Origin of the sequence: Faecalibacterium sp. Marseille-Q4896 (genome assembly GCF_017377615.1) — a bacterium.
Taxonomy (GTDB): domain Bacteria; phylum Bacillota; class Clostridia; order Oscillospirales; family Ruminococcaceae; genus Faecalibacterium; species Faecalibacterium taiwanense.
Genome location: NZ_JAFREG010000001.1, coordinates 622,903 through 733,288 on the forward strand (window position 1 = coordinate 622,903; position 110,386 = coordinate 733,288).

Here is a 110,386-nt window from a genome sequence, read left to right on the forward strand (position 1 = left end):
GGCCGGGAGGCCACCGTGCTGACCACCGTCACCGCCGACCTACCGGGCCGTGTGCGACTGGACGGCGTGGACTGGAATGCCCGCTGCGCCACTCCCGGCGACATTCTCACCCCCGGGCAGCGCTGCCGTGTGACCGAACTGCACAGCACCCTGCTCATCGTGGAGCCCGTATTGACCGAAAGCCGCAGAGCGTGATCTGCGTTCTGCGCTGAAACGTTGCACCCATCTGAAAAAGGAGAACCACTATGGTCATGTTTTTTCTGATCCTCGCGCTGGTCTTTGTCGTCCTGCTGGTGATCATCACCAATATCGTCATCGTGCCCCAGTCCAAGGTGTATGTCGTTGAGCGGCTGGGCAGCTACTCCGACACATGGTCGGCAGGCCTGCACATTAAGATTCCCTTCATCGAGCGCATCGCCAAAAAGGTGAGCCTGAAGGAGCAGGTGGCAGACTTTCCCCCTCAGCCAGTCATCACCCGCGATAACGTTACCATGCAGATCGATACCGTGGTGTTCTTTCAAGTGATGGATGCCAAGCTCTACACCTACGGTGTCAACCAGCCCATTGCGGCAATCGAAAGCCTGTCCGCCACCACCCTGCGCAACATCATCGGCGAAATGGAGCTGGACCACACCCTGACCAGCCGCGATGTCATCAACGGCAAGATCACCGCCATCCTGGACGAAGCCACCGACAAGTGGGGCATCAAGGTGAACCGCGTGGAGGTGAAGAACATCATCCCGCCGCGTGAAATTCAGGAAGCCATGGAGAAACAGATGAAGGCTGAGCGCGAGAAGCGCGCCGTCATCCTGAAAGCCGACGGTGAAAAGCAGGCCGCCATTACCGCCGCTGAGGGCGAAAAGGAAGCCGCCATCCTGCGCGCGGATGCTGTGAAGCAGCAGCGCATTCTGGAAGCCGAGGGCGAAGCACAGGCCATTCTGGCCGTGCAGAAGGCCAACGCCGACGCCATCCGCCTGTTGAACGAGGCCATGCCCAGCGATAAGGTTCTGGCCATCCGCAGTCTGGAAGCTCTGGCCAAGGTGGCCAACGGCAAGGCAACCAAGATCATCATTCCTTCGGAGCTTCAGAATCTGGGCGGCGTGGTGCCCAGCATCAAAGAGCTGATGACCGACCCGAAGGACGCAGAATAAAATTTAAAATTCCGGTTCACCGTCTGTGCTATATGCAGGCGGTGAACCTTGTTTTGCACGATAAAGGAGTTCTTCTATGATCTACGATACCCTGAACAACCTGCCCAACTATCTGGGCGTGAGCGACAACCTCGACACCGTCATTGAGTATATCATGGCGCGGGACATCACCACCCTGCCCGCCGGACGCACCCGCATCGACGGCGAAAAGGCTGTGGTCACTGTGAGCACCGTCACACCGCTGACTTCCGATAAAGCGCTGTTCCAGCGCCACGACAGCCACATCACGCTGGAGACCGATCTGGACGGCAGCGAGCTGTTTGAGGTGAGCCTTGCAGAGCTGACCCCGACAAAGCCCACCGACGAAGCCACCGACACCACCGTGGGTACCGCAGGCACCAGCATTGCCGGAATGCTGTGCGAGGGGCGGTTTGCCCTGTATCTGGCCGGAGAGCCCTATAAATCCGGCCTGAAGGCGCAGGGCTGCGGCAAACTGAAGAAAGCCGTGTTCAGCATCGAGCTGGACCCGGACGAAGAGGACGAGACCGAGGAATAAGCCGAGAGAGGGCATTTATATGGGATTTTTTGCTGTACTGGCTGCAAGCCTGTTTGCCGTGTTCCTCTTTACCGTGTTCGGCGGCTATTCGCTGCTGCTCTGGTGCCAGCAGTCCCTGTGGATGGTGGTTCCGCCTGCGGTGGTGCTGGCTGTTCTGGTGTGGACGTTCCTGAAAATGGACGACAAAATCACCGCCCTGCAAAAGCAGGTGGAGGAACTGGAAGCCGCACAGAAAAACGCCGAAGAGTCCGAGAAATAAATACAGCGACGCCCCTGCAGGAAAAGCTTTTTCTGCAGGGGCGTCGCTCTTTTTACACCTTACTTTTTATCCTGTGGGTCATCCAATCCTTTGAACATCACCATGCCCAGAATTGCAAAGCTGGCGCCCAGCACAAAACCCACTGTCCCCATCGACACGCTGAACAAAACGCCCATAGCAACACCGAACAGGATACCCGCGATCTGACTTTTCTTCATTTTACTGCTCTGCCTTTCCGTACCATGCAACAGACAGCCGCCACGAGAGAGCATACAGCGCCAGAGCCGCCACCGCAATACCCAGCAGCCCCAGCGACGAGATGCTCTGCGGAAGAAGGTTTCTCACAAGACCGTCCTCGTTTGCGGCCACGGAAAAGCCCATTAGGGCCGCGAGCGCACCAACTATGAAATAGAGCACAACCTTTGCCTTTTCGTAGCCGAAACGGTAGCTCAGCGGCAGCAGGATGGTGCTGCTGAGCAGGGTGGTCACGCCCACCTGCACCAGCGTGGAAACCACAAGCGCCTGGTCCACAGCTGTCCAGTGCAGGCTTGCCACGCCAAGGGCTGCGGCGGCAAAAGCCTCTGCCAGCACCAGCCCGCACAGACCAACAATGTATTTACACCCCACCAGCTGCTCTTTTGTGGCCGGAAGCGCGGCACTGTATTCGCTGAATTTGCTGGTCTGGTCGTATGCCAGCAGTGTCATGGGCATCATACCCAGCAAAAAGCCCGCATAGACAATGAAGAAATTGGCCCCGTTCATCATCGAGATCACACCCACACCCATCATGACTACAGTCACCACAATGACCGTTTTTGCGTAATACCATGCCTGATATGCATCCTTTAATAGCAAGCCTTTCATGCAGCGCACTCCCCTTTCACCATCAGTACAAACAATTCCTCAATGCTTACCGGGGCAAGCTCTGCTCCGGCGGGCATTGCGTCCCGGCGCACAAGCGCCTCGACTCCGTAGGGGGTGACCCGCTTGCCGTACACCTGTGCATCCAACGCCGCCAGCTGCGCCGCCGTGCCATGCCACAAGGCGTATTCCTCCCGCAAGGCATCCTTTTCCTCACAGAGCAGCAGCCTGCCCTTGTGCAGGAAGGCGATGGTATCGCACAGCTTTTCCAAGTCGCTGACGATGTGGGAGGAGATAAGGATGGAGTGGTTTTCGTCCCGGGCAAAGTCCAGCAGCAGGTCGATCACCTCGTCCCGCACCACCGGGTCCAGCCCGTTGGTGGCTTCGTCCAACAGCAGCAGCTTCGGGTGGTGCGCCAGCGCCACGGCGATGCACAGCTTCATCTTCATGCCGGTAGAGTAGTCGTTATACTTTTTCTTTTCCGGCAGCTCAAATTTTTGGCAAAATTCTGTGTAGGCAGCGGCATCCCAATTGTGGTAGATGCCCGCCATCACCTTGCCTGCCTGCTCTGCGTTCAGGCACAGGGGGATGCCCTCGCTGCCCAGCACCACACCGATTTCTTCCTTGGTGTGTACAAGATCGGTGCGGTTGTCCCTGCCCAAAATGGTCACGGTACCGCCGTCCTTCTGCAGTATGTCCAGAATCAATTTGATGGTGGTGCTTTTGCCTGCGCCGTTTTCACCGATCAGGCCGCAGATGGTGCCGCCGGGCAGTGTCAGATCCAGCGGTCCGAGGGTAAAGTCCTTATAGTGCTTTGTAAGTCCCCGCAGTTCCAGTGCGTTCATGTTCAGCCCTCCCACAGCAGTTCCAGCATCTCCCGCAGCTCTTCCCTGCTCAGCCCGCAGGATGCGGACAGCTTCACAGCTTCGGTAAGGTGCGCTTCAATTTTTTTCAGGTTCTCTTCCCGCAGCAGCTCGGTGTTTTTAGGGGCTACAAAAAAGCCCTTTGCCGGTACTGCGTAAAGGAAGCCCTCTTTTTCCAGTTCATCGTAGGCACGCTTTGTGGTAATGACGCTGATGCGCAGATCCCGTGCCAGCCCCCGGATGGAGGGCATGGCCTCGTCCGGCTGCAAAGCCCCGCTGATGATCTGCTGCTTGATCTGGTTGTAGATCTGGTCATAGATAGGCGCGCCGCTTTTGTTGTTGATAAACAGTTCCATCGGCTGCTCCTTTGGCTCTTGTGTTTTATCTGTATATGCACAGTATATACAGTAAATACGGATTTGTCAAGAGAATGCGCAAAAAAATACACCCGCCGTCCAAAACGGACAGCAGGTGCATTTTTTAGGTTTTACAGTGCCTTGATGGCGGTCTTGATGCGCTCGGCGGCCATCTTGGTCTTTTCGGCATCACCGAAAGCGGTCAGGCGGAAGTAGCCCTCGCCGCACTCGCCGAAGCCCACGCCCGGGGTACCGACCACGCCGCAGTTTTCCAGCAGCCAGTCGAAGAACTCCCAGCTCTTCATGTTACCGGGGCAGCGCAGCCAGATGTAGGGGCTGTTCTTGCCGCCGCAGTACCACACGCCGCACTCGTCCAGAGCGTCCGCGATGACCTTGGCATTCTTGCGGTAGTAGTCCAAATTCTGCTGGATCTCGGCCATGCCGCTCTCGGTGAACACCGCAGCGGCGGCGCGCTGCACCACATAGGGCACACCGTTGAACTTGGTGGTCTGGCGGCGCAGCCACAGCTTATTGATGTTCATTCCCTCGCGCTCCAGCTCCTTGGGCACCACAGTGTAGCCGCAGCGGGTGCCGGTGAAGCCTGCGATCTTGGAGAAGGAGCAAATTTCAATGGCACACTCCCGTGCACCCTCGATCTCGAAGATGCTGCGGGCGAGGTTCTCGTCCGAGATGAAGCACTCGTATGCAGCATCGTACAGGATGATGGCATCGTTCTTCTTGGCGTAGTCCACCCATGCCTTGAGCTGGTCGCGGGTGTAGGCGGCACCGGTGGGGTTATTGGGGCTGCAGATATAGATGATGTCAGCCTTCACATTCTCATCCGGCATTCCCAGGAAGCCGTTCTCCTGACTGGTGCGGCTGTAGATGATCTTGCGGCCATCGGTCACGTTATCGTCCACGTAGGTGGGATAAACGGGGTCCGGCACCAGCACGGTGTTGTCCACATCGAACAGGCCCAGTACGTTGGCCAGATCGCTCTTTGCACCATCAGAGATGAAAATTTCATCCTCTGCCAGCTGGGTGCCGCGGCCTGCATAGTAGCCCTGAATGGCCTGCTTGAGGAAGGGGTAGCCCTGCTCCGGGCCATAGCCGTGGAAGCCTTCCTTGGTGCCCATCTCATCGGCTGCATCGTGCATGGCCTTGACCACACACTTTGCCAGCGGCTGGGTCACATCGCCAATGCCCAGACGGATGATCTCCTTCTCCGGGTGTGCCTCCTGATAAGCGGCCACCTTGTGGGCAATGTCCACAAACAGGTAGCTTGCCTTCAGCTCGTTGTAATGCTTGTTCATCTTCATGGTTACTTTCCCTCGATTCTGTTTTGGTATGACCCTCTCAGTCATCTCGCGTCCGCTCGATGCCAGCTCCCCCGAGTGGGGGAGCTTTTTTGTTGTGAAGAAAAACTTTTCCTCTTGATGTGGAAAAGCTCGCCCTTCGGGAGAGCTGTCGCCGTCAGGCGACTGAGAGGGTTTTCGTTTTCCTTACACTTCTGTCGTGCCCTCGCACACGGTCTCGGCGGCGCCGGTCATCAGCAGCTGTCTGCCGGGCAATACCCGGATGGTCAGCACACCGCCGCGCAGCTGCACATGGATGTCCTCGCCTGCCGGGCAGATGCCAAGCTCGGTCAGGGCCGCCACGGTGGCGCAGGTGCCGGTGCCGCAGGCCCATGTCTCGCCGCTGCCGCGCTCCCACACCCGCATCTTCAGGTGGGTGGCATCCACCACCTGCACGAACTCGGTGTTGATGCGCTCCGGGAAGTTTGCGTGGTGCTCAAAGGCCGGGCCGATCTCTTCCAGCTTCAGGCTGTCCACATCCTCCACCACAGTCACACAGTGGGGGTTGCCCACACTGATGCAGGTCACATGCCACGTTTTGCCGTCCACGGTCAGTTCTTTGTCCACAAGCGGCTCTTCGCCCATGTTCACAGCAGGCAGGCTGGCAGGCATGGCACTGTAAGCGCCCATCTCCACCTGCCACAGGCCCGCACCCTTGTGGGTGACGGTCTTCAGGCCGCTGAGGGTATCAATGGCAAGGGTCTCTTTGGCAATGCCGTGGGTGTACAGCCATTCAGCCACGCAGCGGATGCCGTTGCCGCACATCCTGCCCTCACTGCCATCGGCGTTGAAAATGCGCATCATGCCGTCCGCACCCGCCGTCTGCGCAGCACAGATGCAGATGATGCCGTCCGCACCAATGGAAAAATGCCGCCGGGACAATTTTTCGGAAAGGGCTGCAATGTTCTCCGGCACACCGCTTTTGCGGCAGTCCAGATAGATATAATCGTTGGCGCAGCCCTGCATTTTGGTAAATGAAAGCTTCATGCTCAAAACTCCTTCATGGGACTTGTGGTCAGTCCCTATAAACTCGCTACTCTATAATGATAAGAAACCGGGGCGCTCCTGTCAAGCGAAAATGCACCTTTCCGGCAATTTTTCGCAAAGGAATCTGTCAGAATGGAAAACAGGGCTTGACAATACGCATGGCATGGGATATAAAAAAAGAGAGAGTTTTGTACAGTCCGGGGCCGCGCAGCATCTGCGGGTGCATCCGTCACGGCAGCCGCACGCACGGCACCGGTGTACAGGACAGGCAAAACAACTGCAAAAAGGAGACCACAGGAATGGATACTTTTGAAAAAATCCGTGCATTGCTGGCGGAGCAGCTGGATGTTGACCCGGCAAAGATCACGATGGACAGTGACATCATGAGCGATTTTGAGGCCGACAGTCTGGATATCGTGGATATGGTGATGACGCTGGAGGATGAGTTTGGCATTGAGGTGCCGGACGATGCCATCGAGTCCCTGCGCACCGTGGGCGATGTGGTAAACTTTGTGGACAGCCACGCGCAGAACTGATTCAGTCAAAAAGCCCTGCCTTCTGGTGCGGCACCCGGCCGCACTGCATGGACGGGGCTTTTAATATGGTTCGTGCGGAACGCAAGCCGTTTGGCGCACGGCCTTAGGAGGAAAAAGCAAAAATGGCAAAAGATTCAAAGAAGCTCGTACAGGCGATCACCAGCCAGGAAGAGAACTTCGCACAGTGGTACACCGATATCTGCGTGAAGGCAGAGTTGGTGGAGTACTCCAGCGTGAAGGGTTTCATCATCCTGCGCCCCTACGGTCAGGCCATCTGGGAGCTGATCCAGAAGGACATGGATGCCCGCTTCAAGGCCACCGGCCATGAGAACGTGGCAATGCCCGTGCTGATCCCGGAAAGCCTGCTGCAGAAGGAAGGCGAACTGGTCAATGGCTTCGCGCCGGAGGTGGCGTGGGTCACGATGGGCGGTTCCGACAAGCTGGAAGAGCGTCTGGCCGTGCGTCCCACCAGTGAGACCATGTTCTGCGACCACTGGTCCCGCGTGCTGCACAGCTACCGTGAGCTTCCCATGAAGTACAACCAGTGGTGCAGCGTTGTCCGCTGGGAAAAGACCACCCGCCCCTTCCTGCGCAGCCGCGAGTTCTGGTGGCAGGAAGGCCACACCATCCACGAGACTGCCGCCGAGGCTGAGGCTGAGACCCAGCAGCAGCTGAACTGCTACGCAGATGTCTGCGAGCAGGATCTGGCCATCCCCGTGGTGAAGGGCCGCAAGACCGACAAGGAAAAGTTTGCCGGTGCCGAGGCCACCTATACCATCGAGGCCATGATGAAGGACGGCAAGGCCCTGCAGAGCGGCACCAGCCACTACTTTGGCGATAAGTTCAGCAAGGCTTATGACGTGACCTTTACCGGCCGCGACAACCAGCTGCATCATCCGTTCCAGACCAGCTGGGGCGTTTCCACCCGTCTGGTGGGCGCTATCATCATGACCCACGGCGACGACGACGGCCTGATCCTGCCCCCGGCAGTGGCCCCCATTCAGGTGGTCGTAGTGCCCATCGCAGCCCACAAGCCCGGCGTTTCCGAGAAGGCTGCCGAGCTGGCCGAGAAGATCAGCAAGTATGCCCGCGTGAAGCTGGACGACAGCGACAACGCACCGGGCTGGAAGTTCTCCCAGTGGGAGATGAAGGGCGTGCCTCTGCGTCTGGAGATCGGCCCCAAGGATCTGGAAAAGAACCAGTGCGTGCTGGTGCGCCGCGATACCCGCGAAAAAGTCTTCGTCTCTCTGGACGAGCTGGAGACTGCGATCCCCGCACAGCTGGAGGCCCTGCGCAAGGACCTGTACGAGCGTGCTCTTGCCAACCGCGAGAAGCGCACCTGGGCTGCCACCACCATGGACGAGGTGAAGGAGCTGGCCAAGGCAAACACCGGCTACATCAAGACCATGTGGTGCGGCGACCTTGCCTGCGAGATGAAGATGAAGGAAGAAGTCGGCCTGTCCAGCCGCTGCATGCCGTTTGAGCAGGAACACCTGAGCGATGTATGCCCCTGCTGCGGCAAGCCCGCCAAGACCATGGTCTACTGGGGCGTGGCGTACTAAGCTTTTCTTTTGATAACAGCATAAAAGCTCCCGGAGCATTTCGATGTTCCGGGAGCCTTTTCTTGTTTGCAGAACTCCTTCCGTCATCGCCAGCGCGATGCCACCGCCCTCAACGAGGGAGGCTTGACCGCGCAGACAGGCTTCCTCTCTGAGGGAGCTGGCGAGCGAAACGAGACTGAGGGAGTTTTACCGCTCAAATGTGGTGCTCAACGTGGTCTCCCAGCTTTCACCCGGGGCAAGGCAGGCGGCAGCGGCACGCTGGCTCCACTGCTGCGGGTCAGTCTCGGCGGCGGGCAGACTGTGCCACGGCTCAATGCACACAAACCGCACCGGCTTTGCAGGGGCCGACCAGATGAGCGCGTAGGGGTAGCCTTCCACATTGCAGGTGATCTTGCGGCCGGTGCCCTTCTCATAGATGCCAATGGTCTTGGTGCGCAGGCCCGCCATGCAGAAGCTGTCGTTTGCGAACAGATCATCCGTCAGCTGGATGGCCTGCTGGTTCTTCCACTGATAATAGCACTTGCCAGACAGCAGGCCGTTCGGACGGGCATCCAGAATGACCGGGCTTTCCGGCTGGTCGAACCGGAACTCGTAATCCGTGGTGGTGTGCTGTGCATCAAAGGGGATGTTGAACGCCGGGTGATAGCCGATGCCAAAGCGCAGCTCTTCGGTGCCGGGGTTGCGCACCGTCAGCGTATGGTGCACGGTCTTGCCGTCCAGACGGAAGGTGCTGGTGAGCACAAAGTCGAAGGGGAAGCGTTCGGCTTTGATGGCATCATCCGAGCGCAGCTCCAACTGGATGGTATCGCCCTCGGCCTTGAGCAGGGTGTGCTCCATGTCGCGGGCAAAACCGTGCTGACCGCCCTTGTACGTTTTGCCGTCCACCTCAAAGGTACCGCCGGGCAGCTTGCCCGTCCACGGGAACAGAATGGGGGCGTGGCGCTTCCACACAGCCGGGTCGGCCTGCCAGAGCAGCTCTTCCCCCGCCGCATTTTTCAGGCTGACTGCTTCGGCACCGTGGGTATCCACAGTCAAGGTCAGAAATTCGTTGTGAATGGTTGCCTGCATTTTCAGTATCTCCTTTGTCCTTCTTATTTTCCGGGGTCTTCTGCTTCCAGTATACTCCCCCGTGTGCCAAAAATAAAGTCCCGCCCAGTTTCAGCAGGGCTGTGCCAGCGGCAGGGTGACTGCAAAGGTAGTGCCGTTTTCGCTGCTGCGTTCCACGGTCACACTGCCGCCATGCAGCACGGCGATCTCCCGCACAAGGGCAAGGCCAAGCCCAACGCCGCCCATCTCCCGGCTGCGGGACTTATCCACCCGGAAAAAGGGCTGGAAGATGCTCTCCCGGCAGTCTGCGGGAATACCCGGGCCGGTATCTGCAACGCGCAGTACAGCGGTCTGCTTTTCCTGTTGCAGGGTGACGCGCACCGCACCGCCGGGGCGGTTATACTTGATGCCGTTTTCCACCAGATTGAACACCAGCCGGTAGATCAGCGCATCGCTGCCCACCATGCCAAGTTCCTCGCAGTCCTGCTGCAAAGAGATATTGTTTTTCTGGGCAAGGGGGGTCAGGTCGGTCAGGATCTCCTCCACCAGCGGCGCAAGGGCGATCTGGTCGGTGCGGGAGACTGATTGCAGATTGCTCATCTCTAATAAAGTGCGCACAAGAGCGGTCAGGCGGTCCAGCTGCTCCCGCAGAGAGCGGATCAGCCCGGCAGTTTCGGCGTCCATGGCCGGGTGCTCCTCTGCAAACAGTTCCAGCTTCGTCTGCAAAATAGCCAGCGGGGTGCGCAGCTCGTGGGCGGCATTGCCCGCAAACTGCCGCTGCAACTCAAAGGACTGCGCCAGACCATCCAGCATCCGGTTCACCGACCGGCTCAACTGCCCGAATTCCTGCACAGTGTTTTCGTCCAGACGGGTGGTGGCGATGCTGTCCTGATCGACCTGCTGCGCCTGCTGCGCAAGCTGCTGTAACGGTTTCAGCGCTCTGCCGCTGACAAAATAAGCAATGGCAGCGCTGACGATGGTGACCACGACGGTGATGCACCAGCCCTTGCGGCCAAAGACCACCTTTGCATCGTAGACTTCCTGCGAAAAATGCGCCAGCAGACTGGACATTTCCTCCTGCGGGATCTCGATGGTCAACGGATCCGCACTGCCGGGCTGGTACTGCATCATAAAGCCGTTGAGGGCATCCATGCCGGTAACGCCGGTGCGGTATAAAAGCAGGTTCATGCACACGCAGGCGCAGGCGATGAGCAGCGCGGTCAGCAGGGTGATGCGCCATTGCAGGGACAAATGTTTCATTGTACCTCGCCTCCGATCTCGTAGCCTTCCCCGATGCGGTTGCGGATGGGGTCGTAGCCCAGCGCCGCCCGCAGCTTTTTGCGCAGGGCAGAGATATGCACCCGGATGGAGTTGCTGAAGCTGTCTACACTGCCATCCCAGACGTGCTCGATGAGTTCTTCCTGACTGACCGGGCGTCCCTGATGCAGCAGCAGATATTCCAGTACGCCGCTCTCCTTCCGCGTCAAAGCAAGGGTCTGACCGTCCACAGCAGCAACGCGGCTACGGGTGTTGAAGCTCAGCCGTCCGCAGCACAGACAGACGTCTTGCTGAATAAATTTGCGCCGGGTCAGGCTGCGCACCCGGGCTTCCAGCTCTGCAAGGTGAAAGGGCTTGGAAAGGTAATCGTTCGCCCCGGCATCCAGCCCCTCCACTTTATCTGCGATTTCACTGCGTGCCGACAAGATCAGCACACAGGTCTCAAGGTCGTGCCGGCGCAGGGTGCGCAGCACCTGCATTCCGTCCACCTTGGGCAGGTTGAGGTCCAGCAGTACAAGGTCGTACCGCTCTGCTGCCAGTGCCTCCAGCGCGGCCTCGCCGTCTGCACAGGCATCCACCTCGTACCCGGACAGCCGCAGCTTTCGGGCAATATCCTCCCGCAGGGAGTGCTCGTCCTCTACCACCAAAAGGCGCATCTTTGTTTTCCACCTTTCCCATAAAAATTGCGTTTTTTCTTCATTATAACAGATTATAGCAGACGGTGTTAAGATTCGTGTTAAGATTTTCTTAGCAGAGATTTTATCACGCATGGTGTATACTGATGCCATCAAACAACAGGAGGCTATGATGTTCATGACAAAAAAACAGGCGCAGCTGCTTTTGCTTGCCGCCGGGGTTCTGATGCTGCTGTTCGGCTTATGGCGGGGCGAGGCAGACACCGTATTTTCAAAAGCCATCCGGCTGTGTATGGAGTGTGTGGGCATTGGATAAGAAAAAGAAAAAGCTTTCTCCCCTTGCCCGCTTCCGGGGCTTTATACAAGCCGGGGCTACCCTGCTGACCAATCTCCACCTACCCAATTTTGCAAAAGGAGCGCTGTATCAGGGCGGCGGAAAATACGTCTGCGTGCCGGGGCTGAACTGCTATTCCTGCCCGGGCGCGGCCGGTGCCTGTCCGGTGGGAGCATTCCAGGCGGTGGTGGGCTCTTCCAAGTTCCGCTTTTCCTACTACATTACCGGCATCCTCATCCTCTTTGGGGTGCTGCTGGGGCGGTTCATCTGCGGTTTCCTCTGCCCATTCGGGTGGTTTCAGGAGCTTTTGCACAAGATCCCATCCCCCAAGCTTTCCACCAAAAAGCTGAAGCCGCTGCGCTATTTAAAGTATGCGGTGCTGCTGGTCATGGTGGTGTTGCTGCCTTTGCTGGCGGTCAATGAGCTGGGCATGGGCGACCCCTTCTTCTGCAAGTATCTCTGCCCGCAGGGCGTGCTGGAGGGTGCCATTCCCCTCTCCCTGACCAATGCGGGCATCCGCGCTGCGCTGGGCAAGCTGTTCACATGGAAGGCCTGCATCCTGCTGGCGGTCATCGTGGGCAGCGTGGTATTCTACCGCCCCTTCTGCAAGTGGCTGTGCCCGCTGGGCGCGTTCTATGCGCTGCTGAACAAAGTCTCGCTGTTCCAGATGCGCGTAGACACCCACAAATGCGTCTCCTGCGGAGCCTGTGCAAAGGCTTGCAAGATGGACGTAGACATTACCAAGACCCCCAACCACGCCGAATGCATCCGCTGCGGGATGTGCATGAAAGCCTGCCCCACGGACGCCATTCAGTACAAGTTCGGGCTGGGGGACCAATCAAATACCGAAACAACAAAGGAGTAAAACCATGAAGATCCATCGTATCGCCGCACTTTTTCTCAGCCTTGTGCTGGCTTTCAGCCTTGCCGCCTGCGGGCAGGGCGCATCTTCTGCATCTTCTGCATCCTCTTCTGCCGCTTCCTCTGCGGCAGCAGAAAGCAAAACCGAGGAGCAGCTGCTGGCCGAGGAAAACGAGATCCTTTCTGCAAACGATGCTCTGTGGGAGAAAGTGTTCTCATCCATGGACAAAAACGTGACCGAAACCACGATCAGCGCCAACTACGGCGATTTTCTGCTCAGCGCTGTGGAAAAGGCCAAAGATCAGTTCTCGGACGAGGAGTACAAGACCCTGACCGCAGATGCCGAAAAGATTCGTGCCATCGAGGAGCAGATCGCCGCTCTTGCCCCCGCAGAGGATGCCGCTTCCAGTGCCGCCGCACAGGGCACCGCCTTCCCCAAGTTTGAGGGCAGCGATTTAGAGGGCAACCCGGTGGACAACAGCCTGTTTGCGGGCAACGCCTTTACGGTGGTGAATTTCTGGTTCAACGGCTGCAAGCCCTGCGTGGAGGAGTTGGACGACCTGAACGCCCTGAACGAGAAGGTCAAGGCACAGGGCGGTGAGGTCATCGGCATCAACACCGAGACGCTGGACGGCAACCAGCAGGGCATTGATGCCGCCAAAAAACTGCTGGAGACAACGGGCGCAAGCTACCGCAACATCTACTTTGCCTCCGGCAGTGAGGCCGGCAAGTTTGCACTGAACATCATGGCCTTTCCCACCACTTACGTTTTTGACCGGGACGGCAACGTCGTGGGGCAGCCCCTGCTTGGCGGCATCGACAAGGAAGAAAACCTTGCCGCTCTGCAAAAAAATATCGACGCCGCCCTTGCCAAGGACAGCGCCAAATAAACCTTTCTCCCCTGCCGCCTTCGGGCGGCTTTTTTATTTGCGGTGTGCATTGCCATGCACGCCCGGGTGCCGGACGGAATACGCTGTGAGAGAAGCGATACCACTTTTACAGCAAAGGAGCATCCGCCTATGAAAAACACCGGCATTCTACGCATTCAGGCTTTCGGTGCCCGTCAGTCCTCGCCCATCGAGGGTGTTCTCGTCACCGTGTCCGGCAACGGCTTTACCGCTCAGCGTATCACCGACGAGACCGGCACCGCTGCCGACCTCTCCATTGAAGCCCCCTCCTGTGCGCTGTCCCTGCAGGAGGACAACACCATCCGACCCTATGCCGTTGTGGACCTGACTGCCGCAAAGGCAGGCTTCCGCACCGTGCGCATTCAGGGTGTGCAGATCTTTGCCGGGCAGGTCACACTGGCCCAGCCGGAGATGATCCCTGAGACCGAAGGGGATCGCGACGTGGTAAACCCGCCCATAGTCATCCCGGAACATTCACTGTTCACCGGCGATGGCGGCAGCGGCCCGGACCCCATGGAGAACTGCGTGCCCCGGGTGCTGGACAGAGTCATCATTCCCAAAAACATCACGGTGCATCTGGGCAAGCCTGCGGCATCCGCCCGCAATGTGACTGTCTCCTTCCGGGATTATATCGCCAATGTTGCATCCAGCGAAGTCTACCCTACCTGGGCTGACGAAAATAACCCAACGGGGCCATTAAACTGCTCTACCCCTTAGAAATTCCATTCAATCGTGATTTTTTGCTCTCCGGTGAGTGGGTCTTTCGTTCCGACAACGACACGATGAACCAGCAGTACAGCAAGTTCACGGGTCAGATGGGAAACCCGTGCCAGTTCCCGCACACGCTGCATCTGCGTCTGAACCACGCTGGTTTCTTCCTGCTGTTGTTCCAATTCCGCTTCCAAAACATTGATTCGCGTTTCTGCGTTTTTTACATCTTCCAGAAAAGTCTGGTTCATTTCAGAAAACTGGACGGTATCAATCAGACCAGACACCTTATCCAGATACAGTTCCTGCATAGCCTTGCGCCGCCGGTCCACTTCGCTTTTCAACCGTTTCAGCTCGTCACGCTTTGCATGCTCTCGCTGCTGGATTGGGTCATCCTGTTCTGGAAGGGTAACTTTTTCAGGGTCAAAATAATCTGCCACATACGCCCGGATACGTTCCAGCACAGCATTCTCCAATGCGTTCATATCTGTACAGGTCTTGTTGCCACACACTTCCGGTGCGCGCTGGTGCATCCGGCAGCGAACATAGCGTCTTTGAGTCCCATCCGCCTTTGGCTGACGGCCAGTTTGTTCCATGTAGCTGCCACAGCATCCGCAAACCACTTTTTTCGCCAGCGGATGAATCGTTCCTTTTCCACCACTCCGGGTACGTTCTTTCAGCATCATCTGAACTGTTTCAAACGTCCCCCGGTCAATGATGGCTTCATGGGTGTTTTCTACAACGATCCACTGCGACTGGGGAAGCCAAATCGTCTTTTCGGACTTATAACTCACCTTTTTATGCCGCCCCTGCACCATATCTCCGACATAAAGCTGATTGTGCAGCATTTGGTATACCGTGGGGCTACTCCAAAGGTCTGCATTGGGATTTTTCGCTGCAATATGGTAATGGATGCCATGCTGCTGTTTATAAGCAGTTGGGCTTGGAACTTTCTCATCATTCAGAATCCGCGCAATCTTATGCGCACCGATTCCACTAAGAGCCATAGAGAAAATCCGCCTTACCACTTCGGCAGCTTCCGGATCGATGATAAGTTTTCCTTTTGCATTCGGATCTTTGCAATACCCATACCGCGCAAAAGAGCCGATGAACAAACCCTCTTTCCTCTTGTGGTCAAGCACCGAGCGGACATTGGTAGACAAGTCTTCCAGATACCACTCGTTGATCAGGCCATTGATCTGACGAGATTTTTTATTCGCAGTATCGTTTGTATCCACATGGTCAACGACAGCAATGAACCGAATGCCCCACTCAATAAACTTTCCGTGCAGGTATTTTTCCACGAGTTCCATATCGCGGGTAAAACGGGATTGCGTCTTGGCCAGCACCACATCGAATTTATGTTCGCTTGCGGCTTGTATCATCGAATTGAAAGCCGGACGGTTCCGGTCGATGCCGGAATAATCCTCATCCGAATAAATCCGGTAAATATCAAATCCTTTTTCAATGGCGTACTGGATCAGCATCGATTTCTGGTTCTGAATACTTTCCGATTCGCCAATTTTATATTCATCTTCTTTGCTCAGGCGGCAATAAATTGCTGCTTTCATGATTTGCACCTTTCTTTTTGTGCACAATCGTCCATGCGCAACATACCGCATCTCTCCTTCAAATTCAAGGATGCCAAATCAGGCGCAGGATTTTGAAGAAACGGTATTGGACAGTTCATCGACGATATATCGTTCAAATTCCTTTTGAAAATGTTCTTTGCGCTGTTCGTTGTTGTCCGAACAAAATTTTTCGTTCAGAATAAAAGGAGTTTTTTCCATCGAATCCCCCTTTTCGGTTCACTTGATTGTGATATGTGTCACTTCAGTCTATTTCCAGTCGGCGAAATTCAGAACTTTTCAACCAGTCAATATGTATCAAGAGGCACCCACAGCTTGCAGGTGCCCCTTGGCATAGTAAATATGTTTTAGAACTTCATCGGCAAGGCGTCCTTGCGGCCTTTGCCGTTGTAAGCCACGTAGATGGCTTATAAACTAAAAAAGCCTCCGAGGACAACTCCCAAATGGGAAGAGTCCTCGGAGGTATTCGTTTAGCGGGTGTTCTGCTGTCTGCGAGCGTCCTTCCGCACAGCTTTCTGTCCGCATCAAAGATATTTTCGGATGGTCGGAACAAGGATATTCCGATTGATTAACTTTGCGATACTGTTCATGTTGTAGTTGGTTCATTGCAGTTTCAGCTTACAACAAAAAATGAGATAGGCACCCCTTTGGGGGAAGTCTATCTCATTTTTTTGTTGGGGCTTTTTTGCAACAGCCCCCCTTTATAACAACCCTGCCTTACAGTTTGGGAGAAACGCTTAGTGCTTCAGTTCCAGCAGCGCATCGCCCTGCTTTACGGTGCCACTGGCTTTAGCCGCGACAGCGGCATAGTCATCAGTATTGCAGACAATGAGCGGTGTGGTGACGGGATAGCCCTCGGCCTTGATGGCCTCGATGTCAAAGCGGATCAACGGCTGACCTTTCTTCACCTTGTCACCCTCGTTGACGAGGTAGGTAAAGTGCTTGCCACCCAGCTTGACCGTATCGATGCCGATGTGCATCAGCAGTTCGGCACCGTCAGCCGTGGTCATGCCCACGGCATGGTGGGTCTCAAAGGTGGAGGAGATCTCACCGTCAGCAGGTGCCACCAGTTCACCATCGGTGGGCTCAATGGCAATGCCGTCCCCCAGTGCACCGCTGGCAAAGGCTTCATCCTTCACATCGGCCAGCGGCACTACAGTGCCGTTCAGGCAGGCAGACAGCACGGTATCCTTTGCTGCGGGGGCCGCCGGGGCGGGTGTTGCGGTCGCCGCCGGGGTCTTAGGTGCATTTTCCAGATAATCTTCCAGCTTTGCCTTGATGACGGCCACCTTGGGGCCGTATACCACCTGCACACCGTTGCCCTTGCAGATCACGCCGGAGGCACCGGAGGCTTTGAGCACATCCTGCCGGACCAGCGCAGCGTCCTTGACGGTGCAGCGCAGGCGGGTGGCGCAGCAGTCCACGTCGGACAGATTAGCGGCGCCGCCCAGACCTTCTACGATCAGGGCGCTGACCGGGTCATCCCCTGCGGGGGCGGTGCTGCCGGAAGCGGCGCTGCGGGCGTTCACGTCCGCACGGGTGTACAGCTTGACCTCCTCCGCATCGTCGCGGCCCGGGGTCTTGTAGTTGAACTTGGAGATCATGAAGCGGAAGATCAGGTAGTACAGCACAAAATACACCGCACCCACAACGACCACCCAGATCCAGTGGGTCTTGGCGTTGCCCTGCATCACGCCGAACAGCACCAGATCGATCAGACCGCCGGAGAAGGTCATGCCCACGCCCACATTCAGAATGTGCATCAGCATGAAGGACAGACCGGCCAGCACGCAGTGCACGGCGTACATGGGCAGAGCCACAAAGATAAAGGTAAATTCCAGCGGCTCGGTGATGCCGGTGAGGAAAGCCGTCAACGCAGCAGACAGCAGCAGGCCGCCTGCCGCCTTTTTCTTTTCCGGCTTGGCGCACTGGTACATCGCCAGCGCCGCGCCGGGCAGACCGAACATCATAAAGGGGAACTTACCGGCCATGAAACGGGTAGCGCTGACCGAGAACACAGTGGTGGACTTGGAAGCCAGCTCGGCAAAGAAGATGTTCTGTGCGCCGGTCACGGTGACACCATCGATGATGGCGGTGCCGCCCACAGCGGTCTGCCAGAACGGCATGTAAAACACATGGTGCAGGCCGAAGGGGATCAGTGCACGCTCCAGCAGGCCGTAGATAAAGGTGCCTGCATAGCCGGAAGCCAGCACCAGTGCGCCCAGCGCAGCAATGCCGCTTTGCACCACCGGCCAGATGTAGAACATGGCGATGCCGACCACCAGATACACGATGGAGCTGATGATGGGCACAAAGCGTGTACCGCCAAAGAAGGCCAGCACCTGCGGCAGCTCGATCTTATAGAACTTGTTGTGCAGCGCCGCCACGCCCAGACCGACCACGATGCCGCCGAACACACCCATCTGCAGGGTGGTGATGCCCAGCATGGTGGTGGTGGAGTTGGCAGGCATCGCTTCTACGCCGCCTGCCGCATTGATCATTGCCTGAATGGCTGTATTCATAATGATATAGGCCACTGCACCGGACAGGGCGGCCACCTCTTTTTCCTTGCGGGCCATGCCGATGGCCACGCCCATGGCGAACAGCAGCGCCAGATTGTTGAACACGGCGCTGCCGGTCTGGCTCATCACGTCCAGAATGGTGTAGATCAGGGTACCGGGGTGGATGACGCTGTTCAGGCCATAGGCCGCCAGCATGGTTTCGTTGGTGAACGAGCTGCCGATACCCAGCAGCAGGCCCGCTACAGGCAGCAGTGCAATGGGCAGCATAAAGCTACGTCCCACGCGCTGCAGCACGCCAAAGATCTTGTCTTTCATCTTCAGTTCTCCTTTTCTCAAGTTCGTATCCAGCATATATATCCACACAGGAAAGACCTGTGGAGAATCAAAGGTGAAGCAAGAAAGCTTACTTCCCCATCCGAATCCGTTTCAGATGGATCGTAAGGAACACCAGTTCCTCGTCCGAAAGCTCCTTGTGCCAAGTGTTGCGGACATACTCCGCAATGCAGCAGGCGCATTTGTAGTGTTCGCTGCAATTGCGGGCGATCAGGGCGCGGAACACTTCGTCGTGGGTATCGTTTTCCTGCTCCTGTTTTCCCTGAAATACGCGTTGCGCAAAAAAGCGCAAATGCACTGTAAAGCGGCTGAAATCCAGCGCATCCCGGTCAAAATGGCAGTTGTAAAAGTATTCCACCACCTGCACGCAGCCATCCACAAAGCGAGTGACATCGTTCACCACGCTCATGGTGGTGTTGAGCTCTGCGTTGACGATGTGCAGCGCAATGAAGCCACCCTCGTCGTCCGAAAGGTCTGCATGGCAGCGCTGGCGGATGGTGGCAAGGCACTCCATACCAAGGCGATACTCTTCCGGGTAGAATTCCCGAATGGGAGCCATCAGCGGGTTGGAAAAGCGAATCCCCTGCTCGCTGCGCTGGATGGCAAAACTGATGTGGTCGGCCAGCGTGATGAGCAGGCTTTCGTTCAGCGGGTAGTTCACCCGGCTGCGGATCATTGCCACCAGCTCATCGGTGAGCAGCAGATGCTCATACGGGATCTGTTCCAGAAGTTCCACCAACTTCTGCTGCACGGCAGGGCTGGTCATGCGGTAGCTGCGCTCCACGGTTTCAGCCTCGATTTTATAGCCCGGCTTAACGCCAAAGCCCAGACCGCGTCCGGTGACAATCAGCTCACAGCCCGTGGAATCCACCACGCGCAGAATGTTGTTGTTGATCGGTTTTTTGACGGTATATTGCATTGTTTCTCCTCCTCAAGTTGAAAAAGGCAATAAAAAAAGACCATCCTCGACACAGCAAACATACCGAAGGCTGAAACACGCTTTCGGCTTGTGCTATGCAGAGTTGGTCTAGCCCGCCAAACGGTAACAATCCAACGACGCTGCTCACGTACAATTTTCTTTTTTGTAAGGCACGAACAAATTAAGCACTTGAATGGAAATTTATTCTATGCTTGATTACAATACCATATTCTTTGCGGAGTGTCAAGATGGGAACGGGTTTCTTTTTCACTTTATCAATTTTGCCCAAACTCAGGTGATTTTCTACAGCAAATCGACAAGTAAGAATATTCCTTTTTTGCTTTATATGTGCAGTTGTTTTCAATCGAGATCATTGCGGAGAAAGCTGTGCTCCATCTCGTAACTCATCACCTTCACAAAAAAACGGTCAAGAATTGCTGCCCTATATACAAAAAAGCCGCCGAGGACATCTTCCCAAAATGGGAAGAGTCCTCGACGGTATTCGCTTATCGGGTATGCTGCGGTCTGAGAACGTCCTTCTGTACAGCTTTCTATCCGCATCAACGATATTTTCGGAGGGGCGGTACAAAAACATTCAGATTGATCAGCTTTGCGATAAAGGGATGCTATTTTGCAATAGCCCCAAAATCAGCTTTTTCTTAATTACAGCTGGCCCATAGCATGCTTTGCGGCCAGCATGCCGAAGGTGTAGCAGCGGCCCAGGGACAGGCCGGTCTGGTGGAACGGATAGTCCGCGCCGCCGTAGAACACGCCGCCCACGTTGCCCACGCAGTACAGGCCCTCGATGACGTTACCGTCAGCGTCCAGAGCCTGGCCGTTGGCGTTGGTGTTCACGCCGCTGTCGATGGAGGACACGCGGATGTGCTTGCGCACGCCCCAGAAGGGAGCCTTCTCGATCTTGTGCATGTAGGCGCTCTTCTTGCCGAAGTCCGCATCGGTCCCCTGATCACACAGCTCGTTGTAGCGGTCAATGGTCTTTTGCAGCTCATCGGCGGGCACGTCCAGCAGAGCAGCCAGCTCCTCGATGGTGTCGGCCTTATAGGTGTCGATCAGGTTGGTGAACACACCCTGCGGGTTCTCCACGGCACCGGGGATGTACTTGGTCATCACCTGCTCCGGCACGGGGCTGTTGGCGTAGCTCATGTAGTCGCTGTCGTAGATCTGGCAGTACCAGCCCAGAGAGCCGTCCGGGTGGTTGGCATCCACGTTGGCACCGTTGTAGCGGGGCAGATACTTGGTGATGTTGCCCATGTAGACAAAGCCGGTGTCCTCGTTGCAGAAGCGTTTGCCCTCCATGTTGACGTACAGAAACGGCTCCTCGTACATCAGGCCGGAGTCGAAGTCGTGCATCATCTTGGTGTGGCCTAGGTTCTCCATCTTGGCGCCTGCGTCGATGGCCATGATGTGACCGTCGCCGGTCTTCTGGTACTGCTTCTTGTCGTAGCCGTCCACGTCCGGGCACCAGCGCTTGACCATGGCCTCGTTGTTCATGTAGTCGCCGGTGGCCAGGATGACGCCCTTGGAGGCGTTGAACTGGATGTACTTGCCGCTCTCATCCTTGGCGATGACGCCGGTCACCTTGCCGTCGGCGTGCACCAGCTTGACGGCGGGGGTGTTGAAGAAGGTCTCCAGATTGGAGTTCTTGGCCTGCACATTCTCCAGCACGGTGGCCAGCACGTCGCCCACGTTCTTGGGCTTGGGGCCGATCCACGGTGCAAAGAAGTAGCAGTGCTCATCGCCGAAGTCGTAGGTGTCCATGCGGTCCTTCCACACACCGGTCAGGTCCTGGCTGGTGCACATGTAGGCAAAGATCTCCTTCTCGTCGTTGTGCAGCAGGCTGGAGGGATCCTTCACGCTGTCCACAAGGCTGCCGTCGCCGTACTCGGTCTGGTCGGTCAGACCGGCGCGGTTCAGATACCACATCAGGGCCTCTTCGGAGTTCTCGACGTAGGCGTTCAGCAGGCTGGTGTCGGCGCGCCAGTCGCACAGGCCGTTGGTCATGTGCACCCACATCTTCTTGCCGGCCTCGGTGGACTTGGACTTGATGATGGCGGAGCCGCAGTTGCCCTGGCTCACCACGATGCTCTGCTTCTGCAGCAGGGCCACATGGCCGCCCAGCTCGGCTGCCCAGCCTGCTGCGGGCACACCGGCTGCACCGGCACCCACAACGACCACGTCAAAGTCCTTGGTCTCGTCCGGGGTGATGTCGCCCAGCTCCACCACAGAGGACTCCACTTCCTCGGTGGTCAGTCCTTCGGGCACAACGGTCTCAGCTTTGTTGGCCTCGGTGGGGGCAACGGCCACGCCCTTGGCCTGATTGATGCAGCTCTCGGCAGCCTTTTTGATGGCACCGGAGGTGATGGTGGCACCGGAATGGCCGTCCACCTCGCTGGACTGTGCGTCCAGGATCTTCTTCACCATCTCGTCGGCGATGTCGGCACCGTAGCCCTTGGTCTCGTTTGCCACGTCGATCTGCACGTCGGTGATGGCATCGGCGCTGAAGGTCATGGTCACGGTGACCGGGGTGGTGGTGTTGATGCCGGTGGCGGTGGCGCTGTAGGTACCTGCGGTATAGGTACCGGCAGCAGTGCTGGCAGCGGTGCTGCCAGAAGCTGCGCTGTTGCCGCAGCCGGCCAGCAGGCCTGCGGCAGCTGCACCCAAGGTAGCAGTGCGCAGGAAGTTGCGACGGGAAATCTTTTCGCTCATAATCGTTCTCCTTGCCTTTTCTTTTTTCTTCTTTCTTCGTGTGATCCGTGTTTGGCAGCAAAGTCCGCAGACTTTGTTACTGGATAAACAAAGCTTACACGTTAGAGCAGCGCGAAGGTCAAGGGCTGTTTTGACAAAAATATCACAAGAATTTGTCTGATCTAACAAATTCTTGTGATATTGCAATTTTATGTATATATTTTTGTCCGCGTCAGATGGTAATTCACGATGCTCCCATCGGGCTGCTCCCGGCTAGCAGCGATGCTGCTGAAGGTCTCACCCACCGCACGGAACCCGCGCTGCACGATCTCCGCATGCAGGTCGTCCAGTGAGTCCCACCCAAAGGACCCGCGATAATCCTTTTTCCAAATGGTAGTCAGATAGTCTCCGCCGCACACCACCTCCACATGCTTTGTGCGCTTCAGCCCCAGCCTGCGGGCGGCATCGGCCTCAATCATAAGGCCGTAGTCGTACTCGTTGCGTCCCACCCGAAACTGCTCCATCACCCGCCGGGGCAGGCGGCTCACCCAGCGGGTCGCAGGCATACATTCCAGCCATTCAGCCTTTTCCTGCTGCAATTCTTTATCCCGGTCTGCTGCTTCTTCCTGTGAGAAGGTCAGTCGCCACATTTCCGGGAAATTCTGTACCCAGATGCGCCCGGCATTCTGTTCCAGTGTACGGTACTGCTCCCGCTTGTGTTCCAAAAAACGGATGGCCAGTTCGTCCAGCACCTGCCTGCGCCGCAGCTGGGCGATCTGATGGTTGAACATGGCGTCGCTCTGCTCCACCGTGGGTGCGCCGATCAGCTCCCGGCATTCTTCCAGCGAGAGCTCTGCCGCCCGCAGTTCCCTGCACAGGTTGAACCGCCGGGTATCAGTGACTGTATAATAACGGTAGCCGGTATCCTCGTTGACCTCGGGGTGGATCAGGCCCATTTTTTCATAGTAGCGCAAAGTATGGGTTGTGACACCAAGCAGAGATGCCATCTCACTGATGGTATAGCGCATAACAGTAAGCTCCTTTCCGGGCAGCAGAACCTTAGAGCTGCTCGAATGTTATTTTTCTATCCATCCTTATTATATCGTATCCGCGCACCGTTTCAAGTAAAAAAACTTTGCCGTTCTCTGCCGGAAAATACCGGGCAGCAAAAGCAGGGCGTTGACTTGGATGCCGTGACCGGCAGAGAGTAGGACTGAGTTTTAACAGAATAAATCCAACATCTTAAACCTGCTGCATAAACAAAAATCCGCCTATTATAAGTATGACTTATTCAGCGCAAAAATCAGTTCTTGAACGTTCCAAATTGGCATATTTTGGACGATTTTACGGTTATTTTTTCGGTTTGGTTATTTTATTCCCCGTGGCCGGAGCAGGCCCTGCGGGCCAACATCCACTGCCAGATCTCGCTGGCACTCAACCGCATCTACACCGAGTGGTACCCCAGCAAGGGCTACACCTTCAACATCACCAACTCCACCAGCTACGACCAGTACTATGTGCATGGCCGCACCGTGTTCGATGTGATGGTGCGCATCACCGACGACATCTTCAACACCTATATCCGCAAGACCGGCACCGTAAACCCCTACTACTCTGAATACTGCGACGGTAAATCGGTCACCTGCCCGGGTCTCAAGCAGTGGGGCACCGTGACGCTGGCCAATCAGGGCCGTAACGCCTTGCAGATCCTGAAGTATTACTACGGCAACGACATCGAGATCATCCGCACCTCGAACATCCAGTCCATCCCCCAGAGCTACCCCGGTTCGCCCATCCGGCAGGGCGACAGCGGCACAGCGGTGTTCACCCTGCAACGCCAGCTGAACCGCATCACCAAGGACTATCCCTTCCTCGGCCTGCTGACTGTGGACGGCGTGTTCGGGGCCAAGATGGCCGCCACGGTCAGGGCGTTCCAGAAGCAGTTCAACCTGACCGCCGACGGCGTAGTCGGACGACAGGCATGGTACAAGATCAGCTATATCTATGTGTCTGTCAAGGATCTTGCGGAGCTGACCAGCGAGGGCGAGGTGTCCAGCGGCACTCTCTCGGACGGCACATGGGGCGGCACCGTACTGCGCACCGGCTCCACCGGCAGCGCCGTGGAACAGCTGCAGTTCTGGCTGAATACGCTGGCACAGTATGAGTCTTCCATCCCATCGTTAACAGTGGACGGCGTTTACGGCACTGGAACGGCCAACACGGTGCGGGCCTTCCAGCGCAAATACGGCCTGACCGTGGACGGCGTGGTGGGCCGTGACACATGGACCGAGCTGTACGACCAGTTCCGCAGCATCCAGTCCGACAACGGCACTCCCAATGCCTACCCCGGCACCGCCCTGCGGGAGGGTGCAAGCGGACAGAATGTGCGGCTGGTGCAGTTCTGGCTCAAGATCGCGCGCACGGTGTACTCGAACCTGAACAACATCACGGTGGACGGCAAGTTCGGCAGTGCCACCACAGCGGCAGTCAAGCGGTTCCAGACCTACTTTGGCCTGACCAGCGACGGTGTGGTGGGCCGCACGACATGGAACAAGCTATACGAGGTGTACAACGACATCGCCAACAAACTGCTGTCGTCCAGCCTGCGCCCCGGCGAGTACCCGGGCGTGCTGCGCAAAGGCTCTTCCGGCACAGCGGTGCGGGAGCTGCAGTTCTACCTCTACCTCATGAGCGCCTACGAGAGCAGCATCCCGGCCATTGGCATCGACGGACAGTTCGGTGCTTCCACCGAAGCTGCCGTGCGGGCCTACCAGCGCTTTGCGAGGCTGACTGTAGATGGCATCGTGGGACGTACCACATGGAACAGCCTGTACGACAAGGCGTCCACTCTGCGGACATCCGGGCCGGTGGTCACCCTGAAACGCCTGCCCTACCCCGGTACCCCGCTCACAGTGGGGTCTTCCGGCAGTGCGGTGCTGTACTACAGCCTGCTTCTGCAGCGCATTGCCTACTACTTTACCAGTGTGGAGAACCCGCCCCTCTCCGACCAGTACACCGACGAGACTGCCGTCGCCACCCGCAGCGCACAGGAGCTGCTGGGCCTGCCCGAGACCGGCATTGCGGATGCCGACACATGGACAGCTGTGGAAGCGCTGAGCCTGCAGCTCGCCGCCGAAATGCCCAACCCCGACCGCAGCATCGGGCATGGCCCGGTCTACCCGGGCCGGGCCATCGGCGCGGGCAGCGTGGGGCCGGACGTGGCGCAGGTGGAGACATGGCTGAACGGGCGTTCCTGCCTGTACTGCACCGAGGGCTATGTGACCGAGAACCGCTGCTTCGGCCCGGAAGAGACTGCCGCCGTCCGGCTGGCACAACAGCGGGCCGGGCTGCTGGTGACCGGCACCGTGGACCGCGGAACATGGGCCGCGCTGCAGGCCCAGAGCTGCCCACACTGCAGCAAGGAGGAATGAGCGATGGCACGACTTCTGATCTACGATGCCTACGAGAACAAGGTATACACCTATGCAAACCTGAACGAGAACGACCCCATGCCCTACAGCACCGGCACCACCCTGCGGGTGCGGGAGTTCCGGGGAAAATCTGCCAGCCCCACCCTGTGGACCACCATTGCGGCCATGGAAGCGTGGAACCTGACCCGCCGCAAGTACGGCAAGGGCATCCCGGTGGGATATGCCTTCCGCCGCATCTGGGAGGGCGGCCACGGCACCCGCAGCCAGCACTACGCGGGCGTATCCTTTGACGTGGGCCAAAGCCTGACCCAGACCGCCCGCACGGCCATCTACAACGCAGCCCGGGGCACCGGGGCATGGGGCTATGTGGAGCCGCTGAGCCAGACCCCCACATGGGTGCACATGGACCGCCGCTACGGCACGCCCGCCTGCAGCGGCACCACAGCAGGCTACCCCACCCTGAGGCGGGGAAGCCGCGGCTGCTATGTGATGATTCTGCAGGACGCGCTTTCCACGCTGGGCTACCAGACCGGAAGCCGCATCGACGGCATCTTTGGTGCCCGGACGGAGGAAGCGCTGAAAGGCTTCCAGCGGCGCACGAGCCTGCGTGTGGACGGTGTGTGCGGCTGCAGCAGCTGGAAAAAGATCAGCACCGCCGTCATCGGCGTGGGACGGACAAAAACGACGATTGATTAGCAGAAACTCCCCCAGTCACCTTCGGTGCCAGCCCCCTCGGAGATGGGGCCTTTGGCAAAACCGCAAGCTTTTCTTCTTCGCCAGAGGCTCCCTCATTGAGGGAGCTGGCAAACCCAAAGGGTTTGACTGAAGGAGTTCCCCCGTGAAACATCCTTCGCTTCCCATCACCGAAAGTTGAAACTTTCTCCCGCATCTGCCCTTTTCGTTGCGCGGTTTGGAAAAACGTGCTAAAATAGCTCTATTATTAAAATGGTTCATGTTGAAAACAAGAGGATTTGAGGGGTATTGTATCATGGAATTTTCCAAACGACTGGACTTGTTCGGCGACGAGATCTTCGCCGCACTGAACGAACGCAAGGTAGCTCTGGAAGCACAGGGCCGCACCATTTATAATCTGAGCGTCGGCACGCCGGACTTCGCGCCTGCCGAGCACATCCGCAAGGCCATGATGGATGCCGCTGCCGACCCGCAGAACTGGAAGTACAGCCTGCGCGACCTGCCTGAGCTGCTGGATGCTGTGTGCGGCTACTACAAGCGCCGCTTCGGCATAGAGATCACGCCGGATCAGGTAGCCAGCTGCGCCGGCAGTCAGGAGGGCGTGGGCCACATTGGTATGGTGCTGTGCGACGAGGGCGACACCGTGCTGCTGCCCACTCCCTGCTACCCGGTGTTCATCGCGGGCAGTCTGCTGGGCGGCGCAAAGCCGTGGTATTACCCGCTGACCAAGGAGCACGGCTTCCTGCCTTATGTGAAGGACATCCCGGAGGATGTGGCCCGCAAGGCAAAGTATATGATCGTCTCCCTGCCCGCAAACCCGGTGGGCAGCGTCGGCTCCCCGGAGCTGTACGCCGAACTGGTAGCCTTTGCCAAAAAGTATGACATTCTCATCATCCACGACAACGCCTACAGCGACATTATCTTTGACGGGGCCGTGGGCAACAGCTTCTTCAATACGCCGGGTGCCATGGATGTGGGCGTGGAGTTCTTCAGCCTGTCCAAAAGCTTCAACGTCACCGGTGCCCGCATCAGCTTTCTTGTGGGCCGGAGGGACGTGGTAGCCGCCTTTAAAAAGCTGCGCGGCCAGATCGATTTCGGCATGTTCCTGCCGGTGCAGAAAGCGGCCATCGCCGCCCTGACCGGCCCGCTGGACATGGTAAAAACGCAGTGCGGCCTGTACCAGCAGCGCCGCGACGCTCTGTGCGGCGGCCTGCGTTCCATTGGCTGGAATGTGCCGGACAGTCACGGCAGCATGTTCGTGTGGGCACCCATCCCGGCAAAGTACGCAAAGAGCATGGACTTCTGTCTTGACCTTGTGGAAAAGAGCGGTGTGCTGTGCACGCCGGGTTCCAGCTTTGGCCCGCTGGGCGAAGGCTACGTGCGCTTTGCCCTCACCCTGCCGCCGGAGCGCATTGCCGAGGCGGTGAATTCCATCAAAGAGAGCGGTATCCTGAACTAAAAAATAACGGGAACGTCCATGCGGCGTTCCCGTTTTTTTTATGCGTTCACAATATTCTCTCCCGCGCCATCCAGCCATGTGCGCAGGTTGTTGGCAGTAATATCCATCAGCCGCTGCAGGGCTTCGTTGGTGGCCCACGCGATGTGCGGTGTCAGCAGGGCATTCGGCAGGCCGCGCAAAGGGCTTGCCTGCGGCAGCGGTTCAGTGCCAAAGGCATCGGCACCGTAAAAGCCAAGCTTCCCGTTTTTCAGCGCATCGGCCACGGCCTGCTCGTCCACCAGCGCACCGCGGGCGGTGTTCAGCAAGATCATGCCGGGCTTTGCCTTGGCAAGGGTGGCCGCGTTGATCAGCCCCCGTGTTGCAGGTGTTGCCGGACAGTGCAGGCTGAGCACATCGCTGCGGGCAAGCAGGGTGTCAAGATTCACGAACTCCACACCGTCGGCTTCGTACTCCGGCCGAACGGTGCGGGTGCACACCAACACCTTCATGCCAAAGGCCTTGGCAATGCGGGCGGTCTGCCGGCCAATGCTGCCGTAGCCATAGATGCCAAAGGTCTTGCCCAGCAGTTCCACCTGCGGCAGCAGACCGTAGGCCGCAGGCTCCTCGGTGCGCCAATGGCCGTCCTGCACAAGGCGATGGTAACGGTCGGCGCACTGGCAGATGGCCAGCAGCAGGCTGAAGGTCATCTGTGCCACACTGTAAGTAGAATAGCCCGGCACGTTGGCTACCGGCACGCCATGGCGGCGGCAGGCCTTCAGATCAAGGTTATCCGTGCCGGTGGCAATGATGCCCACCCACCTGAGCTTCGGGCACTGGGCCAGAACGGCTTCGTCGATGCGGCACTTATTCAGGAACACGATCTCCGCATCCCCGATGCGCGGCACCACCTCTTCCTGCGCGGTGCGCCCATAGCGGGTGATGTCCGGCACAAGCGCCTTCACACCCGACCAGTCCAGATCTCCCTGCTGTATGGCATAATCTTCCAGAACAACTGCTTTCATTTCAACTTCCTCACTTTCACATCATACGGGATACAGTGCCAGCACGGTGCCCTGCGGGCTTTCGCGGCTTTCCAGCGCGGCATAGCCCCGAGCCAGCAGGATGGCAATGTGCACCCGGTCGGCCAGCGGGAGCCATACCGGCGGCACATTCTGCGCAAGGCACCCGGCCTGCAGCAGGAAACACGGTGCCAGACTGTCCAGCGGACGGATAGCCCGCAAAGCAAACCCCTGACGCAGATACAGCGGGATCAGCTCTTCTGCCGCACATTCCACCACGGCCCACCGTGCCCGCTGCCGGGCAAGAAACTCCTGCCGGGCAGCAGCCGCAGCCAGCAGCGGCGCAAGGGTCTCGGCGGCATGGCCGTCCGGCCCGGCTGCCGGGGTCAAAAAATATCCGCCTGACGTGCGGTTCCAGCCCAGAAAGCGGCGCAGCGCAGCCGCCGCTGCCACATCGGCATCCATGGGCAGCAGGATGCACCCGGCTCCCGGCACACCGCGTGTACTGTACACGCCCCACACCTCGCCTACTGTCAGCATCCGCAGCACCTCGCTGCGTGGACGGTACACACTGCTCACTTCGCTCTGCGCCAGCTGGCAGAATTCCTCCGCCGAAAGCCGCCTTACCTGCCGCGTGCGCGGCGGGTCACAAACCTGGATCATTTGGTTTCCCCCATTCTTTTTCAGTATGCATCCAGCATACCGGACCGGGGGCGAGAATCGGCGCGAAACAGGGCCGCTCTTTTTGTTTTACAGATCCAGCGTTACATCCTCGCTCAGCACCTGACCAATGGGCTTTGCAATGCACAGGTCGGCTTCCGCATCTGCCCCGGTGGGCTGCATGTTGATGACCACCAGATGGTCGCCCTGGAAGTACCGGATCAGTCCTGCCGCCGGGTACACCACAAGGCTTGTGCCGCCGATGATCAGGGTATCCGCATGGCGGATGGCGTTCACCGCGCCGGACAGCACCTCCTCGTCCAGCCCTTCTTCATACAGCACCACATCCGGCTTGACGATGCCGCCGCACTCGGTGCAGCGGGGCACACCGGTGCTGTTGGCAATGAAATCCACGTCGTAGAACTTACCGCAGCGGGTGCAGTAGTTGCGCAGGGTGCTGCCGTGCAGCTCGTACACCGTGCGGCTGCCCGCCGCCTGATGCAGGCCGTCGATGTTCTGGGTGACGACCGCTTTCAGCCTGCCCTCCCGTTCCAGCTTTGCCAGCCGCAGGTGGGCCGCGTTGGGCTTTGCCCCCTTCACGATGAGCTTATCGCGGTAAAAGCGGTAAAACTCCTCCGGATTCTCCTCCCAGAAGGTATGGCTCAGGATCGTTTCCGGCGGGTAGGCGTACTTCTGATGATAAAGTCCGTCCACACTGCGGAAGTCCGGGATGCCGCTCTCGGTGGAAACGCCCGCCCCGCCAAAGAACACGATGCTGCTGCTTTTGGCAATGATCTCTTCCAATGCCTGTACCATAACAAAAAACGCCCCTTTCGCCGGATGTACATTTGTGTTAAGATAGCTTCAGTATAACACAAACTCACAGGAAAGGAAGCGCAACTTTTGAACGTCTGGTATGTGAACAGCATTCTGGGAATCTTCCGGCTGGAAGAGGAAAACGATGCCATCTGCGGGCTGACCCTCTGCCCGGACGGCGTACCGGAACTGGAACCGCTGCCCCGCAAGGTGTGCGAGACACCGCTTTTACAGGAAGCCGAGGAGCAGCTGAACGAATATTTTGCCGGGGCGCGCAGGGAATTCGATCTGCCGCTGGCCCCCAAGGGCACCCCCTTCCAGAAAGCCGTCTGGGCCGAGATGAACAAGATCCCCTACGGTGAGACCCGCACCTACGGCCAGCTGGCCGCCGCTGTTGGCAAACCCAAGGCCAGCCGTGCCGTGGGCGGTGCCTGCCACTGCAACCCCATCGCCATCCTTCAGCCCTGCCACCGGGTGGTGGGCAGCACCGGCAGGCTCACCGGCTACGCCTATGGCGTGGAGATGAAGCAATATTTGCTGGAGTTGGAACGGCAGGAGTAATTTTATGATCGGAATGCCCTCCGCGTTCGCTCTGGGCATTTTCAGCGGAAAATTTATTTTATATTTGTGTTTCAGAAAAGCCTGCGGGCTTTTCTGAAACACTTTTTCACCGTAGGGTCGCTGTGGGAAACTGCATCATACACAAAAGAGCCATTGCACATCCATTTTGTGCAACGGCTCTTTATTTTTCACTCCGTTTTACTGTGCACTGTAAATGCTGCCCATCGTCCAGGAATTATCCGCGCTGTACTTGGCGTGGTTGCGCAGGTAGGTGACCCATGCGCCGTAGCCGTTGCCTGCAGAGAGATGCACGCCATCCGGCGCTGCAAGCATCTCCTTTAGGTTGCCCTCGCCGTCGGCAAGGGTCTCCCACAGGTCAAGGTAAACGCATCCCTTGCTGGCGGCCAGCTGAGCCAGCTGCTCGTTCACACCGCGCAGCACATCCGATGCAAGGCCGGGCTTTTCAGCAGCTGCCGAGGGTCGCACCGGCGGGATAGACTGCACGTAGATCACGCAGTCCTCGCCCAAAGCCTCGCGCAGCATATCCAGCATCTGGCCATAGTAGGCAAGGAAGCGGTCCGAAGCGCCCAGCGTGGTGAGGGTGTTAGTGCCCAGCAGGATATACAGCTTCTTGGGCCGGGCAGCGGCCAGCACATCCAGCGCTACCTCCTGCCCGCGGGTGGGGCTTTTGACTGCGCTGCGGTTCACAATGGCATCCGGGCCAACGCCGGTATAGCCGCAGATGAGTGCCCCGTCCAGATTGATCTGGTAATCCGAGAAGCCCACCGTCAGACTGTCGCCCAGAAAGGCTGCGTCCGCAAAGTAGCTCAGGTCCACCTGCCCGCAGCTGGGCTGGCGGATGACGCTGGCATCATAGGCTTTGACGGTGTAGGCCCCAGCGCTCTGCTTTGCAGGGCCAAAGTTCTCCAGTGTGACGGCCTGCTCACCGGTGCTGCCATCCTGTGCAGTACTGCTGCTATCCGCTTCGCCCTGCATGGGCAGCGGTGCCAGAATGTTCTCGGCAATGCCGCTGGCGTTGGTGGACGGGGTATCGTCCGCGCCCTCTGCGCCCTTTTCCAGAATGGCCGTGATGGCGTAGGATACCAGCAAAATGGCGACCACTGCGCCCAGAAAGCGCAGCTTGCCGCTGACTGTACCGCGCCGTGCCCGGCGCGGCGCAGAATGATACTCGTGTGAAATGCCCATGGTTTTTCCAGCTTTCTCCATTTTTCCCGCACAGAAGGGGGTTTTATCCGCCCGGGGCTGTGCGTTTTTTATTTTATCATAATTTTTTTGCCTGTGCAACCAATTAGGTCTTGCATACAACAGGCAAAACAGGTACAATAAGGATGTGGTAATTTTGCACATTTTACAAAAAGGGTGTGCACATGCCGCAAACTTTTTTGTATCACTTGCAGCATCCGGTTTGTTTGCCGCACGGTCTGCGGGCAGTGCAGGGCCTTTAGACCAAACCCCACTCTGGCGGCGCGGAAGCCGGAACCTGCAGCGATGTACAAATGATAAGAATGAAATTTGCAAAAGGAGGTACTCATGGCCAAGAATGTGATCATTGGTCAGAGCGGCGGTCCTACCGCCGTGATCAACTCCAGTCTGGCAGGCGTGTACAAAGCCGCCTGCAGCCTGGGTGCAGACAAGGTGTACGGTATGAAATACGGCATCGAAGGTCTGCTCAAGGAAGAAATGCTGGAGCTGAACGTCCTGCTGGACGACCGCATGAGCATTGAACTGCTCAAGCGCACGCCTTCCAGCTACCTTGGCAGCTGCCGTTACAAGCTGCCGGACCCGGATGTGGACTCCACACCCTTCATCAAGCTGTTCACCCTGTTTGACAAGTACGACATCTGCGCGGTGTTCTACATTGGCGGTAACGACTCCATGGACACCATCGCAAAGCTTTCCCGCTACGGTGAGCGCGTGGGCAGCAGCGTGCGGTTCATCGGTGTGCCCAAAACCATCGACAACGACCTGTGCCTGACCGACCACACCCCCGGCTACGGCTCTGCTGCCAAGTACATTGCCACTATTTTAAAGGAAGTCATCCGGGATTCCTCCGTGTATGACATCCGCAGCGTGACCGTGGCCGAGATCATGGGCCGACATGCGGGCTGGCTTGCCGGTGCGGCTTGCCTTGCGGGCGGCGACGATTGCGAAGGCCCGGATCTGATTCTGCTGCCGGAGGTGCCCTTCGATCAGGACAAGTTCCTTGCCAAGGTGGACGAGCTGCAGCGCCGCAAGTCCAATGTGATCATTGCGGCCAGCGAGGGCGTAAAGACCGCCGACGGCACCTATCTGTGCGATCTGGTGTCCACCGCAGGCCAGCTGGATGCCTTTGGCCACAAGGCCGTGCTCAGCGGCACCAGCCGTTATCTCTCCGACCTCATCCACGACAAGCTGAACTGCAAGAGCCGTGCCATCGAGTTTTCCACCCTGCAGCGCTGCGCCAGCCATCTGGCCAGCCGCACGGATGTGAACGAAGCCTACGCTGTGGGCGGTGCCGCAGCCGCCGCAGCCTTTGCGGGCGAGACCGGCCGCATGATCGCGCTCAAGCGCATTTCCGCTTATCCCTACCAGTGCATCACCGAGTCGGTGGATGTGCAGCAGGTGGCAAACCTTGAAAAGAAGGTGCCGCTGGACTGGATCAGCCCCGACGGGATGCAGGTGACTGCTGCCTTTGAGGAGTACGCCCGCCCGCTGATCCTGGACGAGGTAACGCCCGTCTATGTCAACGGCACCCCGCGCCACATCCGTCTGTAATCCCTTTTCCCGCGTCTGTTTTCGTGCATCCTGCACGTAATATTATATTGCCGAAACAGAAAAACAAAAAAGGAGAAATCATCATGGGTAAAAATGCAATCGTTGGTCAGTCTGGCGGTCCTACTTCCGTCATCAATGCAAGCCTTGCAGGCGTATTTGAAAGCTGCAAGAACCGCGGCGCAGAGATCGTTTACGGTATGTGCAATGGCGTTGCCGGTTTGCTGGAGGAGCGGGTGGTGGATCTTTCCACCGTGCTGACGGACGATCTGGACATCGAGCTGCTCAAGCGCACCCCGTCCAGCTTCCTCGGCAGCTGCCGCTACAAGCTGCCGGACTGGCATGAGGACGAGACCGTCTACAAAAAGCTGTTCGCCATTCTGGAAAAGCTGAACATCGGCTACTTCTTCTACATCGGCGGCAACGATTCCATGGACACCATCGGCAAGCTGGCCGAGTACGGCGAGCGCATCCAGAGCGACATCCGCTTTATGGGCGTGCCCAAGACCATCGACAACGACCTGATGGTCACCGACCACACCCCCGGCTACGGCTCTGCTGCCAAGTACATTGGCGTGGTGATGAAGGAGATCATCCGCGATGCCACCGTGTACGGCACCAAGTACGTCACCGTGGTGGAGATCATGGGCCGCAACGCCGGCTGGCTGACCGCTGCCGCCGCTCTGGCAAAGAGTGACGACTGCGAGGGTGTGGACATGATCTGCCTGCCCGAAGTGCCCTTCAATGTGGAACACTTCATTGAGAAGGTGCGCGTGATGCAGGAGAAGAAGCCCAGCATCGTGATCGCCGTTTCCGAAGGCGTGAAGCTGGAAGATGGCCGCTACGTCTGTGAGCTGGCCGACGATGTGCACGCAGTGGACGCTTTCGGCCATAAGGCCCTGACCGGCACCGCACGGTATCTGGCAAATGTGGTGGCCCGCAATCTGGACACAAAGACCCGCTGCATCGAGCTTTCCACCCTGCAGCGCTGCGCAGGCCATCTGACCAGCCGCACCGACATCACCGAAGCCTATCAGGTGGGCGGTGCTGCCGCCAAGGCGGCCTTTGAGGGCGTTACCGGCCAGATGGTGGCCCTGAAGCGCATCTCCAACAGCCCGTACCAGTGCACCACCGAGCTGCACCCCATCAGCGAAGTGGCAAACCTCGAAAAGAAGGTGCCGCTGAGCTGGATGAACGCCAACCACACCCAGATGACCGATGAGTTCTTGGCTTATGCCCGCCCGCTGATCCAGGCCGAGCTGACCCCGCTGTACATTGCCGGTCTGCCCCACCACATCTACATGAAGAATCAGAAGTGATCTCTCCTGCATCGATTTTTCTCAAGGCATGATGAAAGCCCGTCCGAGTTTTACGCCCGGACGGGCTTTTTGCATTTCGGTATTTTCCGCTTTAGAACATCAGACCGCTGCTCCGACTTTGGGTGCGCCGCCTGCGATCTCCTCTGCCGTCAGAGGCTTTGTCTCCACCGGGGCATTCAGGCGCTCTTTGGCCACTGCCAGCATCAGCTTGATGCGGTTCTCCTGATTGACCTTGGTGGCGCTGGGGTCGTAATCGATGGGGGTGATGTTGGCACTGGGGTACAGGGCGCGAATCTTGTTCACCATGCCCTTGCCCACGATGTGGTTGGGCAGGCAGCCGAAGGGCTGGGCACACACGATGTTGCCGTAGCCGCCCTGCACCAGCTCGATCATCTCGGCAGTCAGCAGCCAGCCCTCGCCCATCTTGGCACCCAGCGAAATGATGCCCTTGGGCTTTTCCACCAGCTCCTTGAAGGGGCCGGGGGCGTAGAAGCCTGCGTCGGCCTCAGCCTTGAGCATGGCGCGCTCGATGCTGTCCAGCCAGTTCAGGAACTGGTCAATGCCGATCTTCACCGCCAGCTTGCCGCCGTACAGGACGTGATCCTCGCCCATGTTGAAGGCGCAGTACTGCACAAAGCCCATCAGGCCCGGGAAGTTCACCTCGCAGTCCTGACTTTCGAGGAACTTCTGTAGGTCGTTGTTGCCCAGCGGGCTGTACTTGACGTAAATTTCGCCAACCACGCCCACCTTGACCTTGGGCACCCGGGTAACGGGGATGGCAGCAAAGTCCTTTGCGATGAGGGGGAAGGTGTGCTTCATCTCCTTGGAGGTGTAGCCCTTGCCTGCCAGCAGCACGCGGCCCAAGCGTTCCACCCACAGGTCTACCATCTTATCGGCAGCCCCCTTCTCGTTCTCGTAAGGTGCCACCTGATTGCGCAGAGCGCACAGCATGTCGCCGTAGAAGATGCAGGCCAGCGCACGGCGGGCCAGCGGCAGGGTCATCTGGAAGCCGCTGTCCTTTTCCAGACCCGAGAAGTTCAGGCTGGCCACCGGGATCTGCGGATAGCCCGCCTTCACCAGTGCCTTGCGCAGCAGATGAATGTAGTTGGAGGCACGGCAGCCACCGCCGGTCTGGGTGATGAGCAGCGCAGTATGCTCCAGATCATACTTACCGCTGTTCAGCGCGTCCAGAAACTGACCGATGACCAGCAGAGCCGGGTAGCAGGTGTCGTTGTGGACGTATTTCAGGCCCAGCTGTGCCACAGCACTGCCGCAGTTGCCCAGAATTTCGCACTTGTAGCCGTCGTAACGCAGAGCGTACTCCAGCAGGCGGAACTGGGTAATGGCCATGTTGGGGATGAGGATGGTATGGGTCTTCTTCATCTCCGGAGTAAATTTGGGATAATTGTATTCCATAGGTTCCTCCTATGTTGCTTTCTTAAAAAGCTTTTTGCTCTATCTCTATTTTATTCTGCCTTTTCTGCGGCCACCTCGTCGCGCTCATCCAGAGCGGCGAACAGACTGCGCAGGCGGATATTCACGGCACCCAGATTGGTGATCTCGTCGATCTTGAGCTGGGTGTAGAGCTTGCCGCCCTCCTGCAGAATTTCGCGGGTCTCGTCGGTGGTGATGGCATCCACGCCGCAGCCGAAGGACACCAGCTGCACCAGATCCATATCCTTCTGGGTGGTGCAGTACTTGGCGGCGGCATACAGGCGGCTGTGGTAGGTCCACTGGTTCAGCACACTGGTGGGGAACTTCTGCACCCGGTTGGAAATGCTGTCCTCGGTAACAACGGCAGCACCGTGGCGGGTGATGAGGCGGTCGATGCCGTGGTTCACCTCGGGGTCCACATGGTAGGGGCGGCCTGCCAGCACGATGATGCGCTTGCCCTGACGGCGGGCTTCATCGATGATCTCGCTGCCCTTCACGCGGATCTTTGCCATGTGGGACTCGTATTCCGCATAGGCGGCATCTGCTGCGGCCTGCACCTCTTTTTCAGAGATGCCGCCGAAGTACTTGGGCAGGATGTTCTTTGCCATCTTGTGCACAAAGTCCTTAGGGCGGTGGATGCCCACATAGTCATAGATGAACTTGGTGCCCTCCAGTTCCGGGCAGTTGCCTGCCAGAACCTCGGGGTAGTAGGCCACCACCGGGCAGTTATAGTGGTTGTCGCCCAGTCCCTCGTCCACATTGTAGGTCAGGCAGGGGTAGAAAATAGCATCCAGCTGCATCTGACTCAGGGCCTTGATGTGGCCGTGGCTCAGCTTTGCCGGGAAGCAGGCGGTATCGCTGGGGATAGTAGCCTGACCGGCGAGGTACAGGCCGCGGCTGGACACCGGGCTGGTGTGCACGGCAAAGCCAAGCTTTGTCCAGAAGGCCCACCAGAAGGGCAGCAGCTCGTAGAAGCCCAGACACAGCGGGATGCCGATGGAGCCGCGCTTGCCGGCCACCGGCTTGTACTCGGCCAGAAGCTGCTGCTTGTAGGCGTAGAGGTTCAGACTGTCGTCGGCACTCTTGCCGGTCACAGGCTTGTCGCAGCGGTTGCCGGAGATGTACTTGCGGCCATCCGCAAAGGTGTTGACGGTGAGCTGGCAGTGGTTTCCGCAGCCGCCGCACTTGACGCTGACCACCTTCTGTGCAAAGGCTTCCAGCTCCTGCTCGTTCATCATGGCAGAAGCAGTCTTGTGGGCCTTCTGGCTCTGGCGCAGGCCGAACAGAGCCGCACCGTAAGCGCCCATCAAGCCGGCAATGTCCGGGCGGATGACCTCCACGCCCATCTCCTTTTCAAAGGCGCGCAGCACGGCTTCATTATAGAAGGTACCGCCCTGCACCACGATCTTGCGGCCCAGCTCTTCCGGGCTGGAAGCGCGGATGACCTTGTACAGTGCGTTCTTGACCACGCTGATGGACAGACCAGCCGAGATGTTCTCGATGCTGGCGCCGTCCTTCTGGGCCTGCTTGACCGAGCTGTTCATGAACACGGTGCAGCGGCTGCCCAGATCCACCGGACGGTCTGCGAACAGGCCCAAGCTGGCAAATTTCTTCACATCGTAGCCCAGTGCCTGTGCAAAGGTCTGCAAAAAGCTGCCACAGCCGGAGGAACATGCTTCGTTCAGGAAGATGTTGCTGATGGCACCATCTTCGATCTTGAAGCACTTCATATCCTGACCGCCGATGTCGATGATGAAATCCACATCCGGCATAAAGTATTTTGCAGCGGTAAAGTGCGCCACCGTTTCCACCAGACCGTAATCGCAGCGGAATGCGTTCTTCACCAGCTCTTCGCCGTAGCCGGTGGTGGTCACGCTGGCCACCTGCAGGCCCGGGTGCTCCTTGTAAATTTTGAGCAGCTGCTCCCGGATGAGGGGCAGCGGGTTGCCGAGGTTCGGTTGATAGTTGGTGTAAAGGATCTGGCTCTTCTCGTCCACCACCACCAGCTTGACGGTGGTGGAGCCGGAGTCGATGCCGATATGCACCGGGCCGCACTGCGCGCTGAACGGCACACGCGGCACACTGTGGGACATGTGGCGGGCGTGGAACGCCTCATACTCCTCCTTGCTGGCGAACAGCGGCGGCTCACTGGCGTAGGTGGCGGTGGCAGCATACTGATCCAGCGCATCGGCCACCTCAGACAGAACGAAAGCCTTGTCGGCATAGAGGGCAGCGCCCAGTGCCACATACAGCAGGCTGTTCTCCGGGCAGATGCCGGTCACGTTCAGCGCTTCGTCAAAGCTCTTGCGCAGCACGCTGCTGAAGGTGAGCGGGCCGCCCAGATACAGGATATTGCCCTTGATGGGACGGCCCTGTGCAAGGCCTGCAATGGTCTGGTTGACCACAGCCTTATAAATGCTGGCAGCAATGTCCTCGGTGCGGGCACCCTGATTGATCAGGGGCTGCACGTCGCTCTTGGCAAACACGCCGCAGCGGGACGCAATGGTGTAGGTGCGCTGTGCGTTCTCTGCTGCCTTGTTCATCTCGTCGGCACCCATTTTCAGCAGGGTGGCCATCTGGTCGATAAAGGCACCGGTGCCGCCGGCACAGCTGCCGTTCATGCGCACCTCGGTACCGTTGGTCAAAAACAGGATCTTGGCATCCTCACCGCCCAGTTCGATCACGCAGTCGGTGGCAGGCACAAAGCGCTTGACCGCCACGCGGGTGGAGAACACCTCCTGCACAAAGGGCACGCCGCAGCTGTCGGCCAGACCCATGCCCGCCGAACCGGAAATGCTCAGCAGCGCCTTCTGACCGTGCAGCTGCTCGGCATCGATGCGGCGCAGCAGCTCCTGCGCCTTTTCCAGAATATGGCTGTAATGCCGTTCGTATGTAGAATACAGCAGCGCATCATGTTCATCCAGCACCACACACTTGATGGTGGTACTGCCGATGTCAAGACCTACTCTCACGTTGTTTTTCCTCCTAAGGACAAATGCCGGAGGCAAAGCCCCCGGTGGACGGCAAAATCAATTTCTTTGCCAAAAATTAGTTTGTTAACGAATCATTTTGTCAATTCGCATACAAATGTATTATAATCCAATTTTGCGGCACAATCAATCAGCGTCCTTTATTTTACACAGAAAAAATAGTATTTTCCGCTCAAAAAGTTAAACATTTTGTGAACTTGTCGCTTTTTATGCGGCTGCGCCGGTGTCTCGGCAAAGTTTTTTAACCTTTGCCAACAAAAAAGGACTGCCGCACAGGAGCATCTCCCCCGCAGCAGTCCTTATTCATTATTATAATGCAATCATGCAGCATGCATCACAGCTCGTCCGGGTCGCCGCGCTCCGGCATGGTACGCAGCTCCCGCACCAGCATATTGCGCAGCTGGTACTGATGCTGCTGTGCCTGTGCCGTATCGCCGCCCGTATGCAGCTCTACCGTCGGCTCCGTTATGCGGTCGGTGCACAGCGGAATGGTCACCACTGCCTGTGTGCCCTTTTCCGGTGCGCGCTCCACCCGTAGGCCCCAGCCCATACGGCGGCAGCACTCGCGGCAGAGCAGCAGGCCCAGCTTTGCGCCGCCCAGAAAGCAGCGCCGGTTCTCCAGCCATGTATCCTCGCCTGCTTCCGGCAGGCCGCAGCCATTATCCATCACCGTCAACTGCCAGAAGCTTTCGCTGCGGCGCAGCATCAGCCGCACTTTGCCGCCTGCACTGCAGGCCCGCAAGGCATTCGAAAGCAGATGCAGGCACAGCAGTTCTGCATCATTGCGGTCCGCCATGATCCGGCAGGCTGTCCAGCCGCCATAGTCCAGCGTCAGTTCCACCCCAAGCTGCGCCTGCACCATATCGGCCTGTGCGGCGACCTGCTGCAGCAGCTGGCACAGGTCCAGCGGATAGAGCCGCGGGTCTTCCTCGGTGCGCAGAAAATCCAGCAGCGACATCACTTCGTTCACAGTGCGGTCCAGCCTTGCCGACGCAGCGCTGATATCGTTCACCGCCTGCCGGGTCTGCTGGTCGGCACCCACATGCGCAAGGTGCTGGTCCAGATATTCGCAATTGCGTCCGATCAGGCCCAGTGCATGGAAGCATGCCTGTTCCACATCCTTCTGCGGGATCGCCTGCGCGGTCAGTGCACCCGCCTCGTTCTGCCGCATCTGCTCCATACCCTTGCGCCTCCTGTGTTTTATGCTCAGTCGTCCTTCTGACGCTGAAGATAATTCTTGACAGTGTAGATCAGTTTACCAGTGGTAGGTTTCTCGTCCGCAAATCCGCTTTCGTCCTTGAAGCGCAGCCACTTGGCCGAGGGCTTTGCTTCCAGCTGGTCGATCATACGCCGGATGCCGCTGTCCACAGCAGAGACCGACACATCGTACTGCTCGCTCACCGCCTGCAGGATTTCCTTGCGGATGGCCAGCTTCTGGCTGGTGCCGTACACCACGCCCACCGCACAGGAAAGATAGTTGCAGTTCACGTCCGGCAGCTGGATGCCCCAGCCCTCGTACAGTTCCTGACACTTGCGTTCCATGCGCTGGCTCTGCCGTCCCGGCAGGCGGTACAGCTCCCACAGCAGGTTCTTCAGTTCGGCATGGCCCACATAGCAGAATCCATCGCCCGATTCCAGACAAATGGCACTCGTATTCTGCCGCCTGCCCTCATCAAACAGAACAACATTCGGTTTGGGATCCATGCTGCGGATATTCATTAAAAACTCCAGCCCGCTCATATCTTCCAGCTGGCTGCAGAGGATCACAACATCAAACTGACGGCCCTGACGCAGCTGTTCCAGCAGACGGCCGCCGTTCTGGAAGCAGGTGCACTCCAACGCAGGGCTTTGCTCCTGCAGGTAGTTCTTTTCCACCCGCAGCTCCTTGCGGTCGTAGCTTCCAAGGGCGATCTGCAGCGTTTTTGCTGTGTGCTCACTCTCCACGCAACGCGCCGCCTTTCTGCCTGAGCTGTTCTGTATCGGTCAGTTCTTCTACCACATCCTGCCAGATCTCCGGCTGGACGCCATTCTCACACAGATAGCGCAGGATCCGGTAGCAGAACTCTGGTGCAGCTGCAATGTAGCAGCTTTGCATGTACTGCCGGTTCCCGGTACGGCAAAGCGTCAGGCAGCAGCCGTTTTCGTTGCCTGTATCCATTGAGTATACCAGCGTATATGCTTTCTGCAACCCGTCGATTGCCGAAAACTGACGGATCATAGGTGAAAATGTACGTTCCATAATTTTTCCTCCCTTGCTACAAGGTCCTGCGACGTTTTCAAGGCATTCCTTGTTTTTCTTATCTTATTTTAAAGAGCAGAGAGGGCTGGTTCAATCCTGAAAAAGCGTCTAAAAACATCAAAATCACATTCGTTGCATTTTTTTGTCGTGTTTTTCTGCGCTGTGACACATTTTATTTTGTGCTTGCGGTTCATCGCAGATTTTTTGCGTCGTATTGGCAGTGTAATTCTGCTTTCGCGATGCTTTTCTGTTTTATCAGGATCTTCCGCTATTAAAATAGCACGACGGCGACGCAAATTCAACCTCCACGTCAATTTTTCCTTTATTTTCCTGTTTTTCTGCCTCAAAAGCCAAAAATACCGGTCCGGTCAAAATTTACGTTGAAATATACACAGTTTTTTCATATTATTTCGGTAAAATAGAAGTGTATAACGCCTTGCTGCGGGTCCTGTATCCGGGCAGTTTATTATAATGTACAGCGGCAGCGTTCCTGCGAGGATGCGCCGGAAAGGCTCACACATGCTCCAACTCAACCACATCAAGAAAGAATACAAAACCGGCGATCTGGTGCAGAAAGCACTGGATGATGTCAGCCTGAACCTGCGGGACAACGAATTCGTCGCCATTCTCGGCCCCAGCGGTTCCGGTAAGACCACCCTGCTGAACGTCATTGGCGGTCTGGACCGCTACGACAGCGGTGATCTGATCATCAACGGCATCTCTACCAAGAAATATACCGACCGCGACTGGGACTCTTACCGCAACCACACCATTGGCTTTGTGTTCCAGAGCTATAACCTCATCCCGCACCAGACAGTGCTTTCCAATGTGGAGCTGGCGCTGACCATCTCCGGCATTTCCGGTGCCGAGCGCCGCAACCGGGCCACCAAGGCGCTGGAGCAGGTAGGTCTGGGCGACCAGCTGCACAAGCACCCCAGCGAAATGTCCGGCGGCCAGATGCAGCGTGTGGCCATTGCCCGCGCACTGGTCAACAACCCCGACATCCTGCTGGCCGACGAGCCGACCGGCGCACTGGACAGCGACACCAGCATTCAGGTGATGGAGCTGCTGAAGGAGGTGGCCAAAGACCGCCTTGTGGTCATGGTCACCCATAACCCGGAGCTTGCAGAGCAGTATGCTACCCGCATCGTCCGCCTGCGGGACGGCGTGATCCAATCGGACACCGCACCGTTTGCGCCGGATGATTCCGCTCAAGTGCCGCCGGTGCACAAAAATCTGGGCCGTTCTTCCATGTCGCCGCTCACCGCTCTCGCGCTGAGCTTCAACAATCTGCTCACCAAAAAGACCCGCACCCTGCTCACCGCATTTGCGGGTTCCATCGGCATCATCGGCATTGCGCTCATCCTTTCGCTCTCGGCCGGTGTGAGCAATTATATCCAGGAGATGGAACGCTCCACCCTTTCGGAATATCCGCTGCAGATCTCGACCACCGGCGTAGACCTTGCCGCCCTGCTGGACCCGGGAAGCTACACCAGCGCCGTTGCCAACAACACCAATGTGGGCGCCACCAGCGCTTCTTCCACCCCGGAGGGCATGGTCACAGTGCGCGAACTGCTGAGCCAGCTGACCGAGGATAATTCCTCCGTCAATGACCTTGCCTCCCTGAAAAAATATCTGGACAGCGACGAATGCACCATCTCGGAGGATGCTGCTTCCATCGAGTATTCCTACGGCATCGCACCGCTGATCTACCGCCAGAACAAGGACGGCACCGTGCGCCAGATCTTCCCGGACAGCAGCCTTTCTGCGCTGAACAACACCACCTCTGCCGCCGGCATCGTCTCTTCCATGACCAATCAGAGCGTGTTTACCGAGATGGCCGAAGAGCCTTCGCTGTACGAAGATCAGTACGATGTCAAGGCAGGCCGCTGGCCGGAAAGCTACAACGAGGCCGTTCTTGTGCTGAATTCGGATGGCAGCATCAGCGATTACGCTCTTTATATTCTGGGCATTGAGGACGACAGCGTGATGATGCGTTTTCTGCAGGAGTACGCAAAAAACAAGAACACACAGGCTCCCACCGGCTACGGCACCTACCCCTACGATACCTTTGTGGGCCTGAAATATAAGATCGTTACCAGCTCGGACTATTACGTTTATGACGAAGAACGCCAAATCTGGCGCAACCGCTCCGACGATGAAGCGTATGTGGAGCAGCTTGTGGAAAACAGTCCGGATCTGACCATCGTGGGCGTAGTGCAGCCCCGCGCAGATGCCAGCTCCACCATTCTGCCCATAGGCGTTGCCTATACCCATGCACTCACCTACTACGCCATCGACCATGCAGCCGAAAGTGAAGTGGTAAAGCAGCAGCTTGCCGACCCGGAAGTGAACGTGCTGACCGGCGAGCGCTTTGATGCCGACCAGCGCGAAACCGATCTTGACATTTCTTCCCTGTTCTCGGTGGATACCGATATGCTGAAGGATGCCTTCCAGTTCGATGCAAGCAAGCTGCAGTTCGACCTGAGCGGTGCATTTGATCTGCAGGATGGCAGCTTTGACTTTTCCTCCATCCTTGATCCGTCCGCATTCCAGCTGGATCTGAGCGATCTGGACCTGAGCGACATCGACATGAGTGATGTGGAGCTGCCGGACATGGACGCGCTGGATCTGAGCCAGTTGTTTGCCGATATGGACCTGTCCGTCTCGGAGGATGCGCTGCAGAGCCTGATGAAGAAGATCATGAATGGCTATAAGCGCTATATCATCGGCAACGGCATCTTGAATCTGGATAAGATCGGTTTCTCTTCCTATATGGAGAGCGACCAGTTCAAGCAGCTTCTGTCCGAATCCATGGGCGACCTGCTGGACACCACCGGCCTGCAGGAGCAGTTCACCGCTTCGCTGCAGCAGAACCTGCAGGGCATCATGACGAGCTATCTGCAAAGCTACTCGGAACAGCTGAGCCAGAAGCTGGGCGAAGCTCTGCAGACCAAACTCACCGCTGCCATTCAGACCCAGATGAGCACCGTGATGCAGCAGCTGATGACCCAGCTGACCACTCAGTTCAGCCAGCAGATCCAGTCCGCCATCCAGAACAACATCGCTCAGCTCAGCAGTCAGGTGGAAGATGCCCTGAAGATCGACCCCACCGTGTTCCAGAGTGCCGTGCAGGTGAACATGAGCACCGACGACCTTGTGGATCTGGTCAAGATGAACCTGCAGTCCAGCACCACCTCCTACAGCAGTGTTCTTGGTGCACTGGGCTATTCGGATTATGCAAAGCCCGGCAGCATCTGGATCTACCCCAAGAGCTTTGAGGCCAAGAACCGCATCGTGGACAGCCTGAACGCCTACAACGCCGCCATGCGTGCGCAGGGCGAAGAGGACAAGGTGATCGTATTCTCGGATACGGTCGGCACCCTGATGAGCGCCGTGACCAAGATCGTGGATATGGTCAGCAATGTGCTGGTGGCCTTTGTTGCCATCTCGCTGGCGGTTTCTTCCATCATGATCGGTGTCATCACCTATATCAGCGTGCTGGAACGCCGCAAGGAGATCGGTATTCTGCGTGCCATCGGTGCATCCAAGCACAATGTCTCCGAGGTGTTCAATGCCGAGACCTTCATTATCGGAATGTGCTCCGGCGTGATCGGCGTGGGCCTGTGCCTGCTGCTGCTGATCCCTGGCAACATGCTCATCCACTCCATTGCAGGAACCACCAGCGTCACCGCTGTGCTGCCGCCCAAGGCTGCACTGGTCCTGATCGTTCTGGCTACCCTGCTCACGATCCTTGGCGGTCTGATTCCCGCCCGCAGCGCAGCCAAGTGCAACCCCGTCACCGCCCTGCGTTCTGAGTAATTTTCTTTCTCGACAAGCAAAAGGAGTCGCTGCATCACGCAGCGGCTCCTTTTTTGATGTCCGGTGCTTTATCTCAATTTCTCGTGTAATTCCTCATGCAGTTCCTCGCGCTCTTCCTTCAGTTCCTGCTTGAGAGTCCGGTCGATCTCCCGTGTCTCCTGCCGGATCTCAGCCAGATCCTTTTCGATCGCAGGGTTTTCTTCGATTTCTTCCCGGATGAACATGAGCGCAAAGCTTACCAGCAGCAGCCCGCAGGAGATCCAGATGGTCTTTCCTGCCAGCCGCGCTGCGCCCATGCTTCCAATACCGGCACCCACCGCGAACAACAGAATGATGCCAAAATAACGCATCATCCGGTCCTTAACTTTCGGTTCATGGGTCTTGCTCCAGATGCAGAATGCTTCCACACCGCTGCGCAGGTCACCAATGCACATGGTGCTGGCAAATGCATAGCCGTTCACCTTGCGGAACGCCTGCACCTGCATTGCGCAGGAGAAGGAAACGATGGCGTTTGCCAGCAGGTTTTGCTCCTGTGGCAGAAAGCCAACAATGAACAGCAGAAGCACTTCGCCCAGCACCACCAGTTGCCGCCAGTGAAGCCGCTGCATGTTGCAAAAGCTCTCCCGCATCTTTTCTGCCACCAGTACGCCCAGCGCAAAAGCACACAGAGGAACCAGATAGTGCAGCACCCGATCCCACTGACCATCCATGATGTTGGAACTCAGCAGCACGATGTTGCCGGTCTGTGCATTTGCAAACACCTTACCGCGGAACAGATACGTATAGGCATCCTGCAGCCCGCCCGAAAGCGAAAGGAACACCGCCGTCAGGAAGGACTCTGACATCTGCCCATGATGTTTTGTTTTCATATTACCTTTTCCCCTCTTTTCGTACCCTATTATAATATATTTTTACAGCTTGGTCCATATCAGTTTTACATATCCGGCATGTGTATCCTTGCGCTCTGCCAGCGCCAAAAATACAGCCCGCACTTTGCATTCCCTCACAGGTTGTGTTAGAATAAGAAAAAAGCTTTTCCAAAGGAGAACTTCCTTATGCCGAATATTGTCGAGATCACAGACCTTTCCGCACCGGAGCTGGATGTCTATGCCCGCCTGACGCAGGCGCAGCTGCGCAATCGTCTGGAACCGGAAAAAGGCATCTTTATTGCCGAAAGTCCCAAGGTGATCGCCCGCGCGCTGGATGCCGGATACACACCGCTCTCCCTGCTCATGGAGCGTAAACAGATCACCGGCCCGGCTGCCGATATCCTGACCCGTTGCGGGGATGCCCCGGTGTACACAGCCGACCGCGAGACCCTTGCCAGCCTGACCGGCTTCGAGCTGACCCGCGGCGTGCTGTGCGCCTTCCGCCGCCCGCTGCCGCGCAGCGTGGAAGAGGTCTGCCGCAATGCCCGCCGGGTGGCCGTTCTGGAGGGCATTGTGGACTCCACCAATGTGGGAGCGATCTTCCGCAGCGCCGCTGCACTGAACATGGATGCCGTGCTCGTTACTCCTTCCTGCTGCGACCCGCTGTGCCGCCGTGCCGTGCGTGTGAGCATGGGCACCGTGTTTCAGGTGCCCTGGGCGCAGATCGGCACCTGCCCTGCCGACTGGCCGGAAAACGGCATTGCTCAGCTGCACAGTCTTGGCTTCAAGACTGCTGCCATGGCTCTGAGCGACCGTTCCGTAAGCATTGACGACAGCGCTCTTTCCGCCGAGCCGAAGCTCGCCATCGTGCTGGGCACAGAGGGTGACGGCCTTGCCCACAGCACCATTGCCGCCTGTGACTACACCGTAAAAATCCCTATGTCCCACGGCGTGGATTCCCTGAACGTTGCCGCTGCCAGCGCTGTTGCTTTCTGGCAGCTAGGCAACCGCTGAGCGATGCTTTTTGGCCCTGCCCAAAATACTTGACAAATTTCCCGAACAGAGTTACACTTACAGGGTCATCACATGGGCCTATAGCTCAGTTGGGAGAGCGTTCGGTTCGCATCCGAGAGGTCAAGGGTTCGAATCCCTCTAGGTCCATAAAAAACAAAACGTCCTGCCGTATCTCGGCAGGGCGTTTTTCGCTAGTTTTTCGTTTCAACGCACTGTCTTAGAACATCGCAGAACGCCATATCATCATCTACGGCGGCGATTGCGGCGTTGATCAAAGTTTCCCGGTCAGTGTTGCCCCAGTTAATATGCAGACCATATTCCAACGCCATGCAGCGAATCAATTCACGGGTGCTACGGCCATTTCCCTCACGGAATGGATGGATGATGTTCAGTTCGGCCATCGTCTGCGACAGATTTTGAATCTGCTTTTCTTTATCCTGTTCGGCAAGCAGCTTCTTGGAGTGAATGGTTTTGAACACCCGCTTCTAATTCTCGGTCAATCAGGTCTGGCGGGTAGAACATCGTGTCGCCCTTGCTGATTTGCTCCTTGCGGATGTGCCCTGCAAACGGGTACACATCTTCAAAAAGGAAGCGGTGAATCCGAAATAGGTGAGTTTTGGTAAAACGTCCCTTGATTGGCTCCTGTAACAGAGCCATCTGTTTTACAGCCGTAAATTCTTCTTCGGCCTGTTTGAGTTCGGCTTTATCATGAATGTTCAACTTGTTGATCAGAACATCCGTATCCGGGTAGCAGTACATGGACTGCACGGTGGTGTAGATATCATACTTTGAGAACATAATCAGCCCTTCTTCGCGTACTTTGCGCGCAGTTCATTCACGACCTGCTGATAGCTGGCCTGACCGCTGCCAATACGGTCAAGGTTGCTGCGTGTATCTTTGCTGATGGTCATGCCCTCGATGGCAAAGGTTCCATACACATTGCGGAGGTTGCGCTTGTGCTGGGCAGGGGTAGTATACTTGACACTCATGGTTGAGTCTCCTTTTAATCCACATGATACTATATAAAGTTTATCGTGTATGCGTACTCTTGTCAATCTATAAACTTGATGCCAAATATAAAAAGTGCATGCATTCTCCTTGAGGTCGAGTTCACTCTTTGCACGTGATACTTCTTTCTGCGCTACTTCCATGTCCTTGCGAAGCATATCCTGAAGCAGCTTGCTTTTGGAACACTCTAAAATCTCCGAAAACTTGGTGCATACGATACTCTCTACGATTGCGTCCAGTTTTGTTACACCATAGCCGGACTGTCCATCGCATTGACTCGGATGCCGTACATTATAATGGCAGCTATAACGGAACCGCTTTTCCTTCACCTTGGAGCCATCCGCACCAGCCCGGTTCCCAGAACCATAAGCAGGAAAAGCGAAGCCGTCCTTATTTTTTTTCATTGCAGGGTCTCCTATTCTTTATCTTCCAAAATAAAAAACGCAGCGCACCCCAATTCTATGGGCTGCACTGCGTCTGAGCGTCTGGCGTTTTGCTTGATTGAATTATTCTGCCGCCAATTTCAAAAATTTCTTGTCCGACTGGATGCTCTGGGTCACAAACTTCCCATCCCGGAACAACGCGTATGTTGTGACGGGTGCGGGCACATTCTGTGCCGTCTCTTTCTCGGTGATGTGGATGGCATTGAACGGAATCCCGTGTTCCCTTGCAGCCTCCTGCACCTTTGGCACCCAATAATAGGTGTAGGGGCACTGGTCGGTATAGTAGAGGACAAAGCCTTTTTCCTCCACCTTGGGATGCTTGGCGCAGGCCTTGAATTTTGGCGGCTGGGCATTCTCTGCAAGGGGCAGGCACATGAGGTTGATCCCGCAATCGGAGATGTCCGAAACCTTAAAGCCCTTATGGTTCAAAAACTTTGGGTCAGCAAGGAATTCTCGTTTGCGCCCCTCTGCACACAGAATACAAACGCCGTTTTTGCCCTGCGCCTTGGCATCCCGAAGGCATTCTTCCAGCAGCTCGCTGGAATAGCCGTGCCCTTTCAAGGAGCCGGAGACCCACAGACAGTTGATATAAAGCCATCCTGCCGCTTCAATGGGCACCCATGCGTTTTCTGCCGGGATGTACTCGATAAAGCATTTGCCGCGCTCCGCACTGCGGTAAAAGACAAGCCCCTCCTCAAATCGCTGCTTAAGCCATTCCTTCTTGGCAAGGCTCTGTTTGCCGGACATGGCACAACAGATGTGTTCCTTGTCGATGTTTTCTTTTGTGATTCGGATATACTCCATCGAAGCGTCCCCCTATATCCTTATGCCTTTTCCGGCACAGTTTCTTCCATTTTCCCGTCTGCCGTGCCGTTGACGGTGATCTGCCCGGCAGCAATGCTTTAGGCTCTTTAAAGAATATAGCACAGAACGCCCGATTGTTCCATGATGAGTGCAGTAAGTTGTAAAAAGCCGCTGTGTCGCAGAGCGCTTCTCCGACACAGCGACTTTTTTGTTTTTGGCTGCGGCTTACCGCATCCGTCCATCGCCGCCCATCAAGGCGGTCATTTCCTCAAGATAGTCCAGCGGAAACGGCGGAGAGCACAGGGGCTTCATGGCAATGCTCATGAGCTTCATGGGATTGTCGTCTGCCGCCACCCGGTTGGAGCTGAGCTTTCCGCAGCGTTTGCAGCGGTGGATGATGGCCCACTCGCCGCCCTTGCGTACCCAGACGGCCACCGGCTCCATGATGCCGCCGCAGGCATACATTCCAAAGCAGATCTTGTTTTCTTTACAAGCAATCTGTCGTCATAGACTCCGCCGACGATTTTACCGCGATAATAAAGGATATATTCTCCCATCATAGACCGATACGAGATATCATCCAAATCTGATAGCTGTTCCAAAATAAAATGAAGATATTCTTTGCTGGAAGCCATTATTTCACACCACCCTTCGTATTGATTCATCGGATGATTTCATTTTTCACCTCGTTCAATGTTAAAGGTACGGAAGAACAGCTTCACATGAGCGTCCAACTTTTCAAGGCTTTCGGCTTCTCGTTCCGGCTGGCGGTCACAGACACTGAGCAGGGTGATGACCGGGGAAACGTACATCCATGCCAATGTATCCGGGTCCTCATCCCGAATTTCGCCGCCTGCAATCAGGGAACGGAAAATTCCTGCATGGTAAGAGATCATACGGTCCACATAGCGTTCCGAGAACAATGCAGGCCGCACCTCCCTGCAGGATGCTTTTGAGGGTGTCAATCAGTACATCCTAAAACAAAAGCCGCCCGAAGGCGGCAAGATGCATCACGGAAGCAAATATGAACGCGGCTCAGGGCCATCAGAACAGATCCAGCATGTTGTCCAGATAAATTTCTTCCCGGACGCGCAGCTGATACTCAGGCTTTGTCATGTAGTAAAGCAGAAATTCCAGTATCAACGCGCTGCCCAGTCCCCGCCCCTCGATTTTGAAGTTGGAAAAGCCGCCGGGCAGATAAATTTTGCGGATATCCCCGGCCCCGATGAAGCCGGGGTTTTCCATTGCCTTTGAAAAACGATAGCCCTGCTGTGCGCCCGGCGCTGTGCAGCGGTGGTCCGGGCAGTCCTCGCCCAGATTTTTGCGGCTGACATTCTCGTAGCAGTGCTTTCTGTCCCGGCAGCCGTACCAGCAGCATTCGTTGCACAGAAATTCCACCTTGTCCTTCTGATCCTGCGGCAGGGTATCCAGCTCTGCAAACGACTTGTTCAGGCGGAAATCCGGCACAACATAGCGGAACTCTTCCCGTTCCGTCTCTCTGCGGAGCTGCTGAAAATCTGTAAGGACTTTTGTTGTGGAGGACACGAAATAAAGGCCCGGATACTGCCTTTTCAGGTAGTCCAGCAGCAGGTCCGAATGGACGATGACACCATTCTGCACACGGTTTTCTTTTTCAAACAGCGCACAGAGGGCATTGCATTTCCGGTCTGCAAGGTGCTCTTTCCGGAGCAGCGAATTGCTGAAGGTGAGCCGGGCCGATATGCCATATTCCTGCATCAGTGCAAGCACCCGGTGCGGCTGTGCATCGCCAAAGCCAGTGCGGCCCCCGCCCCAGATGCAGTCGGCCGGTGCACCGTAGACCGAACCGATCTCGCACCAGTCGTAAAAATATTCCCTGTGTTCACGGAACAGCGGCAGAAACACACGGTACAGTTCATAAAATTCAAACAGTCCCGGAAGATGATAATATGCCGTGCTGCGTTCGTGCTGTGCCATTGCCGTGTGTGTTCCTCATTTCTGTAAGTTTCAGCTTCCCTGCAGCAGCTTTTGCGCTGCACCCGGAGATCTTTTTGTCAGTATAGCACAGTCCTGCCGGGAAAGAAATCATCTTCCTCTTGACCTTGAGCGCACTCCAAGTTTTATCATGTGCATGCTGGTGATCTTATCTTTCTCATTATATTCCTTTCTCTGCGAAAGAACAAGAAGTATCTTTATGTCTGACATGAAAAAACAGATTTTTGATCTTCCTTACCATTCCTGAAAGAACGAGACGAGCTTTGCCCGGCTTTCGCGCCTTGCTTTACAGCACAGCGCCTGTTCTGTCAAGAGATGAAACGTTTTTCGTGCATTGCGAAAAATGTTTCGGTTCACATGCTCTGCGGCTCGATCTTCACCGTTCTGCCGCCCAGGTTTTCGTAAATGCGGTGGGAGACTGAGAGCACCGTGCGGCCTGCAGAGGCGCGGCGCAGTGCTTCCAGCACACGGGCTTCCGTTTCAGCGTCCAGATTTGCCGTGACCTCGTCCAGCAAAAGCACAGCCGGGTCCGCCGCCGCAGCGCGGGCAATGGACAGCAGCTGCCACTCGCCCTGCGAGAACATGCCATCGCTGCAAACGGTGTCGCAGCCTTCCGGCAGGGCCTGAATGGCTTCGTCAATACCTGCAAGCTTTGCCGCATTCCGTGCCATCTCTGCAGTGATCTGCGGATCGCCCAGCGTGATCTGCTCCAGCACGGTGCCCGGCACACGGGAGAAATGCTGCTCCACGCAGCCGATGCAGGTGCGGCGCTCGCGGTCGGTGATGCGTGCCACATCCACGCCGCCAATGGTAACAGTGCCCGCCTGCGGCTGGTACAGGCCCAGCAGAAGCTTGAACACCGTGCTCTTGCCCGCACCGGTGCGGCCCACCAGCGTGACCTGCCCGCCCTGCTTTACCGTCATGGAGAAATCACTCAGGACGGGCTTTTCGCCATAGCCGAAGGTCACATGCGCAAGCTCCACATCCCCGCGCGCAGCGGTCCGGCGCTCGGCAGGGATCGTGCGCTCCGGCTGAGCGAGAAAGGCATCGATGCGCTTGACACCTGCCATGGCCGACTGGATGGTCTGGATCTCCATGCCAAGGCTTTCAATGGGAGCAAAAATGCGGGAAATGTAGTTGATGATCGCCACCGAGGTACCCACCGACATCCCAAAGAATGTAAGCACCATGGCATTGCCGGAAGCGGAAAGCAGCATCACGATGCCTGCCACCACCGCGTTCAGCGCCAGCACCACCGGCGAATAGATGGCATCGTAAAAATTGGTGCGCTCCATAGCGGCGTAGCTCTCGCCGATGCAGCGGTCATAGCGGCGTTCCCTATAGCTTTCCAGCCCCAGCGCCCGGATGGTGCGGATGTTGTGCAGCGTCTCCGGCACCTGACCGGAGACAGCTGCAACGGCACGGCGGTTATCCAGTTGTGCGGCCAACATCCGCTTTTGCACATGGCGGGTGAACACCGCAAACAGCGGCAGCACCAGCAGCAGCACCAGCGCAATGCCGGTGTTTTTTACCGCGATGACCGCCATGATGGAAATGATGCGGCAGGCATCTGCCGCCATGCTGATGATGCCGGAGGTGAACAGCGCTTCCACCGTGTCCACATCGCCGGAAAAGCGTGCCGCCACCTCGCCGGGGTTCTGGCCTGCCAGCGTGCTTGCGGGCAGCCGAGTAAGCTTCCGGGACATTTCCGACCGCAGCGCGTGGGTCATTTTCTGGCCAAAGAGCACCAGCAGGCTTTCCTGCGCGGAGGAAAGCCCCCCTTCCAGCGCCAGACTGCCAAAGTAAAGCAGCACTGTTGCAATGGTGAGCGGGATGCCTGCGGTGAGCCGGTCAATGATACCGGCCAGCAGCAGCGGCGGCAGCAGTGATGCCACCACCGATGCCGCCACGCACAGGATGGTGCCCGCCGTGAGCAGATGATGCGACATGGCGGCCATGCGGATGTTTTCAAATACGCCGTTATCCTTTTTACTCTTCATCCAGATTGCCTTCTTTCTGCACCGTCTGGCTCTCGTACAGCTGGCGGTACAGCGGAACCGTTTCCATCAGCTGGGCATGGGTACCAACGGTGGTTTTACCGCCGTCCATAAAGATCACCTTCTGCATCTGCGGGAAGTGGTACAGCCGGTGCGAGATGAGGAAGACCACCTTATCCTTTGCATCACTCTGCAAATCGGCAAACACGGTATCCTCGGTATGGCGGTCCAGCGCAGAGAACGGGTCGTCCAGGATCAGCACCGGGCGCGGGTGGGCCAGCGTTCTTGCCAGTGCCAAGCGCTGGGCCTGACCGCCGGAAAGGCGGGTGCCGCTGGGGCCGATGACGGTATCCACACCGTTTTCCATGGCCAGCACTTCGCCGTCCAACGCGGCGGCAGCAAGCCACGGCATGGCATCCTGTTCACTGCCGCAGAGAACATTGTTCTGCACCGTATCGGCGCTCAGCTCCGGATCATGGCCCAAGTAACCAACGGTGGCAGAGATCTGCCGCGGGGTCAGGGCAGCAAATTCCGTTTTGCCAAATTTTGCCGAGCCGCCGTAGGGTGCTTCGCACAGGAACACCCTGCCGAAGGTGGATTTGCCGCAGGCCACCGGGCCGGTGATGCCAACGATATCACCGGGGTGCGCCGTCAGGCTCAGGCCGGAAAAGATGGGTCCTTCGCCATAGGAAAAGGAGAGGTTTTCCAGCGTCACGTCCTGCGCCGCCGGAATATTCAATGCTTCCAGCTGTTCCGGCTGCTTCATCAGCGGCTTGATGCGCTTCCACGAGACCTCGGCTTTCTGCACCGAGTTGAACAGCTTTGCCACCTTGGAGGATTTGACCACCAGTTTCGTGAAGCAGGAAAGAAAGGTGGTGAACGCCGCAATGTCCCATGTGCTCCAGCCGGAGCCGAGCACATTTTTAGCGCCGAACCACAAAATGAACAGCACGCCTGCCTCAGACGCTGCCAGATACAGCGGCGGCAGAGCGGACTGCCACACATTGTTGCGCACGGCTGTTTTTTCGTAGGTGTTCAGGGCTTCCTCGTACTTTTCTACGCGGGCATCCTCACAGCCGTAAATGCGGTAGGTCACAGCATTCCGGGCGCGGTCAAGGGTGGCAGCGCTCAGCGCACTTGCCGCCTTTTTGTACGCCGCGCCGGCGCGCTGCACCGGCTTTTTCATCCATGCCGCGCACATGTAGGAAAACGGCGTGAACAGCAGGCTGAGCAGCGCCAGCCGCCAGTCGTACACCAGCAGCATCACAGCATAGCCCACCAGCGCCACTCCGGTATCAAAGATCTCGGTGGTGAACTTGCGCATCCCCTCTACGCAGTCGTCCACATCCGAGATGGTCTTGGTCATCAGTTCACCGGCGCCTTCTTTTTCCAGCGCCGCCCGGCTCTGCCGCACCAGATTGGCATACAGGATGCCCTTCATCCGGCGGTTGATGTTGTTGGCAAAGCGGCGGACATAAAAGCGCTTGATAAAGCGCGCCGCCTGCACCGCCAGCGTGACCACGATATAGGCCAGCACCAGCATGGCCATTTTTGCCGCCGTCTCGCTGCCGCCCAGAATGTCGGCAAGGCACTGGGCCAGCCGGCCCTCGAACCAAGGCGTTGCCAGCAGGCCGATGTTATACACAAGGCCCGACAGCGTGACAAAGGCCAGCGGGAGCCACTCTGCTTTGAAATAGGAGAGCACCCTGTCCGGGCGGAACGTTTTATCCTTTTTCATGAGCAGCCTCACCTCCTGCAGCTTTCCGGAAATGCGGGAAGCCCGCGCGGCTCTCGGTCTTGGATGCTGTGTACAGCTTGTTCAGCGCAGCGGCAAAGGCAGCGGCTTCCTCGGCGGTGAGCACATTGGTCAGGTATTCGTAAAAGGCCGCTTCGATCTCTGCCTTGGAGGATCTCAGGCTTTCCGCCTTTTTGGTGGGGTACAGCAGCTGGCTGCGCCGGTCGCTGGGGGCATCTCTGCGGATCAGAAGACCCTTTGCTTCCAGATTTTTTGTCCGCCGCGCAATGGCAGCCTTATCTGCGTGCAGCAGTTCCGCCAGCTGCGCCTGCGTGCAGCCGGGGTGATGCCGCACTGCATGGATCAGGTCGATCTCTGCTGTGCCGACCCCTTCCTCCCGCATCGTGAGCAGGACCAGTTTTTCCGCTTCGCGCGCGATCTTTGTGATTTTTCGTTCCGTAATATCCATAGGCTCCTCCGGGCTTCATTGCAGGAAGTTGTATCTACATCGTTGTATGTACAATCAACAGTATAGCATCTCGTTTCCAAAATGCAAACAGTTCTTTTTGTGCCCGTATTTTTGCAATGCTGGCAGGCTCCACACCCAGTGCATGGGCCGCGCCTGTACAGACCAGCCATATGCTGCGGCATTGCCCGCTTTTGGCGTTTGCCGCAGTCCTTTCCCACGTCGGGGCCGTCACAAGCCCATTTCCACATCATGTCAACAGGTTTATAGCATCAAAACAGCCCTGACCGTGTCCGCTGTAAAAGCAGGCAGACGATCAGGACTGTTTTTTCGTATTTCTTTATTTCAGCCGGTCAGCAGGCATCCACATTCTTGGTGACTATCACGTCACTGTCCAGCCCGCAGACGTTGTGCAGCACGATGGTGCCTGCCTTGACGGGGGCGGTCAGCACCACCTTGCGGATCTCGTCCATCACCGGGAAGATCATATCCTTGGGGACGGCCTTGGTCAGGCGGACGCTGGTAACAGGCAGCTCGCCGCCCTTGACCAGCACTGAGCTGGCGATGGTGCGGCGGGGCGCAGTCAGCTCCTGACGGACATACTGTTCGCCGCGGGGGCAGGTGTGACCGGTGACCGAGATCACCTGACCATTTTCAACTTCGGCTTCGATCTCGCAGCCGTTGGGGCAGACGATACAGGTAAATTGCTTTTTCATTCCACCGACACCTCCAGTGCGCCCGTTTCCTGCAGCTTGGCAGCAGAGACCTTGAACTGGATCATCTCCGCAGGAATGGCTTTCTTCATCTTCTTGGCAGCAACCTCCACACCGTTCTGGCGCACCACGATGCGGCAGTCACGGTAGTGGTTCCGCACGCGCAGCGACAGGCTGAAGTCGTTCTTGCCGCTGACCTTCTGCGGGATGGTGTGGCCCACGCCCTCGCCGCACTTCACGTCCAGCGTGCAGGAGTCGATGCCCTTGCCCTCAACGTAGGCGGTAGCGTGGCGTGCCAGTGCCTCGGACTCCATGGAAACAAAGTCCACCAGATCATGCACATGCAGCACATTGCCGGCAGAGAACACGCCGGGCACGTTGGTCTGCAGGTTCTCGTCCACCACAGCGCCGTTGGTGTGGGGGTCAATGGCGATGCCGGCATCCTCCAGCAGCTTGTTCTCCGGGATCAGGCCCACGGAGAGGATCAGCGTATCACACTTGTACTCCTTCTCGGTGCCGGGGATGGGCCGACGGTTCGCGTCCACCTCGGAGATGGTCACGCCGGTCAGACGGTCACGGCCATGGATCTCGGTGACGGTGTGGCTGAGATAGAGCGGGATATTGTAGTCATCCAGACACTGCACGATGTTGCGCGGCAGGCCGGAGGGGTAGGGCATCAGCTCGAACACTGCCTGCACATGAGCGCCTTCCAGCGTCATGCGGCGTGCCATGATCATGCCGATATCGCCGGAGCCGAGGATGACGACCTCCTTGCCGGGCATCCGGTTGTAGAGGTTCATGTAAGCCTGCGCGGTGCCTGCAGTGAACACGCCCGCCGGACGCTCGCCGGGAATGCCCAGTGCGCCGCGGCTGCGCTCCTTGCAGCCCATGGCGAGCACCACAGCCTTTGCCTGATACTGGCGCAGGCCGCTGCGGGTGGAGGCGGTGACGACACGATCTGCCGTCAGGCTCAGCACAGTGGCGCTGGTCTCGTAGGGGATCTCACGCTTGTTCACCTCATCAATGAACGCCTGTGCATATTCCGGGCCGGACAGGCTCTCGCCGAAGCGGCCCAGACCGAAACCGTCATGGATGCACTGGCGCAGGATGCCGCCCAGCATCGCCTCGCGCTCCAGAATGATCATGTTGCGGATGCCCTGCTTGTGCAGCTCCACCGCTGCGGCAAGACCTGCAGGGCCGCCGCCGATAATCACAACGTCTTTCTGTTCCATCGCTCAGTTCTCCTCCTTCCGCATATTGCCGGTGAGTACCCATGACCCCTGACGGCTGTAACGCACATTCTCCGGCTCGGTGCCCAGCTCCTGCTCAATGAAGTGTTCGATCTTCATCTGGCAGAAGCCGCCCTGACAGCCGCCCATCATGGCGCGGGTGCGGTACTTGATGCCGGTCATGGTGGAAACGCCCAGCGGGTTGTGGATGGCCTGCAGGATCTCGGCCTTGGTCACTTCCTCACAGCTGCAGATCATCTCGCCGTAATCGGGGTCCTGCGCGATAAGCTCTGCCTGCTGTTCCGGCGTGCACCCGGCAAACTTGACGATGCCCTTGTGGTGCGGGTCAAAGTCTGGGTTTTCCTCAAACTTTTCGCGCTCCTGCATCAGGCCGATGACGTAGCGGGCCAGCGGCACGCTGCCGGTCAGGCCCGGGGATTCAATGCCCACGAGGTTGACGGCATTGGGTGCCACGTCGTCCCGGATCTCCACCTTCCAGTCCTGAATGGCACCGTTTTCATCCACCCACTTGGGCTGGATGCCGGCGAAGGTGCGGATCTGATCCTTTTTAAAGATGTGGGGCCACAGCTTTGCGCCCTCCACGGCCAGACTGTCCATGTTGGCCTGCGGCACGCTGTAGTCGTCCAGCACATCGGTGTTCTCCGCGTCCGGGCCAACAGTCACGTTGCCGTCCACGGTGGGGGTGATGTGGATGCCCATATAGGTGTTGCTGGGCACCGGGTACACCGGCATGGGCAGCAGCTTGCCCATGCGCTTGTGCAGGATGATGTAGTTGCTGCGGGAGCCGATGACACGGTAGCCGGTCAGGCCCAGCAGGTCGGAGATCTGCTTTGCGCCCAGACCAGCGGCGTTGACCACCCAGCGGGTGCAGAAATCGCCATGGGCAGTATGCAGGTAGTACAGCTCATTTTCCCGGGTGATAGCCTCTACCTTGTGGTCAAAGAAGAAGTCCACGCTGTTGGCGTGTGCGTTCTCGGCCAGAGCCACCGTGTACAGAAACGGGTCCATGATGCCGCTGTTTTTGGACCACATGGCAAACTTGCCCACCACGGCTGGCACCAGCTCGTGCAGCTTTGCTTCATCGATCATCTCAAGGCCGGTGCAGCCGTTGACAGTGCCCTGCTTCATGGTGCGCTCCAGCTGCTCCATGTCCTCGGGGGTGTTGCCCACCAGCACCTTGCCGCAACGCTTGAACGGGAAGTTCAGCTCTTCGGCCAGCTGATCCATGATGCGGTTGCCTTCCACGCAGCATTTTGCTTTCAGGCTGCCAATGGGGTTGGCAAAGCCGCCGTGCACCACCGCAGAGTTGCGGCCGCTGGTCTCGTTGCAGACATCCAGATTTTTTTCCAGCACTGCAATGCTCAATTTGTAGCGCGAAAGTTCGCGTGCAATGGCGCTGCCCACAACACCCGCACCGATGATGACCACATCGTATTGTTTTTTCATGGTATCCACCTTTCTTCCTGATTTGGAGATCCGGCTTTTATGTTATATATTTCATTGACTAAAATATATAACATTTCATAATCTCTGTCAAGCCGTTTCCGGCAAAAAACTGCACAAAAAAATGCCGCATCTTTTGGCATAGATACGGCATTTCTGAACGTGATACGGTTGTTTCAAGCTTTGAAATAGTGTGGGAATGCTTCCCGGATCGCAGAAAGGTTCTCCGTGTAGCGCTGCATATGCTGCCCGGCAATGCGGTGTGCTGCCGCCGCATCCTTCTGTTCAATGGCTTTCAGCAGGCTGACGTGATCTTCGTAGATCGTTTTTGCGGGCCTGCAGCGGAAGCTGAGGATGGTGGTGCGGTCAAAATGCGGAGCCAGATTTTCCACCAGATCGTACCAGTACGGGCAGCCGCACTGCACATAAAGCAGCCGGTGGAACCCCTTGTCCAGCTCAAAGATCTTTTCTTCCTGTGCACGCTCAATGTACATGCGCCAGAGCGCCACGTTCTCCCACAGCTGGTCGATATCCGCCGAGGTCAGCTTTTCGCACGCCATGCGGGCGATCTCTGCTTCCAGCACAGCGCGCAGATGGCGCACTTCTTCCACCAGCTCCGCATCGATGAGAGAAACATAGGTGCCGATCTTGGGCCGGATCTCAATGAGCCGCCGCTGCGCCAGCTCCAGCTCTGCTTCCCGGAAGGGGGTGCGGCTCACCCCCAGCTGTTCGCACAATTCCGGCTCGTTCAGTTTTTCACCCGGCTCTAGACGGGTATTGATAATATTATCGATCAATACCCGCAGAACAAAACTTTTTGCAGATTCATGCTCTCTGCGCTCTGAAATCGTAATCATCGGAAGGCTCCTTTCCCTCACAGGGAAACACTGTTCTCAGACTGCTGGGTCAAGTATACCACACTGCACACCGGCGTAAAAGAGGACAATATATAAAAGGAAGAAAACTGTGTCAGAATTGTAAAAGATAAAATATTTTAACTATTATTCTTGACTTATCCAACGATTCGGCTATAATGGTCGTGTTCGCAAGAAACTTCAAAAAATTTAGATATTCAAAACAAATCAAAGGAGACTACTACCATGACGTTTGAAGAAATGAAGAAGATCGTTGTCGATACCCTGAACTGCGACGAGGACAAGGTGACCATGGAGGCCAGCCTGACCGAGGATCTGGAGGCCGACAGTCTGGATGCCGTGGAGCTGAACATGGCTCTGGAAGATGCCTGCGGCGTGTCCATCCCGGACGAAGAGCTGGCAAAGCTCAAGACCGTGGGCGATATCTACAACTACATCACTGCACATATCTGAGGCAAAAAGCAATGAACGATATCCGAGATCTTTTCCCCGGCCGAATGCGGGAGCGCACCTTCCAGCTGAAGGCCAAGCGGGATGCCGGTGCCGTCTGGCACGAGCAGCAGTTTGTGGAGTGCAAGCAGTGCGGCCGCCGCGCCGCACGCACCCTGTGGGCAAGAAGCCTTTACGTCTGCCCCAACTGCGGCTACCACATGCCCATTGGCGGGTACTACCGGCTCAGTCTGGTGCTGGACCACGGCAGCTTCCGGGAACTGGATGCCGACCTTGCTCCGCAGGATGTGCTGCATTTTCCGGGCTACCGTGAAAAGCTTGCCGCCGCCCAGAACAAGACCGGCCTGCGCGAAGCCGCTGTAACGGCCACCGGCCGCATCGGCGGGGTGGCCTGCGTGGCTGCCGTGCTGGACAGCCGCTTTTTCATGGGCAGCATGAGCACTGCCGTGGGCGACAAGATCACCCGCGCCATCGAGTACGCCGCCGCAAAGCACCTGCCGCTGGTTATTTTTTCGGCCAGCGGCGGCGCGCGGATGCAGGAGGGCATTTTCAGCCTGATGCAGATGGCAAAGACCAGTGCCGCCATCCAGCGCTTTTCGGCAAAGGGCGGGTTGTACATCAGTGTGCTCACCCACCCCACCACCGGCGGTGTGACGGCCAGCTTTGCAAGCCTTGGCGACATCATGCTGGCAGAGCCTGGCGCGCTGATCGGCTTTGCAGGTCCGCGGGTCATTGAGCAGACCATTGGCGAAAAGCTGCCTGCCGGATTCCAGCGCAGCGAGTTCCAGATGGAGCACGGCTTTGTGGATCAGGTGGTGCCCCGCAGCCAGCTGCGGGATACCCTGATCCAGGTCTTGCAGCTCCATGCAGGAGGAAAACACGAATGATCAAGGAAATTTTAGAGCAGCTGGCTCCGCTGGATGCCCAGATCGCCGCGCTGAAAGGCAGCGGCAACGAGATGGATGCCATCACGGCCCATGCCTCCGAGCTGGCAGAGCTGGCTGTGGAAGAGGACGAGATCCTGCGCACCTGCGGCCCGCTGACCGCCGAGGATCGGGTGTTCCTGGCCCGGCACCCGGAGCGCCCCCACATTGATGAGACTGTTTCTGCCCTGTTCACCGACTTCTTTGAGCAGCGCGGCGACCGTCAGTGCAAGGAAGACCCTGCCATTCTAGGCGGCATCGCCCGTTTTCACGGATTGCCGGTGACGGTCATCGGCCACCGCAAGGGCAGCACACTGGAAGAAAATCTGGCCTGTAACTTTGGTATGCCGGGGCCGGAGGGCTACCGCAAGGCCCTGCGCCTGATGAAGCAGGCCGAAAAGTTTGGCCGGCCCATCATCACCTTCATTGACACACCGGGCGCTTACCCCGGCAAGGATGCCGAGGAGCGCGGTCAGGGCGAAGCCATTGCACGCAACCTGATGGAAATGAGCGGCCTGACCGTGCCGGTCATTGCCGTTGTCACCGGCGAAGGCTCTTCCGGCGGTGCGCTGGCACTGGGTGTGGCAAACCACATCCTCATGCTGGAAAATGCCGTTTACTCGGTGCTCAGCCCCGAGGGCTTTGCCAGCATTCTGTGGAAGGATGCTTCCCGCAGCGGCGAAGCCTGCGAGATGATGAAGCTGACCGCGCAGGATCTGTACAGCGATGGCATCGTGGAGCAGGTGATCCCGGAACCGTTGGGCGGCGCACAGCGCAGCCACGCAGCCTTGTTTGAACAGTTGGATGTTGCTTTGCGGGTGCACCTGAAAGAGCTGTGCCGCATGAGCGGCCGCCAGCTGGCCGACCAGCGCTATAAAAAATACCGCCAGATCGGAGAAACGAGGAACGCATGAGTGGTTTACAGCTGATCGCCACCGGCGGGGCCATCCCCGGCCGAACGGTCACCAACGAAGATCTGAGCCGCATGGTGGATACCAGCGACGAGTGGATCACCAGCCGCACCGGCATCCGCACCCGGCACTGGTGCACGGAGGATGAATCTGCCGCCACGCTGGCCATTTCCGCCGCAAAGCAGGCTTTGGCCCGCAGCGGCCTTGCCCCTGCGCAGATCGGGTGCTGCATCTGTGCCACCCTGTCCGCCCCAGACGCGACCCCCAGTGTAGCCTGTCAGGTGCAGGCGGCGCTGGGCCTTCCCGAGGACCGGCCTGCGCTGGATGTCAACGCGGCCTGTTCCGGCTTCCTCTACGGCATAGCCGTGGCGCGGGGACTGCTGACAACTTTGGGTGGACAGTATGCCCTCGTCATTGGGTGCGAAGCCCTTTCCCGCCTGATGGACCCCGCCGACCGCTCCACCTGTGTACTGTTTGGGGATGGAGCCGGTGCTGCCATTTTTCAGCTGTCGGACACTCCCTTTGCTCTGACGCTGGGCGCGCGCGGCAGCGATGTTCTCCATGCGGGCGGGCCGAACCGCACAGGTTCTGCGCCCATCACCATGGACGGCAAGGCCGTATTCCGCTTTGCAGTGGATGCCCTGCCCAAGTGCCTGCACACTGTGCTGGATGAAACACAGCTGACCCTCGATGATCTTGAGTGGGTGGTCTGCCATCAGGCCAACAGCCGCATCATCGACCACTGCGTGCGGGCGCTGAAGGCCGACCCGGCAAAGTTCTACAAGAACATGGACCGCCACGGCAACACCAGTGCCGCCAGCATCCCGGTAGCCCTGAACGAGCTTGCCGAGAACGGGCAGCTGCAGCCGGGCCAGCTTCTGGCCTGCATCGGCTTTGGCGGCGGCCTGACATGGGGCGGCGCAATTTTTCAATACAAAGAGTAAAAATCATGTTCGGCAAACGGGCTCGCCCTCTCAGTCACCTTCGGTGACAGCTCCCCCAAAGTGGGAGCCTTTGGCAAAACCGAAAAGTTTACCGTACTGCCAAGGGCTCTTCCTTTGAGGAAAGACTTCCCCCGCGCCGGGGGAAGATGTCGCGAAGCGACAAAAGGGGGAATCTGTCGAGCAGAGCGAGACTGAGAGGGCGAGGACGCTTACCGATAGGATAAAACTATGAAACTTTTAAACGAAATTTTAGGCACAAAATACCCCATCATTCAGGGCGGCATGGCCAACATTGCCACCGGCGAGTTTGCCGCTGCCTGCTCCAATGCGGGAGCACTGGGCATCATCGGTGCGGGCGGCATGGATGCCGACACCCTGCGCCAGAACATCCGCCGCTGCAAGCAGTTGACCGACAAGCCTTTCGGCGTGAACATCATGCTCATGCATCCGCAGGCAGATGTTTTTGCGCAGATCGTGGTAGACGAGGGCGTGTCCGTTGTGACCACCGGTGCAGGCAACCCGGGCAAATACGTGCCCATGTGGAAAGCTGCCGGCATCAAGGTGATCCCGGTTGTCGCCGCCGCCGTGCTGGCAAAGCATCTGGAGCCGCTGGGCATCGATGCTGTCATTGCTGAGGGCACCGAGAGCGGCGGCCATGTGGGCGAAATGGCTACCATGGCGCTGGTGCCGCAGGTGGTGGATGCCGTAAATGTACCTGTCATTGCGGCTGGCGGCATCGCCGATGGCCGCCAGCTGGCAGCCGCTCTGGCTCTGGGCGCCTGCGGCGTGCAGGTAGGCACCTGCCTGCTGGTGAGCGAGGAGTGCCCCATCCATGAAAACTACAAAGCCGCCCTGCTCAAGGCCAAGGACAGCGATACCATCGTGACCGGCCGAAGCGTGGGTGCGCCGGTGCGAGTGCTGAAAAACCGAATGAGCCGCGAATATGTCCGGCAGGAAAACGCCGGTGCCGACAAGATGGAGCTGGAAAAGTACACCCTTGGCAGCCTGCGCCGCGCCGTGTTTGAGGGCGACACCACCACCGGAAGCCTGATGGCCGGTCAGGTGGCAGGCATGCTGCACGAGGTGCGCCCGGTGGCGGATATTCTTGCAGACCTGTGGAACAGCGGGAGGCAGCGCATTGCCGCGCTGAGCACCGAATGCTGACCCTCGGCAGAAAGACCCTGTCTGTGCCCATCCTACAGGGCGGCATGGGTGTGGGCGTTTCCCTCGGCGGGCTGGCCGGTGCTGTTGCAGCCTGCGGCGGCATGGGGTGCATCTCCACCGCCGATGCAGGCTACCGGGAGCCGGACTTTGCCCGTGACCCGGCAAGCGCCAACCACCGTGCACTGACAGCGGAAATTAAAAAAGCAAAGCAGATCGCAAAGGGCGCGGGCATGGTAGCCATCAACGCCATGGTGGCAACGCAGGATTATGCGGCCGCGATCCGCACCGCTGTGGAAGCGGGCGTGGACGCGGTGGTGTCCGGCGCGGGCCTGCCGTTGGAGCTGCCCGGCATCGTGGGCGCAACGGATGTTGCCATCGCGCCCATCGTTTCCAGCGGAAGAGCCGCAAAGCTCATCCTGCGCCGCTGGGCCAAAGAGTTTGGCCGCACCGCTGATTTTGTGGTGATCGAAGGCTGCAAGGCAGGCGGACACCTCGGCTTTGCCGAAGATGACCTGCTGGCAGGCAAATGCCAGACCCTCGATGACATCCTGCCCGAGGTGCTGGCCGAGGTAAAGCCCTTTGAAGCACAGTTTGGCCACAGCATCCCCGTGTTTGTGGCAGGCGGAGTGTATACCGGTGCCGATATGGCCCACTTTACCGCAATGGGCGCTGCGGGTGTACAGCTTGCTACCCGCTTTATCACCACCTACGAGTGCGACGCATCCCAGGGCTACAAGGACGTTCTGCTGAACGCCCGGCCCGAGGATGTACGGATCATCCACAGCCCGGTGGGAATGCCGGGCCGTGCACTGAACACCCCGCTGGTGCAGGCGCTGGCAGAGGGGACCCGCTTCCCTCCCCGGCACTGTGCCCGCTGCCTGAAGACCTGCGACCCCGCCAAGGTGCCCTACTGCATCACCCACGCGCTCATCGAAGCCGTAAAGGGCAATGTGGAGGAGGGCCTGTTCTTCTGCGGAGCCAACGTGGGCAGGCTGGACCGGATGCGCACGGTACAGGAGCTGATGGATGAACTTGTGACCGAATGGAGGCAAAATCAATGAAGCTTGCCGTTTTATATGCCGGTCAGGGGGCACAGCACCCCGGCATGGGCAAAGAATTTTACGAAGGCTCTCCCGCGTTCCGGGCGGCATTTGACAGTGCAGAGCTGGACTTCGACCTGCACCGCGTCTGCTTTGAGGACCCGGACGGCCTTTTGAATCAGACCGAATACACCCAGCCCTGCATGGTGGCCTTTGCCTGCGGCGTGACCGCAGTGCTGGCCCAGCAGGGCGTGAAACCCGCTTATGTGGCCGGGCTTTCGCTGGGCGAATACTCCGCGCTGGAAGCTGCCGGGGTGTTCACCGCAAAGCAGGCCATCGAGCTGGCCGCTTACCGCGGCAAAGCCATGGCCGAAGCTGCAAAGGGCATCGACTGCGGCATGACCGCCGTGCTGAACCTTGACCGGCAGGCACTTGCAGCCTGCTGTGAGCAGGCTGCACAGCTCGGCTGTGTGCAGATCTGCAACTACAACTGCCCGGGTCAGCTGGTCATCGGCGGCGAGAAAGCCGCTGTGGACAAAGCCGCCGCACTGGCCAAAGAAGCCGGCGCCCGCCGCTGCATCCCGCTCAAGGTGAGCGGCCCGTTCCACACCCGCCTCATGGCCCCCGCCGGGGATGCACTGGCAAAGCGTTTTGCGTCTGAGCCCTTTGGCGAGATGCAGGTGCCGGTGCTGTTCAACTGCCTTGGCCGTGAAAAAGCTGAGCAGGACAGCATCCCCGCCCTGCTGGTGAAGCAGGTGCAGAGCAGCGTTTACATGGAAGATACGCTCCACCGCCTCGGTGAGCTGGGCGTAGACCATATTCTGGAAGTTGGCCCGGGCAGTGCTCTGGCTGGCTTTGTGAAAAAGACCCTGCCCGGCGTGGTCTGCGCTTCGGTGGAGACCCCGGAGCAGCTGAACGCCGCACTGACAGCATGGAAGGAAGAGCTATGAGCGAAGAAACGATCATCCGCACCGCCGTTGTTACTGGCGGAAGCCGGGGCATTGGCCGGGCTGTGTGCATCCAGCTGGCAAAGCAGGGCTGCAATGTCGTGGTGAATTACTGCCACGGCGAAGCTGCAGCTGCCGAGACGGTGGCTCTGTGCAAGGCCGAAAACGCAGATGCCGTGGCTGTGCAGGCCGATGTTTCCACTGCCGAGGGCTGCAAAGCGCTCTTTGAACAGGCGGTGAACGCCTTTGGCCGGGTGGATATCCTTGTGAACAACGCGGGCATTACCCGCGATAATCTGATCCTGCGCATGAGCGAAGAGGACTTCGATGCAGTGCTGAACGCAAACCTCAAGGGTGCGTTCCTCTGCTGCAAGGAGGCCGCCCGCCGCATGGTGCGCCAGCGCTGGGGCCGCATCGTGAACCTTTCCAGTGTGGTGGCCCTGCGGGGCAACGCCGGCCAGACCAATTACGCCGCCAGCAAGGCGGGCCTGATTGGACTGACCAAAAGCCTTGCCCGCGAGCTGGCAAGCCGCAATGTGACCGTGAATGCGGTCGCGCCGGGCTTTATCGAGACCGACATGACCGCCGCCCTGCCGGAAGCCGTCCGTGCCGAAATGGCAAAGGGCATCCCCGCAGGCCGCGCAGGAAAGCCGGAGGATGTGGCAAATGCAGTGGCATTTTTTGCCGCAGAACAAAGCAGCTATCTCACCGGGCAGGTGCTCTGTGCAGACGGCGGCATGGCAATGTAAAAGGAGAAAACTCTCATGGAAAAACGCAGAGTCGTGATCACCGGCCTTGGCACCGTGAACCCGCTGGGCAACAACACCGCCGACAGCTGGGCCGCTGCCAAAGCGGGCAAATGCGGCATCGGCCCCATTACCCAGTTCGATACCACCGATTTTAAATGCAAGCTGGCAGGCGAGGTGAAGGGCTTTGACCCGGAAACCATCGTGGACAAAAAGGAAGCCCGCAAGATGGCCCGCTTTACCGTTCTGGCCCTTGCTGCCGCCGCTGAAGCGGTTGCAGACAGCGGTCTGGACACCGAAGCAGAAGCCAAACAGATCGGTGTCATCCTTTCCAGCGGCATCGGCGGTCTGCCCACCATTGAGGAGCAGCACACCCGCGGTGAAGAAAAGGGCATGGAAAAGGTAAGCCCCTATTTCGTGCCCATGTCCATTGCCAACATGGCGGCGGCACAGGTGGCCATCCGCTTTGGCCTGAAGGGCATGTGCACCTGCCCGGTGACGGCCTGCGCCGGCGGCACCAATGCCGTAGGCGATGCCTTCCACCGCATCCGTGACGGCTACGAGACTGCCATGGTCTGCGGCGGTGCAGAGAGCTGCATCAGCCCTCTGGGCATCGGCGGCTTTACCAGCATGAAAGCGCTTTCCACCGCGACCGATCCGGATGCAGCCAGCCTGCCCTTTGACGCGCGGCGCGGCGGCTTCGTGATGGGCGAAGGCAGCGGCGTGCTGGTGCTGGAAGAGCTGGAGCATGCCCGTGCCCGCGGTGCGCACATCTACGCCGAGGTGGTGGGCTACGGTGCCAACTGCGACGCCTACCACTTCACCGCCCCCGCCCCCGGCGGCGCAGGTGCCATCGACTGCATGGCGCTGACGCTGGCGGATGCAGGCATCGCACCGGAGCAGGTGGATCACATCAACGCCCACGGCACCGGCACCCACATGAACGATGCCTGCGAGACCGCCGCCATCCATGCGGTGTTCGGCGAACACGCAAAGCAGCTGACTGTGGTGAGCACCAAGAGCATGACCGGCCATCTGCTGGGCGGTGCGGGCGGCATTGAAGCCGTATTTACAGCGCTGGCCCTGCATGACCAGTTTGCGCCGCCCACCATCCACTATGAGCAGCCCGATCCCGAATGTGATCTGGACTATGTGCCGAACACTGGCCGTGCGCAGGCCATGACCTACGCACTGAGCAACAGTCTGGGCTTTGGCGGGCACAACGCCTGCATCGCCCTGCGCAGATGGGAGGGCTGACCCATGGCAGAACCCCGCACCGTGCGTGCAGACGCAAACGCCCTGAACAGCGAGGAGATAGCGGCGCTTCTGCCGCACCGCTATCCCTTTGCCCTTGTGGACCGCATTTTGGACTACGAGCCGGGCCAGTGGGCCATCGGCCGCAAGTGCGTGAGCCGCAATGAGGAATTTTTCTGCGGACATTTTCCCGGCCAGCCGGTGATGCCGGGAGTGCTCATTCTGGAAGCACTGGCCCAGACCGGCGCGGTGGCGGCGCTCAGCCTGCCGGAGAACAAGGGCAAACTGGCCCTCTTCGGCGGCATCAAGAATGCCCGCTTCCGCAAGCAGGTCACCCCCGGCGATGTGCTCACCCTGCACTGTGAACTGGTAGAGCAGCACGGCCCGGTGGGCGTGGGCAAAGCCTCGGCGTGGGTGGACGGCAAGTGCGCCGCCACCGCCGAGCTGACCTTTGTGCTGACCGACCCCAACGCCTAAAAACACCCCTGTGAGTTTAAAAAAGCTCACAGGGGTGTTTTCCGTTATTTTACCATTGAGAAGCCGCTTCGCTCTCTCAGCCAAGCGCCACATCCAGAACCATCAGTGGTGCCCCACCAGATAGGCCACCCGTTCGATCCGCGCCGCTGTCATGCCGGTATCCGCCAGAAATTCCCGCACCAGCGGAGCACTCTCCTGCTCCTGATACTTTCCATTGGTGTTACTGCAATGGTAGGATCGCATATTTACTGATTTCTGTATCTGTTCAGGACAGCATCCGGGATATGGCAGTAACTGCAGTCTTCAGGGTGCCGTTCCAGATGGTGCTGATGCTCCTCAGCGCTCCGGACATAATTTGTCAACGGCAGCACTTCCAGCATGATCTTGTCCCGGTCCTCCCGGCCGTTTATAAAAGCTCTTGCTTCTTCCAGATGTCTGGGATCTGTACTGTACAGCCCTGTCCGGTACTTTTTTCCAACGTCCACGCCCTGTTTATTCAGGCTGTAGGGGTCGATGATCTCAAACAGGTGTGCCATCAGTTCTGAAATGCTTGTGTTTTTCTCATCATAGACCACTTTTACGCATTCTGCATATCCATCGTATGGGCCATCCAGAGAACTCGTTGTTCCGTTGGCTCTGCCGGCTTCAGTCATCTGTACACCAGGCACTGTGTCAAAAAAATGCTGTACGCCCCAAAGGCATCCGCCTGCGATATAGACCGTTTCCATCTTGATTTTCCTCCTCCTGTTGATCATATATCAGCTTTGCTCCTATTCTACCACGCTTTCCCACTGTCGGAAAGATATCAGAAAACAAAAATGGCCCCGGAGGGCTTATCGCAGCTCTCCGGGGCCGCCTTGTGCAGAGTGATTTTCTCTCGATGGGCTTTCAGAAATGCTTTGCTGTAATCAGCTTGCGTGAACCACAGCGGAAGGACCCTCATAAGATACAGAAAAGATTTCTGTATTTTTCTTGACAGTTTTCCCATATTCTGTTTTAATACATCTGATAAAAGGGAGTAAAGGGCAGTGTTCCGGCTTATTCTTCGGGAGACTGCTGCATGGCAGCGTCATCACGGCAGAAATGCCCGATGTCATGTGTTCGCTTGAGACTTTTGTCACAGACAAGGTGCTGTGGCAGGAGTCTCTTTTTCTTGTCACCGTACCGGAGCACAATAGGAGGCAAGAAAACTATGAACTTTCTGAACACATTCGCAAGTCTGTTTTCCAATTTTGGAAACCTGACTTGGCAGATGGTGGTGATGTGGGGCATTGGTGCATTGCTCATCTACCTTGCCATCGCCAAAAAAATGGAGCCGAGCCTGCTTTTACCCATGGGCTTTGGTGCCATTCTGGTCAATCTGCCGCTGTCCGGTGCCATCACGCAGGGCGATACCGTAGGCCCCATTTCTGCCCTGTTTGAAGCAGGCATGTCCAACGAGCTGTTTCCCCTGCTGCTTTTCATCGGCATTGGTGCTATGATCGACTTTGGCCCCCTGCTGGAAAAACCGTGGCTCATGCTCTTTGGTGCCGCAGCGCAGTTTGGTATTTTCTTCACCCTGTTTCTGGCAGGCTTCTTCTTTGATTTGAAGGATGCTGCTTCCATCGCTGTCATTGGTGCAGCGGACGGTCCCACCGCCATTTTTGTAGCTAACGCCCTCAACTCCCAGTACCTTGGTGCCATCATGGTGGCAGCGTACAGTTACATGGCTCTGGTGCCCATCGTGCAGCCGCCGGTCATTAAACTGCTGACCACCCAGAAGGACCGCCGCATCCGGATGCCCTATGAAAAGGGCAATGTCAGCCAGCTGACGAAGATTCTGTTCCCCATTGTGGTAACCATCATTGCCGGTATGGTAGCTCCTGCCAGCGTAGCTCTAGTTGGTTTTCTGATGTTCGGCAACCTGCTGCGGGAGTGCGGCGTACTGAACGCCCTCAGCGAAACCGCGCAGAATGTGCTGGCAAACCTCATCACCATCGTGCTGGGCCTGACCGTGGCCGGACAGATGACCGCTGACAAGTTTGTCCGGCCCGATACCCTGCTCATCCTTGCACTGGGTCTGGTAGCCTTCGTTTTTGATACCGCAGGCGGCGTGCTGTTTGCAAAGCTGCTGAACCTGTTCCTGCCCGAAGGCAAAAAACTGAACCCGATGATCGGTGCAGCCGGCATCTCCGCCTTCCCCATGAGCGGCCGTGTGGTCAACAAGATGGGATTGGAAGAAGATAACCAGAATTTCCTGCTGATGTACTCCATCAGCGTCAACGTTTCGGGGCAGATCGCATCCGTCATTGCAGGCGGCCTGATTCTGACCCTGATGGCTTAACGGAGGTACACTTATGCTTCATCTTTCTTCGTGGATGACCACCCTGCCCATGATGCTCATCGGCATGGTCGGCATTCTTCTCGTCATTGGTGTCATTGTCCTGGCTGTGATGCTGCTCAACCGGCTGACAAGTCGGAAATAATTCATCCCATCAAGCAAAAGCGAATTTACGGCGAAATATCGCTATAAATATGATGCACAGGCCTTCTAAAACTGTGATTTTGTGACAATTTGGTGTCACTTCAATAAAGAACCCGCTTTCACTTCAATTTGATGTTGAAAGCGGGTTCTTTTCGCTTTTATGCGTGTTTGACGGCGGTTTCAAAAAGATTGACTGCTGCGTCCTCTTGCGTGTCGGTGTTGTGGGTACCACGCTTTTTCACTTCCGAAAAGATGTCAGAATACAAAAACCCCCGAAGAGCTTTTTACGGTTCTCCGGGGGTTGGTTCTATGCGCCGGTGTTCCTCACACCGATGCACAAACATTATTCGATTTCAATGAGATTGGGATTCGCAGGCAGAGCCTTCTGCTGCTGCGGTGCGGGCAGCACGATGTGCAGGATGCCATCCTCGAACTTTGCGTGGATGTCCTCCTTCTTCACGGCATCACCCACATAGAAGCTGCGGGCACAGGTACCGGAGAAGGTCTCACGGCGCAGATAACGGCCATCGTTGTCCTTCTCGTCATTGGAGTGGTTGCGGACGGCCTGAATAGTCAGGTAGCCGTCACTCAGCTCCATCTGAACGTCTTCCTTCTTGCAGCCGGGCAGGTCAACAGCCACATCATAGTTGCCATCGGCGGTCTGCTTCACATCGGTTTTCATCATGTTTGCGCCGCGCTTGCCGAAGGTTTCACGCTCTTCACGATTCATTGCACGCTCCAGCGCACCGTCGTTCCAGAACGGATCAAAGAAATCATCGAACAGATTTTCATGGAAAACAGCAGGCATAAACATAAAACAACCCTCCAATCCCGGCGTTCGGGTCGGGCATAAAATCAAGATCGTGCATCAGGAGCGGAGTCTTCCCGGGAGCCTTGCGGTTCCCTCATGCCCCTTTCTCCTGAGCACGCCACTGTTATAGCACCGTTTATTAGCAGTGTCAATAGTAGAGTGCTAAAATTCATAAAAGAATAATACTTTTATAATATTTCATGCAATTCTCGGCAAAATCGTTTGCACTGGATTCAATTTTTTCTTCTCCAATCGTAGTCTTTCGCTGTGACAGAACGGATGCAAGCCGTTTCTTCAGAACCAGGCGATCCATTGCCCGCGTAAACAATGCGGTTATCAAAAAGTCTCTCTGTCCTTGCAGCGTCTTGCGTTCTGCCGGTCCACCCGCTATAATAATGTAGAAACCGAGATGAAAAGAGCGTGATATTGTGGAAGAGACCGAGGTCAGTCATTTTCTCCACATTCTGGTCCGAATGGGCGAAGCTTTACAAAACAGCGGCGCAGAAGTATTCCGCGTTGAGGACACTTTGAACCGGATCGCAATCGCCTATGGGGCAGAAGATGTGAATGTATTCGTGATCACATCCAGCATCGTGGTCACGCTTACCATGCCCTCGCTGCCGCCGCAGACCGAGACCCGCCGCCTGCGTCACGCTGCCAGCAATGACCTGCTGACATTGGAAAAGCTCAATGCGCTCAGCCGCCGTATCTGCACAGCGCCTCCTTCCATAGAAGAGTTTCAGCGCCAGCTGAATGCCATTCTGGCACAGCATCCGGACCCAAGACTGCATCTTGCCGGCAGTGTGTTGGCTGCTTCCAGTTTTGCCATCTTCTTTGGTGGAAATCTCTGGGACGGCCTGCTGGCCGGCGGCATTGCCGTTCTGATTTGCTGGATGGAGCGCTATCTCTCGCCTTTTTGTATGAATGGCGTAGAATTTCAGTTTATAGCATCATTTCTCAGCGGTGTCTCCACTCTGCTGCTCTGCCGCTTTGGGATGCAGTTTCATGCCGATAAAGTTCTGATTGGTATCATCATGCTGCTGATTCCCGGCATCATGCTGACAAATTCCATCCGGGACATCTTACTTGGGGACATTATTTCCGGCTCTCTTCGGCTGGTGGAAGCCATTCTGATGGCCGCCACCCTTGCACTCGGCATAATGGCCGCCATCTGGTTGATGGGAGGAATTTCCGCATGATACAGGTTTTTTCGCAGTTGCTCAGTGCTGCCCTTGGTTCGGTCGGTTTCGGACTGATCTTCAATCTGAACCGGCGCTACTTACCCGCCGCCGGTGTAGGCGGGCTACTGGCATGGCTGGCTTATCTTCTTGCCGCCAACACCCTGCACAGCGTCTTTCTTGCCAATCTGTTGGCCGGTTTCTGTGCCGCTCTGTATGCCGAAATTCTTGCCCGATGCTGCAATGCACCCTCTACGCCTTTCTTCATCACCGCTGCCATTCCCCTCATTCCCGGAAGCACCCTCTACTACTGCATGAACGCAGTTGTCTCCAATGATTTGTCTGCTGCAGAGCATTTCGGAAAGCAGACCTTTCTGGCCGCTCTTGGAATTGCCGGCGGTATGGCAATCGCATGGTGTCTGGCCGATTTGAGCCGGAAGCTGCACACACTTGCAATCCGTTCTTCGGGAAAGTAGCGATCTTCCACATTGAAGAATGCCGCTGATGATCGGGTCGTTTGAGCTGCTGCTCTGAAATACGGAAAAAGGCCGTCCGGCACCGCAGCAGGGCTGCCTTTACAATTACAAGGATGTGTCTCTATGAAACTACTCAAACAATTCATTCAGCAGGAAACGGTCCTCACCGCAGCCGCTGTGCTGGCCGTTGTCTCCGCCTTCTTTGTTCTGCCGGATGCGCAGTATCTCGGCTACATCGACCTGCGCACGCTGGCGATTTTGTTTTCCCTGATGACGGTCATGGCCGGGCTGCGGCGGCAGGGCTTTTTTGATGGACTGGGCCGGGCATTGCTGTCCCGTACCCACAGCACCTTTCAGCTGACGCTGGTACTGGTCGGGCTGTGCTTTTTCGGAAGCATGTTCATCACCAACGATGTTTCCCTGCTGACCTTCGTCCCCTTTACGTTCGTGGTCCTGAGCCGTCTGGGAGCGGATGTCCGCCGCTCCCTTCTGATCCCGGTGGTCTGTATGCAGACCATTGCGGCAAACCTTGGCAGTATGCTGACCCCCATCGGCAACCCGCAGAACCTCTATCTTTACGGAAAAAGCGGCATGAGCATCGGGGGATTTGTTCTTCTTATGCTGCCCTACACCCTGATCTCTCTGCTCCTGCTGCTGGCTTGGGCAGCGCTGGTCTGCCGGAAAGCCTCTGATGCCCTTTCCGTGGATGAGCTTGTTTCTTCTTCTGCATCTCAGGGAGATCAGAAGATCATCCTGCTGTATCTGGTTCTGTTTGCCGTTTGCCTGCTGTCCGTGATCCGGGTGTTGCCCTATGGCATTGCCTTTGCCGCTGTACTCGTCTGCGCCCTTTTTGCAGACCCGCACACCTTACGGGCAGTGGACTATTCCCTGCTTTTGACCTTTGTGGCTTTTTTCATCTTCATTGGCAATCTGGGGCGCATTCCCGCTTTTTCCGGCTGGCTGCAGGAGTTTTTGACCGGCCGGGAAGTTCTTGTGGCGGTTCTTGCTTCGCAGGTCACCAGTAATGTTCCCGCCGCCCTGCTGCTGTCCGGGTTCACGGCAGAGACACAAGCCCTCATCATCGGCACCAATCTCGGAGGTCTTGGCACTTTGATCGCATCTATGGCCAGTCTTATTTCCTACCGACAGATCGCACGGGAGCTGCCACAGGGGAAGACGCGGTATTTTGGGCTGTTCACCCTGTCCAACCTGATCTTCCTTGCGATCCTGCTGGGTGTGTGGTTTTTGCTCCGCTGAACGTGGCAGATGACTTATGGTTTTTCTATAAAGCTAAAAAAGGGAGTTCCGTCACGGACGAAGGTCCGGGCAGAACTCCCTTTGGTTTTATCGTATGGTCAGAATGCCGGTGCCCACCGGCACCTCCAGCAGCTTGCCGGAAAAATGCTTCGGGATGCCGGACAGTGCCTTTTCCAGATAGGCATCATTTTCTGCCTTGTTCATGTCCCACACCAGACGGCACACCGCTTTCCCGCTCAGGGTGGAGCAGGTGATCATACCATCATAAAAATTATTGCCGCCTGTCAGCCGGTAGGCACTGCGGATTGCTTCTTTTCGTTCCATGCTCCGTCCTCCTTACACTATTTCACCGCTTTTGCGCCGTAACGCAAAGCCAGCCCTTTTTATTTTTGTGGCTCTGGATCTGACAGAATCCTGCTTGTTCCAGATACTCTTTCAGTGCAGTATCCGTATAGATGGTCATGCCATTGATGATTTTCGTCCATTTGTCGTCTTTTGTCGTTTCGCCGTTCGCTTCGTTACAGATGAAAAAGACCCCGCCGGGCTTCAGCACTCGATAAACCTCTCCGAAATTCTGTGCAAGCTCCGGCCAGAAGTAGACCGTTTCAAAGGCGGTCACCACATCAAACTGCTCCGCTTCAAACGGCAGCTCTACCACACTTGCCTGTTGCACAGTACACCGTCCTGCCGCAATGGCTCTGGCATTGACCTTTCGCGCTTTTTCCACGCTGACGGCTGAGTAGTCGATGCCCTGCACCTTGCCGTTGGGGCACAGTTTCAACAGCGTTTTAATGTTCGCTCCACCGCCGCAGCCGCAGTCCAGCACCATGGCATCCGGGGCAGGCTGTAAAAAACTCAGCCCCCATTCTGCCATTGCGCTGTGTCCAAAGTTCATCATAGCAACCATGATCTTCCCGCCAAGGCCTACGGGCTTTCGAGTGTTTTCAAAAAAGGACATAACGCCACCCTCTTTCTATTTACCGTTCACAATGCAATACTTTTTACCCGATGCGCCCACTGCACCGGATGACAGGCCAGCAATTCCTCGTGCCGCAAGTTAGGTAAAGCTAACTTTTTGTTCTATAAAAAGCCGCTTCTCAGCGGTCTTTCTGCCAAAATAATACGCCCTGCTGTTGCCTCTGTCAAGGAGTTTAGACATTTTCGGGTATTCCGAGAGAGATTTCGCTTTCGGGAACCCCCAACCGTCACCCCAGTGCCACATCCAGCACCATCATCACGCTGAAGCCCACCGCAAAAAATACCGTACCAACGTTGGAGTGCTGTCCCTGCGACATTTCCGGGATCAGTTCCTCCACCACCACATACAGCATGGCTCCGGCGGCAAAGCTGAGCAGATAGGGCAACGCGGGCACCACGATGCCTGCCGCCAGAATCGTCAACACTGCCCCGATGGGCTCTACGATGCCGGACAGTACGCCGCCCCAGAACGCCCGGCCTTTTTTCATTCCTTCCGCCCGCAGTGGCATGGAGATGATAGCCCCCTCCGGGAAGTTCTGGATGGCAATGCCAAGGGAAAGTGCCAGCGCCCCGGCGGCGGTGATCTGAGCCGTTCCAGCAAGGTAGCCGGCATAGACCACGCCCACTGCCATACCCTCCGGGATGTTGTGCAGCGTCACCGCCAGAACCATCATGGTGGTGCGCTGGAGCTGGCTTTTTGGCCCTTCGGCCTGCAAGCTGTTCTGGTGCAGATGCGGGATGAGATGGTCCAGCAGCAGCAAAAACAGGATGCCCAGCCAGAAACCCACCACCGCCGGGAAAAACGCCAGCCTGCCCAGATCTGCGGCCTGCTCCATAGCCGGGATCAGCAAGCTCCATACCGATGCCGCCACCATGACCCCGGCGGCAAAGCCGGTCAACGCCCGCTGGACGCTGTCGCGCAAAGAGTTTTTCAAAAAGAACACACAGCCCGCTCCAAGGCTTGTGCCTAGAAATGGAATCAGGATCCCCCAGAACGCGTCTTGTATCATGTAGTACCTCCTTGCGGTTATTCGCAACTAACTCCGCAAAAAGTATACTGCGCTCCGGCAAAAAGGTCAAGGGCTTTGCGGTATAGAGGATGCAGATCGTTTCCTGCATCGAAAAATTCACCTCTGCAAACTTTCCGGTTTCTACTTGACAACGCCCGGTGGGAGTGCTATTTTTACTTCGCGAATTTGTTTTGCCTAACCATCTGAGGGGTTTTTCCCCTGCATTTTTTTGCATCAATTGTTAGGTAAAGCTAACTATTTTTTCAAAACTGAGATAGAGGTGTGTTACCATGAGATTGAAAAAAGTATTTGCAGGTGCACTTGCGGCCGCTATGCTGGTATGCGCTGTGGCAGTCCCGGCCTTCGCTGCGGAAGAGGTGGAACAGGAAAACTGCCTGACCTCCAGCTATGTCCAGATGAACATCCCCTACGCCGACTTCTACAAGGCTGCCGGTGTGGACAACGCATCTGAGATCGACGCTGTGACCAGCGCCACCAGGAACAAGACCCGTGCGGGCAACCTTGCCGCCGGTTCCTACCACGTCAACGCAGATGGCACCGACATCACCGGCGTTTCCTTCCCGGTCAAGGTGCTGACCCCGTGGGCGCTGAAGAATGCAAAGCAGGTCACCGATGCCGACAGCTACGACATTACCGTTACCCTGAAGGGCAATGAATCCACCACCACCTACACCGGCGCAGATGCCTTGTTTGAGAACGAGAGCTACGCTTACTACAAGCTCAGTGAGACCCCTGCCTACTACATCACCGCATGGTATAACCTGCTGAGCGGCAAGTGGGAGTTTGGCAAGGTCCACGCCACCGAGACCACCGTAGAGGGCACCACTGTGGAGCTGAATACCAACGGTCACCACGCCACCTACGAGATGAAAATCTCCGGTTTTGATCTGGACTACAAGGCCAACAAGGTCTACGGCGTAGTTCTGACCACCGCCGATGGCAGTGAGTACGGCCTGCATCATGTGGCCAACATCTGGCATGGTACCAAGCTGGGCTTCAATGCCGATGATCCTTACTTTGCATCCATCATCGGCAAGACGATTACTCAGATCACCTTCTACGCCGCCGACGGCGTGTATGTCCTGCCGGTCAATGTGGCGCTGTGAATACACGGGAAACTGCCTAATTTATTGTAAAATATAACACAAAACGGCAAGGTCGCTTGGCATCAGGCGGCCTTGCTTTTCCGTGTCAGGAGGAGTTGGAATGAACAAAAACGATGCCATACACTGCTGCCGCTGGTGCAACTGCTCCCGACTGTGGCGGCAGCGGCAGCTGTACTTTTTGCCCTGCCCCGCACCGTTCCGGTGCTGGCCGCCGTGCCGGAAAAGCTGACAACCGTGGTGGAGCAGTCTGTGGAAGCCGCTTCCTCCGAAGCGGAGGAAGAAACCCTGCCCAAGCTGCCCTATGCCGACGGCGTTTACGTCGGCTCTTCCCGGGGCTACGGCGGTGCCGTCCGAGTACAGGTCACCATGGAAAACGGCAGCATCACGGAGGTGGAGATCTTGGACGCATCCCACGAGACCAAGCAGTTTCTGCGGCGTGCCAAGCGGCTTTTGACCACCGTGGTGGAGACTCAGAGCTGGGAGGTGGATGCCGTTTCCGAGGCCACCTATACCAGCCGGGGCATTCTGGGCGCAGTGCAGAACGCCCTGACCGGCGAGGTAGTCAACAATCCCCTGCCGCCCCAGCCAAAGCCCGCTGCAACGCTTGTGGTGGAGGAATTTACGGCTCCCTCCATCTACTTGGACGGCATCTACACTGCCGAAGCCACGGGCTTTGAGGGGCAGATCACAGTGCAGGTCACGGTGGCATAGGATAAAATTACCGATATCACGATCCTGAGCGCCGAGGACGAGGAGGAATATCTCTCCCGGGCAAAACAGGTCATCCCCGCCATTCTGGAGGGACAAAGCCCCAACGTGGATGCTGTTTCCGGCGCGACCTACTCTTCCACCGGCATCCTGAACGCGGTCAAGCTGGCGCTGGCAAAGGCGGCTGTTGCCCCGGCAGAGAAAACCGCTCCGGAGCAGACTGCATCGGAAGAGACGGCAGAGGAAACCGCACCGTCTGAAGCAGCAGAGCCCGGGGAAACGCCGGTCACCGCGCCCACCGTGGAGGTGGTGCAGCCGGAGGAAAAGAGCGCCGTTCCCGTGTGGCTCAAGGAAGTATGGCAGCAGCTTTTCTATGCAGATGCACCGGCATCCTCTGAACCGGAACCGGCATCTTCTGAGGAAGTGCTGCCGACATCCGAGCCGGCACTGCCGCCGGAAGAGACCGGGATTGAATCTGAAACGGAAGGAGCAGCAGAATGAAATACAAAAATTTTCTCCTCCGGGCGGTGAACCTGCTGCTAATTTTGGGGGTACTGTGGCAATACCAGCAGGTGGCGCTGATCCGGGCGGCAGCGGTAAGCCAGCGCAAGCAGGAAATTGCCGAAGTTGAAGCCTACAATTCGTGGCCGGGTTTTCCGGGGTAAAACAGATCTTTCTGCACATCGGTGCAGGCGAGGTGCTCTCTGTGGACAGCTTCACACTTTCCCTGATGGGGCTGTGCGGCTTCACCCTGCTTTTCGACCGTTTTTTCTGTGGGTACGCCTGCGCCTTCGGCAGCTTGGGCGATGCCGTCTGGGCGCTTTCCGGGCTTATTCAAAAAAAGCTGTTCCACCGCAAAAAGCAGCTCCGTCTGCCGGAGCGGGCGGTGCTTTTGGGGCAGAAGGTCAAATACCTGCTGCTGGCATGGCTGGTAGCACTGTATGTGACCCGGCAGGAAAAGATGCTGACCGGCGCAAGCCCGTGGGAGGTGTTTTCCCGCCTGACGGCTCTGCATCTGCCGCCGGAGGGCTTTGGTGTGGGCATCGGGCTGCTTGTGCTCATTTTGCTGGGTATGGCGGTGCAGCCCCGGTTCTTCTGTCAGTTCCTCTGCCCCATGGGAGCGGTGTTTGCCCTGCTGCCGGTGCTGCCATTTGCGCGGCTGCACCGGCAGAGCGACGGCTGCATCCCGGGCTGCAATGCCTGTAAACAGCAGTGCCCGATGTGCCTGAAGCTGGAGGAAACCAGCCTGCGCAGCGGGGAATGCATCGCCTGTGAAGCCTGCGTTGGCACCTGCCCCAAGCAGAACATCCGCCGGTGGGATACCACCTTGTGCAAGCGTCTATGGCTGCCGGTGCTGGGTAAAGCGCTGCTCTTCTTCCTGCTGGGCTGCTGGCTGGGCTTTTGCCGATTCATCTGAACTAAAAAAGGAGGCTGCTGCGCAGTATTTGTGCAGCAGCCTCCTTTTGGCTGGGAGATCTATCATTTCGATACGCCGGAGCATCTGCGGACGCTCCGGCGTACCATTTTTACAGGGAAGACTTCTGCTCCAACAGGTCTGTCATGCTGCGCAGGCTGATGCCAAGGGTGGAAAGGTTATGCAGCATGGCGCTGGTGGCAGGGGGAAAGGACATTTTCCCACTTCTCCGCTCTTATTCGGTAACAGCCCAGACCCGCGCAGGCAGACCAGTTGCACCTTCAATGCGGGGATAAGAAACGATGACTACCGCACCGGCAGGCTGAACTTTATCCAGATTTGCAAGCACCTCCACCTGCAGCTTGTCGTTATCCAGAACATAGCGCTCGCAGGCAAGGTCACCCTTTTCCTCCGCCACCGCAGAGGAATCGGTATCCAGCGTTTCGTGGCCGTTGGCGGCGGCATTGCGCACCTTGTAGATATACTCCAATGCTTCCAGCGACCAGCCGGGAGCATTTTCTTTGCCCTCTGCGTCGATGCCGGACAGCGCATCCATATCCGGCCACTTCTTATACCAGTCGCTGCGCAGAGCCACCAACGCACCATCCGGGATAGGACCGTACTTTGCTTCATAGGCCTTGATGTCCTCCACTGTCACAGCGTAGCGAGGGTCTTTCTTGGCCTGCTGGGAAATATCGATGACCACCAGCGGGAAAATCAGGTCATTCACATCAAACTTTTCGGACAGCGCTTTGCCCTTGATGAAGTGACCCGGGAAGTCGATATGGGTACCGAACTGTCCGGGGAATTTGAAGGTCTGGATCAGGCATTCCAGTTCCGGCTTGCCCCAGTCCCACACGGTCTTTGCCAGCTCCACAGAGCCTTCCGGGATGCCGGACCAGTAGGGGCTTTCGTTGTTCAGCGAGTGAGAAAGTTCTACCCAGCGATATTTTTTAGCATCCTTCAGTGCGTTCCACAGTTTATAATCAGCCATTGTCGGTTCTCCTTTTATTGTGACGATGTATGTTCGGGCACTTCTCCCAGACAACGGCATCTTCCTGTTTTTTCTCAGTCTGTCTGCCGGGAATTTGTCTGGGAGCAGCGCATTCGCCCGGGCAGTCTGTGCCGGGCATCTGCTGTATGTTTCATCTGTCTGCGCTCCCTTCCTTGTGTTGGGGATAGTATAAACCCATTTTCGTACCATGTCAATAGGTTTATTCTTTCAAAGACTTCCCGGGCAAACGACAGGTCAGCAAATCGTTCGCCCTTGCAATAACGTTTCGTCATCCCCTTTCCCTTTTATCGCAGCTCTTCCAGCAGGGCGGTGCAACCCTCCAGCACATCCTGCCATGGCAAACAGACAAGATTTTCTTCATCTTACTCTCCCAGCACCTCGCCCAGTGCCAGAACAGCGTTGCGGACGCACTCCGGGCACGGGCACAGCGGTGCGCCGTTCTCTATCCCCTTCAGATCCTTGCAGATGGTAGCACCGCACTTTTCCTGAAAGTTTTGCAGCAGTTCCTTAGAAATGCGGGGTGTGCCCTTGCCGTCGGTGACGATGCCCGCCACCATCACAGCGCCGATCAGTGCGCCGCAGGTGCTCTCCATGCAGCCCATGCCGGCGGCATAGCCTGCGCCCAGCTTCATCAGGGTGTCGGCATCCACCGGCAGCTTGTCCTCAAATGCCTTCATTACCGCCTGTGCACAGTTGCACTGTCCAGTAGCTTTCCATGCGGCAGCCTGTGCCGCCCGTTCTTCGATGTTCATTTTAAAGTCCTCTTTCTTTGATGAATCGTAGTTTATTCGACATTATCATAAAATTCCTGTAACACTGTTGCCAATTCCTCCGGAGATTCTATGTTTGCTTCATGACCCGCTTTCAAAAGTTCATGGAAGTGGGAATCACTCAAATAACTGGCAAGTTCCATTGAGGCTTTTTTGTTTGCGTTGTCCTTTTCCCCACAAACGATCAATGCCGGACAGGACACCTTACATAATGAATCCCTGAAATCCAATTCCGTCATCGTACCGCACAAGCTGATCACATCAGCTTTTTTGAAGCCAAATTGCTTGAACATTGTATTCGGCATAAAGCGAAACAGCATATTCTGGAACTTCAATAGCTTTTCAGGCATTTTATATTGTGCTGCAATTAGCACCAGTGCCTTTACTTTATTCGGATGGTCTATCGCATAATTAAGTGCCAGAACAGCACCCAAGGAAAGCCCGCACAAGATGATTTCATCATTTTCCTTGTTGCACTCTTCTGAGAATGCAGTATACAACTCCTTATAGGTGGCCGCTTTTCCTTCCAGCATCTCTGCCAAGCTCAAGCTGGCGCTTCTATCCGAGACCTTCGTTTCTTTTATTACTCTGTCCCAACTGTTTGGTTTTTGTCCCAACCCATGTAAGTACAAAAACTTCATCTAATTTCCGCTCTCCTTCACACGTCCTGCTGCTTCCTTTCCAGTGCTTCAAAGTGATACCGGGGCTTGCCTTTGCTCTTTTTGCCGTACTCGATGGCTTCTTTGGGGCAGTGGCAGATGCACGCCATGCAATGGGTGCAGTTTTTGCCCCAGACCGGCTTTCCGTTTTCCAAACGGATGTTGTTCAAGGGGCACAACTCCACGCACTTACCGCAGCCGATGCAGGCGTCCGTTGCCCGGAAGGCATCGGCTTTTACAAAGAAGCGATAGAACACCGGGTTCACCGGGCCGCTCATAAAGCGGTCGTAAAGGTTCTCTCTCGGCGGAGGAAATTCCTGCCCGGCCTTGAGCTGCGCCAGCACCTTCTGAAGCGCAGGCTCTGCCTGCTCCACGATGCTCCGTGCCTGCTCCTTCTGGGGCGCATTGAACATGGCAATGTAGTTTTCCGGCATGATGATCTGAGCTGTGCCCATATACTGCAGCTGCTTTTGCGCCGCAAGCTGCCGGTTATAGCCTGCCGCATTGCCAATTTCGCTGCCACAATCCATCACAAACCAGATGCGCTCTGCCCCGGTCAGTGCGGTCTTGCCCAGCCACTCCGACACCACCCGGGGGATACGCCATGCGTAGGTAGGCGTTACCAGCACCACGTCACGCCCGGTCTGCACCGGGGCGGTATCCCCTGCCTTGATGCAGGCGTTCAGGTCGTAAAGCGGCATCTCCAACCCTTCGGCAATGCGCCGCGCCAGATACCGGCTGTTGCCAGTTCCCGTAAAATAAAGTACCATGGCTGCTCCCTCATTTTGTGTTATTCAGATGTCCGTCTGCCCGGCAAACTGGAACTTGTCGGGGCGAGGCCCCTCCATCTTGCTGCCGCAAGACCATTCGGTCGCTTGAAAGCCCCACTGGGGCTTTCATTGTTCTGCTTCGCTCCACAAACGCGAACTTGTCGGGGCGAGGCCTCTCCATCTTGCTGCCGCAAGACCGTTCGGTCGCTTGAAAGCCCCACTGGGGCTTTCATTGTTCCGCTTCGCTCCACAAACGCGAATTGTTTACTTCTTCGTCTTAGGCGCAATAAGCAACATGACTGTCACAAGAATATATAAACCATACAGTAACCAAGTAATGGTATTGTTCCAAGGAAAACTCATTTCTGGATGGTTCAATGCAAACACTATAAATGCAATAGCTATAATCAGCATTATTAAACCGAGAATCCTTGATATACGCTTTTTCATGCAAAGCACTTCCTTGTCAAACTGGAATTGTTAATCTTGAACTGGTCCTATAATGCCAAATGCTATTGCATCAATAAAAAGCACGAACGCTATCACACAAACAATTAAAATAGTTGCAATGACTTTAATAACAAGTTGTTGATTTTGTCTTAAATTACTCTTACTAACAATCCTTAAGACAAAAATCAAAGCAACGAGGATGATAAAAGAAATAATATTATAAAGAACCACTGTTTTCATCTATGTGTCCTTCTTTTTTATATCAATTCCGAGTTGCCGCTCTCCGTATGCCATAGTCTCCGCACGCAAAAAGCCCTTTGCGGCAAGGTGTGTGCTTACACCTCACCCGCAAACTTCATGCCCCAGCTCATGCGGGTGTCGTACATCAGGCGGGTCAAGGCAAGGCTGTCCTGCGGGGTGTAGCGGTCGCTGCCGGTGCGCCCCAGCTTGACGCAGCGGCTTGCTTCCCGGATCTCATACTCAAAGCCGTTGATGTCCACCGGGCAGCGGATGACCTCCGGCTCTTTGCCCTCCACTTCCAGCGTCATGGTCTCGGCGTGCTGGAAATCCGGCAGAAAGATTCTGCCCTTGGTGCCAACGATGCGGGCATTGCGCTCCAGCTCCTGCCCGATGGTCTGGACCGACTCCGCCTTGCAGCCGCCGGGGTAGGTCAGCGCAAGGCGGCTGTAATCGTCGGTGCCGTACTCGTTGATGTGGACCTCTTTGGTTTCCACCTTCTCCGGGTCCTGTCCGGTGAGGATGCGCAGAAAGCCCAGATTGTAGATGCCGATATCCAGCAGCGCACCGCCGCCCAGACCGGAATCAAACTTGCGGTCCTTCCGGGCACCGGAGGCAACAAAGCCGTACTGACAGGTGATCTGCTTCAGCTCCCCGATGGTGCCAGCCGCAAGGATCTCGCGCAGGCGGTCGTACAGCGGCAGCAGCCAGATCCAGAACGCCTCCATGAGAAAGAGTTGCTTTTCCTCTGCCAGATGGTACAGCTCCCGTGCCTGCTCCGGGCTGATGGTAAAGGGCTTTTCGCACAAAACGTGCTTGCCCTGCTCCAGACAGAGCTTGCAGTTTTCGTAGTGCAGGGTGTTGGGGGTGGCGATATAGATAGCCTCCACCTCCGGGTCAGCGGCAAGGGCTTCGTAGGAGTCATAGCAGCGGGGAATGCCGTACTGCTGTGCAAACGCCTGTGCGCTTTCCAGATGCCGTGACCCCACGGCAAAAAGCTGCTCTCCTTCTGCGCCCATCTGTTCCACCGTAGACGCAAACTTTTTGGCAATAGTGCCGGTCGCTAAAATTCCCCACTTCATAACGGTACCTCCCATTTTATGGCTTTGGGTCCAGTATACCATGATTTTCCCTTGTGGAAAAGCTTCCGAAAAACAAAAATGCCCCCGGAGGGCTTGTTCCAACTTTCCGGGGACGATTCTATTCACCGGTATCATCCCTCTGGCTGCACGCCAAAACAGGCCCCTGCAAGCGTTTAACCACTGGCAGGAGCCTGTTTATTTCTTAAAGCTTCGTCATCCACAGACCATGCAGGTTGCAGTAGGCGTAGACCGCCACGGGCTTTTCGCCGCCCAGCTCAAACACCGCCTTGGGTGACTGCCCGGGGGTAAGATAGCGGAGCTGTCCGCCGTTTTCGGTCTCCACAAAGAGCCACTGGATGTGGTGCACATCCACCATGGGGTGCTCCACCGCACCCACCGTAACCGTGAGGGTGCTGCCGGAAAGCTCTGCCACCGGCAGATGCTTTTCACCGCTGGCTTCCACCGTGTTGGGGAGCAGCTCCTTCATCTTTTCGCCGCAGCAGACCAGCGGAACGCCTGCGTTGTGGATGGTGGTGACCAGGTTGCCACAGTGCTCACAGATATAAAACTTTGCCTTCATATTAAAATCCTCCATCGGAATGTTGTTGGTGTTTCCTGTGACTATATGATAACATTTCCTAGTTAAATTTTCTGTGACCGGGTCACGCAAGCAGTCCAGTGCTGTGGAAATGCCCCTCAGCTTCCCATGGCAATAAGCACCAGCACGACCACCACCGCAATGGCGATGAGGCAGCCGCAGCCGCTTCCGTCTCCACCACTGCCGCCACCATTGTTGTGGCCGCCGCCACCGCCGCCGGACGAGCCGCCGAAGTTGCGGTTGAAGGCCGTCATGTACTGGGCATAGCCCGTGTCGCCTTTGCCGAAATAGCCGTAATCACCGTTTGCCATTGTATTTTCCTCCGTCTGAAGTGTGTTTTGCTTCTTCTGAGGTCATTTTACTGAAAGAGCTGTCCTATAAACATCTCTTTCTGCATTTTTTGTCATCTCATTCTTCCCCGATGCCCAGATACACATCAATGTCCATGATACCCTCCCCGCTGACCTCCACCAAATCCTCAAAGGGCACCACGGTGTCTCCCACCTGCAAGGTGCGGAACACCGGGTCGATGCGGTCTGCTTTTCCGGTCAGGGTGAGGTAGTTGCCCACTGCGGGAACCTCCGGGTGGGCAGTATCCTCTTTGAAATACCGCACCGTGATGGTCATGCCCTTGGTGACCTGCATCAGCCGATCGGACAGAGCCGACATTTCTTCCTCGGTCAAAATGCGCTTGGTCACCCGCTCGGTGCGCTGCTTTTCTGCGGCAAGCTGCTCGTCATAGCCCCGCAGCGGAGAGAAGGGTGAGAAGATCTTGGCACGGTTCTGAAGGGTCATGCGGGGGTGCTTGCAGAGGGATTCTTCGGTCTGGGGGCGTTCCATCTCTAGGATGTCCCCGTACTTTTGGGCGGTATCCCGCCCGATTTTGCTATTTTTGTAGTTTTCCATCTGAACCTCCCGCCGAATCTCCTGCACTGTGCCCGCCGATTTGTGCGTTGCGCTGGCGCATGGTGGCACCTTCCTCGTAGCTGCTGGCTTTCAGCACGGCGTTCTTGCCGTACTTGTTCTTGATGCCCAGCATGGCTTGCTGGAGTTTTTTCTCCTTTTCCAGCTTCTTGGTGTCGGTGAAAAAGTCCACCTGATAGAAGCCCTCGTCCGGCGTGACCTTGTTGGCGTTGATGGTGATGCGCCGCACCGTCAGCGCCGGGTCGGTGATGCGCTCAAACAGCTTTGCGCTTTCGCTGATGAGGATGCTGCCCAGATTGGTAGGGGCATCAAATCGGACAGTGCCGTGAGCTGCCTTGGGGATGGTTCTGCCGTAGCGGTCGGTCTGGGTCAGACCACGGTAGCCGCCCTTGTCCACGTTCTCCCGGTCGTAGCCTATCTCCAAGGTGATGGATTCCGTCACCAGCTTCTTTTCGGTGAGCCGGAACATCAGAATCTCTGCCATTTCCCGGACAATGAGTTTTGCTTTATCATACGGATAAGGAGTGGAAAGCACCTGTCCCTCGCTGATGCTGTTGGTGCTGGGCTTGTAGCTTTTGATTTGCTCTATGCCGCAGGGCTCGTAGCCCCATGCGTGGTCGATAAGGATTTCCGCATCCACGCCGAAAATCTCATACAGACGATCTTCCCCGTGGATGGAAAACCGTGCCAAGTCCCCCATGGTGTAGATGCCGTGGGCTTCCAGCCGCTTGACGGTACCAGGGCCGGTCATCCAGAAATCGGTAAGCGGGCGATGGTTCCACAGCAGATACCGGTAAGACTGCTCGTCCAGCTCTGCAATGCGGACACCATCCTTGTCCGCCGGGATGTGTTTTGCCACAATGTCCATGGCCAGCTTTGCAAGGTAGAGGTTGGTGCCGATGCCTGCCGTTGCGGTGATGCCGGTGTTGGTCAGCACCTCCCGCACCATGGTCATGGCAAGCTCGTGGGCGCTCATGTGGTAATAGGGCAGATAGCCCGTCACATCAATGAAAACCTCGTCAATGGAGTAGGGGTAGATATCCGCCGGGGACACATATTTGAGGTAGGTCTTGTAGATTTGGGTGGAAACGTCCAGATACCGCTGCATCCGGGGCGGTGCAACAATGTAGCTCAAGCCCAGCGCCGGGTCTGCGTTCAGGGCATTGGCATCAAAAGAGGTGCTGGCAAAGTGGTATTTTCCATCCTCTCCCCGGACTGCCTTTTTCTGCCGGATGGCAGTTTGCAGCCGCTGGGCGTTGACCTCTTTCACCCGCTGAACGGCTTCAAACAGCCGTGCTCTGCCGGGTATCTTGTAGGCCTTTAAGGAGGGCGACACCGCAAGGCAGATGGTTTTCTCGGTGCGGGATGCGTCTGCCACCACGAGATTGGTGGTCAGAGGGTCCAGATGGCGGTCTACGCACTCCACCGAGGCATAGAAACTTTTCAGGTCGATTGCCAGATAGGTGCGCGGCGCTGCCATACTTCAGCCCTCCTTTGCAAAAGCTACAACTATTTATCTTATTATAATAAATCTTTACGCTGTTTTCAAGATGGAATGGCTATTTTATCTGTGATATAGACAACAAAAAAGAGTGGCAGCATTTCAAGCTGAAACGCTGTCACTCTGTAGGAACTGCGTAATGACTGACGATTATCCTTCTACTTTGACCGTAGCACGATCGCTCTTTGCGTTTCCATCCGCATCCAGCGTGATATGCACAAAATGTTCCGGCTTATCATAATCCTTTGTCTCGCCGTCATCGGTATAGTATTCATAGGATGCACCATCGGGAGCATAGGCAAGCAGGCGCAGATCCTCAAAATCCACATCGGCAACGCTCTGGATCTTTTTGCCGTCCTTGGCAAGGGGCAGAAGGTGTCCCTTGCGCATAAAGAACACCACTTCATCCAGCTCCACCGGAATGTAATGATGGCCTGCTGGCAGCACGCTGGTTTCGATGCGGTTGCTTTCGCTGCACTTTACCCGCACCTGCAGCATCTCCTCCGGCAGATAAACATACCGACCACGGGCATTTTGCTCATATACCGGGGCAATCAACAGGCTTTCACCGATCATCACCTCATCCTCCACCCGGCGGGCAAAGTCGTCCTCCGGGAAGGCGAACGCCAACGGCATACAGTACATGCCGTTGTGCAGGGCAGCTTTCATGTACTCGCTGTAAATGTAGGGCAGCAGCAGGTAGCGCAGCTGTAAAATACCAGCAAAGGCAGCCTTGTTCTTAAAGCGGTAGGGCTCCTGCCGGCGGGTGCCGTCGGCAGAGTGGTTCCGCAGCAGCGGAGAGAAGATGCCCATGCCGTACCAGCGCAGCACCAGATCCTCCGTGGTATTGCTGCCAAAGCCGCCAATGTCGGGGCCTTCGTACAGGAAGCCGCACATATTCAGGGAGGGCATCATGTGCAGCGCAAGCAGAATGTGGCTCCACCAAGAATGGTTGTCGCCGGTCCAGATGCCGCCATACCGGTGCATCCCGATGCAGGCAGAACGGGAGTACATCAAAATGCGCTTGTCCGGCTCCAGCCGCTCAAAAGCCTCGCCTGCCGCACGGGTCATGTTATAACCAAAAAGATTATGTACCTTGTCGTGCCGCATACGCCCCTGTTTGGTGTTGTGGTAGAACAGCTTATAATCGTTTTCGTTGTTGGAAAGCCCTGCCACCATGCCGGTAAAAGCACCAAAGCTGGAAATATCCAGGTTTTGCTTGTTGTATTTCTCAATTTGAGCAAAGGTCTTTTTCAGTCTTTCCTCTGCGTAGAAGATAGCAGGCTCGTTCATATCATTCCAGAAGCCCTCGATCCCCTGATCCAGCAGAACTTTATATTGACTGCCAAACCAAGCACGGGCTTCCGGGTTGAGCATATCGGGGAAGTGTACCCGTCCCGGCCACACACCGGCTACAAAGGGGGTGCCATCCTGATTCGTGCAGAAGTAGCCGTTTTTCACGCCTTCCTCGTACACATCATATCCATCTTCGATTTTGACTCCTGCATCGATGATGGGGACAAGATGGATGCCCTGCGCTTTCATCTCGGCGGCAAAGTCTGCAAAACGCGGGAAGCGCTGCGCATCCACCGTAAAGTCCTTGTAACGCTCCATGTAATCGATATCCAAAACCACAGCGTCCAGCGGCATATGATTGGCACGGTAATTTGCCACCACCTCGCGGACCTCGTCCTCGTTCATGTAGCTCCAGCGGCTCTGGGCGTTGCCAAAAGCCCATTTGGGCGGAATATAACTGCGCCCCACCAACTGGCGGAACTGGTGCACAATATCGGTCAGGCTTTCGCCCTCAATGATGTAGAGATCGTAATTTTCCTCGGCCACCGTGACCCGCAAGGTATCCAGGTCGGTGTAGCCGCAGTCAAAGGTGACCTTGCCCGGGTAGTCAATAAAAAAGCCAAATGTATCCTTGCCGGACACAATCATAAAATTATAAGCACCGTACAGCGAGGATTTGCCCTCGGTATGGTTGCCGTCATCGGAGCATTTGCTTTCGTACACCCACCCGCGCTTGTTGATACCACGGACGTTTTCGCCAAGACCATACAGGACATCCTGCGGTTCCATGGCATAGGAGAAGCCATCCGGCTCCTTGGTCAGATAGGGTATCGTTTCCATCATGGGCAAAAAAGAACCCACTACACTTTCGGTATCAAACGGTTGACCGTATTGCTTTTTGTAGATCATAGTAAAATATCTCTCCTCTGTTTTTTGAATCGCATGCTGATCCTGTCGAGATAAAAATTTTCTTTAAATCCAAACGATGCAAAATCATCTCGCCCGATGCACCGCGAAACGAAACACCACCATTATGATAGATTGTCTCCCGCATGGCCTGAAATGCATTTTTTCCCAGCCTTACCGTATCGGAAGTGTAGATTTCATCTGTAAGCCTTCTATCGAATTTCATTTTCATCCTCGTAGGGTTTTGATTCTGCCGCGCACTTCAATTCTGGTATGTCTTTTATGGTCAACTGGCATACTGATTTTTGATCAAGCTTGTACAGCATCGCTAGTATAGTATACTTGCGCAGCATTTCGATTTCAAGCGCTAATTGGCATTGGCTGTGTAAAAAAGAGAGGCCAATCTGCGTAAAAATTTGCGCAAGTTGATTCCTGTACTTTTCCACAATCCGGCTATCCGTATAGACAGTCGTCTTGCGATGCGGTATACTCGAACCAGATCAACATTTTCAGGAGGAAAAATCATGGCGGGAGAAACCAACAAAGTCGTCATCGTTACCGGAGGAAGCTCCGGCATCGGACGGTGCACGGCATCCGCTCTGAAGGAGAATGGCTGCATCGTCTATGAGTTCAGCCGCAGAAATATCCCTATGGAGGGTGTCACCCATCTGTCTGTCGATGTGACCGATGAAGATGCGGTCAACGCCGCTGTGCAGCAGGTCATCCAAAAAGAGACCAAAATTGATGCAGTGATCAACTGTGCAGGCTTTGGCATTTCCGGTGCGGTGGAGTTTACGTCCATGGAGCAAGCCAAAGCGCAGTTTGATGTGAACTTTTTCGGGACAGTCACTGTAAATAAAGCAGTTCTCCCCTTCATGCGCCATCAAGGGAAGGGGCATATTGTGAACATCAGCTCTGTTGCTGCCGTAGCGCACATTCCGTTCCAGACCTTCTACTCTGCAAGCAAAGCCGCCGTTTCTTCTTACTCTTACGCTCTGGCAAACGAAGTCAAGCCCTACGGCATCCATGTTACCGTCGTAGAATTGGGTGACATCTGCACCGGATTTACAAAAGCACGTCAGAAAAGCATTCTCGGCGATGAAGAATACGGCGGGCGCATCTCCCGGAGCGTCAGTCAGATGGAGCACGACGAACAAAACGGCATGGACCCGGCACGCATTGGACGGTACATCGCCGGTATTGTGGAGAAAAAGAACCCGGCAGTCGTTTATGTTGCCGGTGCACAGTATAAATTCCTGAGCCTTTTGTGCAAGCTCCTGCCTGCCGCAGCACGCGGAAAGATCGTGGGGAAAATATATGGGTAACAGGCGCATTGCTCCGCAAAGCTGCTATATCCGTATTTTGTGGACAACGAAGCAGAGTTGTTCTCCCCGGAGTCCGGAAAAAAGGCAAGCCCTCCTTCATAAATTACAGTAACCGTTTATGATACTATGGGGAGGGGTCGGCATGTTTTTATCTCTTCTGCAATTTTTTGCCACAAAGTTTCTGGTTCTGGCGCTTCATCTGGAAAGCGGCAGCTTTCCGCGGCCCCTCTCTGCCCGGGAGGAAACCGAAGCCTTTTCCGCACTGCGTGCCGGTGACCCTGCCGCACGGGAAAAACTGATCCGGCACAATCTGCGTCTGGTGGCACACATCGTAAAAAAATACTACGCCCTGCCCGGCGATCAGGACGACCTTATTTCCATCGGCACCATCGGCCTGATGAAAGCGGTGGATACTTTCGACTCTGACCGTCGGGCACGCTTTTCCACCTACGCCAGCCGGTGCATTGAAAATGCTATCCTCTCCCCAGCGCACTTTCAGATGGAAAAGAGAACCCACTCATTTTTCAAAGCAGCGCAAATGCGTCAAAATGGGTTTTCTGGGCTCAGGAAAGCGGTCACCTTTTTCTACTTCAAAAGGTATCATGTGAGGGTTGTGGTCTAACCCCTCTATACATCTTGCAGGTAACTTTGGCAGGCCCCCGCACTACCGTAGAGGCGCAGGCGTTCTACCGTATGTACCATTCTTACGCCGGCATCCCGGACCCCTGGGACCGTCTGCGTTGGTGCCGCTATGGTCTTGACCTGCTGCAAAAAGAGGTTGCTGCCATGGTGGGCATGGAGGAATGGCTCTATCGGGATCTGGAAAGCGGCGCATTTCACCGCAGCTTCACGCCCGAACTTGCGGACAAGCTCGCCGCCCTTTACGGCATCCCGGTGGAGGATATTCTGGACGACTACACCCTGTTTCTGCACCGGGGCGGAGGAGCCTTCCTCCGCAGATACCGGGAGGCAAAAGGCTGGAACCGTCAGCAACTTGCCGACCACGCAAAGGTCAGCCGGACAAGCATCCGCTGCTGGGAGAGTGGACAAAAGACCATCAGTCAGAAGTGCTTTTGCCATCTGGTGGAAAACCTTGGTTCCGATTTTCCATCTATGCTTCGCATGTGAGGTATGGTAATTTTTCTCCGGTCAAACGAAAAAGCTCGTCTGCAAGCCACGATATGTGGCAGCGCAGACGGGCTTTCGTTATGGAATCATTCTGTTTCAATTATTCTGATATTTGCTCTGACTTACATGGCGTTCCGTAAAACACGCAGTCGTTCTTCAAACGTTGCTTTCCATGCCGGATGCTCGGAGAATACGGTGTGCTCCACCTGACGGACTTGGTTCAGTCCGATGTTCCGCACCGCTTCCACTGCAGCATCTTTTTGGCTCAGATGGCGTTTTCCCACGGTCAGACAGTTTGCGCCTTCTGGCGTGTCGTACTGCTGAAACGCCCGGTTGAAGTCCATCAGGTCATGCAGACGGATGGGCTGATTGGTTTCGTTGTCTACCAGCAGACCCCAATTTTCCCAATGACGGTCAGTATTGCCCACCAGATAATCCAGAATGTTCATCATATAGTAGCCGGGAGCATCCAGCTCTAAGATCTTATCCAGCGTATTCCAATCACGGTTCGTGCAGTAGACGTCATAGGCTGCATAGGTCACAAGACTGTATCGCTGAGATGTCATGATTTTGCTGATAGAAACCGGCTCATTTTCAAACATTCCCTGCTCATACAGTATCTGATGGCAGTCAAAGCACCGGCAGATTTTGCTTGCCAGCACTTCACGTTCCACCGCATCCCTGCCGCCATCCTTGTAAAGATAGAATCCATCCTCTTTGCGCACCCATGCTTTGGGGTACAAGCCGCCCGTAGACAGGTCATTTGCCAGAAGATGGGCGTTTGTCACCGTCATTTGGTGCCCCCGCAGCGCAATATCCACAAGCGCATTGCTTAAGGAGTGTGCAAAAAGGTTGATATCCTCGAATCGAATCTTCTCGTTTTCTTCTTTCACCCAGAACACATCCAGCAAAGACAGACAATGGTAGGATAATGCGATTTGTGCTCGTTCCCTGTCCGTAACACTCTGAGATGCACCGATACTGTTCAGGATTTCCTTGGCGTAAGTGCGATCCAACGTCAGCATCCGGGAGGCGCACCAATAGTAAAAGTTCGTTACATTATTGATGCGCTCGTCAAAATCATCCGATTCCACCAGAACCAGATCATAGGGCATGAAATCCTCGAGGCAGATCTTGCATTCCCCTGTCGTGCTGAGTTGTGCCACACAGCTTTCCCGGTGCATGATCTCGTAAAACATGATTTTCATCCCTCCCTGCGTTCTGTGTCTTGCTCTGTATTTATATTACCTTCTTTTTTCACGGGACGCAAGAGCTTTTACTTTTCAAAAAGCTTTTTCTGCTGCTCCATCAGGACGGTTTCGATACGCTCTTTCAGCAAAAAGCGAAACTGTTTTGAGTGTTATGCAATGCCATAGGATACCATATTGGCTGCCAGCAATCAACAGCTTTGTTGTGTCAGCCGCATTTCAAAAGACTTATGTAGCACAAAAAGCCCCACGCTCAACACTGCCTCTGAATCTGACCGTCTCTGGTGAGAGCAGAAAAGCATATGTTGAGCGTGGGGCTTTGTTTATCGGCTCGGCTGCCAGCCGGGCTTTTGGTGTTCCTTGGGTTTGTAAGTTCCTTTGGTAGTATCGATCACCGCCTGCAGCAATTCGAGCTTCTGCCATGTGGGGCAGTTCAGACGGTCGATTTTTTCGATCACATAGTTGGCGTGGGCGGTTGCGACCCGTTTTCCGAGTTCGTCCCATCCCTCTTTCGTTTTGGGGTAATGTACCACCACTTCAATGGGGGCACTCTTTCGCATGGCTCACTCACCTCCGGTTACATCGCTATCACCTCATTTTTACGGGTTACTGGTTGTCCGCTATTCGCTGCGGTTTCCGCTCAGAACGTTCAGAGCCAGACTGACCAGCAAAGCCATATCAATGCGGAGCATTTCAGCCTTGCTGGCATAGCCCATAAAGCGTTCGATGCGGGATTTATCGATTGTGAAGATCTGCTCCAGAAGAATCATGGACGGTTCTTCAAAGGCCGGGTTGGAATCCACCAGCACATGGGTGGGCTGGTTTTTCTTCTTTTCCGTCCGGGTGGTAACAGTTGCAACGATCAATGTAGGCGAATGACGGTTTCCAATGTTGTTCTGCAGAACTACCACAGGGCGTTTCCCGCCCTGTTCCGAGCCGATATGCGGCTCCATGTCTGCATAGTAGATGTCCCCTCTGAGATATCTCCAATTGTTCGGTAACATAAAAATCCCCGTGGAATGAAACGCCCTCATAGCCAAGAAGATTTACGAATCCTCTCAACTATGAGGGCATTGTTTTTATTCGTGCGGTTCCATGGTCAGATTATGCTGCAAAATTCAAGTGAGTCACTTTTTCTTTACCATTGAGCTTCTGATAACATCCAAAATGGTCTGATCCGCCGGGAGCCACGGAACGGAATCAAACTCCTCCTTCGTCAGCCACCGTGCAGCTTCCGCTTCTTTCAGAACAAGATCGCCGGAAACCACTTCACACCAGAAGCAGTCCATGGAAAGATGAAACGCCGGATAATCGTACTCGAGTGTACCAATTAAATCCCCCACAGTAATTTCCGTGTCCAGTTCTTCTTCGATTTCCCGCTTCAGAGCCTGCTGCGGGGTTTCGCCCGGCTCGATTTTGCCGCCCGGAAACTCCCACTGGCCTTTATAGTCGCCATAACCGCGGGCAGTGGCGTAGATTTTGCGTTTTGCCTGCATGGAGTCGCAGATCACAGCGGCCACAACACGAATCGTTTTCATAACGTTCCCCTTTTGGATTCATTATAATGGCCGACCGTCAGAAGTACCACCGACACGATAGAACACCCTGTTTCCTGCTTTTCTTGCAGTAAGCAGCCCCATCTCATGGAATTTCATCACAAACGTCCGAATGGTTGCATACGCAGCGTTTCGGAAATCCTTTTCCAGCTGCTTTGTGGTAAACTCCTCTGCACCATAAGCAGACAGGACATACTCCCAGAGCAGCCGTTCTTTTTCTGTGATTTTTCCTCCCGCAAGAGCAGTTTGATATACCTCAAGATCAGTTTTCGGCGGGACTGCATCCACCTGCAGGCGGTTATAGACCTCATTGCAGAAGTAGAACAGAAAGGGAGTCACATCCGTATAGCCGGAAATCAGAGCATTTCTCTCCACGCGTTCGTAGGCTTTGTAATATGCGCCCTTATTTTCAGCGATGTATCGGGAAAACGGCGTGAACAGTGCCGCAGGATAGCCCTGCTGAACAAGATACCAGAGGTGGAATAGCCGTACAGTGCGTCCATTCCCGTCAAAATAGGGGTGGTAGTACGCAAAGGCAAAGTGCAGAATGGCAGCCTTATGCAGCTCATTGATGCCGTCATTGGCATTCGCAAAATCGACAAGACATTTCATGGCACCGGGAAGCCGCTCTGCCGGAAGTCCCGGTCTGGGTTCTTCACCGCCTACAATAAAAACCTCGCCATGCCGATAAAAGTGGTTTGGCAGTAATCGATCTTCATCCGGGAGATAATCCCCTGTGCTGATCTGATATAGGTAATGCAGATTCTCCTCGGTGATCCTATTCTGACGATTCGCGATAAACTCCAGTCCGCGCTTCATACCATAGATGCGGGCTTCTTGTTCATCACGAGGGGCATAACCATCGAGGATATAACGGATACTGCTGCGGGTCGAGCGGATACTTTCAATTTGAAAAGTAGCATAAATTTCCTCGGTCATCGCCGACAAACCGAAGTTTTGTCCACTGACAGGGACAGAGAGCAACTGCTTCATACCATTTGTTGAAATTTGCGCGAGGTTCGGCAGGTAAAACAGCTTATTTCCAGAAAAATCAGTCAACGGCAGAGGCTGCGCAAAGTTTTGCCGCAGCAATTCGGCAAATTCTTTGACGCTGACAGTCGAGTACTTGTATTCCATCCGATTGAGTTCAAACAAATGCTTATCTGAAAGCATTTTGGCAAACTGTGCCCCATCCATTCTGTCCACCTCGCAATTGATACTTATTGATACTATATAGTATCAATATACCAATTCTTTATAAAAAAGTCAACCGAAACAGGCCGAACCAACTTTTTTCCATACTCTCCGTCAAAATTCCCGCGGCACAGCCACGAATCACATCTCCATCGGCTTATTCCCCACTTCGTCCAGATACGCATTCAAAAATTCCGCTGCAAGGCTGTTGGGACGGATGTTTTCTCTGGCTTCCTGTGGGGTGAACCACTTGCAGCGGTCCACTTCGTGGTTGATATGCAACGCCTTTGCGGTTCTGACGAAAGCCGTAAAGTTGCACATCAGCGTGTTAGACGGCTCAAAAAACTTGGTACGGTTGAATCGGAGGTGCTCTACTTCCAACCCGGTTTCTTCCCGGACCTCCCGCACCACGGCGTGTTCTTCTGCCTCACCGCGGTTCACATATCCAGCCACCAGAATATAAGAGGGCTTGCCGTACTGCTGGATGAGCAGAATTTTCCCGGTTTCCTCATCCACAACAATCATGCTGACTGCCACATTGTACATCGGGAACCGGTATTGCTGGCATTTCGGGCAATAAGGCACAATGCCCTCTTCTTCCAGTTCTTTTTCAATCAATGCCGTACCGCATTCAAAGCAATGCTTCTGAATCATTTTTACACTCCAAACACTGTTTTCGTCAGCCGGATACCTGCTGCCGTCTTCATCGTATGTTCCATAAAGGTTCGGATTGCCTGCTGGTCGTACCCGCTTTCGGACGCATTGACGATATAATCTGCCTCAATCAGAATCTGATAGTCAATGCCGTCGATCTGCGCCGGGCTATGGTGGTGCCCTACCAGATAGGCCACCCGGTCGATCTGTTCTGCCGTCATGCCGGTATCCGCCAAAAACTCCCGCACCAGCGGGGCACCCTCCTGCTCCTGATATTTACCATTGGTGTTGCCGTACTTTTTGCGGCAGAGCGGGCAGGCGATATCGTGGGTGATGGCCGCCACCTCCAGAATAAACTGCGTGTCTGCGTCCAGCCCCTCCAGCTCACCAATGGTTTTGGCATAGGTCCACACGCAGCTCAGGTGCGTGATGTCATGGATATTCCCTTCGGAAAAGGCGATCATCTTTTCCATGATCTGTGCAATGGTCATCATTTGTTTTCACTCCCGTTTTTAATACTTAAATGTTCACCTTGATAAACGCGAACTTATTCTTCAAATCTTTTATGACACTTTGGACATTCTTTAGGGATCGGCCTATAACCAACAAGCGAGCAACCGCAATAAGGACATTTCATCATGGTGAGATGATATACAATACCACCAACAACAACCATTGCACCGATTAGCAGGCATAGGTTTACTCTGTACTCCTTTGCCGTCATTGCTCCTATTACTGCGAGCAATATTCCTATCATCAAAATGATCCAAGAAATGGCAGCCTGCTTTTGTGGGCTATTGTTTTTCATATAATCACACTCCTCTACAAATTCCGATTCATAAAATCCCCGTCAGCGCCACTGCAACCAGAAGGGACGGCAGCAGGTTTGCCACCTTGATGGTTCTTGGCCATACCAGATTGATGCCCACACAAAAAATCAGAATATTTCCTACCAGCGAGAGATTGTTCAGCACAGCGTCCGTCATAAAGCCGGACAGCACTACCGCAAGAGCCGTCATGGCACCTTGCAACACTGCCACCGGAATAAATGAAAACACGCAGCCCTTGCCCATGGAGGACGCCATGATGAGCACAATGATAAAGTCCAGAATCGCTTTTGCTACCAGCGTGGAATGGTCGCCGTAGATGCCATCCTGAATGGAGCCGATGACGGCCATGGCCCCGATGCTCACCGTCAGGGATGCCGACACGAAGCCGTTGACGAACTGGTTGTCGCCGTCACTGCCAGTCTTGTGTTTGAGCCACTCGCCAAAGCGTTCAAACTGTGCATCCAGATCAATAAGTTCACCCAGCAGCGCACCCAACGCCAGCGATAGAATCATGACCATAGAGCCACCGGTGCTCAAAGTTCCGTCTGGCCTAACCGTCAGTATCTTGGAGAGCGTTCCCGCCGCTCCCAGAAACACCACGGAAAAGCCCGTGGCTTTGATGATTGTATCCTGATAGCGCTCTTTCAGAAAGCGTTTGAACAGAATACCCAGCACACCGCCTATCACAATGGCCAGCGCATTGATGATCGTTCCCAATCCCCGCATTTTCGTTTTTCCCTTGCTTACTGATTCCTGTATTTGTTTAAGACTTCATCCGGGATATGACAGTAGCTGCAATCTTCCGGGTACCGCTCCAGATGATGCTGATGCTCCTCTGCACTCCGGACGTAATTCGTCAGCGGCAGCACTTCCACAACGATTTTATCCCGGTCCTTCCTGCTGTCAATAAAGGCTCTTTCTTCTTCCAGATGTCCGGGATTTGTGCTGTAAAGCCCCGTGCGATACTTTTTTCCAACATCAACGCCCTGTTTGTTCAGGCTGTACGGGTCGATGATTTCAAACAGATGCTCCATAAGCTCTGTAACACTGGTACATTTCTCATCAAAGACCACTTTAACGCACTCTGCGTATCCATCATACGGGCCGTCCAGCGTGTTTGTTGTTCCGTTGGCTCTCCCGGCTTCGGTCGTCCGTACACCGGGCACCGTGTCAAAAAAATGCTGGACGCCCCAAAGGCACCCGCCTGCAATGTATACCGTTTCCATACTCTTGACTTTCCTTCTTTTACTGGTACAGTTTGCATCCATGCTCTGTACTCCTTACGGTTTCCTTGCTAGCTGCAAATCGATCCATCATACCAACTCACAAAAAGTGCTTCCGCACCATTGCAGAGTAATTATCATATTGTTGAAAGCCATATCGCTCATAAAATTGGATCGTTTTAGGATCAGACGACATAACTTTCACATACAGAAGCTTTTGATAGAAACTCATGATCCGTTTCATCCGCTCATCTCCAATGTACTGTCCCTGATAAGCAGGGTCCACCAAAAGATAATGCAAAAATGCGACTGTTTCTCCATCATCAAGCGCGCGAACCAGCCCGACCAGCTTATCACCATCCCACGCAGAAATAACTCGTGTGGAATTGTGCATCGCATGGACAAGTTTTTCTGGATAATTGCCGGATTCCCAGTGAACGGATAAAAACAGTTTCTGCAATTCATCGGCCGTGAAATCTTTTGTTTATTTATACTCGATTTCCATGATGCACCCCTTTATAACTTCCACAAATGCGAAGTTGTCTTACTTCTTGTCATTGAAGTAGATGATAAAAGCACCCATTACTGCAATAGCAATGAGCAATCCAAACTCAACCCAATTACCTAAAAGTTCAAGTCCTACGACCGTACCTAAATAACCAACAATCAATGTAACGATTGCTGCCAAAATCGCTTTACCCATATAATCACACTCCTTTGTCAAATTCCGATTTATCAAATAAGAATTTCCGTCAATTTTTCTCTTGATGCGGCTCGTTTCTAAGAGTAGGAACGAACTGTTCTGTTGCCGGAGACGGACCATTCGGGTCGGTCTCCGGCAGTATTTTTGTTATCGCGTATTAAAAAACAGCCGGAACGACTTTCTGCTGCGCTACATCGATGATGCCGTATGTATTCAGTCTGAGTTTGGGAATGACCGGAAGGCTGACGAAGGCGAGGGTCATAAAAATGCCGATGTCTTCCGCTACACCATGTGCCTTGAGGGCATCGTTCAGCGCCTGCATTTTCGCCGCAACGCTCTCTGCGCTTTCGGTGCTCATCAATCCGGCCACCGGAAGCGCAAGTTCTGCCACAACCTGTCCATCTGCCACAAACGCAAGTCCGCCTTTGTTTTTCCGCACAGTGTTGCCGGCCAGCATCATATCGGCATCGTTGTCCCCTGCCACAATCAGGTTATGGGAATCATGTGCGATGCTCGATGCAACGGCTCCGCATTTCAGGCTGAAGTTTCCTAAAAAGCCAATGCCCACATGGCCGGAGTGATGATGCCGCTCAAAAACAGCCAGTTTTACGATGTTGTGTTCCGGGTCCACACCGGGAGCTTTGCCCGGATGCCGTTGGAACGGGATGATTTTTTCCTCCGTAAGCAGCTCGCCCCGGTTCAGGCAGATGACACGCTCCTGCTCCCCGCTTTCCCGAAGTTCCAGGTCCTGCAGTGCGATCTCATCCAGATCAAAGGAATCCATAACGTGGGAAAATCTCACACGGTCGATGTCAAGCGGTGCGGGTTTCAGCGTTTTTCCGTGCTCGGCCACCAGCGTGCCGTTCTTGTAAACCTGTTCGACCGTAAAGGATTCAAAATCCGATACTACAATGAGGTCGGCAGCATACCCCGGTGCCACGGCACCGTGCTGCTTGAACCCAAAATACTGTGCCGGAACCAGCGTCGCCATTTTGACGGCCACTGCCGGGTCCGCCCCCAACCGGATCGCTTTACGGATGTTGGAATCGATGTGTCCGTTGTCCAGCAGGTCACCGGGGTGCTTATCATCCGTCACCAGCATGCAGCGGCTGCAATAAGGCTCCCGAAACAGCGGCATCAGGGCCTCCATATTTTTGGCAGCCGTTCCTTCCCGGATCATGATATATTGTCCGAGCCGGAATTTTTCCATGGCTTCCTCAATGTTGGAGCACTCGTGATCAGACTGAACGCCTGCCGCAATATAAGCATTCAGGTCCTTATCGCTCAAGAGCGGTGCATGGCCATCCACGATCTTTCCCGCTTCGGTACAGTCGCTGATCTTCTGCAGGATCTTCGGGTCACAGCGCACCGTCCCGTAGGCATTCATCAGCTCCGCAAGCCCCAGCACGCGGGGATCGCCGTAGTAAGGCCGCAGCTGTTCTGCGTTCAGCACCGCGCCGGATTCATCCAGATCCGTGGCCGGCACACAGGAGGGCAGCATGAAATAAACCGAAAGGGTCAGATTTTTTGTCGTTTCCAGCATGAAGTCCAAGCCTTCAAGCCCCGCAACGTTCGAGATCTCGTGTGGGTCTGTGACCACCGCAGTGGTACCGTGGGGCAGCACTGCCTGCTCGAAAGCCGGACCACAGAGCATGGAGCTTTCGATGTGGATATGCCCATCGATCAGGCCCGGGCAGACATATTTGCCGTGCAGATCAACTTCTTTCCGGCCATGATACGTGCCCACGCCCACGATCGAATTTCCGCTGATGGCAATATCAGCGGTGTCGATCTCATCGGTAAACACATTGACAATTCTGGCATTTTTCAAAACCAGATCAGCCAAAGCATCTCCTCTGCCTGCCGAGATCCGGCGTTTCAGCTCATCAGACTGCATAGAAACATCTCCTCTCTCTGAAGTTCGATTTTCTCACCTGTGGATTGGTTCTGCCCTTATTCTACCACGCCTTGCCGCTGCGGAAAAGATGTCGGGAAACAAAAATGGCCCCGGAGGGCTTGTTACAACTCTCCGGGGCCACCTTATGTGCGTTGTGCCTTGGCGCAGACCGTCAGCACTCCACTGCCACCTTGATCACGCCGTCCCGTTTCTTTTCAAACAGCTCGTAGCCCTCTGCGATCCGGCGCAGGGGGTAGGTGTGGGTGATGAGCGGTTCGGTATCGATCTTGCCTTCTGCGATGAGACGCAGCGTTTCTTCACAATCGCAGCCGTCCACGCCGCCGGTCTTGAAGGTAAGGTTTTTGCCGTACATCTCCGGCAGCGGCAGGGTTTGTGCCTTGTCGTACAGCGCCACCACGGTCACGATGGCGTTGGGTCTTGCGCACTCCCACGCCAGCCGGAAGGTGGAGTCTGCCCCTGCCACCTCCAGCACCACATCGGCCCCGCCGTGGTCGCTGTGGGCACGCACAAAGGCGGCGCAGTCCTCCGGCTGCACGGTGAGCACCTGCGGGTAGTGCCGACGGATGAACTGCAGGCGGCTTGCGTCCTTTTCACAAACGATGATGCGCTTGGGGCTGTGCAGCATGACGCACAGCAGCGTGCAGATGCCAGTCGGCCCTGCACCGAGGATCAGCACGGTATCCTCGGGGGTGATCTCCGAGATGCGTGCCGCCCAAAAGCCGGTGGCCAGCACATCGCCCACCAGCAGCGCCTGCCGATCGGTGACGCCGTCCGGGATCTTGTTCAGTCCCTGATCCGCAAAGGGCACCCGGACATACTCGGCCTGCCCGCCGTCGATGCGGCAGCCCAGCGCCCAGCCGCCGTTTTGATCGGTACAGTTGTTCACGAAGCCTTTTTTGCAGAAAAAGCACTCTCCGCAGAAGGTCTCCACGTTCACCGTCACCCGGTCGCCGGGTTTCACATTGGTCACCGCACTGCCCACTTCTTCTACGATGCCCACCATCTCGTGCCCTACCGTGATGCCGGGCACCGCCCGGGGCACGCTGCCGTGCTTGATGTGCAGGTCGCTGGAGCAGATGCTGGCAAGGGTCACTTTTACAATGGCATCCCGCTCGTGCTGCAGCACCGGCTTTGGTTTTTCCATCAGTTCAAATTTGCCCTCGGAAACATAGGTATAGGTCAGCATGCTTTTTACCTCCATGCGCTTTGATATTTCCGGACTTGAGTATACCACGCAGCTATGGCAAAGAGCAAGCCGCAAAAGGCCCGCCCTTTGCGGCAGCTCTCCGCCGATCAGATCTTGGGCTGATACTGCATGCTGGACACATTGTAAATGGTAACAAAAGCCTTGGGGTCTTCCCGGTTGATAAAGTTCATCAGCTTCTGATATTCGCTCTTGTCCACGATGGTAATGATCTCGTTGTGCTTTTCCAGATTGTATGCACCGATGGCCTCGTACATGGTCGCACCGCTGTGCAGGTCATGGAGGATGAACTGACGCAGCGCCTCCTCTTTTTCGGTGATGATGCAGACGCGGCGTTTGATGCTGTTATCAAAGATGAAATGGTCCAGCACGATGCCGTTGAAGTAAGTACCGAGGATACTCAGCACCACGGTCTTTTTATCGTAGACCAGGGCCGCGGAAAGCGCCACACACATTCCCGACAGAGACATGGCTTTTCCCAATTCCATGTGCAGGTACTTGTTCATGATCTTTGCCACGATATCCAGCCCGCCGGAGGATGCATTGCGGTTGAACAAAATACTCAGCCCGATGCTGACCACCAGAATATAGCACAGCACGTCCAGCTCCTGACTGCCGGTCATCGAGCCGAACTCCGGGAACAGCTTTTCAAACAGCCCCAGAAACACCGGCAGCAGCACACTGGTGTATACGGTCTTTGCGCCAAATTCTCTGCCGCAGGTAAAGAACCCGATGATGAGAAGCACGACGTTCAGGATCATCGTAATGACCGACAAGGGCAGCGGCACAAAATTGGACAGCACGATGCCAAGGCCGGAAATGCTGCTGACAGATGTATGGCTCGGCACCAGAAAAAAGAAAACGCCCGCCGCAATGATCGCCACCGCCCCGGTCAGGACTGCCGTCTCCCTCAAGACTGCGCCGGTCTTTCCTTTTACATCACTCATCTTTGTCCCCCTAAAATCAAATTTGTTTCACCGATCTCCTCATCTTTGTCGATGCGGACAAGGAGCTTACCGCCAAAGCGTTTGTATTCCATAGTGAAGTACCTCCATAAATTCCGAGTTGCTGTTCTCAGTATACCATGATTTTCCCTTGCGGAAAAGATAGCGAAACAAAAATGCCCCCGGAGGGCTTGTTACAGCTCTCCGGGGGCATCTTATGTGCGTTGTGCTTTGGCGCACACGACCGGCGTTTTACTCGATTGCAATCAGATTCGGGTTCTCAGGCAAAGCCTTCGTCTGCTGAGGAGCAGGCAGCTCGACGTGCAGGACGCCGTCCTCGAACTTTGCGTGGATGTCTTCCTTCTTCACATCGCCCACGTAGAAACTGCGCGCGCAGGTGCCAGAGAAGGATTCGCGCCGCAGGTAGCGGCCCTTCTTATCCTTTTCGTCGTTGCTGTGGCTGCGCACTGCCTGAATGGTCAGGTAGCCGTCGTTCAGATCCATCTGAACGTCTTCCTTCTTGCAGCCCGGCAGGTCAACAGCTACTTCGTAGCCATTGTCCGTCTGTTTGACATCGGTCTTCATCATGTTTGCACCACGCTTACCAAAGGCGCCACGAGCCTCACGGTTCATAGCACGTTCCAGTACAGCGTCATTCCAGAACGGATCGAAGAAATCATCGAACAGGTTTTCATGGAAAACAGTCGGCATAAGCATAAATCATTCCTCCAATCCCGGCGTTCGGGTCGGGGCAAAAAATCTGAAGCGTCCATTCAGAAGGGCTTTCCGGGGAGCCTAGCGGCTCTCCTTTTGCCCTTCCTCCTGAGCACGCCACTGTTATAGCACCGTTCATTAACAGTGTCAATAGATGAGTGCTAAAATTTATAAAAGAATAATACTTTTATAAAATCCTATACAATCTTTTCAAAATTCAGTCGCATCATCGCATTTTATATCATCTTGGCAATCATGAAGCACAACAGTTCATATGCTTCCCGGATATCCTCCGGCAGACGTTTCAAAGTCTCGTCCCGCAGTTCCTGCGGCATCCCGTAAAAAGCTTCGGCAATGCCGCCGGTGATGCAGGCAAGGGTGTCGCTGTCGCCGCCCAGAGAGACCGCATTGCGAAGTGCATCCTCAAAACTGACGCTTTCCAGAAAAGCAATGATTGCTTCCGGCACAGTTTCCTGACAGGTCTCCACATGATGATAGGTCGGCCGAATTTCATCGCAGGTACGGTTCAGGTCATAACCGAAGGTCTGCTCCACATACCGCTTGATCTCCGGCTTGCTGTGGCCGGTACGAGCCAGAAAAATTGCTGCCGCCGTGGCCTGTGCGCCCTTGATGCCCTCCGGGTGGTTGTGGGTGACTTCGGCGGTCACTTTTGCCATTTCCAATGTTTTGTCCAGCGTATCGAACAGCCAGCCCGCTGCTGACACCCGCATAGCCGAGCCGTTACCGAAACTGCCATAGGGATTCGGATTTTCTGTGTGCAGCCACCGGCGGAACATCCCGCCGTAACCGGCATGAGGGTATGTTTCTCCCCAAATGCGCATCTCGCTCTTTGTTTCTTCAAATGTTCTCTCCGGGATGCCTTTACCCACAATCAATCCCCGTGCCACCGCAACGGTCATGACCGTATCATCGGTGAAGTGCGATTTCTCGCTCAGCAGCGGAAAATCCTTGTGCTTGTAATTGTTGTGGTCAAATTCATAGGGACTGCCCACGATGTCACCCAAGATTGCTCCTAACATGGCTGTTTCCTCCCTTACCTATGATCGCTTTCGTTGGCAAAAGGATACCACAAACCGGAGGGCAAAAGGTCAACGGGCAGGCGACAAATTACGCACCCAGCTGTTCCTGATCGTATTCAAACAGCAGCGTATTGACCTGATTGATGTTATAGATTTTGTGTTCCAGGCAATACCGCACGATCCAGTCCCGCTTGGAGCCATCCGAAAAGGCATAGCCCGCACTCTTGAGCAGGTCGATGGTTTCATCTTCGGACAGGTGCAGGCCCACCGCAAAGGCCAGCACCGTTTTCTTTTTGGGGTTGTAGTCGCGATTGCACTGAATTTTGGAGAAATGCTGCCGGGAGATGTTGGACTGCTTGTACACGGTGGAGTCTTTCAGCCCCCGCTCGTCAATGAGCCGCAGTAGCCGGGTGGTGAAGCTCTCGCCAAGGTTGTCCATCAGGCTTTCCAGACTGCGGGCTGTCCTGGGTGCCGCGGCGGATGCCGGAACTGCACCTAGCATCGGCACGGCGGCATCTTCTTCCAGAAGCCTCCGCCGCTCTGACAATTCCCTGCGCCGACGGCCAAATCCGTAGCTTTCATCGTTCTGTGCTACATAGTGGTCGTCAATGTACTCCTCCACCGAGGCGAACAGCTTCCAGCTCACGGCCAGCGAGTCCCGGTCGTAAAGCACCAAATACACGGTCAGGTCGTGCTCCATGACGTACTGTGTGATGGTGTCCACCGCAATGCGGAAGGCCTGTTCTTTGGGGTAGCCATAGTTTCCGCTGGACAGCAGCGGAAAGGCCACGCTCTCGCAGTGGTACTCTGCGGCTAATTCCAATGCGGAGTGGTATGCACCGGCTAATTGTTCAGCTTCGCCGAACCCGCCGCCGTGCCACGCAGGGCAGACTGCATGGAAAATATACGTTGCAGGCAGCCCGAACGCCGGAGTACACACGGCTCTGCCCAAATCGCAACGGCCGATGGCTTCACAGGAAGCGGTCAGCTCCTGCTCCCCTGCCGCCTGATAGATGGCACGGCTGGTGCCGCTGCCCTGCAAAAGGTTCCGGTTCGCCGGGTTGACGATGGCATCCGCTGCCACCTTGGTGATGTCGTTGCGGATCATCAGAAACGGCATGGTGGTTCCTCCCTCACATGGTTTTCTTCATCCTATCACATCCGATGGGGCGGCGCAAGGGGTGCTCTTGTTTCCTGTCCGCGCAGCTATTATAATAGGTACAGAAAGAAGGTGAGCTTCCTGCACGACATCTGGAATCCATGGCACGGCTGCGTCAAGTGCAGCGAGGGCTGCCAGAACTGCTATATGTACTTTCTCGACCGGATGAGGGACCAGAACGGAGCCGAGATCTACAAAACGAAAAGCGGCTTTTCCTATCCGCTCCAGAAAGACCGCACCGGACACTACAAAATCCAGAGTGGTGAGCAGATCCGGGTCTGCATGACCTCGGATTTCTTCTTGGAAGAAGCCGACCCGTGGCGGGTTGAGGCGTGGGACATCATGCGCCAGCGCAGCGATGTGGTGTTTTTTCTGCTCACCAAACGGCCGCAGCGGGTACGGGAGTGCCTGCCGCCGGACTGGGGCAGCGGTTGGGACAACATCTTTTTCAACGTCACCTGTGAAAATCAGCGCCGCGCCGATGAGCGCATTCCCATCCTGTTTGACCTGCCCTTCAAGCACAAGGGCATTATGTGCGCGCCCTTCATCGGACCAGTAAGCATCCGGCAGTACCTTACCGCCGGGCAGATCGAGCAGGTCATCTGCGGCGGCGAAAACTACGATGGTGCCCGCCCCTGCAATTTTGATTGGGTCAAGTCTCTCCGGCAGGAATGCGTGGATGCCAACGTGACCTTCTGCTTTATCGAGACTGGCACTGTGTTCATCAAAGACGGTAAACGCTACCACCTGCCCAGCAAGCAGCTGCAAAGCCGGATGGCTTATAAATCCGGCATGAACTATCAGGGCAGGCCCATTCATTTTGACCTCGTGGACGACTGGGGTTACCCCATCCCGCAGGAAGATCTCTATGTGCCTCATTTCCGCGCAAACTGCGAGACCTGCGGCAGCAAGTTGATCTGCAACGGCTGCAGCGATTGCGGAAAATGCTTATAAAATAAAGGAGTTCTATGAAGAACCAGAAGAAAAAATCGTTTCCCCTCAGAGTGTTCCTCTGCCTGCTGGCTGTTTTGCTGGCCGTCTGCGTTGCGTTCGGCGTTTACGTCAGCGACTACTACCACACAGACCCCGCCGCCGAGGATGCACTGGCGGCGTGGATGAATCTTCAATAAAAAGCAAAATATCCCGACCATTTTCCTGTATGTCACAGGAGAATGGCCGGGACTATTTTTATTATTCCGCGAACCAGCACTCAATACAAATGGAACTTATGGCTGATCTGGTGTGCAATTTCATCCGGCAGCGGGCGGAAACCGATGCAGGTCAGGGTCATGCCTTCTCCGTTTTCATCAAATTCTTCCGGCTCCAGCTCGGTGTGGCAGGCATCCCGGATGAGGAAGAAGTCTTTGTTTTCCACCAGTCCCAATTCCTCGGCAATTGTTTTTGCTTTCAGCAGTTGATTGCGGTTCTTTGCCCCGCAGATAGTTTTGGTAAAAGAGCCATCGAACCACTCTTCGTAAGTTGCCTTATCCAACATGATTTCTGCCCGATAGCCGGTAATTTCTCCGTCTTTCTCGATGGGTTCCACGCCCTGTCCCATGCCGATGGGGTCGGTGAGGAACGCCAGCGAAGCGTGGCAGCACTGCGCCGCCAGCTTGCCAGGCGACATCTGCAGATCTTTTCGTGCAATGATGAGTTGACGCATTTTTTCTCCTTCTTACGACAGCTTGATCTTCAAATCTGCCAGCAGATTCACCGCTTCCGGCAGGGAAAACTTTGCATCCTTCAGGCGGCTGCCCAAAATGTCCACCTTATAACCGGCGGCATCCCGGAAATCCGCCTTGCGCAGATCACACTGGTAGAACTCCGTTTCGTGAAGTTCTACACCCTTGAAATTCGCCAACTGCATCTCGCATTTGGCAAACATAGAGCCGACAATTTCGTTGCCATCCGAAAAGTCGAAGCGGTTAAAGTTCATTTCGGTGAAGGTGTTATATTTCAGACTGCACTCTTTCAGCGTGTGGATAGGGTCCGGGAAGGCACCGTTGGACATCAGCGGTGCCCACTCAATTTCATTCAGGCGGCAGTCCTCAAAATCCAGCGATTGCACCGAAGAATGGGTGCTGCGCAGACCTGTGATCTCACACCGCACGAATTTGCACTCGTTCAGCGTGGTATGATCCAGTTCGCATTTGGTAAAGGAGCAATCCACAAACACGCAGTCGGTAAAGTCGCAATCCTCAAAAGCCTCCTCGGTGAACGACAGGTCAGCAAACCGTTCACCCTCACAATAACGCTCTGTCATAAAATTCTCCTGTCAGCGCAGTTCTTCCAGCAATGCCGTGCAGCTTGTATCGTATCATTTCAAATTTGGAACGTGCGTGTTCCAAATTTACGCTCGCTTCAAGAACTCCCGCAGCACATCCTCTGGGCGGGGTGTATGGTTCGGGTACTTTTCCCGCAGCGGTGCGGCGGCACCATCCATAATGTAGGGCACACCCACAATGTCCAGCATCGACACATCGTTATAATTGTCGCCAAAAGCCATCACATCGGCAAGGGCGATGTCCAGAGTCTTGCAGATGCTGCGCACACCGATGCCCTTGTTGGCAAAGGTGGTGTCGATCCAGTACGGCCCTGCCACAGCGCAGTTCGCCTCTTTCCATCGTGGGACAAACCGTTCCGTGTAAGATTCTACGCCTTCGTGCAGATACACCGATACTTTTGTGATCTCCTCCGGCACCTCGGAAGGGTCATGGATGATCTGATAGTTGTTCCCGATGAACTGAATACGCTTGAGCATTCCCAGACCCTGCTCCATCAGGTATGCAGTATTCTGACCGGAAAGCATTACCTCGCCCTGCCCGTCGCTGCGGGTCCACAGGTCGTTGGCGATTTCTTCGGCCAATGCACGCGGCATCGGATTCTTGGCGATGCACTGTTCGTCCTTATAGATCACGCCGCCGTTTTCGCAGAGAAACACACAGCAGTCCGCCACCGGTGCAGAGAGCTTGCGCAGGCTGGTATACT

Annotated in this window: 120 protein-coding genes, 1 tRNA gene and 2 pseudogenes (2 of these 123 running past the window's edge); 44 read left to right on the plus strand and 79 right to left on the minus strand. The window is 56.1% G+C overall.

The window, feature by feature from the left end; all coding sequences use genetic code 11:
* From J3348_RS03140 to J3348_RS03155, 4 genes are all read left to right on the plus strand, one after another.
* Nucleotides 1–195, plus strand: partial view of an NfeD family protein gene (locus J3348_RS03140; RefSeq protein WP_120079455.1) — the final stretch only. The gene continues 255 nt to the left of window position 1, outside the view; only the last 195 of its 450 coding nucleotides appear in the window; its start codon lies off the left edge, out of view; it ends in the stop codon at nucleotides 193–195.
* Nucleotides 196–245: 50 nt separating this feature from the next.
* The gene (locus J3348_RS03145; RefSeq protein WP_005939926.1) at nucleotides 246–1,151 is read left to right on the plus strand and encodes an SPFH domain-containing protein; all 906 of its coding nucleotides are present in this window, start codon (nucleotides 246–248) and stop codon (nucleotides 1,149–1,151) included.
* A gap of 76 nt (nucleotides 1,152–1,227) precedes the next feature.
* Nucleotides 1,228–1,707 (plus strand): YhcH/YjgK/YiaL family protein, encoded by a 480-nt coding sequence (locus J3348_RS03150; RefSeq protein WP_207698267.1) that lies wholly within the window; start codon nucleotides 1,228–1,230, stop codon nucleotides 1,705–1,707.
* A 19-nt stretch (nucleotides 1,708–1,726) separates the two neighbouring features.
* Entirely contained in the window at nucleotides 1,727–1,966 is a 240-nt protein-coding gene (locus J3348_RS03155; RefSeq protein ID WP_207698268.1) for a hypothetical protein, read from the plus strand.
* A gap of 59 nt (nucleotides 1,967–2,025) precedes the next feature.
* Here the strand turns inward: J3348_RS03155 and J3348_RS03160 are convergent, their stop codons facing one another.
* From J3348_RS03160 to dapF, 6 genes are all read right to left on the minus strand, one after another.
* Complete coding sequence (locus J3348_RS03160; protein ID WP_165852545.1) at nucleotides 2,026–2,184, minus strand: hypothetical protein; 159 nt, start codon at nucleotides 2,182–2,184, stop codon at nucleotides 2,026–2,028.
* A gap of 1 nt (nucleotide 2,185) precedes the next feature.
* Nucleotides 2,186–2,830: an ABC-2 transporter permease gene (locus J3348_RS03165; protein ID WP_207698269.1), complete on the minus strand. Its 645-nt coding sequence runs from the start codon at nucleotides 2,828–2,830 to the stop codon at nucleotides 2,186–2,188.
* Nucleotides 2,827–3,672 (minus strand): ABC transporter ATP-binding protein, encoded by an 846-nt coding sequence (locus tag J3348_RS03170; protein WP_207698270.1) that lies wholly within the window; start codon nucleotides 3,670–3,672, stop codon nucleotides 2,827–2,829. Before J3348_RS03170 ends, J3348_RS03165 begins: the two co-directional genes overlap by 4 nt.
* 2 nt (nucleotides 3,673–3,674) lie before the next feature.
* A complete protein-coding gene (locus tag J3348_RS03175; protein WP_343214684.1) occupies nucleotides 3,675–4,094 on the minus strand; it encodes a GntR family transcriptional regulator in 420 nt (139 codons plus the stop codon).
* Nucleotides 4,095–4,177: 83 nt separating this feature from the next.
* The gene (locus J3348_RS03180) at nucleotides 4,178–5,365 is read right to left on the minus strand and encodes an LL-diaminopimelate aminotransferase (protein ID WP_097774778.1); all 1,188 of its coding nucleotides are present in this window, start codon (nucleotides 5,363–5,365) and stop codon (nucleotides 4,178–4,180) included.
* Between the two features lie 183 nt (nucleotides 5,366–5,548).
* Nucleotides 5,549–6,388: a diaminopimelate epimerase gene (gene dapF / locus J3348_RS03185; RefSeq protein ID WP_005939901.1), complete on the minus strand. Its 840-nt coding sequence runs from the start codon at nucleotides 6,386–6,388 to the stop codon at nucleotides 5,549–5,551.
* A 299-nt stretch (nucleotides 6,389–6,687) separates the two neighbouring features.
* Here dapF and acpP (J3348_RS03190) point away from each other — a divergent pair, with 299 nt between their 5' ends.
* Together acpP (J3348_RS03190) and proS are read left to right on the plus strand one after the other, a co-directional pair.
* Nucleotides 6,688–6,924, plus strand: coding sequence for an acyl carrier protein (acpP, locus tag J3348_RS03190; RefSeq protein ID WP_044953468.1), 237 nt, complete (start codon nucleotides 6,688–6,690; stop codon nucleotides 6,922–6,924).
* A gap of 122 nt (nucleotides 6,925–7,046) precedes the next feature.
* A complete protein-coding gene (gene proS / locus J3348_RS03195; protein WP_005939895.1) occupies nucleotides 7,047–8,486 on the plus strand; it encodes a proline--tRNA ligase in 1,440 nt (479 codons plus the stop codon).
* A gap of 186 nt (nucleotides 8,487–8,672) precedes the next feature.
* Here proS and J3348_RS03200 read toward each other — a convergent pair whose 3' ends face one another.
* The 3 genes from J3348_RS03200 to J3348_RS03210 all read right to left on the minus strand — a co-directional run bounded on the left by J3348_RS03200 (nucleotide 8,673) and on the right by J3348_RS03210 (nucleotide 11,467).
* Nucleotides 8,673–9,554, minus strand: a complete 882-nt coding sequence (locus J3348_RS03200) for an aldose 1-epimerase family protein (RefSeq protein ID WP_097774777.1) — start codon at nucleotides 9,552–9,554, stop codon at nucleotides 8,673–8,675.
* A gap of 90 nt (nucleotides 9,555–9,644) precedes the next feature.
* On the minus strand, nucleotides 9,645–10,793 hold the full coding sequence (locus J3348_RS03205; RefSeq protein WP_097781961.1) for a HAMP domain-containing sensor histidine kinase: 1,149 nt from the start codon (nucleotides 10,791–10,793) through the stop codon (nucleotides 9,645–9,647).
* Nucleotides 10,790–11,467 (minus strand): response regulator transcription factor, encoded by a 678-nt coding sequence (locus J3348_RS03210; RefSeq protein WP_044953424.1) that lies wholly within the window; start codon nucleotides 11,465–11,467, stop codon nucleotides 10,790–10,792. The genes J3348_RS03205 and J3348_RS03210 overlap by 4 nt, the downstream gene beginning before the upstream one ends.
* Before the next feature lie 151 nt (nucleotides 11,468–11,618).
* Between J3348_RS03210 and J3348_RS03215 the strand changes: the two genes are divergently transcribed.
* The 4 genes from J3348_RS03215 (at nucleotide 11,619) to J3348_RS03230 (ending at nucleotide 14,266) form a co-directional block, all read left to right on the plus strand.
* Nucleotides 11,619–11,762 carry a CD1871A family CXXC motif-containing protein gene (locus J3348_RS03215; RefSeq protein WP_337678835.1) on the plus strand — a complete coding sequence of 48 codons (144 nt, stop codon included), beginning with the start codon at nucleotides 11,619–11,621 and terminating at the stop codon, nucleotides 11,760–11,762.
* Nucleotides 11,755–12,645: a 4Fe-4S binding protein gene (locus J3348_RS03220; RefSeq protein WP_005939881.1), complete on the plus strand. Its 891-nt coding sequence runs from the start codon at nucleotides 11,755–11,757 to the stop codon at nucleotides 12,643–12,645. Before J3348_RS03215 ends, J3348_RS03220 begins: the two co-directional genes overlap by 8 nt.
* Nucleotides 12,646–12,649: 4 nt before the next feature.
* Nucleotides 12,650–13,531, plus strand: coding sequence for a TlpA disulfide reductase family protein (locus tag J3348_RS03225; RefSeq protein ID WP_005939879.1), 882 nt, complete (start codon nucleotides 12,650–12,652; stop codon nucleotides 13,529–13,531).
* Nucleotides 13,532–13,660: 129 nt separating this feature from the next.
* Nucleotides 13,661–14,266 (plus strand): hypothetical protein, encoded by a 606-nt coding sequence (locus tag J3348_RS03230; protein WP_242702842.1) that lies wholly within the window; start codon nucleotides 13,661–13,663, stop codon nucleotides 14,264–14,266.
* On the opposite strand, the gene J3348_RS03235 is transcribed toward J3348_RS03230, so the two are convergent.
* The 5 genes from J3348_RS03235 to J3348_RS03255 form a co-directional block, all read right to left on the minus strand.
* Entirely contained in the window at nucleotides 14,263–15,828 is a 1,566-nt protein-coding gene (locus J3348_RS03235) for a recombinase family protein (RefSeq protein WP_207698271.1), read from the minus strand. The two genes, J3348_RS03230 and J3348_RS03235, sit on opposite strands and share 4 nt — an antisense overlap.
* A gap of 755 nt (nucleotides 15,829–16,583) precedes the next feature.
* Nucleotides 16,584–18,683, minus strand: a complete 2,100-nt coding sequence (locus tag J3348_RS03240; RefSeq protein ID WP_207698272.1) for a PTS transporter subunit IIABC — start codon at nucleotides 18,681–18,683, stop codon at nucleotides 16,584–16,586.
* A gap of 88 nt (nucleotides 18,684–18,771) precedes the next feature.
* Complete coding sequence (locus J3348_RS03245; RefSeq protein ID WP_207698273.1) at nucleotides 18,772–19,620, minus strand: PRD domain-containing protein; 849 nt, start codon at nucleotides 19,618–19,620, stop codon at nucleotides 18,772–18,774.
* Nucleotides 19,621–20,283: 663 nt separating this feature from the next.
* The gene (locus J3348_RS03250) at nucleotides 20,284–22,347 is read right to left on the minus strand and encodes an FAD-binding protein (RefSeq protein WP_207698274.1); all 2,064 of its coding nucleotides are present in this window, start codon (nucleotides 22,345–22,347) and stop codon (nucleotides 20,284–20,286) included.
* A gap of 188 nt (nucleotides 22,348–22,535) precedes the next feature.
* The gene (locus tag J3348_RS03255) at nucleotides 22,536–23,354 is read right to left on the minus strand and encodes a MerR family transcriptional regulator (protein WP_120079433.1); all 819 of its coding nucleotides are present in this window, start codon (nucleotides 23,352–23,354) and stop codon (nucleotides 22,536–22,538) included.
* A 306-nt stretch (nucleotides 23,355–23,660) separates the two neighbouring features.
* Between J3348_RS03255 and J3348_RS03260 the strand changes: the two genes are divergently transcribed.
* From J3348_RS03260 to J3348_RS03270, 3 genes are all read left to right on the plus strand, one after another.
* Nucleotides 23,661–25,757, plus strand: a complete 2,097-nt coding sequence (locus J3348_RS03260) for a peptidoglycan-binding protein (RefSeq protein WP_242702843.1) — start codon at nucleotides 23,661–23,663, stop codon at nucleotides 25,755–25,757.
* A gap of 3 nt (nucleotides 25,758–25,760) precedes the next feature.
* A complete protein-coding gene (locus J3348_RS03265; protein WP_005939873.1) occupies nucleotides 25,761–26,453 on the plus strand; it encodes a peptidoglycan-binding domain-containing protein in 693 nt (230 codons plus the stop codon).
* 292 nt (nucleotides 26,454–26,745) lie between these two features.
* A complete protein-coding gene (locus J3348_RS03270) occupies nucleotides 26,746–27,909 on the plus strand; it encodes an aminotransferase class I/II-fold pyridoxal phosphate-dependent enzyme (RefSeq protein WP_207698275.1) in 1,164 nt (387 codons plus the stop codon).
* 38 nt (nucleotides 27,910–27,947) lie between these two features.
* Here the strand turns inward: J3348_RS03270 and J3348_RS03275 are convergent, their stop codons facing one another.
* The 3 genes from J3348_RS03275 to J3348_RS03285 all read right to left on the minus strand — a co-directional run bounded on the left by J3348_RS03275 (nucleotide 27,948) and on the right by J3348_RS03285 (nucleotide 30,383).
* Nucleotides 27,948–28,910, minus strand: coding sequence for a D-2-hydroxyacid dehydrogenase (locus J3348_RS03275; RefSeq protein ID WP_207698276.1), 963 nt, complete (start codon nucleotides 28,908–28,910; stop codon nucleotides 27,948–27,950).
* A 21-nt stretch (nucleotides 28,911–28,931) separates the two neighbouring features.
* On the minus strand, nucleotides 28,932–29,570 hold the full coding sequence (locus tag J3348_RS03280; RefSeq protein ID WP_207698277.1) for a hypothetical protein: 639 nt from the start codon (nucleotides 29,568–29,570) through the stop codon (nucleotides 28,932–28,934).
* Between the two features lie 87 nt (nucleotides 29,571–29,657).
* Nucleotides 29,658–30,383, minus strand: coding sequence for an NAD-dependent protein deacylase (locus J3348_RS03285; RefSeq protein ID WP_207698278.1), 726 nt, complete (start codon nucleotides 30,381–30,383; stop codon nucleotides 29,658–29,660).
* 87 nt (nucleotides 30,384–30,470) lie between these two features.
* Here J3348_RS03285 and J3348_RS03290 point away from each other — a divergent pair, with 87 nt between their 5' ends.
* Nucleotides 30,471–30,944, plus strand: coding sequence for a methylated-DNA--[protein]-cysteine S-methyltransferase (locus J3348_RS03290; protein ID WP_207698279.1), 474 nt, complete (start codon nucleotides 30,471–30,473; stop codon nucleotides 30,942–30,944).
* 198 nt (nucleotides 30,945–31,142) lie between these two features.
* Here J3348_RS03290 and J3348_RS03295 read toward each other — a convergent pair whose 3' ends face one another.
* A complete protein-coding gene (locus J3348_RS03295; RefSeq protein ID WP_207698280.1) occupies nucleotides 31,143–32,150 on the minus strand; it encodes a GDSL-type esterase/lipase family protein in 1,008 nt (335 codons plus the stop codon).
* Nucleotides 32,151–32,495: 345 nt separating this feature from the next.
* Here J3348_RS03295 and J3348_RS03300 point away from each other — a divergent pair, with 345 nt between their 5' ends.
* Both J3348_RS03300 and J3348_RS03305 read left to right on the plus strand, forming a co-directional pair.
* Nucleotides 32,496–33,719: a 6-phosphofructokinase gene (locus J3348_RS03300; protein ID WP_005939849.1), complete on the plus strand. Its 1,224-nt coding sequence runs from the start codon at nucleotides 32,496–32,498 to the stop codon at nucleotides 33,717–33,719.
* Nucleotides 33,720–33,802: 83 nt separating this feature from the next.
* A complete protein-coding gene (locus J3348_RS03305; RefSeq protein ID WP_097781973.1) occupies nucleotides 33,803–35,035 on the plus strand; it encodes a 6-phosphofructokinase in 1,233 nt (410 codons plus the stop codon).
* 99 nt (nucleotides 35,036–35,134) lie between these two features.
* Here J3348_RS03305 and J3348_RS14360 read toward each other — a convergent pair whose 3' ends face one another.
* The 6 genes from J3348_RS14360 to J3348_RS03335 form a co-directional block, all read right to left on the minus strand.
* The gene (locus J3348_RS14360) at nucleotides 35,135–36,451 is read right to left on the minus strand and encodes a 2-hydroxyacyl-CoA dehydratase (RefSeq protein WP_207698281.1); all 1,317 of its coding nucleotides are present in this window, start codon (nucleotides 36,449–36,451) and stop codon (nucleotides 35,135–35,137) included.
* A 50-nt stretch (nucleotides 36,452–36,501) separates the two neighbouring features.
* Nucleotides 36,502–39,441 (minus strand): acyl-CoA dehydratase activase, encoded by a 2,940-nt coding sequence (locus J3348_RS03315; protein ID WP_207698282.1) that lies wholly within the window; start codon nucleotides 39,439–39,441, stop codon nucleotides 36,502–36,504.
* A 352-nt stretch (nucleotides 39,442–39,793) separates the two neighbouring features.
* Nucleotides 39,794–40,639: a HAMP domain-containing sensor histidine kinase gene (locus tag J3348_RS03320; protein WP_207698283.1), complete on the minus strand. Its 846-nt coding sequence runs from the start codon at nucleotides 40,637–40,639 to the stop codon at nucleotides 39,794–39,796.
* A gap of 26 nt (nucleotides 40,640–40,665) precedes the next feature.
* Entirely contained in the window at nucleotides 40,666–41,403 is a 738-nt protein-coding gene (locus J3348_RS03325; protein ID WP_005939839.1) for a response regulator, read from the minus strand.
* On the minus strand, nucleotides 41,393–41,698 hold the full coding sequence (locus tag J3348_RS03330; protein ID WP_101956483.1) for a hypothetical protein: 306 nt from the start codon (nucleotides 41,696–41,698) through the stop codon (nucleotides 41,393–41,395). The genes J3348_RS03325 and J3348_RS03330 overlap by 11 nt, the downstream gene beginning before the upstream one ends.
* 68 nt (nucleotides 41,699–41,766) lie before the next feature.
* A complete protein-coding gene (locus tag J3348_RS03335; protein ID WP_207698284.1) occupies nucleotides 41,767–41,994 on the minus strand; it encodes a hypothetical protein in 228 nt (75 codons plus the stop codon).
* Nucleotides 41,995–42,217: 223 nt separating this feature from the next.
* Between J3348_RS03335 and J3348_RS03340 the strand changes: the two genes are divergently transcribed.
* Nucleotides 42,218–45,520, plus strand: a complete 3,303-nt coding sequence (locus tag J3348_RS03340) for an ATP-binding cassette domain-containing protein (protein WP_207698285.1) — start codon at nucleotides 42,218–42,220, stop codon at nucleotides 45,518–45,520.
* Nucleotides 45,521–45,588: 68 nt separating this feature from the next.
* Here the strand turns inward: J3348_RS03340 and J3348_RS03345 are convergent, their stop codons facing one another.
* Nucleotides 45,589–46,389 (minus strand): YoaK family protein, encoded by an 801-nt coding sequence (locus J3348_RS03345; RefSeq protein ID WP_120079419.1) that lies wholly within the window; start codon nucleotides 46,387–46,389, stop codon nucleotides 45,589–45,591.
* 186 nt (nucleotides 46,390–46,575) lie between these two features.
* Here J3348_RS03345 and J3348_RS03350 point away from each other — a divergent pair, with 186 nt between their 5' ends.
* Both J3348_RS03350 and J3348_RS03355 read left to right on the plus strand, forming a co-directional pair.
* Nucleotides 46,576–47,403, plus strand: coding sequence for an RNA methyltransferase (locus J3348_RS03350; RefSeq protein WP_005939817.1), 828 nt, complete (start codon nucleotides 46,576–46,578; stop codon nucleotides 47,401–47,403).
* 74 nt (nucleotides 47,404–47,477) lie between these two features.
* Nucleotides 47,478–47,550, plus strand: a tRNA-Ala gene (locus J3348_RS03355).
* A gap of 44 nt (nucleotides 47,551–47,594) precedes the next feature.
* On the opposite strand, the gene J3348_RS03360 is transcribed toward J3348_RS03355, so the two are convergent.
* The 15 genes and pseudogenes from J3348_RS03360 to J3348_RS03425 form a co-directional block, all read right to left on the minus strand.
* Nucleotides 47,595–47,882, minus strand: coding sequence for a Fic family protein (locus J3348_RS03360; RefSeq protein ID WP_207698286.1), 288 nt, complete (start codon nucleotides 47,880–47,882; stop codon nucleotides 47,595–47,597).
* Nucleotides 47,836–48,201: a Fic family protein gene (locus J3348_RS03365; RefSeq protein ID WP_207698287.1), complete on the minus strand. Its 366-nt coding sequence runs from the start codon at nucleotides 48,199–48,201 to the stop codon at nucleotides 47,836–47,838. The genes J3348_RS03360 and J3348_RS03365 overlap by 47 nt, the downstream gene beginning before the upstream one ends.
* 2 nt (nucleotides 48,202–48,203) lie before the next feature.
* Nucleotides 48,204–48,392, minus strand: a complete 189-nt coding sequence (locus tag J3348_RS03370; RefSeq protein WP_207698288.1) for an antitoxin VbhA family protein — start codon at nucleotides 48,390–48,392, stop codon at nucleotides 48,204–48,206.
* 525 nt (nucleotides 48,393–48,917) lie between these two features.
* Nucleotides 48,918–49,658, minus strand: coding sequence for an N-acetyltransferase (locus tag J3348_RS03375; RefSeq protein WP_207698289.1), 741 nt, complete (start codon nucleotides 49,656–49,658; stop codon nucleotides 48,918–48,920).
* Nucleotides 49,659–49,883: 225 nt separating this feature from the next.
* Nucleotides 49,884–50,114 (minus strand): annotated as a pseudogene (locus J3348_RS14145) (RNHCP domain-containing protein); the annotation flags it as partial.
* Between the two features lie 11 nt (nucleotides 50,115–50,125).
* Nucleotides 50,126–50,293, minus strand: a pseudogene (locus J3348_RS14150) (TfoX/Sxy family protein); the annotation flags it as partial.
* Between the two features lie 39 nt (nucleotides 50,294–50,332).
* Nucleotides 50,333–50,581 (minus strand): hypothetical protein, encoded by a 249-nt coding sequence (locus J3348_RS03385; RefSeq protein ID WP_044953420.1) that lies wholly within the window; start codon nucleotides 50,579–50,581, stop codon nucleotides 50,333–50,335.
* Between the two features lie 121 nt (nucleotides 50,582–50,702).
* Entirely contained in the window at nucleotides 50,703–51,614 is a 912-nt protein-coding gene (locus J3348_RS03390) for a hypothetical protein (protein ID WP_207698290.1), read from the minus strand.
* Between the two features lie 371 nt (nucleotides 51,615–51,985).
* Complete coding sequence (locus J3348_RS03395; RefSeq protein WP_207698291.1) at nucleotides 51,986–53,632, minus strand: ABC transporter ATP-binding protein; 1,647 nt, start codon at nucleotides 53,630–53,632, stop codon at nucleotides 51,986–51,988.
* Complete coding sequence (locus J3348_RS03400) at nucleotides 53,622–55,367, minus strand: ABC transporter ATP-binding protein (RefSeq protein ID WP_207698292.1); 1,746 nt, start codon at nucleotides 55,365–55,367, stop codon at nucleotides 53,622–53,624. The genes J3348_RS03395 and J3348_RS03400 overlap by 11 nt, the downstream gene beginning before the upstream one ends.
* A complete protein-coding gene (locus J3348_RS03405; protein WP_097774755.1) occupies nucleotides 55,354–55,833 on the minus strand; it encodes a MarR family transcriptional regulator in 480 nt (159 codons plus the stop codon). Before J3348_RS03405 ends, J3348_RS03400 begins: the two co-directional genes overlap by 14 nt.
* A gap of 350 nt (nucleotides 55,834–56,183) precedes the next feature.
* Nucleotides 56,184–56,546, minus strand: a complete 363-nt coding sequence (locus tag J3348_RS03410; protein ID WP_207698293.1) for a DUF1667 domain-containing protein — start codon at nucleotides 56,544–56,546, stop codon at nucleotides 56,184–56,186.
* Nucleotides 56,543–57,775, minus strand: coding sequence for an FAD-dependent oxidoreductase (locus J3348_RS03415; RefSeq protein WP_207698294.1), 1,233 nt, complete (start codon nucleotides 57,773–57,775; stop codon nucleotides 56,543–56,545). Before J3348_RS03415 ends, J3348_RS03410 begins: the two co-directional genes overlap by 4 nt.
* A 3-nt stretch (nucleotides 57,776–57,778) precedes the next feature.
* Complete coding sequence (locus tag J3348_RS03420; protein WP_207698295.1) at nucleotides 57,779–59,239, minus strand: NAD(P)/FAD-dependent oxidoreductase; 1,461 nt, start codon at nucleotides 59,237–59,239, stop codon at nucleotides 57,779–57,781.
* Between the two features lie 173 nt (nucleotides 59,240–59,412).
* Nucleotides 59,413–60,093 carry a GntR family transcriptional regulator gene (locus tag J3348_RS03425; RefSeq protein WP_207698296.1) on the minus strand — a complete coding sequence of 227 codons (681 nt, stop codon included), beginning with the start codon at nucleotides 60,091–60,093 and terminating at the stop codon, nucleotides 59,413–59,415.
* Nucleotides 60,094–60,336: 243 nt separating this feature from the next.
* Here J3348_RS03425 and acpP (J3348_RS03430) point away from each other — a divergent pair, with 243 nt between their 5' ends.
* From acpP (J3348_RS03430) to fabZ, 10 genes are all read left to right on the plus strand, one after another.
* Nucleotides 60,337–60,564, plus strand: a complete 228-nt coding sequence (gene acpP / locus J3348_RS03430; protein ID WP_005939770.1) for an acyl carrier protein — start codon at nucleotides 60,337–60,339, stop codon at nucleotides 60,562–60,564.
* A gap of 11 nt (nucleotides 60,565–60,575) precedes the next feature.
* Nucleotides 60,576–61,448 (plus strand): acetyl-CoA carboxylase, carboxyltransferase subunit beta, encoded by an 873-nt coding sequence (gene accD / locus J3348_RS03435; RefSeq protein WP_097774750.1) that lies wholly within the window; start codon nucleotides 60,576–60,578, stop codon nucleotides 61,446–61,448.
* Nucleotides 61,445–62,398 carry an acetyl-CoA carboxylase carboxyltransferase subunit alpha gene (locus J3348_RS03440; protein ID WP_005939761.1) on the plus strand — a complete coding sequence of 318 codons (954 nt, stop codon included), beginning with the start codon at nucleotides 61,445–61,447 and terminating at the stop codon, nucleotides 62,396–62,398. The genes accD and J3348_RS03440 overlap by 4 nt, the downstream gene beginning before the upstream one ends.
* Complete coding sequence (locus J3348_RS03445) at nucleotides 62,395–63,339, plus strand: beta-ketoacyl-ACP synthase III (RefSeq protein WP_005939758.1); 945 nt, start codon at nucleotides 62,395–62,397, stop codon at nucleotides 63,337–63,339. Before J3348_RS03440 ends, J3348_RS03445 begins: the two co-directional genes overlap by 4 nt.
* Before the next feature lie 228 nt (nucleotides 63,340–63,567).
* Nucleotides 63,568–64,503, plus strand: a complete 936-nt coding sequence (locus J3348_RS03450) for a DUF561 domain-containing protein (RefSeq protein WP_207698297.1) — start codon at nucleotides 63,568–63,570, stop codon at nucleotides 64,501–64,503.
* A complete protein-coding gene (locus J3348_RS03455; protein WP_207698354.1) occupies nucleotides 64,497–65,564 on the plus strand; it encodes a nitronate monooxygenase family protein in 1,068 nt (355 codons plus the stop codon). The genes J3348_RS03450 and J3348_RS03455 overlap by 7 nt, the downstream gene beginning before the upstream one ends.
* On the plus strand, nucleotides 65,561–66,493 hold the full coding sequence (gene fabD / locus J3348_RS03460; RefSeq protein ID WP_005939745.1) for an ACP S-malonyltransferase: 933 nt from the start codon (nucleotides 65,561–65,563) through the stop codon (nucleotides 66,491–66,493). The genes J3348_RS03455 and fabD overlap by 4 nt, the downstream gene beginning before the upstream one ends.
* Nucleotides 66,490–67,239 (plus strand): 3-oxoacyl-[acyl-carrier-protein] reductase, encoded by a 750-nt coding sequence (gene fabG / locus J3348_RS03465; RefSeq protein WP_120080695.1) that lies wholly within the window; start codon nucleotides 66,490–66,492, stop codon nucleotides 67,237–67,239. The genes fabD and fabG overlap by 4 nt, the downstream gene beginning before the upstream one ends.
* Nucleotides 67,240–67,254: 15 nt before the next feature.
* Nucleotides 67,255–68,493: a beta-ketoacyl-ACP synthase II gene (gene fabF / locus J3348_RS03470; RefSeq protein WP_097774745.1), complete on the plus strand. Its 1,239-nt coding sequence runs from the start codon at nucleotides 67,255–67,257 to the stop codon at nucleotides 68,491–68,493.
* Between the two features lie 3 nt (nucleotides 68,494–68,496).
* Nucleotides 68,497–68,967 carry a 3-hydroxyacyl-ACP dehydratase FabZ gene (gene fabZ, locus J3348_RS03475; RefSeq protein ID WP_005939736.1) on the plus strand — a complete coding sequence of 157 codons (471 nt, stop codon included), beginning with the start codon at nucleotides 68,497–68,499 and terminating at the stop codon, nucleotides 68,965–68,967.
* A 102-nt stretch (nucleotides 68,968–69,069) separates the two neighbouring features.
* Here fabZ and J3348_RS03480 read toward each other — a convergent pair whose 3' ends face one another.
* Both J3348_RS03480 and J3348_RS03485 read right to left on the minus strand, forming a co-directional pair.
* Entirely contained in the window at nucleotides 69,070–69,210 is a 141-nt protein-coding gene (locus J3348_RS03480; RefSeq protein ID WP_242702844.1) for a hypothetical protein, read from the minus strand.
* 2 nt (nucleotides 69,211–69,212) lie between these two features.
* Nucleotides 69,213–69,695, minus strand: coding sequence for a peptide-methionine (S)-S-oxide reductase (locus tag J3348_RS03485; RefSeq protein WP_097774744.1), 483 nt, complete (start codon nucleotides 69,693–69,695; stop codon nucleotides 69,213–69,215).
* A gap of 464 nt (nucleotides 69,696–70,159) precedes the next feature.
* On the opposite strand from J3348_RS03485, the gene J3348_RS03490 reads away from it, so the two are divergent.
* Nucleotides 70,160–71,290 carry a sodium ion-translocating decarboxylase subunit beta gene (locus J3348_RS03490; RefSeq protein WP_207698298.1) on the plus strand — a complete coding sequence of 377 codons (1,131 nt, stop codon included), beginning with the start codon at nucleotides 70,160–70,162 and terminating at the stop codon, nucleotides 71,288–71,290.
* A gap of 13 nt (nucleotides 71,291–71,303) precedes the next feature.
* The gene (locus tag J3348_RS03495) at nucleotides 71,304–71,432 is read left to right on the plus strand and encodes an oxaloacetate decarboxylase (protein WP_097782029.1); all 129 of its coding nucleotides are present in this window, start codon (nucleotides 71,304–71,306) and stop codon (nucleotides 71,430–71,432) included.
* 342 nt (nucleotides 71,433–71,774) lie between these two features.
* Here J3348_RS03495 and J3348_RS03500 read toward each other — a convergent pair whose 3' ends face one another.
* Entirely contained in the window at nucleotides 71,775–72,245 is a 471-nt protein-coding gene (locus J3348_RS03500) for an Hsp20/alpha crystallin family protein (RefSeq protein WP_207698299.1), read from the minus strand.
* A 425-nt stretch (nucleotides 72,246–72,670) separates the two neighbouring features.
* Here J3348_RS03500 and J3348_RS03505 point away from each other — a divergent pair, with 425 nt between their 5' ends.
* From J3348_RS03505 to J3348_RS03515, 3 genes are all read left to right on the plus strand, one after another.
* On the plus strand, nucleotides 72,671–73,441 hold the full coding sequence (locus tag J3348_RS03505; RefSeq protein WP_207698300.1) for a threonine/serine exporter family protein: 771 nt from the start codon (nucleotides 72,671–72,673) through the stop codon (nucleotides 73,439–73,441).
* Nucleotides 73,438–73,896: a threonine/serine exporter family protein gene (locus J3348_RS03510; protein ID WP_207698301.1), complete on the plus strand. Its 459-nt coding sequence runs from the start codon at nucleotides 73,438–73,440 to the stop codon at nucleotides 73,894–73,896. Before J3348_RS03505 ends, J3348_RS03510 begins: the two co-directional genes overlap by 4 nt.
* A 123-nt stretch (nucleotides 73,897–74,019) precedes the next feature.
* Nucleotides 74,020–75,153, plus strand: a complete 1,134-nt coding sequence (locus J3348_RS03515) for an SLC13 family permease (RefSeq protein ID WP_207698302.1) — start codon at nucleotides 74,020–74,022, stop codon at nucleotides 75,151–75,153.
* Between the two features lie 87 nt (nucleotides 75,154–75,240).
* On the opposite strand, the gene J3348_RS03520 is transcribed toward J3348_RS03515, so the two are convergent.
* The 3 genes from J3348_RS03520 to J3348_RS03530 form a co-directional block, all read right to left on the minus strand.
* Nucleotides 75,241–75,477 (minus strand): hypothetical protein, encoded by a 237-nt coding sequence (locus J3348_RS03520; protein WP_005939708.1) that lies wholly within the window; start codon nucleotides 75,475–75,477, stop codon nucleotides 75,241–75,243.
* Nucleotides 75,478–75,499: 22 nt separating this feature from the next.
* Nucleotides 75,500–76,111: a class I SAM-dependent methyltransferase gene (locus J3348_RS03525; protein WP_207698303.1), complete on the minus strand. Its 612-nt coding sequence runs from the start codon at nucleotides 76,109–76,111 to the stop codon at nucleotides 75,500–75,502.
* 247 nt (nucleotides 76,112–76,358) lie between these two features.
* The gene (locus J3348_RS03530) at nucleotides 76,359–77,141 is read right to left on the minus strand and encodes a ZIP family metal transporter (protein WP_207698304.1); all 783 of its coding nucleotides are present in this window, start codon (nucleotides 77,139–77,141) and stop codon (nucleotides 76,359–76,361) included.
* Between the two features lie 290 nt (nucleotides 77,142–77,431).
* Here J3348_RS03530 and J3348_RS03535 point away from each other — a divergent pair, with 290 nt between their 5' ends.
* From J3348_RS03535 to J3348_RS03550, 5 genes are all read left to right on the plus strand, one after another.
* Nucleotides 77,432–78,268, plus strand: a complete 837-nt coding sequence (locus J3348_RS03535; RefSeq protein ID WP_207698305.1) for a hypothetical protein — start codon at nucleotides 77,432–77,434, stop codon at nucleotides 78,266–78,268.
* A gap of 135 nt (nucleotides 78,269–78,403) precedes the next feature.
* Nucleotides 78,404–78,979, plus strand: coding sequence for an FMN-binding protein (locus tag J3348_RS14155; protein ID WP_347565353.1), 576 nt, complete (start codon nucleotides 78,404–78,406; stop codon nucleotides 78,977–78,979).
* A 15-nt stretch (nucleotides 78,980–78,994) separates the two neighbouring features.
* Entirely contained in the window at nucleotides 78,995–79,477 is a 483-nt protein-coding gene (locus J3348_RS14160) for an FMN-binding protein (RefSeq protein ID WP_347565360.1), read from the plus strand.
* Nucleotides 79,474–79,641 carry a hypothetical protein gene (locus J3348_RS03545; RefSeq protein ID WP_005939690.1) on the plus strand — a complete coding sequence of 56 codons (168 nt, stop codon included), beginning with the start codon at nucleotides 79,474–79,476 and terminating at the stop codon, nucleotides 79,639–79,641. Before J3348_RS14160 ends, J3348_RS03545 begins: the two co-directional genes overlap by 4 nt.
* Nucleotides 79,620–80,393, plus strand: a complete 774-nt coding sequence (locus J3348_RS03550) for a 4Fe-4S binding protein (RefSeq protein ID WP_347565354.1) — start codon at nucleotides 79,620–79,622, stop codon at nucleotides 80,391–80,393. The genes J3348_RS03545 and J3348_RS03550 overlap by 22 nt, the downstream gene beginning before the upstream one ends.
* Before the next feature lie 232 nt (nucleotides 80,394–80,625).
* Here J3348_RS03550 and J3348_RS03555 read toward each other — a convergent pair whose 3' ends face one another.
* The 12 genes from J3348_RS03555 to J3348_RS03610 form a co-directional block, all read right to left on the minus strand.
* On the minus strand, nucleotides 80,626–81,384 hold the full coding sequence (locus J3348_RS03555; RefSeq protein ID WP_097782034.1) for a cyclase family protein: 759 nt from the start codon (nucleotides 81,382–81,384) through the stop codon (nucleotides 80,626–80,628).
* Between the two features lie 383 nt (nucleotides 81,385–81,767).
* Nucleotides 81,768–82,157 carry a C-GCAxxG-C-C family protein gene (locus tag J3348_RS03560; RefSeq protein ID WP_005939676.1) on the minus strand — a complete coding sequence of 130 codons (390 nt, stop codon included), beginning with the start codon at nucleotides 82,155–82,157 and terminating at the stop codon, nucleotides 81,768–81,770.
* Between the two features lie 32 nt (nucleotides 82,158–82,189).
* Nucleotides 82,190–82,816 (minus strand): alpha/beta hydrolase, encoded by a 627-nt coding sequence (locus J3348_RS03565; protein ID WP_207698306.1) that lies wholly within the window; start codon nucleotides 82,814–82,816, stop codon nucleotides 82,190–82,192.
* Nucleotides 82,817–82,833: 17 nt separating this feature from the next.
* Nucleotides 82,834–83,604, minus strand: coding sequence for an EFR1 family ferrodoxin (locus tag J3348_RS03570; protein WP_207698307.1), 771 nt, complete (start codon nucleotides 83,602–83,604; stop codon nucleotides 82,834–82,836).
* Nucleotides 83,605–84,084: 480 nt separating this feature from the next.
* Entirely contained in the window at nucleotides 84,085–84,294 is a 210-nt protein-coding gene (locus tag J3348_RS03575) for a hypothetical protein (RefSeq protein WP_097772305.1), read from the minus strand.
* A 95-nt stretch (nucleotides 84,295–84,389) separates the two neighbouring features.
* Nucleotides 84,390–85,373, minus strand: coding sequence for a Gfo/Idh/MocA family oxidoreductase (locus J3348_RS03580; protein ID WP_207698308.1), 984 nt, complete (start codon nucleotides 85,371–85,373; stop codon nucleotides 84,390–84,392).
* 202 nt (nucleotides 85,374–85,575) lie between these two features.
* A complete protein-coding gene (locus tag J3348_RS03585) occupies nucleotides 85,576–85,953 on the minus strand; it encodes a desulfoferrodoxin family protein (RefSeq protein WP_154255811.1) in 378 nt (125 codons plus the stop codon).
* Between the two features lie 116 nt (nucleotides 85,954–86,069).
* On the minus strand, nucleotides 86,070–86,282 hold the full coding sequence (locus tag J3348_RS03590) for an HFLK protein (protein WP_097774730.1): 213 nt from the start codon (nucleotides 86,280–86,282) through the stop codon (nucleotides 86,070–86,072).
* Nucleotides 86,283–86,379: 97 nt separating this feature from the next.
* Nucleotides 86,380–86,877 (minus strand): hypothetical protein, encoded by a 498-nt coding sequence (locus tag J3348_RS03595; protein WP_207698309.1) that lies wholly within the window; start codon nucleotides 86,875–86,877, stop codon nucleotides 86,380–86,382.
* On the minus strand, nucleotides 86,858–88,375 hold the full coding sequence (locus J3348_RS03600; protein WP_207698310.1) for a DNA methylase: 1,518 nt from the start codon (nucleotides 88,373–88,375) through the stop codon (nucleotides 86,858–86,860). The genes J3348_RS03595 and J3348_RS03600 overlap by 20 nt, the downstream gene beginning before the upstream one ends.
* 171 nt (nucleotides 88,376–88,546) lie before the next feature.
* Nucleotides 88,547–90,601 (minus strand): TIM-barrel domain-containing protein, encoded by a 2,055-nt coding sequence (locus J3348_RS03605; protein ID WP_207698311.1) that lies wholly within the window; start codon nucleotides 90,599–90,601, stop codon nucleotides 88,547–88,549.
* Nucleotides 90,567–90,824: a hypothetical protein gene (locus J3348_RS03610; RefSeq protein WP_207698312.1), complete on the minus strand. Its 258-nt coding sequence runs from the start codon at nucleotides 90,822–90,824 to the stop codon at nucleotides 90,567–90,569. Before J3348_RS03610 ends, J3348_RS03605 begins: the two co-directional genes overlap by 35 nt.
* A gap of 298 nt (nucleotides 90,825–91,122) precedes the next feature.
* Between J3348_RS03610 and J3348_RS03615 the strand changes: the two genes are divergently transcribed.
* From J3348_RS03615 to J3348_RS03625, 3 genes are all read left to right on the plus strand, one after another.
* Nucleotides 91,123–91,923, plus strand: a complete 801-nt coding sequence (locus tag J3348_RS03615) for an SDR family oxidoreductase (protein WP_207698313.1) — start codon at nucleotides 91,123–91,125, stop codon at nucleotides 91,921–91,923.
* Between the two features lie 142 nt (nucleotides 91,924–92,065).
* Complete coding sequence (locus J3348_RS03620; protein WP_242702845.1) at nucleotides 92,066–92,545, plus strand: sigma-70 family RNA polymerase sigma factor; 480 nt, start codon at nucleotides 92,066–92,068, stop codon at nucleotides 92,543–92,545.
* A gap of 71 nt (nucleotides 92,546–92,616) precedes the next feature.
* Nucleotides 92,617–93,051 carry a helix-turn-helix transcriptional regulator gene (locus J3348_RS03625; protein ID WP_097774722.1) on the plus strand — a complete coding sequence of 145 codons (435 nt, stop codon included), beginning with the start codon at nucleotides 92,617–92,619 and terminating at the stop codon, nucleotides 93,049–93,051.
* Nucleotides 93,052–93,173: 122 nt separating this feature from the next.
* On the opposite strand, the gene J3348_RS03630 is transcribed toward J3348_RS03625, so the two are convergent.
* From J3348_RS03630 to J3348_RS03715, 18 genes are all read right to left on the minus strand, one after another.
* The gene (locus tag J3348_RS03630) at nucleotides 93,174–94,259 is read right to left on the minus strand and encodes a hypothetical protein (protein ID WP_207698315.1); all 1,086 of its coding nucleotides are present in this window, start codon (nucleotides 94,257–94,259) and stop codon (nucleotides 93,174–93,176) included.
* A gap of 323 nt (nucleotides 94,260–94,582) precedes the next feature.
* On the minus strand, nucleotides 94,583–94,819 hold the full coding sequence (locus J3348_RS03635; protein WP_005922522.1) for a hypothetical protein: 237 nt from the start codon (nucleotides 94,817–94,819) through the stop codon (nucleotides 94,583–94,585).
* A gap of 60 nt (nucleotides 94,820–94,879) precedes the next feature.
* Nucleotides 94,880–95,263: a type II toxin-antitoxin system PemK/MazF family toxin gene (locus tag J3348_RS03640; protein WP_097785024.1), complete on the minus strand. Its 384-nt coding sequence runs from the start codon at nucleotides 95,261–95,263 to the stop codon at nucleotides 94,880–94,882.
* A gap of 123 nt (nucleotides 95,264–95,386) precedes the next feature.
* Nucleotides 95,387–95,797 carry a (deoxy)nucleoside triphosphate pyrophosphohydrolase gene (locus J3348_RS03645; protein WP_207698316.1) on the minus strand — a complete coding sequence of 137 codons (411 nt, stop codon included), beginning with the start codon at nucleotides 95,795–95,797 and terminating at the stop codon, nucleotides 95,387–95,389.
* Nucleotides 95,798–95,818: 21 nt separating this feature from the next.
* A complete protein-coding gene (locus J3348_RS03650; RefSeq protein ID WP_207698317.1) occupies nucleotides 95,819–97,012 on the minus strand; it encodes a Fic family protein in 1,194 nt (397 codons plus the stop codon).
* A gap of 138 nt (nucleotides 97,013–97,150) precedes the next feature.
* Nucleotides 97,151–97,663: an NUDIX domain-containing protein gene (locus tag J3348_RS03655; protein ID WP_005922551.1), complete on the minus strand. Its 513-nt coding sequence runs from the start codon at nucleotides 97,661–97,663 to the stop codon at nucleotides 97,151–97,153.
* 2 nt (nucleotides 97,664–97,665) lie between these two features.
* A complete protein-coding gene (locus J3348_RS03660) occupies nucleotides 97,666–98,157 on the minus strand; it encodes an HD domain-containing protein (RefSeq protein WP_005922554.1) in 492 nt (163 codons plus the stop codon).
* Between the two features lie 53 nt (nucleotides 98,158–98,210).
* Nucleotides 98,211–98,471 (minus strand): hypothetical protein, encoded by a 261-nt coding sequence (locus J3348_RS03665; RefSeq protein ID WP_097782054.1) that lies wholly within the window; start codon nucleotides 98,469–98,471, stop codon nucleotides 98,211–98,213.
* A 28-nt stretch (nucleotides 98,472–98,499) separates the two neighbouring features.
* Nucleotides 98,500–99,219, minus strand: coding sequence for a DUF554 domain-containing protein (locus J3348_RS03670; RefSeq protein ID WP_097774715.1), 720 nt, complete (start codon nucleotides 99,217–99,219; stop codon nucleotides 98,500–98,502).
* 17 nt (nucleotides 99,220–99,236) lie between these two features.
* Complete coding sequence (locus J3348_RS03675; protein ID WP_207698318.1) at nucleotides 99,237–99,719, minus strand: peptide-methionine (S)-S-oxide reductase; 483 nt, start codon at nucleotides 99,717–99,719, stop codon at nucleotides 99,237–99,239.
* Between the two features lie 97 nt (nucleotides 99,720–99,816).
* Entirely contained in the window at nucleotides 99,817–100,176 is a 360-nt protein-coding gene (locus tag J3348_RS03680; protein ID WP_242702846.1) for a GNAT family N-acetyltransferase, read from the minus strand.
* An 84-nt stretch (nucleotides 100,177–100,260) separates the two neighbouring features.
* Nucleotides 100,261–100,419, minus strand: a complete 159-nt coding sequence (locus tag J3348_RS03685) for a binding-protein-dependent transport permease (RefSeq protein ID WP_097774963.1) — start codon at nucleotides 100,417–100,419, stop codon at nucleotides 100,261–100,263.
* Nucleotides 100,420–100,576: 157 nt separating this feature from the next.
* On the minus strand, nucleotides 100,577–102,316 hold the full coding sequence (gene ade / locus J3348_RS03690) for an adenine deaminase (RefSeq protein WP_120080749.1): 1,740 nt from the start codon (nucleotides 102,314–102,316) through the stop codon (nucleotides 100,577–100,579).
* A gap of 172 nt (nucleotides 102,317–102,488) precedes the next feature.
* On the minus strand, nucleotides 102,489–103,523 hold the full coding sequence (locus J3348_RS03695) for an alcohol dehydrogenase (RefSeq protein ID WP_207698319.1): 1,035 nt from the start codon (nucleotides 103,521–103,523) through the stop codon (nucleotides 102,489–102,491).
* Nucleotides 103,524–103,630: 107 nt separating this feature from the next.
* A complete protein-coding gene (locus tag J3348_RS03700) occupies nucleotides 103,631–104,488 on the minus strand; it encodes a YitT family protein (protein ID WP_005946315.1) in 858 nt (285 codons plus the stop codon).
* 249 nt (nucleotides 104,489–104,737) lie between these two features.
* A complete protein-coding gene (locus tag J3348_RS03705) occupies nucleotides 104,738–105,202 on the minus strand; it encodes an Hsp20/alpha crystallin family protein (protein WP_207698320.1) in 465 nt (154 codons plus the stop codon).
* A gap of 233 nt (nucleotides 105,203–105,435) precedes the next feature.
* The gene (locus tag J3348_RS03710; RefSeq protein ID WP_207698321.1) at nucleotides 105,436–106,239 is read right to left on the minus strand and encodes an ADP-ribosylglycohydrolase family protein; all 804 of its coding nucleotides are present in this window, start codon (nucleotides 106,237–106,239) and stop codon (nucleotides 105,436–105,438) included.
* An 88-nt stretch (nucleotides 106,240–106,327) separates the two neighbouring features.
* On the minus strand, nucleotides 106,328–107,359 hold the full coding sequence (locus tag J3348_RS03715) for a macro domain-containing protein (RefSeq protein ID WP_207698322.1): 1,032 nt from the start codon (nucleotides 107,357–107,359) through the stop codon (nucleotides 106,328–106,330).
* Between the two features lie 111 nt (nucleotides 107,360–107,470).
* On the opposite strand from J3348_RS03715, the gene J3348_RS03720 reads away from it, so the two are divergent.
* Nucleotides 107,471–108,352 carry a DUF5131 family protein gene (locus J3348_RS03720; RefSeq protein ID WP_338428688.1) on the plus strand — a complete coding sequence of 294 codons (882 nt, stop codon included), beginning with the start codon at nucleotides 107,471–107,473 and terminating at the stop codon, nucleotides 108,350–108,352.
* A gap of 14 nt (nucleotides 108,353–108,366) precedes the next feature.
* Entirely contained in the window at nucleotides 108,367–108,528 is a 162-nt protein-coding gene (locus J3348_RS03725) for a hypothetical protein (RefSeq protein ID WP_207698323.1), read from the plus strand.
* A gap of 80 nt (nucleotides 108,529–108,608) precedes the next feature.
* Here the strand turns inward: J3348_RS03725 and J3348_RS03730 are convergent, their stop codons facing one another.
* The 3 genes from J3348_RS03730 to J3348_RS03740 all read right to left on the minus strand — a co-directional run.
* On the minus strand, nucleotides 108,609–109,061 hold the full coding sequence (locus J3348_RS03730) for an aminoacyl-tRNA hydrolase (protein WP_055185766.1): 453 nt from the start codon (nucleotides 109,059–109,061) through the stop codon (nucleotides 108,609–108,611).
* Nucleotides 109,062–109,073: 12 nt separating this feature from the next.
* On the minus strand, nucleotides 109,074–109,661 hold the full coding sequence (locus J3348_RS03735; RefSeq protein WP_015536933.1) for a pentapeptide repeat-containing protein: 588 nt from the start codon (nucleotides 109,659–109,661) through the stop codon (nucleotides 109,074–109,076).
* Between the two features lie 87 nt (nucleotides 109,662–109,748).
* Nucleotides 109,749–110,386, minus strand: the 3' portion of a protein-coding gene (locus tag J3348_RS03740) for an HAD family hydrolase (protein WP_207698324.1). Its footprint extends 139 nt past the window's final position; only the last 638 of its 777 coding nucleotides appear in the window; its start codon lies off the right edge, out of view; it ends in the stop codon at nucleotides 109,749–109,751.

Bases quoted from the DNA above. Each gene is read 5' to 3' on its own strand.
- J3348_RS03145 (WP_005939926.1), top strand. From the start codon at position 246: ATGGTCATGTTTTTTCTGATCCTCGCGCTGGTCTTTGTCGTCCTGCTG.
- J3348_RS03150 (WP_207698267.1), top strand. From the start codon at position 1,228: ATGATCTACGATACCCTGAACAACCTGCCCAACTATCTGGGCGTGAGC.
- J3348_RS03155 (WP_207698268.1), top strand. From the start codon at position 1,727: ATGGGATTTTTTGCTGTACTGGCTGCAAGCCTGTTTGCCGTGTTCCTC.
- J3348_RS03160 (WP_165852545.1), bottom strand. From the start codon at position 2,184: ATGAAGAAAAGTCAGATCGCGGGTATCCTGTTCGGTGTTGCTATGGGC.
- J3348_RS03165 (WP_207698269.1), bottom strand. From the start codon at position 2,830: ATGAAAGGCTTGCTATTAAAGGATGCATATCAGGCATGGTATTACGCA.
- J3348_RS03170 (WP_207698270.1), bottom strand. From the start codon at position 3,672: ATGAACGCACTGGAACTGCGGGGACTTACAAAGCACTATAAGGACTTT.
- J3348_RS03180 (WP_097774778.1), bottom strand. From the start codon at position 5,365: ATGAAGATGAACAAGCATTACAACGAGCTGAAGGCAAGCTACCTGTTT.
- dapF (WP_005939901.1), bottom strand. From the start codon at position 6,388: ATGAAGCTTTCATTTACCAAAATGCAGGGCTGCGCCAACGATTATATC.
- acpP (WP_044953468.1), top strand. From the start codon at position 6,688: ATGGATACTTTTGAAAAAATCCGTGCATTGCTGGCGGAGCAGCTGGAT.
- proS (WP_005939895.1), top strand. From the start codon at position 7,047: ATGGCAAAAGATTCAAAGAAGCTCGTACAGGCGATCACCAGCCAGGAA.
- J3348_RS03200 (WP_097774777.1), bottom strand. From the start codon at position 9,554: ATGCAGGCAACCATTCACAACGAATTTCTGACCTTGACTGTGGATACC.
- J3348_RS03205 (WP_097781961.1), bottom strand. From the start codon at position 10,793: ATGAAACATTTGTCCCTGCAATGGCGCATCACCCTGCTGACCGCGCTG.
- J3348_RS03210 (WP_044953424.1), bottom strand. From the start codon at position 11,467: ATGCGCCTTTTGGTGGTAGAGGACGAGCACTCCCTGCGGGAGGATATT.
- J3348_RS03215 (WP_337678835.1), top strand. From the start codon at position 11,619: ATGTTCATGACAAAAAAACAGGCGCAGCTGCTTTTGCTTGCCGCCGGG.
- J3348_RS03225 (WP_005939879.1), top strand. From the start codon at position 12,650: ATGAAGATCCATCGTATCGCCGCACTTTTTCTCAGCCTTGTGCTGGCT.
- J3348_RS03230 (WP_242702842.1), top strand. From the start codon at position 13,661: ATGAAAAACACCGGCATTCTACGCATTCAGGCTTTCGGTGCCCGTCAG.
- J3348_RS03235 (WP_207698271.1), bottom strand. From the start codon at position 15,828: ATGAAAGCAGCAATTTATTGCCGCCTGAGCAAAGAAGATGAATATAAA.
- J3348_RS03240 (WP_207698272.1), bottom strand. From the start codon at position 18,683: ATGAAAGACAAGATCTTTGGCGTGCTGCAGCGCGTGGGACGTAGCTTT.
- J3348_RS03245 (WP_207698273.1), bottom strand. From the start codon at position 19,620: ATGCAATATACCGTCAAAAAACCGATCAACAACAACATTCTGCGCGTG.
- J3348_RS03250 (WP_207698274.1), bottom strand. From the start codon at position 22,347: ATGAGCGAAAAGATTTCCCGTCGCAACTTCCTGCGCACTGCTACCTTG.
- J3348_RS03255 (WP_120079433.1), bottom strand. From the start codon at position 23,354: ATGCGCTATACCATCAGTGAGATGGCATCTCTGCTTGGTGTCACAACC.
- J3348_RS03265 (WP_005939873.1), top strand. From the start codon at position 25,761: ATGGCACGACTTCTGATCTACGATGCCTACGAGAACAAGGTATACACC.
- J3348_RS03270 (WP_207698275.1), top strand. From the start codon at position 26,746: ATGGAATTTTCCAAACGACTGGACTTGTTCGGCGACGAGATCTTCGCC.
- J3348_RS03275 (WP_207698276.1), bottom strand. From the start codon at position 28,910: ATGAAAGCAGTTGTTCTGGAAGATTATGCCATACAGCAGGGAGATCTG.
- J3348_RS03280 (WP_207698277.1), bottom strand. From the start codon at position 29,570: ATGATCCAGGTTTGTGACCCGCCGCGCACGCGGCAGGTAAGGCGGCTT.
- J3348_RS03285 (WP_207698278.1), bottom strand. From the start codon at position 30,383: ATGGTACAGGCATTGGAAGAGATCATTGCCAAAAGCAGCAGCATCGTG.
- J3348_RS03295 (WP_207698280.1), bottom strand. From the start codon at position 32,150: ATGGGCATTTCACACGAGTATCATTCTGCGCCGCGCCGGGCACGGCGC.
- J3348_RS03300 (WP_005939849.1), top strand. From the start codon at position 32,496: ATGGCCAAGAATGTGATCATTGGTCAGAGCGGCGGTCCTACCGCCGTG.
- J3348_RS03305 (WP_097781973.1), top strand. From the start codon at position 33,803: ATGGGTAAAAATGCAATCGTTGGTCAGTCTGGCGGTCCTACTTCCGTC.
- J3348_RS14360 (WP_207698281.1), bottom strand. From the start codon at position 36,451: ATGGAATACAATTATCCCAAATTTACTCCGGAGATGAAGAAGACCCAT.
- J3348_RS03320 (WP_207698283.1), bottom strand. From the start codon at position 40,639: ATGGAGCAGATGCGGCAGAACGAGGCGGGTGCACTGACCGCGCAGGCG.
- J3348_RS03330 (WP_101956483.1), bottom strand. From the start codon at position 41,698: ATGGAACGTACATTTTCACCTATGATCCGTCAGTTTTCGGCAATCGAC.
- J3348_RS03340 (WP_207698285.1), top strand. From the start codon at position 42,218: ATGCTCCAACTCAACCACATCAAGAAAGAATACAAAACCGGCGATCTG.
- J3348_RS03345 (WP_120079419.1), bottom strand. From the start codon at position 46,389: ATGAAAACAAAACATCATGGGCAGATGTCAGAGTCCTTCCTGACGGCG.
- J3348_RS03350 (WP_005939817.1), top strand. From the start codon at position 46,576: ATGCCGAATATTGTCGAGATCACAGACCTTTCCGCACCGGAGCTGGAT.
- J3348_RS03365 (WP_207698287.1), bottom strand. From the start codon at position 48,201: ATGTTCTCAAAGTATGATATCTACACCACCGTGCAGTCCATGTACTGC.
- J3348_RS03370 (WP_207698288.1), bottom strand. From the start codon at position 48,392: ATGAGTGTCAAGTATACTACCCCTGCCCAGCACAAGCGCAACCTCCGC.
- J3348_RS03375 (WP_207698289.1), bottom strand. From the start codon at position 49,658: ATGGAGTATATCCGAATCACAAAAGAAAACATCGACAAGGAACACATC.
- J3348_RS03390 (WP_207698290.1), bottom strand. From the start codon at position 51,614: ATGGCACAGCACGAACGCAGCACGGCATATTATCATCTTCCGGGACTG.
- J3348_RS03395 (WP_207698291.1), bottom strand. From the start codon at position 53,632: ATGAAGAGTAAAAAGGATAACGGCGTATTTGAAAACATCCGCATGGCC.
- J3348_RS03400 (WP_207698292.1), bottom strand. From the start codon at position 55,367: ATGAAAAAGGATAAAACGTTCCGCCCGGACAGGGTGCTCTCCTATTTC.
- J3348_RS03405 (WP_097774755.1), bottom strand. From the start codon at position 55,833: ATGGATATTACGGAACGAAAAATCACAAAGATCGCGCGCGAAGCGGAA.
- J3348_RS03410 (WP_207698293.1), bottom strand. From the start codon at position 56,546: ATGAAAAAGCAATTTACCTGTATCGTCTGCCCCAACGGCTGCGAGATC.
- J3348_RS03415 (WP_207698294.1), bottom strand. From the start codon at position 57,775: ATGGAACAGAAAGACGTTGTGATTATCGGCGGCGGCCCTGCAGGTCTT.
- J3348_RS03420 (WP_207698295.1), bottom strand. From the start codon at position 59,239: ATGAAAAAACAATACGATGTGGTCATCATCGGTGCGGGTGTTGTGGGC.
- J3348_RS03425 (WP_207698296.1), bottom strand. From the start codon at position 60,093: ATGATTACGATTTCAGAGCGCAGAGAGCATGAATCTGCAAAAAGTTTT.
- acpP (WP_005939770.1), top strand. From the start codon at position 60,337: ATGACGTTTGAAGAAATGAAGAAGATCGTTGTCGATACCCTGAACTGC.
- accD (WP_097774750.1), top strand. From the start codon at position 60,576: ATGAACGATATCCGAGATCTTTTCCCCGGCCGAATGCGGGAGCGCACC.
- J3348_RS03440 (WP_005939761.1), top strand. From the start codon at position 61,445: ATGATCAAGGAAATTTTAGAGCAGCTGGCTCCGCTGGATGCCCAGATC.
- J3348_RS03445 (WP_005939758.1), top strand. From the start codon at position 62,395: ATGAGTGGTTTACAGCTGATCGCCACCGGCGGGGCCATCCCCGGCCGA.
- J3348_RS03450 (WP_207698297.1), top strand. From the start codon at position 63,568: ATGAAACTTTTAAACGAAATTTTAGGCACAAAATACCCCATCATTCAG.
- J3348_RS03455 (WP_207698354.1), top strand. From the start codon at position 64,497: ATGCTGACCCTCGGCAGAAAGACCCTGTCTGTGCCCATCCTACAGGGC.
- fabD (WP_005939745.1), top strand. From the start codon at position 65,561: ATGAAGCTTGCCGTTTTATATGCCGGTCAGGGGGCACAGCACCCCGGC.
- fabG (WP_120080695.1), top strand. From the start codon at position 66,490: ATGAGCGAAGAAACGATCATCCGCACCGCCGTTGTTACTGGCGGAAGC.
- fabF (WP_097774745.1), top strand. From the start codon at position 67,255: ATGGAAAAACGCAGAGTCGTGATCACCGGCCTTGGCACCGTGAACCCG.
- fabZ (WP_005939736.1), top strand. From the start codon at position 68,497: ATGGCAGAACCCCGCACCGTGCGTGCAGACGCAAACGCCCTGAACAGC.
- J3348_RS03480 (WP_242702844.1), bottom strand. From the start codon at position 69,210: ATGCGATCCTACCATTGCAGTAACACCAATGGAAAGTATCAGGAGCAG.
- J3348_RS03485 (WP_097774744.1), bottom strand. From the start codon at position 69,695: ATGGAAACGGTCTATATCGCAGGCGGATGCCTTTGGGGCGTACAGCAT.
- J3348_RS03490 (WP_207698298.1), top strand. From the start codon at position 70,160: ATGAACTTTCTGAACACATTCGCAAGTCTGTTTTCCAATTTTGGAAAC.
- J3348_RS03495 (WP_097782029.1), top strand. From the start codon at position 71,304: ATGCTTCATCTTTCTTCGTGGATGACCACCCTGCCCATGATGCTCATC.
- J3348_RS03500 (WP_207698299.1), bottom strand. From the start codon at position 72,245: ATGTTTATGCCTGCTGTTTTCCATGAAAATCTGTTCGATGATTTCTTT.
- J3348_RS03510 (WP_207698301.1), top strand. From the start codon at position 73,438: ATGATACAGGTTTTTTCGCAGTTGCTCAGTGCTGCCCTTGGTTCGGTC.
- J3348_RS03515 (WP_207698302.1), top strand. From the start codon at position 74,020: ATGAAACTACTCAAACAATTCATTCAGCAGGAAACGGTCCTCACCGCA.
- J3348_RS03520 (WP_005939708.1), bottom strand. From the start codon at position 75,477: ATGGAACGAAAAGAAGCAATCCGCAGTGCCTACCGGCTGACAGGCGGC.
- J3348_RS03525 (WP_207698303.1), bottom strand. From the start codon at position 76,111: ATGTCCTTTTTTGAAAACACTCGAAAGCCCGTAGGCCTTGGCGGGAAG.
- J3348_RS03530 (WP_207698304.1), bottom strand. From the start codon at position 77,141: ATGATACAAGACGCGTTCTGGGGGATCCTGATTCCATTTCTAGGCACA.
- J3348_RS03535 (WP_207698305.1), top strand. From the start codon at position 77,432: ATGAGATTGAAAAAAGTATTTGCAGGTGCACTTGCGGCCGCTATGCTG.
- J3348_RS03545 (WP_005939690.1), top strand. From the start codon at position 79,474: ATGAAATACAAAAATTTTCTCCTCCGGGCGGTGAACCTGCTGCTAATT.
- J3348_RS03555 (WP_097782034.1), bottom strand. From the start codon at position 81,384: ATGGCTGATTATAAACTGTGGAACGCACTGAAGGATGCTAAAAAATAT.
- J3348_RS03560 (WP_005939676.1), bottom strand. From the start codon at position 82,157: ATGAACATCGAAGAACGGGCGGCACAGGCTGCCGCATGGAAAGCTACT.
- J3348_RS03565 (WP_207698306.1), bottom strand. From the start codon at position 82,816: ATGAAGTTTTTGTACTTACATGGGTTGGGACAAAAACCAAACAGTTGG.
- J3348_RS03570 (WP_207698307.1), bottom strand. From the start codon at position 83,604: ATGGTACTTTATTTTACGGGAACTGGCAACAGCCGGTATCTGGCGCGG.
- J3348_RS03575 (WP_097772305.1), bottom strand. From the start codon at position 84,294: ATGAAAACAGTGGTTCTTTATAATATTATTTCTTTTATCATCCTCGTT.
- J3348_RS03580 (WP_207698308.1), bottom strand. From the start codon at position 85,373: ATGAAGTGGGGAATTTTAGCGACCGGCACTATTGCCAAAAAGTTTGCG.
- J3348_RS03585 (WP_154255811.1), bottom strand. From the start codon at position 85,953: ATGAAGGCAAAGTTTTATATCTGTGAGCACTGTGGCAACCTGGTCACC.
- J3348_RS03590 (WP_097774730.1), bottom strand. From the start codon at position 86,282: ATGGCAAACGGTGATTACGGCTATTTCGGCAAAGGCGACACGGGCTAT.
- J3348_RS03595 (WP_207698309.1), bottom strand. From the start codon at position 86,877: ATGGAAAACTACAAAAATAGCAAAATCGGGCGGGATACCGCCCAAAAG.
- J3348_RS03600 (WP_207698310.1), bottom strand. From the start codon at position 88,375: ATGGCAGCGCCGCGCACCTATCTGGCAATCGACCTGAAAAGTTTCTAT.
- J3348_RS03605 (WP_207698311.1), bottom strand. From the start codon at position 90,601: ATGATCTACAAAAAGCAATACGGTCAACCGTTTGATACCGAAAGTGTA.
- J3348_RS03610 (WP_207698312.1), bottom strand. From the start codon at position 90,824: ATGAAATTCGATAGAAGGCTTACAGATGAAATCTACACTTCCGATACG.
- J3348_RS03615 (WP_207698313.1), top strand. From the start codon at position 91,123: ATGGCGGGAGAAACCAACAAAGTCGTCATCGTTACCGGAGGAAGCTCC.
- J3348_RS03620 (WP_242702845.1), top strand. From the start codon at position 92,066: ATGTTTTTATCTCTTCTGCAATTTTTTGCCACAAAGTTTCTGGTTCTG.
- J3348_RS03625 (WP_097774722.1), top strand. From the start codon at position 92,617: ATGTACCATTCTTACGCCGGCATCCCGGACCCCTGGGACCGTCTGCGT.
- J3348_RS03630 (WP_207698315.1), bottom strand. From the start codon at position 94,259: ATGAAAATCATGTTTTACGAGATCATGCACCGGGAAAGCTGTGTGGCA.
- J3348_RS03635 (WP_005922522.1), bottom strand. From the start codon at position 94,819: ATGCGAAAGAGTGCCCCCATTGAAGTGGTGGTACATTACCCCAAAACG.
- J3348_RS03640 (WP_097785024.1), bottom strand. From the start codon at position 95,263: ATGTTACCGAACAATTGGAGATATCTCAGAGGGGACATCTACTATGCA.
- J3348_RS03645 (WP_207698316.1), bottom strand. From the start codon at position 95,797: ATGAAAACGATTCGTGTTGTGGCCGCTGTGATCTGCGACTCCATGCAG.
- J3348_RS03650 (WP_207698317.1), bottom strand. From the start codon at position 97,012: ATGGATGGGGCACAGTTTGCCAAAATGCTTTCAGATAAGCATTTGTTT.
- J3348_RS03655 (WP_005922551.1), bottom strand. From the start codon at position 97,663: ATGATTCAGAAGCATTGCTTTGAATGCGGTACGGCATTGATTGAAAAA.
- J3348_RS03660 (WP_005922554.1), bottom strand. From the start codon at position 98,157: ATGATGACCATTGCACAGATCATGGAAAAGATGATCGCCTTTTCCGAA.
- J3348_RS03665 (WP_097782054.1), bottom strand. From the start codon at position 98,471: ATGAAAAACAATAGCCCACAAAAGCAGGCTGCCATTTCTTGGATCATT.
- J3348_RS03670 (WP_097774715.1), bottom strand. From the start codon at position 99,219: ATGCGGGGATTGGGAACGATCATCAATGCGCTGGCCATTGTGATAGGC.
- J3348_RS03675 (WP_207698318.1), bottom strand. From the start codon at position 99,719: ATGGAAACGGTATACATTGCAGGCGGGTGCCTTTGGGGCGTCCAGCAT.
- J3348_RS03685 (WP_097774963.1), bottom strand. From the start codon at position 100,419: ATGGGTAAAGCGATTTTGGCAGCAATCGTTACATTGATTGTTGGTTAT.
- ade (WP_120080749.1), bottom strand. From the start codon at position 102,316: ATGCAGTCTGATGAGCTGAAACGCCGGATCTCGGCAGGCAGAGGAGAT.
- J3348_RS03695 (WP_207698319.1), bottom strand. From the start codon at position 103,523: ATGCTGACCTATACCTATGTTTCCGAGGGCAAATTTGAACTGATGGAA.
- J3348_RS03700 (WP_005946315.1), bottom strand. From the start codon at position 104,488: ATGAGTGATGTAAAAGGAAAGACCGGCGCAGTCTTGAGGGAGACGGCA.
- J3348_RS03705 (WP_207698320.1), bottom strand. From the start codon at position 105,202: ATGCTTATGCCGACTGTTTTCCATGAAAACCTGTTCGATGATTTCTTC.
- J3348_RS03710 (WP_207698321.1), bottom strand. From the start codon at position 106,239: ATGTTAGGAGCAATCTTGGGTGACATCGTGGGCAGTCCCTATGAATTT.
- J3348_RS03715 (WP_207698322.1), bottom strand. From the start codon at position 107,359: ATGCCGTTTCTGATGATCCGCAACGACATCACCAAGGTGGCAGCGGAT.
- J3348_RS03725 (WP_207698323.1), top strand. From the start codon at position 108,367: ATGAAGAACCAGAAGAAAAAATCGTTTCCCCTCAGAGTGTTCCTCTGC.
- J3348_RS03730 (WP_055185766.1), bottom strand. From the start codon at position 109,061: ATGCGTCAACTCATCATTGCACGAAAAGATCTGCAGATGTCGCCTGGC.
- J3348_RS03735 (WP_015536933.1), bottom strand. From the start codon at position 109,661: ATGACAGAGCGTTATTGTGAGGGTGAACGGTTTGCTGACCTGTCGTTC.